Raw genomic sequence first — 112,485 nt, 5'->3', positions numbered from 1 at the left:
ACGGTGAACGAGAGGTCCTGCACCGCGACGGTCTGGCCGAATTGCTTCGTCAGGCCCTTCAGCTCGATCATGCGCCCCAGCTTGCCGCACGAAGATGGCGAGCGCGTCGCCGTGAGGTCGCGAGTCGGGTCATCCTCGAGGATGACCCGACCCCGAGACGGGGACTACCGGGCTGGGGAGGAAGCCTGAGCCCAGAAGCGCTTGGGGATGCGGCCCGCCTCGCGGGCCAGGTAGCCGGCGCGGACGGCGGCGGCCATGGCCGAGGCCATCAGTTCCGGGTCGCGTGCCCTGGTGACGGCGGTCGCCAGGAGGACGGCCGAGCAGCCCAGTTCCATGGCGAGGGCGGCGTCGCTGGCGGTGCCGATGCCCGCGTCGAGGATGACCGGCACGCCCGCGGCGGCCACGATCATCTCGATATTGTGCGGGTTGCCGATGCCGAGGCCGGTGCCGATGGGGGCGCCGAGGGGCATCACCGCGGCGCAGCCCGCGTCCTCGAGCCTGCGGGCGAGCACCGGGTCGTCGTTGGTGTAGGGCAGGACGACGAAACCGGCGTCGACCAGCTGTTCGGCGGCGTCGAGCAGCTCGAACGGGTCGGGCAGCAGGGTGCGCTCGTCGGCGACGACCTCGAGCTTGACCCAGTTCGTCTCCAGCGCCTCGCGCGCCAGCTGCGCGGTGAGCACGGCCTCGGCGGCGGTGCGGCAGCCCGCGGTATTGGGCAGCAGGGTGATGCCGAGGCGCTGGAGCAGGTCGAGCACGCCGGTGCCGCCCGCCGCGTCGACCCGGCGCATGGCGACGGTGGTGAGCTCGGTGCCGGAGGCGATCAGGGCCTCCTCGAGGACGGCCAGGTTCTCGGCGCCGCCGGTGCCCATGATCAGGCGCGAGCCGAACTCCTTGTCCGCGATCCGCAGCGGCGCGGGCTCAGCCACCCTGCACCGCCGTCAGCACCTCGATGGTCCAGCCACGGCCGACCGGCTCGTCCCAGCGCGACTTCGGGTACACCGCGCCGTCGACCGCGAGGGCAACGCCCTGACACGGCAGTTCGAGCCTGGTCAGCAATTCGCGGATGCTGAGCGGCTCGGCGAACTCGTGGTCGACACCGTTGACGGTGACGCCGATCGGGATGGTCGAGGTCATCGAACTCCTCCTGGGGACAGCCGCAGCGCCGGAAAGCGTTGCGGTGATGCGATCTCCGCGATGGCGGACGACTCGGCGTCGAGCAGTCCGGGGACGAGGGTCGCGGTGAGCGCGAGGGTGAGCATGCCGTTGCGGCCGTGGCCGGTGGCGGCGACGACCCGGTCGTCGAGCGCGCCGAGCAGCGGCAGGTTGTCGGGGGTGCCCGGCCGGGAGCCCGCGTTCGCCTCGGCCAGTTCGTATTCCGCGATGCCGGGCAGGATCGCCTCGGCGTCGGCGATCAGATCGCGGACCCCGCCGACGGTCACCGCGGTGTCGAACCCGGCCTCGTATTGGGTCGCCCCGACGACGATCCCGTCCGCGCGCGGCACCAGGTAGACCTGCCTGCCGTGCACCCTGGCCCGGATCACCCGGCTCGGCGCCGGTTGCACGCCCGGCCGGTGCCGCAGGCGCAGGATCTCACCCTTGACCGGGCGCACCGGCAGCCCGGGCCACAGCTCGGCGGAGTGCGCGCCCGCCGCGAGCACGACCCGATCGTGCGGCAGGTCGGCGAGCGCGGTGACGGCTTCGGCCCGGATCCGCACCCCGGCGCCCGCGCAGGCGGCGCGCAGGGCGGTCAGCACCCGGCGATTGTCGACGGCGGGTTCGGTGGTGGCCAGCAGCCCGGCGCGCACGGTGCGGGCCAGCGCCGGTTCGAGCGCCCGCACCCCGGCCCGGTCGAGAACGCGCAGGTCGTGACCGAATCCGGCGAGCCAGTCGGCGACGGTGCGCAGGTCGGCGGCGTCGGCGCCGTCGAGGGCGACGGTGAGCGTCTCGTCGGCGACGAACACCGACTCACCGGTGATCGCACGCAGCCGCTCGGCGAAGGCGGGCCAGGCGGCCAGCGCGGCGGCGCCGAAGGCCAGCACCCGGTCCTCCCCCGGCCAGCCCTCCGACAGCGGCGCGAGCATGCCGCCCGCCACGAACGACGCGCCGGAGCCGGGCGCCGGATCGAAGACGGTGACGGTCCAGCCCGCCTCGGCGGCCTGCCATGCGACAGCGAGTCCGACGGCGCCGCCGCCAACGACCGCCAGAGTCCGCATCACGTTCCACCTGTCTTTTTCCGCCTACCGAACGCCTCGGCGTTCGCGTCTCCACGGTAGCGCGACTACCGTCGACACTGTGCAGCCCTCCCATCCGAATCGTTCCGTCCCGCCCAGGGAGCGCCTGTCGAACGCGCTGCTGTATCTGTGCACCGACGCGCGCCGGGAGAAGGGCGATCTGGCCCGTTTCGTCGATGCCGCGCTAGCCGGTGGCGTCGACATCGTCCAGCTCCGCGACAAGGGGTCGCCCGGTGAGGCCGAGTTCGGCCCGCTGGAGGCCAAGGCCGAGCTCGGCGCGCTCGCCGAGATCAAGGCCGCGACCCGCAGGCACGGCGCGCTGCTCGCGGTGAACGACCGCGCCGATATCGCGCTGGCCGCCGGCGCCGACGTCCTGCATCTCGGACAGGGCGATCTCCCGCCCGCCTACGCCCGCCGCATCCTCGGCCCCGATGTCGTCATCGGCCGGTCGAGCCACAGTCGCGCCCAGGCGGGCCTGGCGGCGATCGACGGCCATCTCGACTACTTCTGCACCGGCCCGATCTGGACGACCCCGACCAAGCCGGGCCGCCAGGCGGCGGGCATCGACCTGGTGCGCTCCACCGCCGACGGGCACCCGACGATGCCGTGGTTCGCGATCGGCGGCATCGACACCGAACGCCTGCCCGAGGTGCTCGCCGCCGGTGCGCGCCGGATCGTCGTGGTTCGCGCGATCACCGCGGCCGCCGATCCCGAAGCCGCGGCGCGCGAGCTCAAGCAGGCGCTGGTCGCCGCGGCGGGATAACGAATTCAGGTCAGCAGCGCGGTGAGCGCCTCGGCCAGTTCGTCGGCGGGCTCCGTGCCGATGGTCACCTCGTCGCCGGGTCCGTCGGCCTGCGCGTGCAACCAGAAGAACCCGCGATCGGCGAGTTCGACGGTCCGGGGCAGGTCGGCGACCGGCTCGGCGGCGAACCGCAGACGCAGCGGCACCGCGCGCAGCTCCACCCACGCCGCGGCGAAACCCGGGTGCAGCGGGAGGTCGTCGACCTCGTCCTCGGCCACCCAGACCAGCTCGGAGCTCTCCTTGTTGGCGACGGTGGGCAGCGGGAACTCGGCGTCGGCCAGCACCGTGGTGTAGGTCCAGCCGCTCGGCGCGGTCATCGTCAGCCGTTCGGCGCGCACGCGCAGCGCGTCGGCGGTGATGCCCGCTTCCTCCCAGGCCTCCCGGACCGCGGCGTGCTCGGCGCTCTCGTGGGAATCGCGCGCGCCGCCGGGGATCGCCCAGGTACCGCCCTGATGACTCCACGGCGCCCGGTGCTGTAGCAGCACCGCCGACCCACCCCGGGGCAGCGGCGCGCGCAGCAACAGACCCGCCGCGCCGTACTTGCCCCAGTGCCGAACTCCGCCCGGACTGTTCGACCAGCCGTCTCCGTCACCGCGCATCCAATACTCTTTCCTCCGTAGCAGCCGAGCAGCAACCGCTTCGGGGGTGTCTGAGGGGCTGCGCCACCGGTAGGACCACAATAAACTCCGCACCACGAGGGGTGCGCGGACAGCACGGGGAGGTGAACGATGGTCGAACCCGGGAATCGCGATGCCTCGACCGAGGTCGCGGCCGTTCGTTCCGGCCCGTCGTCGCAGGCCACGCAGGGTGCGCAGGGCTCGGTGGCGGCCGCGGCCGAGCCGGTGACGGGCCGCCGCGCCGCGTTGCGGAAACCGGCGATCGTCGTCGACCGGCCGCCCGCGCCGGATGTGAAGGCGCTGCGTGCGCAGTTCCACCCCGCCCGGATGCGCGGCTTCGTGCAATCGTCGCCGGGCCGGCTGGTGGCTGCCGGACTGGTGCTGATGGTGCTCTGCGTCACCGCGGGCGCGGTGACTTCGACGACCGTCAGCGACCGCCAGCAAGCTCTCGGCGTCCTGCTCGACGACACCGAACCCGACGCCCACTCGGCCAATCACCTCTACACCTCGCTCTCCATCGCCGACGCCGCCGCGGGTACCGCGTTCATCGCGGGCGGGCTGGAGCCGAAGGCCGTGCGCGACCGTTACACCCAGGCCATCGGCGAGGCCGCCGCCGAACTGGTGACCCAGGCCGGGCACATCTCCGTCGAGGAGGCCGCCGACCCGTCGGGCACCGATCGCAAGCTCCGCACCGGCATCGCGACCGGGCTGCCGGTCTACACCGGCCTGATCGAGACCGCGCGCGCCAACAACCGCAACGGCTACCCGGTCGGCGCCGCTTATCTCAGCGAGGCGTCGCACCAGATGCAGACGACGCTGCTGCCGATGGCCGAGGAGCTGGAGAACCACCGCCTCGACGCGGTCACCGACGCCCAGCACCGGCACGTGCTGCCGCCGTGGCCCGCGATCGTCCTGTTGATGGCGACCCTCGGCGCCCTGCTCTGGGTCCAGGTGGAGCTGGCCAAGCGCTCGCGGCGGGTGTTCAACATGGGTCTGCTGATCGGCACCGGCGCGCTCGCGCTGACGCTGGTGTGGACGGTGGCCGCGGGCTCGGTGTCGGCGGTATCGATGATGCGCTGCCGCGACCAGGGCGCGGTGCCCGCCGCCCGGCTGGCCGAGAGCCGCATCCTGGTGCAGCAGGCCAGGTCGGCGGAGATGGTCAAGCTGGTGCGCCGCGACGCCACCGGCGACTACGACCGCACCTTCGACACCAACACCACCCGGCTCACCGAACTGCTCGCCGGCTACCCCCAGGACGCGCCGGCGCGCACCGAGGTCGCCGACGCCCGCGCCGCGCTCGCGCGCTGGCAGTCCGCGCATCAGCGGATGAACGACACCCTCGCGCGCGGCGATTTCACCGGCGCCGCCGCGGTCGCCACCGGACCGAGCGCCGCCGACGCGGCCGCCCAGGTCGACGCGATCGACCGCGCCCTGGACAAGGCCGCCGCGGCGACCAGGGACACCTTGCGCGACAAGGTCTCCCAGGCCATCGACGTGCTGGCCTTCCTCGCCCCCGGCGCGTTCGTCCTCGGCATCGTCGCGGCGGTCTGCGTCGCGCTCGGGCTCTGGCCCCGGCTGCGGGAGTACCGGTGAGCCGCGGGCGGATCGCCGCGGCGCTGCTGCTCACGGCGGCGGCGCTGCTCGGCGGCTGCGCCGACAGCACCCCGGCACCGGACGACAACAGCGTCTACTCCGAACCGCCCCTGCCCGCCAAGGCGATCCCGATCGGCACCGACACCCCGGTGCCCGCCCGCGGCGGCGAGCAGTGCGGCGACCCGACGGCCAGCCTGCGCCCCAGCACCTCGCGCGGCCCGACGATCGACGCCATCCGCGCCCGCGGCAGGCTGATCGTCGGCCTCGACGCGGGCAGCAACCTGTTCAGCTTCCGCGACCCGCTGACCGGCCGGATCGTCGGCTTCGACGCCGACATCGCCCGCGAGATCGCGCGCGACCTGCTCGGCAACCCCGATCTGATCGAATACCGCAGCCTCGCTTCGGAAGAGCGCGAACGGGCGCTGCAGGACCACACCGTCGACCTGATCGCCAAGACGATGACGATCACCTGCGAGCGTCGCCAGCGGGTGGCCTTCTCCACCGTCTACCTGCGCGCCGACCAGCGCGTGCTCGCGGTGAAGAACTCCGGCATCAACAGCCTGGCCGACCTGGCGGGCAAGCGGGTGTGCGTGGTGCGCGGCACCACCTCGCTCGACCACATCCGCCGCGATCAGCCCGCCGCCACCATCCTGACGGTGCCGACCTGGGCGGACTGCCTGGTGGTGCTGCAACAGCGCCAGGTCGACGCGGTGAGCACCGACGACGCGATCCTGGCCGGCCTGGCCGCGCAGGACCCCTACACCGAGGTCGTCGGCGAGAGCATCAGCGCCGAGCCCTACGGCATCGGCATCCCGAAGGGCGACGACGACCTGGTCCGCTTCGTCAACGCCACCCTGGAGCGCATCCGCAACGACGGCACCTGGACGCGCATCCACCGCCGCTGGCTCGCCTCCCTCGGCGAGACGCCGAGCCCGCCCGCTCCGACGTACCAGGACTGATCGACGATGACCACACCGACGAACGGTGAACCGGCGCAAGAGGATCCGGCGCGACAGGAACCGACCCAGCTGACCCACCGCCCCGAAGGCGAGCTGCCCGGTGGCTGGACGCTGCCGCCCGCTCCGGCCGACGACGAGACCATGCCGCTGCCGATCCAGGCGCCGCACGCGCCCACCGAGATCGCGGTCAGGCCCGCCGCACCGGACCAGCCACCGGCCACCCAGCGCGCGGACGCCACCCAGCGCGCCGGCGCCGCGCACGCGGTGACCGAACCGCCCGGCACCCAGGCCACCCCGCCCCGATCCGGCTCCGGCGACGCCGCCTGGCCCTCCGGCGCGCAGACCGGGCCGAGCACGTCCAGGTCCGGGCGCAGTGTGCGCACCGCCAGGTCGCGCCCCACCCGCAGGCTCGGCGCCGGCCTGGTGCCGATTCCCACCGTCACCCCGGCCGACCCGCGCGAGGCGGTGCTGGCCGATCCGGTGGTCTCGGAGGGCAGGCGGTTCTGCTGGCGCTGCGGCGACCCGGTCGGCCGCTCGACCGCGACGCACGCCGGGACCTCGGCCGGGCAGTGCGCCACCTGCGGCGCGGCCTACGATTTCCGGCCGTCGCTGCACGAGGGCGACATGGTCGCCGGGCAGTACGAGATCCAGGGCTGTATCGCCCACGGTGGGCTCGGCTGGATCTACCTGGCCATCGACCGCAATGTCAGCGACCGGTGGGTAGTGCTCAAGGGCCTGCTGCACGCCGGTGACGCCGAGGCACAGGCCGTCGCGGTGGCCGAGCGCCAGTTCCTGGCCGAGGTGGCGCATCCGAGCATCGTCAAGATCCACAACTTCGTCGAGCACACCGCGGCCGACGGATCGAGCACCGGCTACATCGTCATGGAGTACGTCGGCGGGCACTCGCTGCGCGACATCCTCGACGCCAAGCCCGCCGGCGAGCGGATGCCGCTGGCCGAGGCCATCGCCTACGTGCTGGAGATCCTGCCGGCGCTGGACCACCTGCACTCGATCGGTCTGACCTACAACGACCTCAAGCCCGACAACGTGATGATCACCGAGGACCAGGTGAAGCTGATCGACCTGGGCGCGGTCGCCACCATCGAGGCCTACGGAAACCTCTACGGCACCAAGGGCTTCCAGGCACCCGAGATCGCCAGGACCGGTCCGACCCCCGCCTCCGACGTGCACACGGTCGGCCGGACCCTGGCCGCGCTCACCCTGGCGCTGCCCACCGAGCACGGCCGCTATCTCGACGGCATCCCCGACCCCGCCGACGAACCGCTGCTGGCCCGCTACGAGTTCTTCCACCGGTTCCTGCTCACCGCCACCGACCCCGATCCGGCCCGGCGGTTTCCGTCGGCACGGGCGATGTCGGCCCAGCTGGCGGGGGTGCTGCGGGAGATCCTCGCCTACGACACCGGCGCCGAGCATCCCCAGCTGTCCACCGTGTTCAGTCCCCAGCGCACCAGCTTCGGCACCGAGGAACTGATCAGCCAGACCGACTCCTACCTCGACGGCGTCGGCCGCTCACCGCTGCTCGACTCCGGTGATGTGGTCGCCGCGCTGCCGATTCCGCTGATCGACCCGGCCGATCCGTCGGCTCCGCTGCTGGCCGCGACCGCGAACCTGGACCCGGAGCGGGTGCTGGAAGCCCTGCACGAGGCCCGCGAACGCGCCGAGGCCGACCCGGACAACGCGCCGGAGACCCTGGCGGGCGAACTGGTCTTCGCCGAGGCGCGGGCCCGGCTCGAACTCGGCGAATCGGCCGCGGTGCTGCACCTGCTCGACCGTGTCTCCGGCGACTCCGATTGGCGCGCCGACTGGTTCACCGGTCAGGCGCACCTGCTCGAACTCGACTACGAGGCCGCCTTCGCCGCCTTCGAGGCGGTGCTGCGGGTGCTGCCCGGCGAGATCGCGCCCAAGCTGGCCCTGGCCGCCACCGCGGAACTGATTCTGCAGCACTGGGATTCCGACGCGCCCGAACAGTGGCGGGCCTTCGCCGAGCGCTACTACGACACCGTGTGGCGGACCGACCGCGCCGTCGTGAGCGCCGCCTTCGGCCTGGCCAGGCAGCTGGCGGTGGCGGGCCGGGTCGGCGAGGCGGTGCACGCCCTCGACGATGTCCCCGCGGCCTCGCGGCACTTCACCACCGCCCAGACCACCGCGATCCTGTTGCTGCTCACCAGTGCTCCCGTCGACCGGCTCGACGAGCAGGTGCTGCGCCTGGCCGCCTCGCGCGCCCAGTCCATCCCGCCCGGCGAGCACCGATCCACCCTCATGCGCACCCTGGTGCAGGGCACGGCACTGGCCTGGCTGCAGGCCGGGAACACCCCGAAACGCAAGGACGCCAAGCTGTTCGGCCGCCCCTTCGACGAACGCGATCTGCGCGACGGCACCGAGACCGGCCTGCGCGCACTGGCCCGCAACGCGCCCGATCGCGTGCACCGCTACGCCCTGGTCGACCTGGCCAACTCGCTGCGCGCGAAGTCCTGGTTCTAGGCGGACCCGCCGACCAGCGCGTGCGCGGCCCTGGCGATCGCGAGTTCCTCGTTGGTCGGCACCACCAGCACGTGCACCGGCGCGAATTCCGGCGAGATGTGCCGGACGCCGGGGGTTCTGGTCTCGTTGCGGACCGGGTCGACCTCGATGCCGAGGTTCGCCAGGCCGGCGAGGGCGTCCGCGCGCACCGACGCGCTGTTCTCCCCCACGCCCGCGGTGAACACGATGGCGTCGACGCCGCCGAGTTCCACCAGGTAGGCGCCGAGGTAGCGGCGCAGGCGGTGGATGTAGACGTCGTAGGCCAGTTTCGCGGCGGCGTCGCCGTTGTCGATGAGCTGCTGCAATTCGCGGAAGTCGTTCACCCCCGACAGGCCCTTGATGCCGGAGTTGCGGTTGAGCAATTGCTCGACCGCGGGCAGATCCAGCCCGGCGACATTCATCAGGTGCGGCATGATCCCGGGGTCGAGATCACCCGGCCTGGTGCCCATCACCAGGCCCTCCAGCGGGGTCATACCCATGGTGGTGTCGATCGCGACGCCCCCGGCCACGGCCGAGGCCGACGCCCCGTTACCGAGGTGGAAGACGATCTGGTTCAGCTCCTCGACCGGCCTGCCCAGGTATTCGGCGGCCTTCGCCGACACGTACTGGTGCGAGGTGCCGTGGAAGCCGTACTTGCGGACACCGTGCGCGGCAGCCAGTTTCGCGTCGATCGCGTAGGTCTTGGCCGCCTCCGGCAGGGTGTGGAAGAAGGCGGTGTCGAACACCGCGACCTCCGGGATGCCGGGCAGCAGTTCCCTGGTCGACTCGATGCCGACCACATTGGCCGGGTTGTGCAGCGGCGCGAGGACCGACAGCTCGTCGATGGTGCGCAGCACCTCGTCGGTGATCAGCGTCGGTTCCCAGAACACCTCGCCGCCGTGCACCACCCGGTGCCCGACCGCGCCGATGCCGATCGTGGCCAGGTCGATGCCGGTCTCCTGGAACATCTCGAACGCCCGGCGCAGGCCGGCCCGGTGATCGGCGATGACGCCCTCGTGCACCAGCTTTCGGTCACCGCACTCGTGCACGATCCGGCCGCCGTGCGACTCACCGATTTTCTCGACCAGCCCGGAGGCCAGCACTTCGGCCGAATCCGCGTGCAGCAGCTGGTATTTGATCGAGGAGGAGCCGCAGTTCAGCACCAATACCAGGTCGCTCACGCGTCTTCTCCCTGCGCCTGGATGGCGGTGATCGCCACGGTGTTCACGATGTCGGCGACGAGCGCGCCGCGCGAGAGGTCGTTGACCGGCTTGCGCAGGCCCTGCAGCACCGGGCCGATCGCGACCGCGCCCGCGCTGCGCTGCACGGCCTTGTAGGTGTTGTTGCCGGTATTGAGGTCGGGGAAGACGAAAACCGTTGCCCGCCCGGCCACCTCGGAATCGGGGAGCTTGGTGCTGGCCACCGTCGGCTCGATCGCCGCGTCGTACTGGATCGGACCCTCCACCGGCAGTTCCGGCGCGCGTTCCCGCACGAGCTCGGTGGCGACCCGGACCTTGTCGACATCGGCGCCGGACCCCGAGGACCCGGTCGAGTACGACAGCATCGCCACCCGCGGGTCGATCCCGAACCGGGCCGCGGTGCCCGCCGAGGAGATCGCGATATCGGAGAGCTGTTCCGAGGTCGGATCGGGGACCACGGCGCAGTCACCGTAGGCGAGGACGCGATCGGCCAGGCACATCAGGAACACACTCGACACCGTCGCCACGCCGGGCACCGTCTTGATGATCTCGAAGGACGGCCGGATGGTGTGCGCGGTGGTGTGCGCGGCGCCGGAGACCATGCCGTCGGCGATCCCCTTGTAGACCATCATGGTGCCGAAATACGAGATATCGGCCATGGTTTCGCGGGCGCGCTCGAGCGTCATGCCCTTGTGCTTGCGCAATTCGGTGTATTCGGCGGCGAATTCGTCGAGGTAGCCGGAGGTGCGCGGGTCGAGCACATGCGCGGCGGCGATGTCGACGCCGAGTTCGGCGGCGCGGGCGCGCACCGCGGTCTCGTCGCCGAGGATGGTGAGGTCGGCGATCTTGCGCTGGAGCACCCGGCCCGCGGCGCGCAGGATGCGGTCGTCGTCGCCCTCGGGCAGCACGATCCGCTTGCGATCGGCCCTGGCCCGCTCGATCAGCCGGTATTCGAACATCTGCGGGGTGACCACGTTCGACGGCGGTACCTGGATGCGCCGCAACAGTTCCGGCGCGTCGACGCGCTCTTCCATCAGCGCCAGCGCCGTGTCCACCTTGAGCGGGCTGCCCGCCCACATCCGGCCGCGGGTGCGGTGCACCGCGCTGGCGGTGTCGTAGGTGCCGAGTTCGGTGGTGAGGATCGGCAGTTTGGGGTGCAGGCCCTCCATCAGGCGCGCGATGGCCGGATGCGGGCGGATGCCGCCGTTCATGATGACCCCGGCCAGCGACGGAAAGCCCGCCGCCTCATGGGCGTTCACCACGCTGAGTAGAACATCGGAGCGGTCGCCCGGGGCGATCACGACCACTCCGTCGGATAGTCGTTCCAGGATGTGCTCGGCGGTCATGCCGCCGACCATGATCCGCAGCGCCTCGCGCTGGAGCAGTTCCGGGTCGCCGCTGTAGATCTCGCCGTCGATGGCGCCGCACAGCTCGCCCATGGTCGGCGCCATCAGCAGCGGCACCTCGGGCAGTGTCCAGGACGGCACCTCGAAACCGGCCAGGGCGCTGCCGATCTCGTCGATCTCGTCCGGCGCGCAGCGATTGGCGACGACGGCGACCAGCTGGGCGTGCTCGGCGGCCAGCTCGGTCGAACACAATTCCACCAGCTGCTTGACCTCGGCGGGCGTGCGGTCGGCACCGCGCACCACCAGCAACACCGGCGCGCCCAGGTTCACCGCGATGCGGGCGTTGTAGCGCAGTTCGCTCGGGCTGGCGACATCGGTGTAGTCGCTGCCGACGATCACCACCGCGTCGCAGGCCTTGGCGACGTCGTGGAACCGCATCACGATCTCGCTGATCGCGGCGTCGGGGTCGCGGTGCACGTCCTCGTAGGTGACGCCGATGGCCTGCTCGTAGCCGATATCGGCGGTGCTGTGCTCGAGCAGCAGTTCGAGGATGTAGTCGGGCTCGGCGGTCGAGCGGGTGATCGGGCGGAACACCCCGACGCGCGCGGCGGTCGCGCACACCATCTGGAGCACGCCGAGCGCCACGGTGGATTTTCCGGTGTCACCCTCGGGTGAAGCGATGTACACGGTGGACGTGGCATGTTCGACCATGGTCGCGAGCTTAGTTAATCGATGGCGATTCGGGGGTTCGGTGTGGCGCGATCGGCCGCGTTATAGTCCGGCCCATGACATCGCAGTTCCCGGATCGGCAGTGGGGTTCGCGCACCAATCTCCTGTCCCGCGCCGCCAATCGTTTCGCCGCGACGAAGCCGGGTTCCTGGCTGATCCGCACGGTGACCCCGCTGGATCGGGCCCTGCTCGAGCGGACCGACGCCAAGTACACCGTGCTCGGCCCGATCGGCGCCCCGGTGATCCTGCTGACCACCACCGGCCGCAAGTCCGGCGCGCAGCGCACCCAGCCGCTGCTCTACGTGCACGACGGCGACACCCTCTACGTGGTCGGCTCCAACTTCGGCCAGGAGCACCACCCGGCCTGGACCGGGAACCTGCTGGCGAACCCGGCGGCCACCGTGGCCATCGCGGGCGAGCGCATCCCCGTCGTCGCCACCCCGGTCCCCGACGCGGAGAAGGAAGCCCTCTTCGCCCGCTTCATCGAGATCACCGGCGCCTACGCCGCCTACCGCGACCGAACCACCCGCAACCTGCGCATGTTCGCCCTACGCCGGGCATAACCCGGACCACCGCGGCGTTCTTGCCTTGACGCCGACGGCAAGGTCTACCTTGACGGCCACGGTCATCGAGGAGGTCGCATGCTGATCGGCGAACTGGCGGAACGCACCGGTTCCAGCGCTCGCGCGCTGCGCTACTACGAGCAGCACGGGCTGGTCGAACCGCGCCGCGACAGCAACGGCTACCGGATCTACGACGAGGTCGAACTGCGCGTCGTCCACAAGATCCACGCGCTGCGCACCGTCGGCTTCGAACTGGCCGACATGCACCCGTTCGTCGCCTGCCTGCGGGCTGGCGACGGCTCGGGCGACGGCTGTCCCGATTCCGTCGAGGAGCTGCGCCGCAAACTCGACGAGGTCGACGCGGCCACCCGGCGCCTCGCGACCATCCGTGGACAGCTGGCCGCCCAGCTCGCCGACGCTCTCGCCGCCGAGCCGGGCGAGCCCGCCTGCGGCCTCCGCCGATCGGTCGTCCGGTGAAGTTCGCGATCAGCTACAACACCCCGCTCTACGGCACCGACCCCGATCGGCTCGTCGCCTTCGCCCAGCACGCCGAACGGTGCGGGTTCGAAGGGCTCTACCTGCCCGACCACATCGCGCTGCATCCCGGCGCGACCGTCGGCGCGATCGAACTGGATCCGACGCTGGCGTTCGTCGACCCGCTCGACACGCTGAGTTTCGTCGCCGCGTCGACGAGCCGACTGCTCCTCGGCACGGGCGTGCTGCTGCTGCCGTACCGGCATCCGGTGGTGCTGGCCAAACGGCTGGCCACTATCGACCAGCTCTCGCGCGGCCGGATGCGCCTGCTCACCGTCGGGCTCGGCGCGCTGCCCGCCGAGGCGGCAGCCGTCGGCGTCGACTATCGCAGTCGCGGCAGGCGGGCCGACGAGGCGATCCAGGTCTTGCGGGCGCTGTGGTCCGGCGATGCCGACGGCGTCGAATTCCACGGCGAGTTCTTCGATTTCGCTGAGCTGACCAGCTATCCCAAGCCCTACGGCACCGCCCGGCTACCGATCCATGTCGGCGGTTCCAGCCGGGCCGCCGCGCGCCGGGCGGGCCTGTACGGCGACGGCTGGTTCCCCGGCGGGATGCTCGCCCCGCTGGAGCGGGCTGCGCAATGGAAGCTGGTGCGCGACACCGCGATCGCGGCCGGGCGCGATCCGGCGGCGCTCGATTACACCCGCTGGGGCTCGATCGATATGCCGCCCGAACGCGTGGAAGGCCTTGCCTCCCAGGGTGTCACGCGGATCGTCGTCGGCGCGACGGCGAGCGAACCCGCCCGGCAGTTCGACGAGATGTCGGAACTGGCCGAGCGGTTCGCGCTCGCGGTCAGCCCAGGGCGCGCAGGCGCGGGGCCAGGTCGCGCTTGAACAGGTCGAGGAAGCGCAGCTGGTCGTGACCGGGGGCGTGGAAGACCAGGTGGTTGAGGCCCGCGTCCAGGTAGGGCTTGATCTGGGCGACGGCCTCGTCGGGATCGCTGGCCACGATCCAGCGCTTGGCGACCTGCTCGATCGGCAGGGCGTCGGCGGCGGCTTCCATCTCGATCGGGTCGGTGATGTCGTGCTTCTGCTCGGCGCTCAGCGACAGCGGGGCCCAGAAGCGCGTGTTCTGCAGCGCCAGTTCGGGATCGGTGTCGTAGGAGATCTTGATCTCGATCATCTTGTCGATGCCTGCGGGGTCGCGTTCGGCCTTGGCCGCGCCCTCGGCGACGGCGGGCAGCAGCTTCTCGGTGTAGAGGTCCATGCCCTTGCCCGAGGTGCAGATGAAGCCGTCGCCGGCGCGACCGGCGTAGCGGGCCACGACCGGGCCGCCCGCGGCGATGTAGACGGGGATGCCGCCCTTGGGCACGTCGTAGATGGAGGCGCCGACAGTGTGGTAGTACTCGCCGTCGAAATCGGTGCGCTCGCCGGTCCACAGCGCGCGCATCAGCGACACCGATTCACGCAGGCGGGCGAACCGCTCCTTGAAATCGGGCCATTCGCCCTTGTAACCGGTGGCGATCTCGTTGAGCGCCTCACCGGTGCCGACACCGAGCATGACCCGGCCCGGGTACAGGCAGCCGAAGGTGGCGAAGGCCTGGGCGATCACCGCCGGGTTGTAGCGGAAGGTGGGGGTGAGCACGGAGGTGCCGAGCATGATGCGCTCGGTGCGCTCACCGGTAGCGGCCAGCCAGGCCAGCGAGAACGGCGCGTGCCCGCCGTTGTGCCGCCACGGCTGGAAGTGATCACTGACGGTCGCGCTGTCGAGACCGTGTTCCTCGGCGGCCACCGCCAGCTCGACGAGCTCACGCGGCCCGAACTGCTCTGCCGATGCCTTGTATCCGAGCTTGAGATCAACCATCTCAGCCACTCCTGTCGTTCGCTTCGTCGCGGCCCCTGCCGCATCGACACTAACCAACACCGCCGCCGACTTCTCCGGTAGCGGTGGCTCGCACCGCCGCCGGTTTTAGCGGATGATTAGCTGGTGACCGCCAAGGATGAGCAGATCTTGTCGTACCTGACCGACATGGACGGCGTGCTGGTGCACGAGGATCAACTGATCCCGGGCGCCGACGAATTCCTCGCCGAGCTGCGCGACAACGAGATCCCGTTCCTGGTCCTCACCAACAACTCGATCCGCACCCCGCGCGATCTGCAGGCCCGGCTGCGCCAGACCGGCCTGGACATCCCCGAGGAGTCCATCTGGACCTCGGCGCTGGCCACCGCCACCTTCCTCGACGACCAGCGCCCCAACGGCACCGCGTACGTGGTCGGCGAATCCGGCCTGACCACCGCGCTGCACGAGATCGGCTATGTCCTCACCGATGTCGACCCCGACTATGTGGTCCTCGGCGAGACCCGAACGTATTCGTTCGAGGCGATCACCACCGCGATCCGCCTGATCGACCGGGGCGCCCGCTTCATCGCCACCAACCCCGACGCGACCGGCCCGTCCCGCGACGGCGTGCTGCCCGCGACCGGCTCGGTCGCCGCGCTGATCACCCACGCCACCGGCAAGGACCCCTACTACGTCGGCAAGCCGAACCCGCTGATGATGCGCTCGGCCCTGCGCCGGATCGGCGCCCACTCGCAGACCACGGTGATGATCGGCGACCGCATGGACACCGATGTCATCTCCGGCCTGGAAGCCGGCCTGCGCACGATCCTGGTCACCTCCGGCATCTCCACCAAGACCTCGGTCGAGAAGTACCCCTTCCGGCCCACCCTGGTCGTCGACTCGGTCGCCGACCTTATCGGCCGCACCCACACCCCCTTCCCGGAGTAGCTGGATGTGAGCTGCCTCACAGCGGAATAGGTTCTCGCCCTCGCTGGTTATAGTTGCCATGGCAACCAAAGCGAGTCGAGGAGGGCCCGTGCAGTTCGGAATCTTCACCGTGGGCGATGTGACCACCGACCCCACGAACGGCCGCACCCCCACCGAGGCCGAGCGGATCAAGGCGATGGTCGCGATCGCGCAGAAGGCCGAGGAGGTGGGGCTCGACGTGTTCGCGATGGGCGAGCACCACAACCCGCCCTTCGTGCCGTCCTCGCCGACCACCATGCTCGGCTACATCGCGGGCCGCACCGACAAGATCATGCTGTCCACCTCCACCACGCTGATCACCACGAACGATCCGGTCAAGATCGCCGAGGACTTCGCGATGCTGCAGCACCTGGCCGACGGCCGGGTCGACCTGATGCTCGGCCGCGGCAACACCGGCCCGGTCTACCCCTGGTTCGGCAAGGACATCCGCGACGGCATCCCGCTGGCCATCGAGAACTACCACCTGCTGCACCGGCTCTGGCGCGAGGACGTCGTCGACTGGGAGGGCAAGTTCCGCACCCCGCTGCAGTCGTTCACCTCCACCCCGCGCCCGCTCGACGACGTCCCGCCGTTCGTCTGGCACGGCTCCATCCGCAGCCCGGAGATCGCCGAGCAGGCCGCCTACTACGGTGACGGCTTCTTCGCCAACCACATCTTCTGGCCCACCGACCACTTCCAGCGGCTGATCGAGCTGTACCGGCGCCGCTACGAGCACTACGGCCACGGCAGCGCCGACCAGGCCATCGTCGGCCTCGGCGGGCAGGTGTTCCTGCGCAAGAACTCCCAGGACGCGATCCGGGAATTCCGCCCGTACTTCGACAACGCGCCCGTCTACGGACACGGCCCGTCGCTGGAGGAGTTCACCGAGCAGACCCCGCTCACCGTCGGCAGCCCGGCGCAGGTCATCGAGAAGACGCTCACCTTCCGCGAGCACTTCGGCGACTACCAGCGCCAGCTGTTCCTGGTCGACCACGCGGGCCTGCCGCTGAAGACGGTGCTCGAGCAGCTCGACCTGCTCGGCGAGGAAGTGATTCCGGTGCTGCGCAAGGAATTCGCAGCCGGACGACCCGCACACGTCCCCGACGCGCCGACCCACGAATCACTGCTCGCCGCCAAGACATCCACGGAGGTGACCGCATGACGACCCGCATCGCGGTCGTGTCGGCCGGGCTCTCGCAGCCCTCGTCGACCCGGCTGCTGGCCGACCGGCTGGCGACCGCCACCGCACGCGAGCTGCGCGCCGCCGGGGCGCAGGTCGAACTCGACTTCGTCGACCTGCGCGATCACGCCCGCGACCTGGCCGACAACCTGATCACCGGCTTCCCGGCCCCGGCGCTGCGGTCGGCGATCGATCAGGTCGTCACCGCCGACGGCCTGATCGCGGTGACGCCGATCTTCAGTGCCTCCTACAGCGGTCTGTTCAAGACCTTCTTCGATGTGCTGGAACCGGATTCGCTCGCGGGCAAGCCGGTGCTGGCCGGGGCCACCGGCGGCACCGAGCGGCACTCGCTCGCTCTCGAACACGCGGTGCGTCCGCTGTTCGCCTACCTGCGCTCGATCGTCGTACCCACCGCCGTGTACGCCGCGTCGACGGACTGGGGCGCCAACGGCGCCGACCAGTCGCTCAACAACAGGATCGACCGCGCCGCGGCCGAATTCGCCACCCAGATCCTCGGCAGGCCCGCCACCGGACCCGCCGACCCGTACGACGAGCCGACCCCGTTCGCGGATCTGCTCGCCGCCAACCTTCCGCGCTAGAACCCAACCCCCACAAGGAGTTCCCATGACCACCGCTATCGCCAACGGCCTCACCGCGGGCACCTGGGCCATCGACCCCACCCACTCCACCGTCGGCTTCTCGGTCCGCCACCTGATGGTGAGCAAGGTCCGCGGCCGCTTCACCGACTTCGACGGCGCCCTCGTCATCGGCGAAGACGGCACCGCCTCGGCCACCGCCGAGATCCGCGTCGACTCCCTCACCACCGACAACGCCCAGCGCGACGGCCACCTGCGCACCGCCGACTTCTTCCACGCCGAGCAGTTCCCGGTGATGACCTTCAAGTCCACCGGATTCCGCGGCGAGGGCAGCGATTTCGTCGTCGACGGCGAGTTCACCGTCCGCGGCAACACCAAGCCGGTCTCCCTCGAGGTCGAGTTCCTCGGCGTCAACGAGGGCATGGGCAACGGCCCGGTGGCCGGCTTCGAAGCCAAGACCGTCGTCTCCCGCCGCGACTTCGGCCTCGACATCGACATGCCGCTCCCCGACGGCGGCGCCGTCATCGGCGACAAGATCACCCTCACCCTCGAGATCGAGGTCGGCCTCCAGAGCTGACCCCGGCCCCACCTCACGACGCCCCCGTCACCACAGTGGTGACGGGGGCGTCGTGCTGCCACCTACCCGGCGAGATCGGCTGTCCGCGGATCGATCTCATTCGGCTAGGGGGCGCTGTCGGTGCGATCCTCTGCCGTGATCGCGTCGACCGCGGTGGACAGTCGGGTCAGGGCGGCGACGATCGAGGCGAACTCCGCCGGGCCGAGTTCCTCGGCGAGGCGGTGGGCGAGTTTCGCGTGCTGCGGGTTGATGCGCTGCACCGCCGCTCGGCCCGATTCCGTCGCCGCGACGAGCTTGGCCCGCTTGTGCGCCGGGTTGGGGCGGTATTCGCACAGGCCCTTGTCGACTAGCAGGTCGGCGATGCGCTGGACGCTCTGGCGGGTGATGCCCATCGCGCGGGCGATGCCCGCGACCGGGAGCGGTTCGGCGAGGACGGCGCCGAGGACCTGCCACCAGGCGGCGGTCAGGCCGGCGGGGGCGGCCAATTCCTCGGCGATGGCGAGGAATTGGCCGTTGAGCTTGAACGAGGTGATCGCCGCCGTGGAGAAGAGTTCCTGGTCGCGGGCTGTCACGCGTGTGCGGCTTCGTATTCGGCGAGCACGGCGTAGGCCGCGGGGTCGCGGTGCGCGAACAGCTGGTACCACGCCTCGATGACGTGCGGCTCGGACACCTCGAGCCGGGTGAAGACCTCCCTGGCGAACTCGAACGGCGACATGCCGTCGGCCGTGATCACGTTCCGGTCGGCGACCGCCGGGGCGTCGACGTAGTGCTCGGCGCCCGAGTATCCGCTGTAGACAAGGTATTCGGCGGCATTGGAGGTGTGCGCGCGGTCGTCGAGCAGGCCCGCCTTGGCCAGGCCGAAGGTGGCGCCGCAGATGCCGGCGACCGGCACGCCCGCCGCGACGAACTCGCGCGCCTTGTCCGCGAACGGCACCAGCTCCTCGCCCTCCCAGAGATCGGCGCCGGGCAGGATCAGCATCGCGCTGTCGGCCGGATCGAGATCGGCCAGCGCGAGGTCGGGTGTGACCCGCAGGCGGCCCATCGTGGTGATCGGCTCGGTGGTCAACCCGACCGTCTTCACCTGGAAGGTGCCCGGCTCGCGATGCCAGCTGCCGTTGGCGAGCTGCGCGGTGGCGGCGCCCACCTCCCAGTCGGCGAGGGTGTTGTACACGGCCATGTGAACTGTTCGCATCGTCATGACAGTATCCTGTCATATTTGACAGCTTACTGTCAATAAGAAAATTGAAACCCACCGAAAGGCCGTCCGCCGTACGCTGACGTCACTCGGTGCGAGACAAGGAGACTCAGCGCGATGACCGACCCGGTACACGGCCTGACGGGCACCCTCACGTCACCGATCCGGGCCGCGGGCGCGCTGGGCGAGGTACTCGTGGCGATCCGCGGGGGAACCGAGACCTACCTCGCGCGGGCCGACGAGCCGCTCGCGGCCGGCGCCACCGTACTGATCGTCGCGGTGCATCCCGGCCGGCTGGTCGACGTCGTCGCCTGGATTCCGCTCACCAAGGAGGACTGAACATGCTGGGTTATCACGTTCCCGATCCCGACGAGGCGATGCTGGTCAGCGGCGCCAAGACCAAGGACAACGCCCCCTTCAAGGTGGTCATCGGCCGCGGCGCCTGGGTGGTGCCGCTGTTCCGCAAGGTCCGCTACCTCTCGCTGGCCATGTTCGAATCCGAGATCAGGGAACGCTGCGTCACCAAGCAGGCCATCCAGCTCGACGTGCGCGCGGTGATCGCCTTCAAGGTCGCCAACGACACCTCCTCGATCGTCAACGCGGCCCAGCGGTTCCTGTCCGAGCAGGAGCAGGAGATGTCGGTGCTCACCGGCCGCATCTTCTCCGGCCACCTGCGCTCCATCGTCGGCTCGATGACGGTCGAGGAGATTATCCGCGAGCGCCAGAAGCTGGCCGACGAGGTGCTGCTCGCCTCGAAGGTGGAGATGAGCAATATCGGCCTGTGGGTCGACTCGTTCCAGATCCAGTCGATCGACGACGGCAACCTCGGCTACATCAACGCCCTGGCCGCACCGCACAACGCGGCCGTGCAGCGCGACGCCCAGATCGCCCAGGCCCAGGCCGCCCAGCGTGCCGCCGAGGCCGAGCAGGAGTCGCTGCGCCGCCGGGCCGAGTACGAGCGGGAGACCTCGATCCTCAAGGCGCAGTACCAGCGCGACATCGACAAGGCCAATGCCGAAGCGGCCCAGGCGGGTCCGCTCGCCGACGCCATCGCCCGGCAGGAGGTCCTCACCGCCCAGGCCGAGCAGGCCCGCAAGAACGCCGAACTGCGGGAGCAGGAACTGCAGGCCGAAGTCGTGAAACCGGCACTGGCCGAGGCGGAACGCGTCCGTATCCTCGCCGAGGCCGAGGCCGACCGCACCCGCATCCAGGCCGAGGCCGCCGCCTCCAACAACCGGATCGCCCTGGACCAGTTGCTCATCGAGCAGCTGCCCGAGATCGTCAAGCAGGCCTCCAACGGCCTGGCAAACGCGAATCTCACCGTCCTCAACGGACCCGACGGCGTCGGCGAACTGGTCAACGGCATGGTCGGTCAGGGCCTGACCGTCTTCAACTCCCTGCAGAAGGCGCTGTCGAACGGCGATACCGACAGCGCCTGATCCCGGTATCCGGCCGGGCGCCATTAACGGCGCCCGGCCGGATGTCGATTCTCTGGCACGAACGCCGGGATCGACGCAAGGAATGACTGATGGGATTGTGGATCGGCAGCCCCGAGCTGGACGCCTCCGAGAAGGTGATCTGGCAGCAACTCGCCAATCGGACGCAGGGCGGCAGGGCCGTCGGTGGACGCCTCTACCTGACCGGAGCCCGCCTGCTCTTCGTGCCCAACCACCTGGACGCGCTCACCGGCGGCAAGCGCTGGGAGGTGTCCCTTGGCCAGGTGCGCGCCGTCGGCAGGCAGAGCCCGGACGGTGGCCTGTTCAGCGGCGGCCTGCGCACCCGCCTGCTCATCGAGACCGACACCGGCACCGAGCTTTTCGTCATCGGCCAGCTCGACGAGGTGATCGGGATCCTCGAAACGGCGGTCCCGCTGTAGTGCCGCCGGATCAGCCCCGCCAGTTCGACGGGGCCTGCTGAAACCCCGGCCGCGGCGTGTCGAAGGTCGCGATCACCTCGCGCACGACCCGCACCGCGGCCCCAGGGCCGACCTCGGGCCATCGCTCGATCGCCTCGAACTTCACCGCCGAGCCGCTGTAGACGATCAGCTCGTCGGTCCGGGCGGGGTAGAAGCCGTAACCGATGCCGTCGGTGGTCTCGTAGTACTCGTGCCGCGTCGAGTAGGCCGAATCGAACCGACCCGGTTCGGGCAGCGACACGATGCCGTCGGCGACGGCGCGATCGAGAATCTTTCCCATGACCCCGGTGAGCCCGATGGCCGTGGCGTAACCGACCTCCGCGGACCACGGGCGCCGGTGCTCCTCACGCAGTGGCAGCTCGGCGGCGGGCCCGGTGAAGGTCCGGGCCGCCCATGCCACGATCGCGTCGTCGATCGGGAAATGCCAGGCGCGCTCGTCGAAGAGCTCTTTCGCCCGCTGCCTACGACGATCGTTCTCGGCGTAGTAGGCCTGACGTTCTTCCGCATCCATCACCCGAAACTAACAGCGCGCCAGCACATCCGGCGGTCGATGACCGTTGATGGACCGGCGCGCTGCGGGTTTCAGCTCAGGGCGTGGTCGAGGTCGCCGAGGAGGTCTTCGATGTCCTCGAGGCCGACCGAGATGCGGACCACGCCGTCGGACAGGCCGATCGACGCGCGACCCTCGGGGCCCATCGCGCGGTGGGTGGTGGTGGCAGGGTGGGTGATCAGGGTCTTCGCGTCGCCGAGGTTGTTGGAGATGTCGATGATGCGCAGGCGGTTGAGGACCTCGAAGGCGCGCTTCTTGCCGTCGTCGCCTGCCAGCTCGAAGGTGACGACGGTGCCGCCGCCGGACATCTGCGCGGTGGCCAGGGCGTGCTGCGGATGCGATTCCAGGAAGGGGTATTTCACCCAGTTCACGGACTTGTTCGTCTCCAGGAACTTGGCGACCTTCAGCGCGGATTCGGTGGACTGGCGCACGCGCAGCGGCATGGTCTCCAGGCCCTTGAGCAGGGTCCAGGCGTTGAACGGGCTCAGCGCGGGGCCGGTGTGGCGCATCAGGTTCTTCACCGGGCCGTCGATGTAGTCCTGGGCGCCGAGGATGGCGCCGCCGAGCACGCGGCCCTGGCCGTCGATGTGCTTGGTGCCGGAGTAGACGACCACGTCGGCGCCGAGTTCGAAGCCGCGCTGCAGCAGCGGGGTGGCGAAGACGTTGTCCAGCACCACCTTCGCGCCCGCGGCGTGCGCGAGCTCGGTGACCTTGCGGACGTCCACCAGGGTCTGCATCGGGTTGGCCGGGGTCTCGAAGAACACGGCCTGGGTGGGCACCGAGAGCGCCTGCTCCCACTGCTCGAGGTCGTCACCGTCGACGAAGACGGTCTCCACGCCCCAGCGCGGCAGGATCTCGTTGCACACCACGAAGCAGGAGCCGAACAGGCTGCGGGCGGCGACGAGGCGGTCGCCCGCCTTCAGCAGCGCGCCCAGCGCCGTGAACACCGCGGACATGCCGGACGCGGTCGCGAACGCGGCCTCGGCGCCGTCGAGCAGCCGGATGCGCTCCTCGAACATGGCCACGGTGGGGTTGCCGTAGCGGGAGTAGACGAAGTGCTCGACCTCGCCGGTGAACGACGCCTCGGCGGCCTCGGCGCTCTCGTAGACGAAGCCCGAGGTCAGGTAGAGCGCCTCGGAGGTCTCCTCGAAGCCGGAGCGGCGCAGCCCGCCGCGGACGCCGAGGGTGGCCGGGCCGACGCCCTCGGGCAGTGGCTTGTCGAACGAACCACCGGTGATCATGCGTTTCTCCTTATGCCTGACGCCACGGCAGGCCGACCGCGCGCCAGCCGACGCTGCCGCGCTGCCCGAACGCGTCGGGGCCGCCCTCGAAACCGTCCAGCACGTTGTAGGACGGGGTGAAGCCCGCCGCGGTCGCCACCGTCGCCGCGCCGATGGAGCGCTGACCGGAGCGACACAGGAACACCACGGGCGCGTCGTCCGGCCGCCCGGCCAGCGCCTGCTCGAGCTGCGCGCCGAAGTTCGGATTGCGGGTTCCGGTGCCGTCGACCCACTCGATGAAGTGGGCCGGGCGCTCGATCGAGCTGGTGTCGGGGATGCCGATCTGTGCCCACTCGCCTTCGGTGCGCACGTCGACCAGCACCGCGTCGGGGTGCTCGGTCAGGATCTCCCACGCCTTCTCAGGGGTGATGTCGCCGGCGTAAGTCATGTCGAACCTCCTGCGTGAATCCGCTCTTGCCGTGCCGGTTCTCCGGGCACACGGCCAGGTCGTCACCCGGAGCACCCCACCGCGGAGGAGGGTTGCCGACCAGCGAGCCGGGGCTTGGCGCTGGTACTCATGACCTTGCGATCTGAGATTGCCCCGGCGGAGGTCACCGTGTCAAACAGTTCTACGGGGTGCAGACCAGCCAGTTGCCATCCACCCTGGTCAGGTTCCAGGTGCTGGTGGACGACGTGTCGCCGATCCGCACGGTGGCGTCGATCTTGGCCCGGTCGCCGTTCACCGTCGCCTTGTCGAAACCCTTCTTGTCGATCGTCACTTCCGATTTCGGGCCACCGAGCCGTTCCGACAGGCCCGACTTCTCCTCGTCGAAGCCGGGGCAGGCGACACCGGGCGGCGGACGCAGCTCACTGCGCGAGCGCGCGTCGATATAGTTGGTGACGGCGGCCGCGAGCCGGTCGGCCTCTGTGACATTTTTCTCAGCGGGCGAGAGCAGCCCGCCGAGCACGATGCCGACGAGCACGATCACCGCGATCACCGCGGCCGCGACGAACGGGACGATGGAACGCTTGTCGGTCTGATCCACCACGATGGGCTGGTCTTCCGAGCCTGTCTGCTCCTCGTTCATGCTGTAATCCTGACAGACCAGGTGCGGGCAACCACACCGCACGCCGGGTGGCCACAACGCCGCAGATAGAATCGCCAGAATGCGGTGTGCCGCCGATCTCGAAGGCGGCTGCCAGCAGCCGGATCGTCAACTTAGCCTAAGCTAAATTGACGCCGTCAACAGTTCTCGACCAAAGGGTGCGCGTAGAAAATGACCGAACAGAGTGCAGCGACCCGCCCGCTCCGCATTGCGATCGTGGGCGCAGGACCGGCCGGTATCTACGCCGCCGACGCATTGATGAAGTCCGATGCCGATGTCAGCATCGACCTCTACGAGCGCATGCCCGCGCCCTTCGGCCTGATCCGCTACGGCGTCGCGCCCGACCACCCGCGCATCAAGGGCATCATCACCGCCCTGCACAAGGTCCTCGACAAGGACCAGGTGCGCCTGCTCGGCAACATCGACTACGGCACCGACATCACCCTCGACGACCTGCGCCAGTTCTACGACGCGGTCATCTTCTCCACCGGCGCCAACGCCGACCGCGCCCTGCCCATCCCGGGCATCGACCTCGACGGCTCCTACGGTGCCGCCGACTTCGTGTCCTGGTACGACGGGCACCCCGACGTGCCGCGTTCGTGGCCGCTGGAGGCGGAGAAGGTCGCCGTACTCGGTGTCGGCAACGTCGCCCTCGATGTGGCCCGTGTGCTGGCCAAGACCGGTGACGAGCTGCTGCCGACGGAGATCCCGCCGAACGTCTACAAGGGCCTCAAGGCCAACAAGGCCGTCGAGGTCCACGTCTTCGGCCGTCGTGGTCCCGCCCAGGCCAAGTTCACCCCGCTCGAGCTGCGCGAGCTCGACCACTCGCCGACGATCGAGGTCATCGTCGACCCGGAGGACATCGACTACGACGAGGGCTCCGAGGCCGCGCGCCGTAACTCCAAGCAGGTCGACATGGTCGCCAACACCCTCGAGCAGTGGGCGATCCGCGATCAGGGCAACCGCCCGCACAAGCTGTTCCTGCACTTCTTCGAGTCCCCGGCCGAGGTCATCGGTGAGGACGGCAAGGTGGTCGGTCTCAAGACCGAGCGCACCCAGCTCGACGGCACCGGCAACGTCAAGGGCACCGGCGAGTTCAAGCAGTGGGACGTGCAGGCCATCTACCGCGCCGTCGGCTACCTGTCGCAGAACATCACCCAGCTGCCGTTCGACGACCAGGCGGGCACCGTGCCGAACGAGGCCGGTCGCGTGATCTCCGACGAGACCGCCGAGGGCGACGCCCGCTTCATGCCCGCCACCTACGTGACCGGCTGGATCAAGCGCGGCCCGGTCGGCCTCATCGGCCACACCAAGGGCGACGCCAACGAGACCATCGCCTGCCTGCTCGACGACGCCAAGGACTTCGCCCCGGCGCCGCAGCCCGAGCTGGACGCGGTCACCACGTTCCTCGAGAGCAAGGGCATCCCGTTCACCACCTGGGCGGGCTGGTACCGCCTCGACGCCCACGAGCGCGCCCTCGGCGAGCCCGAAGGCCGTGAGCGGGTCAAGGTCGTGGAGCGCGAGGACATGCTGCGCGCCTCCGAGCCGAACAAGGTCTAGCCACGGACGTCGGGCCCGAACTGTTCCATTCCGCCGAACTCGAGGCATTCTGTACAAGTGTTCGATGCCCACGTCCACATCATCGATCCGCGGTTCCCGCTGATCGAGAACGAAGGCTATCTGCCCGACCCCTACACCATCGCGGACTACCGAAAGCGGATGGAGCACTTCCATGTTCGCGGTGGTGCGGTGGTCAGCGCGTCGTTCCAGGGTTCCGACCAGTCCTATCTGAAGGCCGCGCTGGCGGCCCTCGGTGAGGACTGGGTCGGGGTCACCCGGCTGGATCTGGACGCCACCGATGACGAGATCATCGAGCTGGATCGCGCCGGCGTGCGCGCGCTGCGGTTCAATCTCAAGCGCGCCGCCGCCGACATCACCGAGATGACGTTGCAGGCGCTGCGCGCGCACGAGCTGGCCGGCTGGCACGTGGAGCTCTACATCGACGGCCAGATGCTGGCCTCGCTGCAGCCGGTGATCTCGAAGCTGCCCGCGCTGTCCATCGACCACCTCGGCATGTCCGAGGAGGGCCTGCCCTACCTGCTGGATCTGGTCGATCGCGGCGCCAGGGTGAAGGCCACCGGTTTCGGCCGGGTCGACATGGACGTGGCCGAGACGCTGCGCCGCATCCACGCCGTCAACCCCGGCGCGCTGATGTTCGGCAGCGACCTGCCCGGCACCAGGGCGGGCAGGCCGTTCGCCGACGCCGATGTCGAACTGATCTGGCAGGTGGTCGGCGCCGACCTGCACTCGGTGCTCGAGGACAACGCCAGGGAGTTCTACCGGCTGCCGATCGCGGACCGGTCCACGGCCGATCCGCTGCCGACGACGCCGATCCCGCGCACCGACAATCCGACCGTGCCGATCCCCCGCGACGAACTGCCCGGCGCGGGCGAGCACACCCGCCCGCTGCCGGTCATCGAATAACTCAGGCCAGCATCGCGCCGGTGAACCAGACACCGGCGGCGATCAGCGCGCCGAAGAGCTCGACCAGCATCGACAGGCCGACGCCCTTGAGCGCGTGCAGCGTCGCGGGCCAGGCCAGCTCGTTGGTCTTCAACCGGTACAGCTCGGCCAGGTACACGCCGAGCACGAAGCCGATGAACAGGCCGACGATCGGGATGACGAAGAAGCCGACGACCCCGAGGACCGCGCCGAACAGCAGCGCCTTGTTCGACACCCCGGCCTCGCGCATCCGCCTGCCCGGCCAGGTGTACTTGACGACGCCGGAGATGACCAGCGCGACCGAGGCGATCGCGAGCACCGTCCACGCGGTGCTGCCACCGGTCATGAAGGCCCACACCGCGATTGCCGCGAAGATCAGAATGACGCCGGGCAGAATCGGTACGATCACACCGATCAGGCCGACCAGAATGACGAGGCCTACAATGACCTCACCCCACACGCTCACTACCGGGTTCCTCCCATTGTGGCGCCGAGTCGCGCCACCGGAATTCTGACCCACGCCCTACCCGGCTCGCCATCCCGACGCTATTGTCAATGTGTCAATACCGTTCGACGATGAACAGAGGTCAGGTGTGAGTGAGTCCGCCGCCAAGCAGGGACCCCTCGCGGGTATCAAGGTCATCGAGCTGGCCGGCATCGGGCCCGGTCCCCACGCCGCGCTACTGCTGGCCGATCTCGGCGCCGATGTGGTTCGCGTGCAGCGTCCCGGCATGATGCCCGGATACATGGAGCGACCGCAGTGGCGCGGCCGGACCATCGTCGAGGCGAACCTGAAGGATCCGGCCGACGTCGCCAAGATCCTCGACCTGGTCGAGCGGGCCGATGTGCTGCTCGAGGGCTTCCGCCCCGGCGTCACCGAGCGCATGGGCCTCGGCCCCGACGACGCGCTGGCCCGCAACCCGCGCCTGGTCTACGGCCGGATGACCGGCTGGGGCCAGTACGGTCCGCTCGCCGATCGCGCAGGCCACGACATCAACTACATCTCGCTGACCGGTGTGCTCAACGCCATCGGCCGCAAGGGTGAGCGGCCGGTGCCGCCGCTGAACATGGTCGGCGACTTCGGTGGCGGCTCGATGTTCCTGGTGTTCGGCGTGCTGGCCGCGCTGGTCGAGCGGCAGAGCTCCGGGCAGGGCCAGGTCATCGACGCCGCGATGGTCGATGGCGCGCTTGCCCTTTCGCACATGATGTGGGGTATGCGCGGGGTCGGCCTGTGGTCCGACGAGCGCGGCACCAACCTGCTCGACACCGGCATGGCGTTCTACGACACCTACGAGACCTCCGACGGCAAGTACATGGCCGTCGGCGCGATCGAGCCGCAGTTCTACGCCCAGCTGCTGGCCGGGCTGGAGATCGACGCGGAGGGTCTGCCGATGCAGCTCGACCCGAACGGGCAGGAGCAGCTGCGCAAGCTGTTCGCGGACAAGTTCAAGACCAAGACCCGCGACGAGTGGGCCGCGATCTTCGACGGCACCGACGCCTGCACCACCCCGGTGCTCACCTTCACCGAGGCCACCGAGAATCCGCACATCGCGGCCCGTACCGGCCTGATCGAGATCGAGGGCGTCGTCCAGCACGCGCCCGCGCCGCGGTTCTCCCGCACCCCCGGCGGCGTGCCGACCCCGCCGCCGTCGGAGACGACACCGATCGAATCGGTCTGGGCTGACTGATTCTCCGGCCTGTCGTCGGTAGTCTCAGCGACTATCGACGACAGGCCACGGATCCGAACCGGCCACCGGCCACCGAAGGTGCTCACCGCGCTGATCGCGGTCACCACCTTCGGCGCCGCGCTGCTCGCCTTCGCGGTGGCCGAGGCCCTGCTCGACGATCGCCACGCGCAGCTCGCCGAATCCCGTTGCCGCAGCGACCTGCCGGTCCCGATCACGGTCAGCCTGCTCAACGGGCTCGCGGCCGGGCTGCTGGCGGCCACCACCATCGCGCTGGTGTGCCTGCTGATGCTGCTGTTCCGCTATCCGTCCGCGCGCGGCGGCGTCGCCGTGCCGCTCACCACCGTGGCCATCGTGATCTCGACGCTGTTCATGCTCGGCGCCGGGTACGAGACCGTGCGGCCGCACCCGGCCACCTACCACTCGTGCGGATTCGGCTGACTCAGTAGCAGGTGAGCGGCTGGAGCGGATCGGCGGCGCGCGGGGTCAGCGCGTCGTAGGCGGCGGCGATGGACTTCACGGCCAGGCGCAGCTCGGCCTCCGGGTGGGTGAAGGGCAGGCGCAGGAACCGCTCGAACGCGCCCTGGACGCCGAAACGCGGTCCGGCGGCGAGCAATACGCCGTGATTGGGCGCGGTGGCGGCCAGTGCCGTCGACACCGGGCTCGGCAGCTGCGCCCACACCGACATGCCACCGGCGCCGGGCGTGATGTGCCAGCCGGGGAGATCCTCGGCGACGGCGTCGAGCAGGGCGGTGCGCTGGGCGCGCAGCTGCTCGCGACGGCGCGCCAGGATCGGTTCGGCGTGCTCGAGCAGGTGCACGGTGGCCAGCTGGTCCATCACCGGTGTGCCGAGGTCGACGGTGGCGCGGATGCCGAGCAGCTTGGTGATCAGCGCCTGGTTGGTGCGGATCCAGCCGACCCGCAGGCCACCCCAGAACGACTTCGACGCCGAGCCGATGGTGATGATCTCCGGGCCCTTGGCGAACGCGGCGACCGGCGGCGGCATGGTGTCGCCGGACAGGTTCAGCTCGCTCATCGACTCGTCGACGACGATGGTCATCCTGGTGTCGCGGGCGATGGCCGCCAGTTCGGCGCGGCCGTCGGCGTCGAGCAGCAGGCCGGTGGGGTTGTTGAAGTCGGGGACCAGGTAGGCCAGCGTCGCCGCGGTCTGCCTGGCGGTGCTGCGCAGCCCGTCGAGATCCCAACCGGCGTGCGGTGATTCGGGCCGCAGCGGCACCGGGATCGGGCGGGCGCCGACATCGCGGATGGCCTCGATGGCGTTCGGGTAGCTGGGGTGCTCGATCAGCACGCGCGCGGCGGGCGAGGTGAGCACGTTGAGGAGCAGGCGCAGGCCGTGCTGGGCGCCGAGGGTCACCAGGATCTGGTCGGGTTCGGTGGGCAGGCCGCGGGCGGTGTAGCGACGGGCCAGCGCCTCGCGCAGGGCCAGCACGCCGACCGGGTCCATGCCGTGGGTGCCGAGGTAGGCCGGAATGCCTTGCAGCGCGGCGGAATACGCGTCGTGCAGCTCCGGCGGTGCCGACATCGCCGCGTAGGTCATGTCGATGGTCGGCAGCTCGGGCTGGGCCATCAGGGCCATGATGCCGCGGGCGGGCTTGGAACCGTCGTGCTGGATGGCCGGCGGCAGCGCCACCGTGCTGCGCGAACCCTGGCGGCTGATCAGGTAGCCGTGCTCGCGCAGCAGCGAGTAGGTGGAGGTGATCGTCGTGCGGCTGACGCCGAGGGTGGCGGCCAGATCGCGCTCGCTGGGCAGCGCGACGCCGAGCGGGGCGCGGCCGTCGTGGATCAGCAGCCGGATGGCCTCGGCCAGGGCCAGATAGGCGGGCCGGTGCGGACGGCGCTCGGGGGAATCGCCGTCGGTTTCGGGGTCACGCCACCGGCCGAGGTCGCGGGCCAGGCCGGACGCGCCGATCACTCTTGTCGCCATGAAGTCCAGTATTCCGTAAGTGGATATTTCTAGGCAAGGCCAGTCGGAGGATTCTTACGTCATGACCACTTTTCTCGCCCTCGCCGCCGCCGCCGCCTTCGGATACGCGGTCTACCACTTTTCCCCGAAACAGGGTGAGCTGCCGTTCTGGCCGTTCCAGTCCTCGCCGCACGACCGCGCCTTCGGCACCTATGATGACCAGCGACTTTTCCGCGATCTCGATGCCGTGCGGGTGCACGACGACGAGCCACTGGGCGAAGCGCCGAAGGCCACCGAAACCAATCCAGTCCAGTTGCCGGAAACTGGCCTTCTCAAGGCCGGTGAGCGCGGGCCACTCGCCGCGTGACCGGGGGCGGACCCGAATCTGTCACCGGGTCGGCGCACACTGTGCTCATGAGTTCCGGAACCCGGACCGAACCGGTTGCCGCGGCACTGTTCGACACCGCGATCGGCCTGTGCGCCATCGCCTGGCACGGCGACACCGTCGTGCGATTCCAGCTGCCCGAGGCGAGTGAGGAGGAGACGCTCGCCCGGATCACCAGGCCGCTGGCGGGCACGCCGGTCGTCGAGGACGAGCCGGGACCCGTGATCACCGCGGCGATCACGGGCATCCGCGCGCACCTGGCGGGCACGCTGGACACCCTGCGCTGGATCGACGTCGACCTGCGCGGCGTCCCCGAGTTCTACCGGGGCGTCTACGCCGTCACCCGCGACATCGACCCCGGCCACACCCTCAGCTACGGCGACATCGCGATCCGCCTCGGCGCTCCCGGCTCGGCCCAGGCCGTCGGACAGGCGCTGGGCCGCAACCCCATTCCGCTCATCATTCCGTGCCACCGCGTGCTCGCCGCCGACCACGCGCTGCACGGTTTCTCCGCACCCGGCGGCATCGGCACCAAGGCCCGGCTGCTGGAGATCGAGCGCACCCCCGGCTTCGGCGAGCCGATGCTGTTCTGACCCGGCCCGACCGATGAGTTCTCGGTCACCGGGCCGTCTCATGGACGGTGGCGCAGCACGCGCACCTCGGGAAACCCGTGCCGACCTGCGATGGACGCGATCGCGTACCGTCGAGTCCGGTGGTCACACGGCCCGAATGCGAGAGGAACCACGATGCAGACTGTGACGTCGGCCGACGGCACCACGATTGCCTACGACCGGGTCGGGGACGGTAAGGCGGGCACCGTCATCCTGATCGGCGGGGCGTTCAGCTACCGCGAGTACACGACCATGGTCGAGCTCGCGCAGACCCTGGCGACCGATTTCGGTCTGACGGTGCTCAACTACGACCGGCGCGGGCGCGGTGACAGCGCCGACTCCCCCGGCGTGTACGACGTGGCCAACGAGATCGCCGACATCGCCGCACTGGTCGAGGCCGCGGGCGGGCAGGCGGCGCTGTTCGGCTGGTCCTCGGGCGCCGCGCTGGCACTGCTCGCCGCGCGCGAGGTGGCGGGGGTGACCGCGGTCGTCGCGTTCGAGCCGCCGTTCGTCGTCGACCCGAAAGACCATGTGCCGCCGAAGAACCTGGCCGACAAGCTGCATCCGATGATCGCCGCGGACAAGCGCAACAAGACGGTGCGGTACTACATGACCAAGGCGATGGGCATGCCGTGGCTGATGGTCTCCGCGATGCGGCTGACCCCCTTCTGGAAAAGCCTTGCCGCGACCTCGAATTCGACGGCCCACGACTGGGCGGTGATGCGGCCGTACATGCTCGGCAAGTCGCTCGATCCCGCCGACTGGAGCGAGGTGAAGGTCCCGGTCCTCGTCCTCGCGGGCGACCGCACCTCCCCGATGCTCACCCGGGGCGCCAAGGCCGTGGCGAAGGTCCTGCCCGACGCGACCTTCGCCGAACTGCCCGGCGTGAGCCACAACCCGAAGATCTCGATCCTGGCCCCCGCGATCGGCGATTTCCTCACCGCCACCCCCTGAACGGACCAGCTGATCAGGGTGGCGGTGGGTGATCGCGGTAGAACTGGCAGGGCTCGCCGGTGAGGTAGCCGTCCATGCAGGCGAAGTAGGTCTGGACGCAGGCGTTGCTGGTGCAGCCCGCCGTGTACAGCATGCCCCGGATGCGCTCGTTGCGCTGTTGCGACGGCGCGAGGGTCTGCGCGGGCGGGAGCACCGAACTCACCGGCGCCGGACTCGGCGGCGGCGTGGTCTCGCTGGGCGACGAGCAGCCGGACACGACAGCGAGCGCCACCAGCGCTGACAAGGCCAGACCCGCGCGCACCGTCATCCGTCACCTCCGTCCGAAACCCGACTCGACGGTACTACCGCCGGGTCCGGCCTGCCCAGACCCGCGCCTGTCGGAGAGTGGCGACCTTGCGTTCATCGGCTGGCCCCATCATCGATCGCCGCCGACGAGGCCGAGGCCGATCGAGCAACCTTCGTTTGAGCGCAGGCGCCGGTCAGCGGGTCAGAGGGTAGCGCCGTAGGTGGCACCGGCAGCTCCGCCCAGAACGCCGCCCGCGACCGCGGCGGGGACGCCGAGGAGCGCCGCACCGCCAACGGCACCGACACCCGCACCGATGAGGGCACCGGCACCGGCGGCACCAGCGCCCGCCGCGATGATCAGCGGCGACTCGGCGGCCCAGGTCACCGGGAAGGTCACGGGCGCACCGGGGCCGGTAGCGGCGGCCGCCAGCGCGGCGACACCGGCGGTCGCGGCGGCCGACCCCGCCACGCCGACACCGAATCCGATCGCCCCGCCCACTGCCGCACCCGCCGCACCACCGACGACGCCACCGGCGACAGCGGCCGGGACGCCGAACAGCGCAGCGCCCCCGAGAGCGCCCGCCGCGGTGGCGGCGGCGATCTTGTCGGAGCGGCTGGGGTTGATGCCGATCGAGCGGCCCTGGGTGGCGATGGCGGCCTCGACGTCGGCGGCGGTGGTGTTCACGCCGTCGAGGACCTCGCCGGGAACCTCGTCGGGGACGGGGCTGGTGAAGTCGCCGACGCGCAGGGTGCGCGGCGGCGGGGCGATGGGCGCCACCGGCTCGACCGGCTCGGGGAGATGCAGTTCCTCGATGACGATCGGCGGCGGCGGGGCGGTGTACTCGGGCACCGGACGCGATTCCGGGCGTTCGGGGGCGAGGCGCTCCAGGGTGTCGGGAACGTCGAAGTTCGCCAGATCGGAACGGCCGTCGTCGGCGGGCGCCGGCGTGTTCACGCCGGGCTGTTCCGGGTTGATCCCCGGCTGCGGCACCGCGATCGCGACACCGGCGCAGGCGACGGCCAGCGCCATCGGCAGCACGCCGACGAGCGGGCGAGCGACCCGCCGCGCCGTCGAAGAGTTCACATCATCGGACCGACGGATCACGCCGAACACCCACTCACACACTCGACACAGTGCGGCACGTCCCCGCGTACCGCGCAGCGACGATAGCGGTAGCCGAGCGGATGCTGTCAAATCGATAGCGAGTCGACATCACTCGCGCGTGTCGACCCTGAACTGCGAAAATGGCCCCTCCCCGAGCGCGGGGAGGGGCCATTCGCGAAGGAAACTCAGCCCAGCACGTCGTGGCGCACGATCGTCTGATCGCGGCCGGGGCCGACGCCGATGCACGAGATGCGCGCGCCCGAAAGCTCTTCCAGCCGCAGCACATACGCCTGCGCGTTGGCGGGCAGCTCCTCGAAGGTGCGGGCGTGCGAGATGTCCTCCCACCAGCCGGGCATCTCCTCGTAGACCGGCTTGGCGTGGTGGAACTCGGTCTGAGTGGTCGGCATCTGCTCGACCCGCTCACCGTCGATCTCGTAGGCGACGCAGATCGGCACGGTGTCCAGACCCGACAGCACGTCGAGCTTGGTGAGGAAGTAGTCGGTGATGCCGTTGACGCGGGTGGCGTAGCGGCTGATCACCGCGTCGAACCAGCCGCAGCGCCGGGCACGGCCGGTGGTGACACCCACCTCGCCGCCCTGCTTGGCCAGGAACTCACCGAAGTTGTCGAACAGCTCGGTCGGGAACGGGCCGGAGCCGACGCGGGTGGTGTAGCACTTGAGGATGCCGAGCACCGTGTCGATCTTGTTCGGGCCGATGCCGGAACCGACCGCCGCGCCGCCCGAAGTCGGGTTGGACGAGGTGACGAACGGGTAGGTGCCGTGGTCGACGTCGAGCAGGGTGCCCTGCGAGCCTTCCAGCAGGATGGTGTCGCCGCGCTCGAGCGCCAGGTTCAGCTCGAGGCGGGTGTCGGCGATGCGGTGCTTGAACGACTCGGCCTGGCCGATCACCTCGTCCACCACCTGCTGCGGGTCCAGCGCGCGGCGGTTGTAGATCTTCACCAGCACCTGGTTCTTGAATTCCAGTGCGGCCTCGACCTTCTGGGTGAGGATCTTCTCGTCCAGCACGTCGGCGACGCGGACGCCGACGCGGGCGACCTTGTCCTGGTAGCAGGGGCCGATGCCACGGCCGGTGGTGCCGATCTTGCGGCTGCCGAGGAAGCGCTCGGCGACCTTATCGATGGCCACGTGGTACGGCATGATCAGGTGCGCGTCGGCCGAGAGCAGCAGGCCGGAGGTGTCCACCCCGCGCTCTTCGAGACCGGCCAGCTCTTCGAGCAGCACGCCGGGATCGACCACGACACCGTTGCCGATCACGTTCTGCACACCGGGGGTGAGGATGCCGGACGGGATCAGGTGCAGCGCGAACTTGTCGCCGTTGGGAAGCACGACCGTGTGGCCTGCGTTGTTGCCGCCCTGGTAACGAACGACCCACTGCAACCGCTCACCGAGCAGGTCGGTAGCTTTGCCCTTACCCTCGTCGCCCCATTGGGCGCCGATGAGGACGATTGCCGGCATTTCGCGTCTCCTACAGATCGACGGCAGCACACGGTGTACTGCAGCTACCTGCCGATTGAGGCGGTGGCCGGAGACACAGTCTAGTCGACGCCTGATCAGGGCCCTCCGACCTGTCCTGTCCGAGCACGCCGACCCCCGGCCGCTCCGGGTGCCACGATCGGTTACGGTTACTTGCCGGCAGGGGGTTTGGCCGTGTTCGAGGGCGACACACCGTCGACCCGACCGAGGAGGGTGTACCGCAGTTTGAGTACCCACGTTCTCCGATGTGGTGACATGCCGGTCCCGATCGCGCTGGCCTCGCAGCCGACCACGCAGACCGAGCCGGTGCCCGATACCGCCGTGATCGATGAGCTGCTGCCGGTGCTGGCCGCCGACAGCCTGCCGCGCCTGATCGTGCTCGGCTCCGACGCCGCCCTGGCCGCCGTGCTCACCCATCTGATGCGCACCGAACGCCTGCACGTCGAGGTCGGGTTCGTCCCGGTCGAGACGACCTACGCCTCGCGGGTCTATCAGACCGCGACCGGCAACGCCGCCGCGAAGATCGCGCTGGAGGGCCGGGCCATCGAGACCCCGCTGATCCGCGACGACACCGGCACCGTGCTCGTCGGCCGGGCCAGCATCACCGGTATCGACGGCGCCAAGCTCGAGGGCGAGGCCTACGTCGACGACACGCTGCTATTCACCGGCATCGTGACGACCATGCTGATCTCACCGACGATGACGATGCCCGGTGTCCGCGCGAGGGTCCGCAAGGGCTTCCGCAAGCGCACCTGGGTGTCGGGTCGCGCCGCGCAGCTCGGCACGCCGGGCGCGATCGTCACCCGCGACGGGATCACCACCGAACGCAAGGTGCCCCGCTCGACCTTCTACCGCTTCGAACAACCCTGGCTCCTGGTGCGATGACGTCTTCCTTCCCCACCGGCAGGCGGACCGGCCACAGCGCCGTCCGCCCGAGCCCGGTCTTCCTGCTCATCGTGTTGATCACCGTGCTCGGCGGCGCGCTCGCCTGGGACGCCGACATCGAGTCGGTGCGCGCGAAGGTCGGCGTGTTCGTGCTCGTGGTGTTCGGCTGGATCATCAGCCTGTGCCTGCACGAATTCGCGCACGCCTATGTCGCGTGGCGCGCGGGTGATCATGAAGTGGAAGTGCGGGGATATCTCACCCTGAATCCGCTGAAATACAGCCACCCGGTGCTCTCGATCGGATTGCCGCTGATTTTCATCGCGCTCGGCGGTATCGGATTGCCCGGCGGCGCGGTGTATGTGGACACGACCCGATTCCGCTCGGCGGTGCAGCGGCTGGTCAGCGCCGTCGGCCCGGCGTCCAATCTGCTGTGCGCGGTGGTGCTGCTCGTGGTGATCCGCGCGTTCGGGACGATGCAGGAGCACGCCGGGTTCTGGTGTGGGCTCAGTTTCCTGGCGTTCTTGCAGATCACCGCGTTTCTGCTGAACATCCTGCCGGTGCCGGGCCTGGACGGGTTCGGGATCATCGAGCCCTCGCTGAGCTACGAGACCCGGCGGTCGCTCGACCAGATCAAGCCCTACGGAATGCTCGTTCTCTTCGCTGTCATCTTCTTCACACCATTGAGCCGGGTGTTTTTCGACGCTGTTTACGCTTTGTTCGAACTTTCCGGGGTACCTGACGGGTGGGCTGCCTACGGTAGCCACATGACCCGCTTCTGGCGTTGATAGCCTGTCGCCGGTCAACCTCGACTCTGGAACGGAAACGCGTATGGGCACCACCGAATCGCCCGTAGTCCTCTCTGTCGTCATCCCGGTACTCGACGAAGCCTCGGTCATCGCCGCCTGCCTGGAGCGGCTGGTCGGTCAGGACGCCATCGACGAGATCGTCGTCGTCGACAACGGCAGCACCGACCGCACCAGGGAGATCGTCGCCGAGCTAGCCGCCCGACATCCGAAGATCGAGCTGATCGACGAGCCGAATCCCGGCGTCGCGCACGCCCGCAACACCGGCTTCGACAAGGCGCGCGGCGACTACCTCGGTCGCATCGACGCCGACACCATGGTCGCGCCCGACTGGGGCGCCACCGTGCGCGCGCACCTCGACGCGCATCCGGACACCGTCGCGGTGACCGGCATCAGCACCTACCACGACTCCCCGATCGGCTTCTTCCTCGCCGCCGCGATCGGTGGCCAGCAGCGCCTCGGCCTGATCAAGCACCAGCCCGTCGGCAATGTGCACGGCGCCAATATGGCGATCCGGCGGACCGCGTGGGAGCAGGTGCACGCGGACACCACCACCCGTCGCGACCTGCACGAAGACCTCGACCTCGCGCTCTGCCTGACCAAGGCGAAGCTGCGCATCGACCAGCTGCCGCAGCTGCGCGCGGAGATCTCGGCGCGCCGCCGCCAGACCCCGCCGAGCGTCTGGTGGAAGTACCAGCTGCGTGGCCTGGAGACCATCGCCAACCAGGGCTACAACGTGGTGGGCTTCCACCGCGCCGTGATCACCGGCGCCTGGGTGATGCACACCTCGCAGTGGCCGATCTACCGGGTGTGGGACTTCGACCGCAAGCGGTTCACGCTGCGTCCCGGCCGCCCCAGGGTCTCCCCCGTCGGCGACTGATCCCTCACTCTTCGGGCGTCACATACGGATTGGGCACGGTGGGCGGGAGCAGCGCCATCGCCGAGATGCGCTGCATCCCGCACACGACCATCAGATCCACCACGATCGACCGGATCTGCGCGAACACCACGTGCGCCGAAAGACCGGCCCCGACAACGAGTTCGGGCCTGGCCTTCTTGGCGACGCTGCGCAGCGCGCGGGTGGCCTCGGCCTGATCGGGCTGCTCGCCCGGATCGGCCAGCATCATCCTGCGGACCACATCGGTGGCGTTGCCGAGCTGGTCGACCAGGTCGATCAGGCGGGGGTCGAGCACCTCGTCGTCGCGGACGAGGGTCAGGGAACGGCGCAGCAGCACCCGGGTATTGCGGACGGCGTTGTCGAGCGGGTCGGCCGCCGAATGGATGCGGGCCAGGCGCTTGCGGGAGTTCCAGTACAGCGGCGAGATCCGGCTGACCTCGCGACCGCCCTCCAGCGCCGAGCGCAGGGCGTCGATCTGCTTCTGGGTGGCGCGCACCGCGGTCAGCGACTCGTGCACCTTGTCCGAGTCCTGCTCGAGCAGGCCGTCGGCGCAGGTGATCATCGACTTGCTCATCACCGACAGCACGTCGGCCGCGTGCTCGCGGGCCCTGCGCACCGGATGCAGCGGGATCAGCCCGACCATGAGCACGCCGACCAGCCCACCGACCAGGGCGTCGATCATCCGGCTCGGGCCCGCGCCCGGTGATTGGCTCAGCGTCGAGACCAGCACCGCCGACCCCGCGGCCTGGATGGTGATGATCGAGCCGCCGTCGAGGAACACCGAGCACGCCATCGCGGCGGCGACCACCAGGCCCACCTGCCAGACCCCGGTGCCGACCTGGGCGATGAACAGGTCACCGATGCCGATGCCGACGGCGACCCCGACCACCAGCTCCACCGAGCGCCGGATCCGGGCGCCGAAGGAGATGCCGATCGAGACGACCGCGGCGGTGGGCGCGAAGAACGGGTCGGGATGCCCGATGACGTTGTGCGCGATGAACCACGCCAGTGCCGCGCCGAGCGAGCACTGGATGATCGGGATGGTCGACAGACGCAGACGCACCGCCGACGCCTTCAGGCGATCGACGGTGCTGTCCTTGGCGGCGGCGACGACCGGAGTCGCCGCGGCGACGACGGAATGGGGATCGCTCACCTACGGCTCGGATCCGGTCGCCGGCTCAATCCAGGCCGAGTTCGGCTGCCGCGTGCGGATCGCAGTCCTCGAGCAGGTCCAGGCAGCGGGCGTATTCCTCGGTCTCGCCGATGAGCTTGGCCGCCCTGGCCAGCGCGCCGACGCTGCGCAGGAAACCCTGGTTCGGCTCGTGATTCCACGGGACCGGGCCGAAACCCTTCCAGCCGTTGCGACGCAGCAGGTCGAGGCCGCGGTGGTAGCCGGTGCGGGCGAAGGCGTAGGCGGCGACGGTGTCGTGGGTGACCTCGTCGCCCGCGCGCTCGAGCGAGGCCTCGGCCAGCTGCGCCCAGGCGATCGACGCGGCCGGATGATCGGCGGCGACCTTCACCGGGTCGGCGCCCGCCGCGATGGCGTCCTCGGCGTCGATCAATTCGGGAAGGAGGACCGGCTGCGGTCCGAGCAGGTCACCGAAGGAGGTCATGGGTTCATTGTGCACCGCGGCCCGTCACGACGTCGCCCGGCCCGCCGCGAGGCGATCGGCGAACCCCTCGGCGCGACGCGCACTAGGCTGAGGCGCGAGTGGAACGTTCGAGCCTGAGCGAGGGGTACTAGGTGTCCGACCCGACCGACGAGAACAACGCGGCAGCCGAATCTGCCGACCCCGGCGCGACCGCCCAGCGCGGCGCCGATTCGTCGAGCACCGCGCCGTCGACCGGCGCGCCCAAGTCGACCCCCGAGGCGGTCACCGAACCGGGCAGGCCGACCGTTTCCCCAGGCACCACGGAGACCGTCGTCATCCGGCGCGGTGATCTGCCCGGTGCGGCCGGACAGGGTTCGAGCCCGTCCGGACGGGCTGCCGACCCGGCCGGTGACGCGGCCGGTCCTTCGGGCGGATCGGGCAGCTCCTCGTCGGGACCCGGCAACGCGACCGGTGGCCGGCGCCCCGATGACCAGTCGACCGAGCGACATACGAACGCGCCCGGCGGACGCCAGTCGTCCGAACGACCCGCGAACGGCCCCGGCGGCCACCAGCCGTCCGCGCCCGGCGGCCAGCGGCCGGGCAATCCACCGGCCGGACAGCAGCCGCCGGGGCGCCCCGGTGGCCCGCGCCCGCAGGCAGAACCCGCCGCACCTCCGCCACGCCGAGCCCAGCCGGTCCGTTCCTCGAACCCGGCTGCCGGACAGCAGCCGTCAGGCCCCGGCAGCCGTCCCAACGGCCCGGGCAACCCGCCCGCCGGACCTCGCCCCCAGGGTGGACCCGGCGCGCCGATCGGCCGTCCCACCGACGCACCGGGTGGCCGTCCGGCCTTCGGTCCGGGCAACGCCCCCGGCGGGCCCCTCGGTCGTCCCGGCGGACAGCAGCCCTCCGGCCCCGGCAACGCACCTGGCGGACAGCGCCCTGGTGGTCCCGGCAACGCACTCGGTGGACAGCGCCCTGGCGGCCCCGGCTTCGGCCCGAGCAACGCGCCCGGCGGCCAGCGGCCCGCGGGTCCCGGCGCTCAGTACCCCTCGGACACCCGTGGACCGCAGGCATCCGGACCCGGTAATCCGCCTGGCCCGCAACGGCCTTCGGGTCCGGGCGCACCACAGGTGGGTCGGGCGCCGGGCGCACCGGCCGGTGGTCGACCCGGCAATGCGCCTGGCGGACAGCCCGTTTCGGGGCCAGGCAACGGTGGGGGCGCACCGGCCGGGGCCTCGCCGCTGGCGGGTCTCTCGCAGGGCCTGCCCGGCGGGGATCGCGCGGACCAGAGCGGTGCGGACCCGGCGGGACGCGGCAACGAGCGCCCCGCCGACCTCGCCGGACCGGACGCGCCCACCACCGCGATGTCGATCCCGGGCCGGAAACCGGCCACCACCAAGGGTGATTCGGCCGACGACCGCACCGTCAAGGTCCCGAGCGCACAGTCCCGGGCGGCCCAGGCCGACATCTCGACCGCCGAGATGAACCAGGCCGACCGCCCGTCGAAGCCGGACGCGAAGCCCGGCAAGGCAACTGCCGCAGCAGCAGGCGTCGCGGTCGGCGCGGGCCTCGCCGGAGCGGCCGCCGTTGGCGCACGCGATTCCGACACGGACCAGGCGGCAGACGCGGCCACCGGCACCTCTGAAGACTCAGCGCGGGCGGACCGCAGCGCCGCAGGCGCAGGCGCCGATGCCACCGCCGATGCGACCGATGCGACTCGAAGTGGCGAGTCGCCGGACGCCGACGCCACGGCGGGTGCCGATGCCGCAGCAGCAGGCTCACCGACCAGCACAGGCGCCGCAGGCTCGGATACCGCACGTGTAGGCACAGCGGCCGCCGGCGCAGGTGCCGCTGGCGCAGCCGCAGGCGCAGGTGCCGCAGACGCAGGTGCCGCAGACGCAGGTGCCGCAGACGCAGGTGCCGCAGACGCAGGTGCGGCAGGCACGGGCGGGCCAGGCGCGGCGGGCGCAGGTGCGGCGGGCGCAAGTGGCGCAGGCGCGGCAGGCGCAGGTGGCGCAGGCGCGGCAGGCGCAGGTGGCGCTGGTGCGGCAGGCGCAGGCGCGGCAGGCACAGGTGGCGCAGGCGCGGCAGGCGCAGGTGGCGCAGGTGCGGCAGGCGCAGGCGCGGCAGGCACAGGTGGCGCAGGCGCGGCAGGCGCAGGTGGCGCAGCTGGCGCTGGCGCGGCATCGAGCGCAGGTGCCAACGTTGCTGGCTCACCGACCGGCGCGGGCGCTGCGGCGGCTGGATCGAACTCCGCTGTCGGAGATGCCGATTCGGTAGCGACCGGCTCTGTGGGGGCGAACGACAGCGCTGCGGCGAAGGCAGGCTCCGCGGCGGCCGCAGGCGCTGCCGCCCAGGCCGATGCATCCGCAAGCGGCCGCTCGGCTGCCGGTGCTGATGTCGCGGCGGACGGTAGCCGCTCGGCCGGCGGCGCTGATGCTGCTGCGGCGGCAGACGGCACCGGGGCCGACGGATCGGCGGCAGCGGGTCCGGGGGCAGGCGGGGCGGGGGCGAACACCGCCGGTCCACGCGGTGCCGATGCCGCGCAGGCGGATGCCGATGCGCCAACGATCTCCGGAGTTGTCGCCGGCGAGGGTGTTTCGCGGTCTCGGGATGTCGACGCGACCGAGAAGTTCCAGACCGCAGCGGGTTCCGGTGACAAGGGCACGCCGCAGGGAGCGGGTACCAAGCAGGGAGGCCGACCCGGCGCGGACGCGGGTAATCGGCCGGGCGCTGCCGCTGCGGCGGCGGGAGCGGCGGGTGCTGCGGCGGCCGGGGCGGCGGGTGCTGCCTCGTTGCGCAAGGGCGGGGGTGAGCCGCCCGCGTCGGAGGATCAGACGATCGCGATGCGGGTGGTGAATCCGGCGGACGCGCCGACCACCGCCATGCCGGTGCAGCGGCCGCAGGGGACGGATCGGGTGGTGCCGCCGTCGGGTGGCAGGCCGATGACGCCGCCGCCGAGTACGCCGCGTGGGCCCGCGGGGCCGCGGCAGGCCGGGCATCAGGGGCCCGCCGGGCCGCACGGGCCGGGGGTCGAGGAGACCCAGCCGTCGCCGCCGCGCGCGCCGATCGCCCCGCCCAAGCCGGCGTCGGCGCCGTCGCCCGCCGACATCCAGCCGACGCGCCCCGCGCAGCAGCTGGCCGAGGGCAAGCGCCAGGTCGCGCCGCCGGAGGCACCGCGTCCGGTCGCGCCGCCGCAGCGGATCGAGGCTCCGCGGGAGGCCGCGGCCGACAAGCCGGCCCGCTCGAAGCGCTGGCTGCTGGCGGCGGCAGGCGCCGCGGTGCTGGTCATCGCCCTGATCGTGACCGTGGTGACGCTGATGACCGGTGGGGACAACTCGCCGGAGGGCCAGGTCCGCACCGCGATCGGCGCCTACGCCGACGCGCTGGGCTCCGGCGACCTGGACGACCTGCGGTCGAGCACGTGCGGCCAGCTGCACGACTTCTACCAGGGCATCACCGCCGACCAGTTCAAGGGCGTGCACCAGCTCTCGACCGAGCGCGGTTCCATCCCGGTCGTCGCCAGCGTGGATGCGGTGCGCATCACAGGCGACACCGCGCTGGCCGAGGCGACCGTGTACACCTCGGCCGATCCGGCGAAACGGACCGCGCGGACCTTCGACCTGCAGCGCACCGACGGTAGCTGGAAGGTCTGCGACCCCGCGGGCACCCCGTAGCAGCGGTGTCGACCCGTCGTAGCGGCAGTTCATGGCCGCTATGACGGGTCACACATAACTGGTCATCCGCTTGGGTACTCGAGTAACATTTTCCGGATCATGAGCAGGGAACAGACAGTGTCGCAGCCGGGCACCGAAGCTGTGGTCCCGGACGCGGCGCTGGTCGGCCAGCGCTTCGGTTTCCGCGATCACTACGAGGTCGGCCGCGAGAAGATCCGCGAATTCGCCAGGGCCGTGCAGAACACGCACCCCGCCCACCACCAGGAAGTCGACGCGCGCAAGCTCGGGTACGACGGCGTCATCGCGCCGCCGACCTTCGCCTCGGTGATCGGGATGAGCGCCACCAGGGCGCTGCTCGACAGCGTGCTCACCGAGTACGACCTCTCCCAGGTGCTGCAGACTGACCAGGTCTTCGAGATCTACCGGCCCATGCTGGCCGGCGATCGGATCCGCACCGAGATCGAGATCGAGTCGATCCGCCAGTTCGGCGACAACGACTTCGTCAACGTCGGCTTCAAGCTGATCAACTCCGACGACCAGATCGCCGTGCAGGGCACCACCACCATCGTGGCCCGCCGCGGTGTCGAGGTGGACCCGAACATCGTCGAGGCCGTCGAGAACATCAGCATGCACGCCCGCCCGGCGGCCATCGCCGGCGTCGACACCGACGACATCCTGATCCGCCGCACCGGACCCGCACCCGCCGCCCCGGAACGTGAGTTCGCGCCGGTCAACACCGTCCCCGAGTTCGGCTCCGTGGCCAAGGGCGACGAACTGCCCGCGGGCATCGCCAAGGTGACCCGCGGCGACCTGGCCAACTACGCCGGCGTCTCCGGCGACCCGAACCCGATCCACTTCAGCGATCGCGCCGCCGAACTGGCGGGCCTGCCGACCGTCGTGGCCCACGGCCTGCTCACCATGGGCCTGGCCGCCCAGTACCTGAGCGACTGGCTCGGCGACCCGACCGCCATCGCGAAGCTGGCCGTGCGCTTCTCCGGTTTCGTGCCGGTGCCGCCCGCCGCCGCCGGCGTCATCGAGTTCTCCGGGAAGGTGAAGTCGGTCGACCCGGAGCGGCGCGGCGCCACCATCCTGCTGAGCGGAATCTCCGAGGGCCGCAAGCTCTTCGGCCGCGCGGTCGCCGAAGTCCGCCTCACCTGAGTAGTTCTCGCCGGTGGCCCGGGCGAATCGCCTAGGCCACCGCGATGAACGTCAGGATCGTCGCGCCGATGCGGATGAGGTCGCCGTCGGCGAGTAGCGCGCCGCTGTCGATCGGCACCTCGTTCACGTAGACGCCGTTGGCCGAATGCAGATCCTTGATCAGCAGGCCGGCGCGGCTGGGCATGATGTGGGCGTGGTAGCGGCTGGCCTTCGGGTCGTCGAGGACCAGCTCGTTGTCGGTCATCCGGCCGATCCGTAAGCCGCCGTGCGGAATCGGGATGGTGCGGCCGTCGGCGAAGCGCAGATTGCCGTTGCGGATCGAGCGCGGCACCTCGGTGACCGTCTCGGTCATCGCGGCCGCGAGCTGCTCGGATCGCTTGGCCTCCACCACATTCAGCGGTTCCTGCCGCAGCACCCGCTGTTCCAGGTCGATCAGCGCGGCGCCGGGGTCGATGCCGAGTTCCTCGGCCAGCACGGCACGCACCCGGCGGCACGCCTCCAGCGCGTCGGCCTGGCGCCCGGACAGGTAGAGCGCGGTGATCAGCTGACCCCACAGCGGCTCGCGCAGCGGGTGCTCGTTGGTCATCGAGACCAGCTCGCCGATCACCGAAGACGCTCGGCCGCAGGCGATCTCGGCGTCGACGCGGGCGGAGACGGCCAGCAGCCGCTCCTCGTCCATCGCCGTGGCGAAACCGTCGGCGAACTGCAACCCGGCCAGGTCGGCCAGCGCGCGGCCGGACCACTCCCGCAGCGCGGCACCGAACAGATTGGCCGCGCCGGGGTGATCGCCCACCTCCAGGCAGCGGCTCCCCGCCTCCCGCGCGTTCTCGAAGCGGCCGAGATCGCACGCGGTGTCCGGGATCTCGAGCCGATAGCCCGCGCCCTCGGTGCGCAGCACCTGAGCCGAGTCGATGCCCGCGTTGCGCAGGGCCTTGCGGATGTTCGAGACGAACACCTGCAGGCTGGCGGCGTAGGAGTCCGGCGGATCCTCGTTCCAGACCATCTCGGCCAGCACGGCAGAAGACACCGCGCGCCGTCGATTGACGGTGAGCGCGGCTAGCAGAGCGCGCGGCTTGGGCCCGCCGACCGCCACCGGCTCACCGCCGACCAGCAGTCGAACGGGCCCGAGCACACGGACATCAAGACTCATGAGCTCGGGCCCCGTTTGATTGTCGCGAAAAGGCCGATCAGGAACCGCTGACGGAGCGTCCGGCCGACTTCAGGTCGTTGCAGGCCTCGACGACGCGCGCGGCCATCGAGGTCTCGGCCTTCTTCAGGTAGCTGCGCGGGTCGTAGACCTTCTTGTTGCCGACCTCACCGTCGATCTTCAGCACACCGTCGTAGTTGGCGAACATGTGGCCGGCGACCGGGCGGGTGAAGGCGTACTGGGTGTCGGTGTCGACGTTCATCTTCACGACGCCGTAGCGCAGCGAGTCCTCGATCTCGGACTTCAGCGAGCCCGAACCACCGTGGAAGACGAAGTCGAACGGCTGCGAGCCCTCGGGCAGCGCCAGCTTGGCGGCCGCGACGCGCTGGCCCTCGGCCAGCACCTCGGGCTTGAGCACCACGTTGCCCGGCTTGTACACGCCGTGCACGTTGCCGAAGGTGGCGGCCAGCAGGTACTTGCCGTTCTCCCCGGCGCCGAGCGCGTCGATGGTCTTCTCGAAGTCCTCGGGCGAGGTGTAGAGCTTGTCGTTGATCTCGGCCTCGACGCCGTCTTCCTCGCCACCGACGACGCCGATCTCGACCTCGAGGATGATGTTGGCGGACTTCGAGAGCTTCAGCAGCTCCTTGGCGATCTCGAGGTTCTCGTCGATCGGGATGGCCGAGCCGTCCCACATGTGCGACTGGAACAGCGGGTTCAGGCCGTTGTTCACCCGCTCCTGCGAGATGGCCAGCAGCGGACGCACGTAGGTGTCCAGCTTGTCCTTGGGGCAGTGGTCGGTGTGCAGCGCGATGGTCACGTCGTACCTGGCCGCCACCACGTGCGCGAACTCGGCCAGCGCCACCGCGCCGGTGACCATGTCCTTCACGCCGAGACCGGAGCCGAACTCGGCGCCACCGGTCGAGAACTGGATGATCCCGTCGCTGCCCGCGTCCGCGAAGCCCTTGATGGCGGCGTTGATCGTCTCCGACGAAGTGCAGTTGATAGCCGGGAATGCGAACGAGTGCGCCTTGGCCCGGCCGAGCATCTCGGCGTAGACCTCCGGAGTCGCGATAGGCACAGCAGTGACCTCCGTGTGTGGGGAGCGAAAAACCAATTCTGTCAGGCGTCAGCCTACTGTGGGCCACTCATGTCACAGATTCGCCCGGTACTGTGGGGGCCGTGACTTTGCTGGCGGTATCCGATGCGGTGACGAACAACCTTGCGTTGACCCAGTTGCTGGACCCGATGTATCTGCTCCAGGAGACCTGGCTCAAGAACGCGGTCCTACCCGCCATCCTGGCGATCGTCTTCATCGAGACCGGTCTGCTGTTCCCGTTGCTGCCCGGTGACTCGCTGCTGTTCACCGGCGGCATGCTCGCCGCGCAGCCGAACCCGCCGGTCTCCATCTGGGTGCTCGTGCCGCTGGTGATCCTCGTCGCGTTCGCCGGTGACCAGTGCGCCTACTGGATCGGCCGACGGATCGGTCCGGCGATCTTCCGCAAGGAGGACAGCCGCTTCTTCAAGAAGCAGTACATCACCGAGACGCACGAGTTCTTCGAGAAGCACGGCCCCAAGACCATCATCCTGGCCAGGTTCGTGCCGATCGTGCGCACGTTCATGCCGGTGCTGGCCGGGGTGTCCAAGATGGACTACCGCAAGTACGTGGCGTTCGACATCGTCGGCGCGGTGCTCTGGGGTGGCGGCGTCACGGTGCTCGGCTACTTCCTCGGCAACGTGCCCTTCATCCGCGACCACATCGAGGGCATCTTCCTGCTGATCGTGTTCGTCTCCATCCTGCCCGCGATCATCACCGTCGGTAAGAAGGTGCTCGACAAGCGTCGCGGTACCGCGCCCACCGAGGACGCGCCCGCCGCCGAGCTGGCCGCTTCGGCGAACGAGATCCGCTGAGCAAGTGACCGCAGTACCGTCGACCCTGGCACTGGGCAGCTTCGATCCACTGATCTCGGCAGGCCCCGCCGTGGTCTGGACGGTTGTACTCGTCTTCGTCTTCCTCGAATGCGCCTTCATCATCGGGCTGTTCCTACCCGGTGACTCGATGCTGATCACCGCGGGCATCGTGATGGCCTCGCACGCCAACGGCGAAGCCCAGGTCTGGGCGTTGTCGCTGGGCACCATGGTGGCCGCGATCGCGGGTAACCAGGTGGGCTATGTCGTGGGCCAGCGCACCGGGCATCACCTGGTCGCGCGCAAGAACGGCCGCTATATCAACACCAGGAATCTGGCCAAGGTCACCGCGCTGCTGGAGAAACACGGCTTCCTCGCCGTGCTGGTGGCGCGCTGGATTCCCTGGGTGCGCACGCTGTGCCCGATGGTGGCGGGCGCGGCCGGGATGGACCATCGCCGCTACACCGTCGCCAGTACCCTCGGCGCGATCATCTGGGCCCCGGTGCTGCTGCTGATCGGCTACTACGCGGGCGAGTTCCTCGAGCAGGTGCCGTGGCTGATGCCCGCGGTGATCGGCACGATGATCGTCGGCCTGATCATCGGCACGATCCTGGGCCTGCGCCACTACCGCCAGGAGATGGCCAAGCCGGCCGAGGACTTCGATGTCGAGCGGGCGCCCAGCGTCGTCGGCGAGGCCGAGCGCTGACGCTCACAGCCCGGCGGCGGTGACCTGGTAGGCGGCTTCCATCAGCATCCAGCCGGACAGCTGCACCGACAGGTCGCGTTCCGGCACGACCGAGGCCGTCACGGAGCCGCCCGCCGTGAACTTGCCCGCACCGGCCGTGCCGCCGGGTAAGCGGGCGGGCTTGCTCCAGTCGTGGCCGAACAGCGGTTCACCCTCGACCTCGAGCCGGTTGGCCCAGGCCGCGGTGGCGGACGCCTTCACGATGGCCGCCGCGGTCCGCCGATCGGTCTCCTGCTGCTTGCCCTCGCCGGGCAGCATCAGTGCGACGACCGCAAGGTAGCGGGCCAGGATGCCGTTGAACAGGCCGCCGTCACCACCGCCGCCACCGGAGATCACCAGGCGGGTGGTCATGCGCTCCTCGACGGCGGCCAGCAGGCGGCCGACCCGCGCGATGTGCCGCTCGTCGTCGTCGATGTGCACGGCCAGCTCGGTCTCCAGACCGAGCACGACGCCCTGGCAGTAGCTGAACACCGGCCGCTCGATCTCGCCGGACGGCAGGTGGATGCCGTCGAGGATCAGGCCGGACTCGGGATCGCGCAGGGTGGCGTCGATCCAGTCGGCCATCTCCTGCGCGCGCTCGACCCGGCCCAGCCGCAGCAGCGCGATGCCCGCCGGGCCGTTGGCGGGCGCGTTGAAGAAGTCCGAGCGGACCCGCCACGGGATGCCGCCGCCGGTGTCCGGGTCCCAGGCGCCGTAGAGCTGCTGTTCGAGCGCGGCCAGGCCGCGCCGGGCCTCGGTCAGGTCCTGGGTGCGCTCGGCGCGTTCCAGCGCGATCGCGAGCCAGGCCATGTCGTCGTAGTAGCGGTTGGTCCAGCCGGTGATGTTGCGCATGCGGATGGCGCGGGCGATCGCGCCGATCCGCCTGCGCCGGGCGGGGGTGGGCACCCGGTTGGCGGCGTCGACCGCGATGTCGAGCAGGTGCGCCTGCCACCAGTAGTGCCAGCCGGCGAAGGCCCGTTCGCGTCGGGTGGCCGGCCAGCCGACGACACCCAATTCCGTTCCGGGACAACCCCACAACATGCGCAGGTGCCGCGAGATGATCGCGGACTCGGCCATGTCGGCGCGCTCGGACCACAGCGCCGGTGTCGGCACGGATCCGGCGCGATCAGTGGGCTGTGGGCGCCGGCCGCTGCGCGAGGTCATAGCACCATGGTGCCAGTTGCTGCCCGGTTTCCGCGCCCGTTCTGTTACCGATTCGAGGCTGATTCGATCACAACCGGGCCGATACACACATGGACACGGTCAGGAACCGACCGCTACCAGGCCAGCGACAGGTCGGCGTGTTGCCTGATCCAGGCGTGCATGGCGATCCCGGCGGCGACGCCGGCGTTGATGCTGCGCGTCGAACCGAACTGGGCGATCGAGACCGTCAGCGCCGCAGCGTCTTTCGCGTCATCGCTGACGCCGGGCCCTTCCTGGCCGAACAGCAGCAGGCAGTCGCGGGGCAGTTGCGCGGTCTCCAGCGGGACGGCGCCGGGCACATTGTCGACCGCGACGACGGTCAACCCCTCGGCCGCGGCGAATTCGCGCAGCTCGGCCAGGTCGCTGTGGTGCACGAGGTGCTGGTAGCGGTCGGTGACCATGGCGCCGCGCCGGTTCCACCGCCGCTTGCCGACGATGTGCACCGCGGCCGCGGCGAAGGCGTTGGCGGTGCGGACCACCGTGCCGATATTGGCGTCGTGCCCGAAGTTCTCGATGGCCACGTGGAAGGGGAAGCGACGCGCGTCGATGTCGGCGACGATCGCCTCGCGGGTCCAGTACCGGTAGGCGTCGACGACATTGCGCCGGTCGCCCTCGGCCAGCAGCACCGGGTCGTAGCGTTCGTCGGTGGGCGCCGGGGTGCCGTACTCCTGCTCCCACGGCCCGAGCCCGTGCGGATGCTCGCCCCATTCGGTCGGACCCGCGACCTCGACCTCGGGCGATGGCACTGACTCGTTCACCCGGAGAATGCTAGGTGGACCTCGGCTAGGCCGATGATTCGGCTGCCCCCACGAGGACGAACACCACCACACTCGCCACGGTGACGAGCAGCCCCACCGCGAGCACCGCCGTGCCGACGATCCCCATGATGTAACCGGCGTACGCCTGCGAACGACCGCCGACCCGGCCCTGCGACGCGTCGATCTCCCCGAGCACGGAGCGGCCCTTCGCCCACGCGAACGGCGCGAGGATGCCGCACAGCGCGAGGCCGAGGATGCCGAGGATCAGCGCCGTGGTCGCCTGCGGATGATCCGGCGGCGGCCCGTAGCCGGGATATCCCTGCGGCGGGGGCTGAGTGCTCATGCGCGAATCGTAATCCCGGACGCCCCGAAGCGGGCGGTGACGCGACCTATCCTGGAGGCGTAGGGCTCACGGGTGGTTGTCGGTATGGAGCACACGCGCATTGTTCAGGCGCTGACCTGCGTCGTCGCGATGTATCTGGTCGCGCTGGCGGTGTGGCTCGGCTGGCTCGCCCCGCATACGCCGCCGGGCACGATGCCCTATCAGGTCCTCATCATGGTCGGGTTGTTCGGCTCCTGCGCCGGTATCGCGATGGCGATCGCGTCCATGCCGACCAGGGCCGACCGCAAACTGCGCAGGCACGGGCTGGAGGGCTGGGCGCGCATCGACGGCATGCGCCCGCTGGCGCGCACCGATCATTCCAGTGAGCTCACCGAATTCGATGTCGAGCTGACCGTGCCGGGGTCGGCCACCTATCACGGGAAGATCGTGGTCGACGTGATGCCGGTCGACAAATCCCGGATGACGATCGGCCAGACCATCCCGATCCGCGTCGACCCGCTGAACAGAAATCGCATCATGCTTGTGCTGTAGCCCCCGGCGTCGGCAGGCCGACGATCGGTTTGCCGCGACGCAAGGTGCGTTGCCAGCGCTGGAAGTCGAAGACGGCGGGTTCGGTGCTGTCGATGAAGGCGCGGATCAGTTTCACGAAACGGTCCGGGTCGTAGTGGTGTGGGAAATGTCCAGCGCCGTCGAAGATCTCGAGCATCGAGCCGGGGAACGCGCGGTGGGCGCGTTCGGCGTGGCCGGAGGGGATGACGGTGTCGCGGGTGCCGCCGATGATGAGCGTCGGCAGGTGCGCGGCCAGGTAGCCGCGGTCGAGCATGGTGATGGACTGCCCGCGCCGGTCGGCGGCGGCGCGGATGGTGCGCAGGAACGCGTTGCGCGCGCCGGTGTCGGACAGCTGGCCGTAGAGGCGAAGCACGTAGTCGACGTCCGGGCCGAGACCGAGGCCACCGAGGCCGTTGACCACCGGGATCGCCGCGCGCACGACGGTGCGCACCGGCCAGCTGGTCACCGCCATCAGTCCGGGACCGGCGCCGGGCAGCGTGGCCAGCCGGAACGCCGGATGCACCCCAGCGCCCATGCCCGCCGGGCAGACCAGCGCCAGCCGCTCCACCTTCTCCGGGAACTGGTAGGCGAACTGCATCGCGACGCCGCCGCCGAGCGAATGCCCGACCACGGTCACCCGCTCGAAGCCGAGCACGCTGAGCAGGTCACGCATGCCGTTCGCGTAGGCGGCGACGGCGTAGTCGGCCCGGGGCTTGTCCGATTCGCCGTGGCCGAGAAGGTCGGGCGCGAGCACGGTGAAGTGCTCGGCGAGCGCGTCGAACACCGGCGCCCAGGTCCCCGAGCTGTCGGAGATGCCGTGGATGAGCAACAGCGGCGGCCCCGACCCCGCCATCCGGAACGCGCGGCGATAGCCGTGCACCTCGATGAACTGCACTTCCCCGGTCATCTTCGAAGCGTGCGCGGCCGGTGTTGCCGCCCGAGGACGCCCAGGTAAGCGCTGTGTGACAGGGAGTATCAGGCACCGCGCCGAGGCGTGCCCACCTCCGGATCGGTGAGCAGGTACTGCGCGGCCGCGTAGGTCGCCAGGATGACGCCTTCGCTGATCCGGCGGGTCCGGTCGTCACGCGCGAACAGGCGACGCAGCACGATCAGGCCGTCCGACACCGTGAACAACAGCGCGCCGACGCCCAGCCTGCTGCGCGGGTCGCCGTTCGGGATGTTCAGTCCGGCGACATTGCGCGCACCGGGGGCCAGGGCCGGATCGGAGGCCAGCGTCGCGGCGGTGCCGAGCGTGGCGCCGTAGGCGGTCAGCGGCACCGCGAGCACCGGGGCCTTGGCCCGCAGCAGCCCGGCCGCACCCGCCCACGCCACCAGCCGGGGCGCGGCGATCGCGGCACGCGGCCTGGCACCGCGCCGCCACCACAGCATCGAGTAGCCGGTCTGCATGACGGCGAACGAGGACGCGCCCGCGATCAGGCGCTTGTCGTCGTCGGGGTCGATCAGCAGCACGTCACCGACGGTGGCCGCGGCCAGCGAGCCGAGCAGGATGCGGCGTTCGGCCGGATCCAGCTCGACCCCGCTGGTGACGGTGTCGGCCGCCAGCAGAGGCATGAGCAGTGGCTTGGTCAGCCATTGCAGCCGTTCGCGACCGGTGACGGCACCGAAGACGGTGACCGCCGCCGCCGCGAGATATCCGGCTCGCAGCGGTCGCACGTCAGAAGCTCGTTTCCTTCGGGGCGGGCGGCAGGGTGACGACCTGGCCCGCGTAGCTCAGTCCGGCGCCGAACCCGAGCAGCAGCGCCAGCTGACCACCCTTCGCCTTGCCGGTGACCAGCATCTCCTCCATCGCCAGCGGGATCGAGGCGGCCGAGGTGTTGCCGGTGTTCTCGATGTCGTTGGCCATCGGGATGCCGTCGGCCAGGCCGAGGTTCTTCTTCATCAGCTCGTTGATCCGCGCGTTGGCCTGGTGCGGGATGAACACCTCGATGTCCTCCTTGGCCACGCCGGAGGCGTCCAGCGCCGCCGACAGCGCGCGCGGCAGCGTCACCGCGGCCCAGCGGAAGACCTTGGGGCCCTCCATGTGCAGCGACATCCGGCCGATCGGCTCGACCGCGGGGTCGGTGCCCTGCATGGCCTGGGCCTTGTTCATGTACGCGAGGAAGTCGACGTCCTGGGCGATGGCCTCGGCGTTCTCGCCGTCGCTGCCCCAGACCGTCGGCGAGATGCCGTTCTCCTCGGCCGGGCCGACGACCACGGCGCCCGCGCCGTCACCGAAGATCATCGCGGTGCCGCGGTCGGTCGGATCGAGGCCGACGGTCATCGTCTCGGCGCCGATCACCAGCACGTATTCGACCGAACCGGCCCGGATGAGGTCGGCGGCGACGCCGAGGCCGTATCCGAAGCCGCCACAACCGGAGGTGAGGTCGAAGGCCGCGACGCCGTTGAGACCGAGGTCGGAGGCCACCGAGGGTGCGCCGTGCGGGGTGAGCTTGAGCCAGCTCGAGGTGCACAGCAGCACCGCGCCGATCTTGTCGCGCTCGATCGGGGTGTTCTTCAGTGCGCGATCACCCGCGGCGACGGCGATCGACCGGATGGTCTCGTCGCCACTGATCCAGCGGCGGTTGTGGATACCGGTGCGCTCGAAGATCCACTCGGGCGTCGAGTCGAGCTGTTCGCACACTTCAGCATTGCTGACGATGCGCTGCGGTCGGTACGCACCGATCCCGAGCATCGCAACGTTGTCACGACTCTTGTTAACTGCAATGCTCACCACAGGTGACTCACACGTCCTTCAGACTTACCGGACGACCACATCGTCATCCAGGTTTGGCGTTGTTCAGGCTAACCCAGAGCAAGGTCATCGAGACCGAGGATGGACCGATACTCCAGTCCCTCCGCGGCGATGACCTGGTCAGCACCGGTTTCCCGGTCGACGACGGTGGCGACGCCGACCACGATCGCGCCCGCGTCGCGCAGCGCGCGAACCGCGGTCAGCGGCGAGTTGCCGGTGGTGGTGGTGTCCTCGACGACCAGCACCCGTTTGCCGACGATGTCGGGGCCCTCGATCTGGCGCTGCATGCCGTGCGCCTTGGCGGCCTTGCGGACGACGAACGCGTCGATCGGACGACCCGGCGCGTGCATGACCGCCATCGCGACCGGATCGGCGCCCATGGTGAGTCCACCGACGGCGTCGAAGTCCCAGTCGGCCACCAGCTCGCGCAGCAACGAACCGATCAGCGGGGCGGCCTGGTGGTGCAGCGTCGCGCGGCGCAGGTCGACGTAGTAGTCGGCCTCCTTGCCCGAGGACAGCGTCACCTTGCCGTGCACGACCGCGAGCTCGCGCACGAGCGCGGCCAGCTGGTCGCGATCCGCCTCGGTGAGCGCCTGACGTGCCTGGTCGATCATCGTTTGCGTGTCCTTTCGGTCATGAGCCGGGCCGGTGATAACGCTACGCGCTGCTTCTCGGCCCAGCGCTCATGCCCTAGGTCCGTCCGCGCGCGTTGAAGAGTCCGCGATTGAGGCGGGTCACCAGGGTGCGCGGGACGAACCCCGCCACCGCGGTGAGCACCTTGTACTGCACACCGGGCACGCTGATCACCTTGCCGGAATCCAGATCCTGCAGGCACCCGTCGACGACCTGGTCGACGTCGAGCCACAGGCGCTTCGGCAGCGAACCCATCTCGATGCCTGCGCGCTCGTGGAACTCGGTGTGCACGAACCCGGGGCACAGCGCCTGGACGCGGACACCGGTACCCGCCAATCCACCCGCCAACCCCTCCGAGAAGGATACGACGTAGGCCTTGGAGGCCGAGTAGGTCGACCCCCGGCCGGGGATCAGCCCGGCCACACTCGCCACGTTCACGATCGACCCGCTCGCCGCGGCGATCATCGCGGGCAGCGCGGCCCGGCTCAGCTGGAGCACCGAGGTGACGTTGACGTCGAGCTGGGCCTGCAACTCGGCGGGCTCGAGCGTCCAGAACTCTCCCGAATGCGCGAAACCCGCGTTGTTCACCAGGAATTCGAGGCCCTGTGCGGCGCGCTCGGCGACCCTGGCGCGGTCCTCGTCGTCGGCGAGGTCGGCGACGAGCACCTCGGCGGAGGTGGCGTAGCGGCGGCCGAGCTCGTCGGCGAGCGCGCGCAGCCGCTCCTCGTTCCTGGCGACGAGCACCAGGTCGTAGCCGAGGCTGGCGAGACGGTGGGCGAATCCCTGCCCGATCCCGGACGTCGGTCCGGTGATCATGGCGACGGGACGGTGCACGCCGGGTAGGCGCACGGGACTATCGGTCATCGCTGGTCGATTCCACTGGTCACTTCGGTACCGGACCCTGATACGGGCGGAACCCCGGATGGAACGGCCCGCCGGGCTGTCCCGATTCGGCGTCGTCGCCCTGCGGCAGCGGCGGTTCCACCCGCGGCCGCGGTTCGGGGACGACGGCCAGCGACGGGCGCTTGGGCGGCTCGCCGAGGGGACGACGGCCGGGCGCGGGCTGATCCTCGAAATCGGGATCGTCGAGGTCGGGGTCGTAGTCGTCGGCGGTGTAGGCGGGCCTGCCCGCCGGGCGACGGCCGTACTCGTAGTCGTCGGGCGCGGCGGCGGCCTGCGGTGCGGCGCCGCGCGAGCCGTAGCCCGGCTCGTCGCGGTAGCGATCGGCGTCGTCGTCGAGGTCGTCGTCCGGGCCGGGGAACCGGGCGCGGCCGTGGTCGGAGTAGTCCTCGGCGACCGGGCGGCCTGCCGCGAATTCGCTCGGCGACCGCTCGTCGTCGAAGTCGTTGTCCTCGTCGTAGGCCGGTCGCGGGGGCGCGGTCAGCGGCTGGTCGGCGTTGCTGCGCGGACGGGTGAATTCGCTCGGTTCGGCGACCGGCGGCAGCACGTGCAGCAGGCCCGACAGGCGCAGCACCGCGTCGATCGCGGTCTCCCAGTCCTTGGCGCCGCTGCCGACGGGCAGCATGCCGAGGGTCCAGTTGCCCTCGCTCCACAGCATCTGCACGGTGTCGGTGAGCGATTCGATGAAGCCGACCATCCGCTGGTCGACCGCGTGCCTGGCGATCTCGGGATCGGTCGCGAAGACGACGCGGTCACCGATCGCGCCGAGCAGTTCCAGATCGTGGTCCTTCGGCGGCGACGCGGTCTTGAGCCGCATGTCGACGTCGATCTCGGAGCCGATCTGCCTGCGCACGGCCACCAGGGTCGCCGCGTCCTCCAGGTCGAAGAGCACGAACTTCTCGCCCTTGCGGATGCCGGAGACCACGTCGACCGCGGAGAGGTAGCCGAGCTTGGCCAGTGCGCCACGACGCCACGTCGAGGCGAGCGCGGGCTCGACCGAGACGTAGGTATAGCCCTGGGACTTCGCCCAGACCTGGCGGGCGTGCCCGGTCCGCTGTCGCTGGACCCGATCGAAATACAGCAGTACGACCGCACCCACGAGTGCGATCGCCGCTAACCCGAACCACATAGCCGTCATCGTCGCCTAGCCTATCCAGCCGTCGCCGTGATCGCCCGGCAGTGCCGGGCTTTCGACGCGCGGGTCGCTCATCGGGGGCCGCTTGGTAACGCCGTACTGATGATGATCTTGGCGTGGATCGACCCGTCTGGGTTCTTGTCGCCCTGCACCATAACCATGTCGCCGACGGGCAGCTCGCTCGCCTTCGTGCTGGTCAGCGAGATCACCTGGGTGGCATCGTCGATCAGCACCCGGACCGTCGATCCGCCGAGGGTGCTCATGGTGATCTCGGTGCCGGTGTTGGCGGTGATGCTGCCCATCGTGGCACCGAGATCGTCGCCACCGCCGAGGCCGGGCAGCCCGGGCAGGCCGCTCGCGCTGGGCGGCACGACCGGAGTGGTCTGCCGGTTGGTCGGCGGCACCAGCACCTGGCTGGTCGTGGCCCCCGACGCGGTGGTGTCGTCATCGGACTTGTTGCCGCTCAGCACCAGGCCGGCGAGCACGCCGCCGACCGCGATCAGCGCGAGCACGCCGAGGCCGAGCGCGATCCACAGACCGGTGTGCCGCTTCGGCGGTTCGCCCTGGTCACCGTCCTGTGGCCGGGGCGGATAGCCCGGTGGCGGGGCGCCGGGGTAGCTCTGGCCGTAGCCGGGGGGCGGCTGGTGCGGTGGTGGTTGCGCTGCGGGATAACCACTTTCGTAGGCGCCCCACTGCGCGTCGTGCGGAGGTAGTGCCTGCGTCGGGTTCGACGGCTGCCCCCACTCGTCGAAGCCACCGCCGCCGTACGGCTTGGTCGAATCCATGCCCGGCGAACCCAACCGTTCGGTCGGCGAATCCTCCGGGCGTTGCCCCCACGGATCGTTCGGGTTCGTCATGAGCTCCAGCGTAGGTCAGCGCGGTGCGTTGGGAGGTCCCTACGCACCGCGCTGTGGATTATTCACGAGCTGTGGACAGCCTCGCGGCCGACGACCAGCTTGTCGGCGGCGTCGTCCACACTCACCCGCACCGTGTCGCCGTCGACGACCGCGCCGGAGAGCAGTTCCTTGGCCAGGCTGTCGCCGATGGCCTGCTGGATCAGCCTGCGCAACGGTCGCGCGCCGTAGGCCGGGTCGTAGCCGCGCACCGCCAGCCACTGCTTGGCCTCGTCGGTGACATCGAGGGTCAGCCGCCGCTGCGAGAGCCGCTTCTGCAGCTGCCGCAGATTGATGTCGACGATCGACTCCAGCTGCTTCGCGTCGAGCGCGTGGAACATCACGACGTCGTCGAGCCGGTTGAGGAACTCCGGCTTGAACGCCCGCCGCACCGCCTCCATCACGTGCTCCCGATCGCCGCCCGCACCCAGGTTGGAGGTGAGGATGAGGATCGTGTTGCGGAAGTCGACCGTGCGGCCCTGGCTGTCGGTCAGCCTGCCCTCGTCGAGGACCTGCAGCAGGATGTCGAAGACGTCGGGATGGGCCTTCTCGATCTCGTCGAACAGCACCACCGAGTACGGCCGCCTGCGCACCGCCTCGGTGAGCTGGCCGCCCTGGTCGTAGCCGACATAGCCGGGCGGGGCACCGACCAGGCGAGCCACCGAGTGCTTCTCGCTGTACTCGCTCATATCGATGCGGACCATGGCGCGTTCGTCGGCGAACAGGAAGTCGGCCAGCGACTTCGCCAGCTCGGTCTTGCCGACGCCGGTCGGCCCGACGAACAGGAACGACCCGGTCGGGCGGTTGGGATCGGCGACCCCGGCCCGTGCCCGGCGCACCGCGTCGGACACCGCCTGGACCGCTTCCTCCTGCCCGACGACGCGCCCGGCGACCTCGGTCTCCATCCGCAGCAGCTTGGCGGTCTCGCCCTCGAGCATCCGGCCGACCGGCACGCCCGTCCACGACGACACCACATCGGCGATGTCGTCGGGGGTGACCTCCTCGTTCAGCATCACGTCGCCGTCCGGCGCCGCGCCGCTGACCTGCTCGGCCGTGACGAGCTCCTTCTCCAGCGCGGGAATCCGGCCGTAGCGCAGCTCGGCGGCCTTGCCGAGGTCACCGTCGCGCTCGGCCCGCTCGGACTCCCCGCGCAGCGCCTCGAGCTGCTCCTTGAGCCCGCGCACCGAGTCGATCGCGTTCTTCTCGTTCTGCCAGCGCGTGGTGAGCTGGCTGAGCTTCTCGCGGTCGTCGGCGAGTTCGGAGCGCAGCTTCTCCAGCCGCTGCTTGGAGCCCTCGTCGGTCTCCTTCTCCAGCGCGACCTCCTCGATCTCGAGGCGGCGCACGGCCCGCTCCACCTCGTCGATCTCGACCGGGCGGGAGTCGATCTCCATGCGCAGCCGCGAGGCCGACTCGTCGATCAGGTCGATCGCCTTGTCGGGCAGGAACCGGGAGGTGATGTAGCGGTCCGACAGCGTCGCGGCCGCCACCAGCGCGGAATCGGTGATCCGCACGCCGTGGTGCACCTCGTAGCGCTCCTTGATGCCGCGCAGGATGCCGATGGTGTCGGCCACCGACGGCTCACCGACCATGACCTGCTGGAACCGGCGCTCGAGCGCCGCGTCCTTCTCGATGTACTTGCGGTACTCGTCGAGCGTGGTCGCGCCGACCAGGCGCAGTTCGCCGCGCGCGAGCAGCGGCTTGATCATGTTGCCCGCGTCCATCGCGGAGTCGCCGGTGCCGCCCGCGCCGACGATGGTGTGCAGCTCGTCGATGAAGGTGATGATCTCGCCCGCGCTGTTCTTGATGTCGTCGAGCACGGCCTTGAGCCGCTCCTCGAACTCACCGCGGTACTTCGCGCCCGCGACCATCGCGCCCAGGTCGAGCGAGACGACCTTCTTGTTGCGCAACGACTCCGGGACGTCGCCCTCGATGATCCGGCGCGCCAGACCCTCCACGATGGCGGTCTTGCCGACGCCCGGCTCACCGATGAGCACCGGGTTGTTCTTGGTGCGCCGCGAGAGCACCTGCACCACGCGGCGGATCTCGGTGTCGCGCCCGATCACCGGGTCGAGCTTGCCCGCGCGGGCGGCCTCGGTGAGGTCGGTGGAGTACTTCTCCAGGGCCTGGTAGCTGGCCTCCGGGTCGGGATTGGTGACCCGCGCGCTCCCGCGCACCGTGGTGAAGGCATCGCGCAGCGCCTCGGGGCTCGCGCCGTGCCTGCGCAGCAGCTTGGCCACCTCGGAGTCGCCGTCGGCGAGGCCGACCAGCAGGTTCTCGGTCGAGACGTACTCGTCGCCGAGTTCGGTGGCCAGGCGCTGCGCGGCGGCCAGGGCGGCCAGGGCCTCGCGGCCGAGCTGCGGGGTGGTGGTCGCGCCGGTCGCGCGCGGCAGCCGGTCGACGATGTCGCCCGCTTCGCGCTCGACGGTCGCCGGGTCGACACCGATGGCCTTCAGCAGCGGCGCGGCGATGCCATCGGTCTGATCCAGCAACGCCACCAGCAAGTGCGCCGGACGGATCTCCGGGTTGCCTGCCGCCGAAGCGGCCTGAAGGGCGGCGGTCAGCGCCGCCTGTGTCTTGGTGGTGGGATTGAACGAGTCCACAGATCTCCTCCGGGGTAGGTCAGGTATCGACTGGTTCAACGCTCACAAAGTTGAGTCTGTTCCACTCAACTTCAACTTTTTCCGGCGGACACCGAATCGATGTTCACGCTACGCCGCGACACCACCGAAGACGATCAATCACCGCACGTCGCAAGGCCGTCCGCCTAGGATTGCCGTGCCCGGACCACCCGAGGAAGAGGAGCCGACCGATGCGCGCGATCGTGGTTCAGAAGTTCGGTGCCACTCCCGAACTCGCCGATATGCCGGTGCCGGAGCCCGGGCGCGGGGAGGTGCAGGTCGCGCTGGACGCCGCCGGCGTCAACCCGTTCGACCTGAAGATGGCCGACGGCATCCTCGAGGGCAAGATGCCCACCGACTTCCCGATGATCCTCGGCGTCGACGGCGCGGGCACGATCTCGGCGGTCGGCGCGGGCGTGCGCTCGTTCGCGGTCGGTGACCGGGTGGTCGGCAAGTTCCTCACCGCCCCCGCCGGGCACGGCAGCTGGGCGCAGTACGCGACCCTGCCCGAGGACGCCACGCTGGTGCCCATCCCCGACGGCGTCACCTCGGTCGCGGCCGCGGCGCTCCCCGTCGCGGGCGTCACCGCACAGGACCTCGTCGACACCGCGCAGATCCGGCCAGGCCAGACGGTGCTGATCGTCGGCGCGACCGGCGGCGTCGGGTCCTTCCTGGTCCAGCTCGCCAATATCGCGGGCGCGCACGTCATCGCCACCGCCCGCGGCGACGCCACCGACCAGGTCGCCCGCCTCGGCGCCGCGGAAACCATCGACTACACCCAGATCCGCCCCGCCGACCCGAACGTGGTCGACCCCGACCCCGCCACGAAACGCGACTCCAGCATCACCGGCGCCGTCCGCTTCACCCACCCCGACGGCATCGACGTCCTCTTCGACCTGGTCAGCAGCCCCGCCGACTTCGCCACCCACGCCACCCTCGTCCGCCACGGCGGCCGCGCCTACTCCACCACCTGGGCCGCCGACGAGAACGCCCTGCGCGAACACGACATCACCGGCGGCAACTTCGAATCCAAGGGCCGCGGACCGGAACTCAGCCGCCTGCTCGCCCGCGTCGCCTCGGGCGACGTGGTCGTCCCCATCGAAGCGACCGTCCCCTTGGAAGCCGCCCCCGCCGTCCTCGGCGCAGGCCGCGCCCGCGGAAAAACCGTCCTGGCCATCTGATCCGTGGTCAGTGGGGGCGGTAGGTGCCGGTGCGGGCCTTGGTGGCGGTGGTGGTGAGGATGGAGGCGAGGGTGGTGTGGAGGCGGGTGGGGGTGGTGGGTTTGGCGATGAAGGTGGATTCGCCGTAGAAGACGTAGCGGCCGTCGTTGGTGAGGTCGTGGAGCTGGAAGTCGTCGCGGCCTTCGGTGTGGCGGTTGTCGACGCTGGCGTGGGCGTAGACGCCGATGTGGGTGAGGGTGTCGGTGGGTTTGGCGAGGAAGGTTTCGAGTTGTTCGCGCGGGGTGGGGTTCCAGCGGTCGCGGACGTGCGGGCGGGGGGCCGCGAGTTCGGCTGCGGTGACTTTGATTTCGCGGCCGGTGCCGGGGCCGACCTTGGGGAGGGTGGACAGCACGGCGGCGGCCAGGTCGTCGGGGGCCATCAGGTGCAGGGCGATGTCGCCCGGGTCGGATTCCTCCCCGGGCGCCTGAACGGCCAAGGCGGCGTAGGTGTCCCGGGTTCCGCCGTGCGCGCGGATCGTTCGCGTGCTGCCGCACGCGCCCGCCACCTCGACGCGCGCGTGCGGCGCCAGCAACGCGGCCATGGCGGCGTCGAGGTCGCTGTCGAACTCGGCCATCATGTTCTCGGCGGCCTTGCCGCGCAGCCGGAGGATCTCCGCCCGGGATTCGACGCCGACGTAACGGTGATGCAGCGGGTACGGCAGGACGTCGCGGCCCGCCGCTTCCCACAGGGTGCGGAAGTCTAGAGCGGTGAGATGCCAGGTACGCACGGGAGATCTACTCTGTTCCATCAGGTTTCGCGATTCAGTCGGCGCCGATGACGGGCGGCACCAGCTTGGGCAGGTTGTCCAGACCGGTGAGTTCGTCACCGTGTTCCTGGGTGACCAGGTAGTCGGGAATGCCCCTGGTGGACTCGTCGTCCTTGCCACCGCCCCTGGCGCCGGGGGCGCCCATGCCCGGCATGCCGGCCCGGCCCGCGGCACCGCTGCCCGCGCCCGCCGCCCGCGCGCCCGCTGTCGTGGTGCCCGCGGCCGCGCCGCCACCGGGGACCGCGCTGCCCGGCGCGGGCGAGCCCGGCGAGCCGGAGCCGGGAGTTCCCGCACCGCCGGGTGATCCGGACGGTGACCCGGATCCGGGTGTGGTTCCGCTCGGCGTCGTGGATGCCGGCGTGGTCGCGCCGGGGTCGGTCGACTGGGGTGCGGTCGACTCGTCGTCGGTAGTCGTATCGTCGCCCGCGGTCGTGTCGTCGTCGGTGGTGTCGTCGTCGGCCGGGGTGGTCGACGCCGGAGTCGTGGCCGCGGGTTCGGTCGCCGGTTGGCCGGTGCCCGGGGTGGTCGAATTCGGGTTGTTCGAGTTCGGCCTGGTCGACCCGCCGGTGTCGTCGGGATCCCCGCCGCCGTTCTCGACGGTCTTCGGAATGGGTATGACCGGAACCTTCGTATCGGATTCGATGATCACCGGGGCGTAGACCGAGGTCAGGATGCGAACCGCCTCGACGCGCGCATTCTCCTGCGCGACATCGTCATTGCGCCAGGCGCGGCCGGTGAAGAGGCCACCGAAATTGTCCAGGCCGCTGCGATGTTCGGGCTCGAACGGAACCAGCCGCTTCGTCGGTTCGAGGCCGGTGCGCAGTTCGTCCAGCTTGCTCCTGGTGAGCGCGGCGGCGGTGGTGACCTTCTTGCCCGTGGCGTCGTAGGCCGCGACGGTCTGCGCCGCCGCGGTCGCTGCCGCGCCGGACCAGACGTCGGGTGCCATGCCCCGGGTGATCTGCTTGCGGAACTCGTCGAGCGAGGTGCTGTTGCGGGTGGAGATCTCGTTCCACGCGCTGATCAGATCGTTGACGGCGTCGAGGTCGATCTTGTCCACCTTCGCCCGCAGCTGGGCGACGGGGCCCTGGAAGTCGTCGGTCTTCGTCACCATCGCGGGACGGAATTCACCGTCGAAACCGAGTTCGGCCGCCCGCTGCCGGTTGGTCGTGCGCTGGTCGTTGTAGCGATCCTGGATGTCCGCGATATCGGAAGCGTCGAGTTCGCCGTCGTCGCCGAACGGGGACATGACGAAATTGCGGAGGCCGCCGAAGAGGTCGAGTCCGGCGATATTGGGCTGCATCTACTTCACCTGCTCGGTGGTGTAGTCGAGGGCGTTGGCGTTTTCGATGTCCTGGCCGGTGAGGTGTTTGAAGGAGAGGGAGAAGACTTCGCGCAGTTGTTTGACGGCTTCGATGTCTTTCATGATGACGGCGTCGACGGAATTGTCGTCGCCGGTCGCCTGCCGGAGGAACTGCTTCTCCAGCTGCCTGGCCATGTCGAAGTCGCCGAAGCCGCTGACGGCCTGCGCTCGAATAGCCACGGCGCGTAGCGAATCCAGATCGGTGAGCCGCTTATCGCACGCCTTGTACATGTGGTACGCGGCCGCTTCGTCGTTCAGATAGACCTCGCCCGCGCGCGCCTTTCCGAGCAGGTCCGAATACGGGGATTCAGCCATGTCCGCCCCCTCATCTCGGGAAGGTCGGAGCGAGGGTCTCCCCCACGCGCGCCAAGGACACGCACGGATCCGTCAGCCCGTCCAGACTCGCGCGGTTCAGGACCTGCAACTGCACGACGCCTTGCGAGACCGGGAACACGACGTTGCAGTCGAGCTTCTTCGACGCGCCTTCGACGCGGAACTCTTCCCCGGATCGCCCGGCGATCGTGACAGTACGGAAGTCGACATTGCCTGGCTTGGACTTGAACTGATCCACAGCCTTGCTCGTGGCGTAGACGGTGACGGCGAACGTCGGCCCGTCCCATCCACAGATCTCCCACCCCGACTGCGGAACCCCGGCAACCCCCTTCTCCTCGGAGGCCGGGTCCACCCCCGCCGCCGTCAGCGCGTCATCCGAGATCTCCGTGCACGGGTTCCACAGCGTCGGCTTCGCCGTCGTGGTCGCCCCCTTCGACGACGTCTCCCCCGAGTCGCACGCGGCCAGCCCGACCACCGCAAGGCCCGCCACGATCAATGCTGTACCTGCGCGTTTCAATCCCCGCCCCTTCTCGCCGTCCACTGCTCTGACCTGGGAGATTAGCATGGGAAAGAGTGGTTTAGCCCGGCCGCGTGGGTTGGTCGACCACGAGTGGACTTCGACTTTCGGCGCCGTTCGACGGGCGCGATCCCGGGGGCAAACCGGTGGTGAATCGACCCGGGCTCGACGCGCGGGTTCGGGATGTGCCGTTGAACTTCCACACCGACGGGGTGTTCGTGTGGCCGGGGGCGGTTCCGCATTACCTGCGCAAGTACGGGGTGCCGCCGGAGCCCGCGTTGGTCCAGCACATCGTCGGCAAGAAATTCGAGATCGGGGAGGACGCGCGGCAGGCGGCGGTGCGATTGGTCACCGGCTGACCCGGCGGCGGACCAGATCGCTGACGTCGCGGCCGGTGAGGAGCAGGAGCAGGTCGAGGGTGGTGCCGCGGATCTCGGGTCCGGAGCCGACGGTCCAGGGCGAATCCTCGGCGACGAGGGTGACGTCGGCGAGGCGGCGCTTGGCCCAGAACGGCCAGCCCATGGTCCAGACCCGTTGGGCCGCAACGGCCGCCGCGGCGGGATCGACGGCGATGGTGCGACCGAGGGGCCGGGCGATGTCCTGGGCGTGCACGATGACGTCGTAGTGGATGTTGCGGTAGTTGGTGACGACGGGCAGGCGGCGGGAGTCGGCGACGACCGACAGGTCGGCGGCGAGGTCGGGGGTGGCGTCGGCGTGGCGGACGGCGATGTCGTGATTGAGGCGGTGGAAGCTGCCGCGGGCGCGGGCCGCCTCGCGGAGCATGCAGAGGGGGCCGGGCGGTTGCGGAGCCAGTGCCACGTGGGCGGCGACGTCGCGAATACGCCAGCGGTCGCAGAGCGAGGGGCTGTCCAGCTCGGCGGGAGTGAGGGTGGTGAGCAGGTCGGCGATGGCGCGGCGCTGCTCGGCGATGATCCGCCAGTGTTGATCGACATCCACGGTCGGCCTCCAACTCGTCAGCCTTTCTGACTAATATAGTCAGTGAAGCTGACCGGATCAAGGAGTGGGATGACCGACGACGACGCCCTCAACCTCGGGGTTCTGCTCTTCGTTCCCTATCGGGAGATGGAGCGACGGGTGCTCGTCGCGCTGACCGAGAGCGGATTCGCGGATCTGACGCAGGCGCAGGCGCGACTGGTCGCGCGGATCGGGCCGGAGGGGTCGCGGCTGACCGACCTCGCCGCGCAAGCGCAGGTCACCAAGCAGACCGCGGGGGTACTGGTGGATCAGCTCGTACGGGCGGGCTACCTGGCACGTGAGCCCGACCCGAGCGACGGCCGCGCCAGGCTGCTGCGGCTGGCGGAGAAGGGGCAGCAGGCAGTCGAGGTGGCCAATCGCGCGGCAGTCGAGGTGCAGGCAGAATGGGTCGCGCACCTGGGGCCGAGGCGTGCCGCCACCCTGCGAAAGTCCCTCGTCGCACTGCGGGAGATCACCGACCCCTACCGAAAGAGCTCGATGGCCGGCCCCGATCTGCCGCCCGGTCAGGCGCTCAGACGGCCACCAGTGTGAGCACCGGGTCCAGACCGCGGAAGTCATCGACATTGCTGGTGTAGAGCGGTAGGTCGTTCACGGAGGCGATCGCGGCGATCATCAGATCCATCTTGCGCGGCTTCGGATTTCGCCCGCCGGCGATGACGAGTTTGGCCATCGTCGAGAATCGGCGCGCGGCCGCGGAGCACAGCGGCAGGGCGTCGAACGCGTGCTCCACTTCCAGCATGCGCTCGGTACGGAGGGCGAGCGTTTTCGGCTCTGTCGCCAACGCGATCCCGATCCCGAGTTCGACCAGGGTGACCGTGCTGATCCGCGAACGGATCGGGAGCTTCGCGTCATCGATTCGCGGGAGATCGATGAGTACGCGGGTATCCAGCAGTCCGACCGGGTGCCGCGGCGGAGTCTCAGTCATCGAGACGCTCGGCGCCGAAAGCCGCGTCGATCTCCGCTCGCTCTTCCGCCGCGGTGCCCGCATCGGCGAAACGCGCGAGTCGTGCCTTCAGCTCGGCCGTGCCGATGTCGCGCTGCGGGCGGATCGGGCGCAGCTCGCCGACCGGATGGCCGTTGCGGGTGATGATGAAGTCGTCACCGGCCTCGAGGGCATCCATCACCCCGGCACTGCCGTTGCGCAGCTCAGCTTGGGTAATAATCCTGGTCACGCCCCCAGGATAGCCAGTGATGCTATGTGTCGCTAGATCCTGCTCGGGCGTCGCACGCATCGAGGATGCGACCCGAGCAAGATCACCGACCCGTATCGATCAGGGCGACAGCGTGCCAACCCGCGATCGACGGCTTACGATCCGTCCGGCGAATGGGACGGTGACGAGCATCCCTGCACCCAGCGGCATGTTTCGGGGGATACTTGAGGAGGTGCCCGTCGTGAGGCGGGGCCACATCGCAGCAATTTCAGGGAAAGGGAGCTTGACGACGTGGATGCGCGTTCGCTTGCGCTGGTCCGCGCCGATTTCCGCGGGGTGTCGGAGACGCCCGGTGGTGCAGAGCGGCTGATCAGCGCTTTCTACGGTCACCTGTTCGCGCAGAACCCGGCGTTACGGGAGCTGTTCCCCCCCGCCATGGACATGATGCCCAAGCGTCTGGTGACGGCGCTGCAGTATGTCCTGGACAATCTGGAGGACTTCGAGCGCGCGCAGAAGTTCCTCGAGCAACTGGCCCGCGACCACCGCAAATACGGGGTCGAGGCGGACCACTACGACATGGCGGGCCGGGCGCTGCTCTCGGCCCTGCGGTCCTTCCACGGCAACCGGTGGACCAAGGAACTGCACGAGGGCTGGAGCGATATCACCATCCTCGTCTCGGCCTCGATGGCGATCGGCGCCAACGAGGACAAGTCGCAGCCGTTCTGGGGCGCGACGGTGGTCGGGCATCGCAAGGTGCTCGACGATCTGGCCATCGTGCGACTACAGGCCGACGGGCCGATTCCGTTCAAGGCCGGTCAGTACGTGCCGGTGCAGGTGCCGCAGCGGCCGAACATGTGGCGCTACTTCTCCCCCGCCATCCCCGCCAACCCGTACGGCGAGATCGAGTTCCACGTGCGCCGGATCAGCGGCGGCTGGGTGAGTCCCGCGATCGTCAACGACACCAAGGTCGGCGATCGATGGAAGATCGCCGGTCCGCTCGGCGGCCTGCACGTCGACCGGGAGTCCGGGCGCGACGTGCTGTTCATCGGCTCCGGCACCGGGATCGCGCCGCTGCGCGCGCAGCTGATCGAGATGAGTCAGCGCGGCATCAATCCGCGCGTGCACTTCTTCGTCGGCGGCCGCTTCCCCGGCGACCTCTACGACGTCGACAACATGTGGCAGCTCTCCCAGTCCAACCCCTGGCTGACCGTGGTGCCGGTGTGCGAGGAACGCGACGATCCGTGGTGGTATCCGCAGCGTCCCGCGTCGACGCCGACCGGCATGTACCGTCGCCTGGTCGGTAATCTGGGTGCGGTGGTGACCAGCTTCGGCGCGTGGGCCGACCGGCAGATCCAGCTCGCCGGCTCGCCCCGGATGATCGCCGACACCCGCCGCGCCCTGATCCGGGCCGGCACGCCGCCGCAGATCATCGCCGCCGACCCGGTCGGCTGAGAACCCGTCCCGCACCACCCGTTTCGCGAAAGAGACCGATGAGCGAGATTCCCGCCCCGGCCTGGACGGCGACTGTCGTCGGCCACCACCGTCTGCGCAACGACATCGCCGTGATCCGGCTGATCGGCGACTTCGTGCCGTTCGCGGCGGGCGGTTCGGTCGAGGTGGAGGTGCCCCAGCATCCCGGCGTGCGGCGCAGGCTCTCCCCCGCGCTGCCGCCCTCGCTGGACGGCAAGCTGGAATTCCACGTGCGCACGGTGCCCGGCGGCTGGTGCTCGAGTTCGATCGTCGCCGACACCAAGCCCGGCGATCAGTGGCGGATCAACGCGCCCTACGGCGTCTTCCACGTCGATCCCGAGGCCACCGAGGTGGTGATGATCGCGGGCGGGACCGGTCTGGCGCCGATGCGCGCCCAGATCCTCGAGCTGGCCCGGCGGGAGAATCCGCCGCGCACGTACCTGTTCTACGGTGGCCGCTCCCCGCGCGACCTCTACGCCTCGGACATGCTGTTCCTGCTGTCCGGCGAATTGCCCTGGCTGACGGTGATTCCCGTGGTCGAGAGCCCCGACGATCCGTCGATCCGCGACGAATGGCACGAGCACTCCCGCGTCGACATCGGCTTCGCCCCCGCCGAGATGCTGCACGGCACGCTCGCGGATGTGGCCGCCGCGCACGGCCCGTTCGGTCAGCAGGTCCTGGTCTGCGGCTCCCCCGCCATGGTCCGCACCACGGTCGACCGGCTGATCGAATCCGGCACTCCCCCGGCGAACATCACCGCCGAGGGGGCCTAGAACAGGGGGTCGTGGCGGATCGACTTGGCCTGCGTGCCCGCGGCCATCAGGCGGAACTTGGTGGTCTGGACCATGGAGGGCGAGCCGACGATCTGGACGTCGCGGTCGGCCCAGGGGCCGTAGCTGGCGACGACCTTGCCGATCTGGCCGGTCATCCGGGGTTCGAGGCCGGGGAGTTCGGCCTGGGGTTCGCCGGAATCGTAGAACCACCAGGGGTTCTCGTCGCTCTCGCTGACCGGGGTGACGGTGAGCCACTTGTTGGCGATGGCCAGCTGGCTCAGGACCTGCAGGTCGTAGAGGTCGCAGGGGTGGTGGCCGCCGACGAACAGGTGGACCTTCGGGTTCACCCGGCGCTGGGCCATCGCCATGATCTGCGCGCGCAGCGGCGCGATGCCGGTGCCGCAGCCGACCATCAGCATCTTGCGCTTGGTGTTGCGGGGCACGCCGAGCCCGCCGAGCGGCGATCCGAGCAGCCACTGGTCGCCGACGGTGGTGTGCGAGACCATGGCCGGGCTCACCCAGCCGCCGAGCACGCTGCGCACGTGGAACTCGATCTCGCCGTTGGCGTTCGCGGGGTTGGCCGGGGAGAGGTAGCGCCACATCCGGGGCCGCGCCGGCACCTGGACGCTGAGGTACTGGCCCGCCGCGTACTGCATCGGCTGATCGAGCTGCACCCGGATGACCGCGAGATTGCGCAGCACCTCCCGGCGTTCGACCACGGTCGCGCTCCAGGCGGCGGGCGTCGTCTCCTTGTCGGCGGCGCTGATCATCGCGCCGCTGATGGTGGCCAGACCCTCGTCCCAGGCGCTGGCGACCTCGTCGGTCCACATCTCGGTGCCGGCGAATTGGCGCATGGCCGACTTCAGCGAGTTGGCGACCGCGACGTAGTGCGCGGGTTGCACGCCGTACTTGCGGTGATCGCGCCCGAGCTGGGCCAGGAAGGGAAGCAGCTTGTCCGGCTCTTCCAGCCGGTCGAGTGCGTAGGAGATCGCCTTGACGAGCCGGTCACGCTGGGAGTCCATGGCGGCCGGGAAGTAGTCGCGGACGCCGGGATAGTCCGTGAACAGGATCGAGTAGAACGACCTGGCTAGCTTCTCGGGCCCACCGTCTTCCGCAGCAACCGCCTTGAACGTAGTTCGGATCAAAGCGACAGTCCGCGAATCCATATGTGTCACAACCTCGTTTCGCCATCGAACGCTAGCCGCGCCGGCGAGTGACGGGCTGGGAGGACACTCGTCAGCAGCCGATGCGAGAAGTCTAGGCGAGGTTTGCCAGCTTCGTAATCGTACTCTTAAACATCACGAGTGTAATTCTCTAAAAACCATACGGTACTCATCAGTATCACCTGAAAACATACCTCAAGATCGTTAAAGACGGGTGAACGCTACCTCACACTTTGCTGATCTTGCCCGCAAAAGCATCAATCCCGCACCGATGTGCCTGGTAGAGCGACCCTTCCGCTACGAATCCGAGGCCCCGAAATCCGACGCGCCGTGCCGCGACACGCGGGAAGGGTGGGTCGGAGCGCCGGGATTCTCCTGCGGAAACAGGCTCCGATTGGTCCGAATTCAGCGTCCTTCCAGCAAACTTCCGTGATGGTTCCGAGATATATCCCCACCTCACAGCGTTGCACCGGGTGACACCCGGAGCAAGATCACGAATAAAGAGGTTGCTGGAGAATCACCAGCCGGTCGCCGGGGATTGACCGAGCCCCCGGCCCGCGACCGCGGGAGCGGATCGCGAACCGGGGGCCCGGTCGAAACATGGAACTCAGCGTCGGTGCCGTGGCTGCCAGACCACGAGCGCGGTGCTGCGCTGGGGCGGTGACAGGTCGGGCCGGTAGCCCGCCCGCAACTGCTCCAGCTCGGCGCTCATCTCCTCGACGCGCTGTTGCAGCGCCTCCACCTGATTGGTGAGCTCGATGATGCGCTTGATGCCGGCGAGGTTGACGCCCTCGTCCTGCGACAGCCGCTGCACTTCGCGCAGCAGCTCGACGTCGCGGGCCGAGTACCGGCGTCCGCCACCCGAAGTGCGTTGGGGGGTGACCAAACCCAGCCGGTCGTACGTGCGCAGCGTCTGCGCGTGCATACCCGCCAGCTGAGCCGCCACCGAGATCATGAAGAACTCGGCACGCGAGGTCCCACCCGACGCGGACTTCGGAGCCCGATCCTGATCTGCGCCTCTCCCGACGCCCTCCGTGGTCACGCTGCGCTACCTCCTCCGGGCGCTGAGCTCGATGCGCGGGGCCATCAAGCACCCGCCCATCCCGCACGCGGATCGAAGCCACCGGCCCGCTCGGCCTCCTGATAGCGCTTGAGCGCATCGGTGGCGTCGGAGTCCAGGTTCTGCGGAACCGCGACCTTCACCGTGACCAGCAGGTCACCGGCGCCGCCCGCCGCGCCGCGCTTGGGCACACCACGACCGCGTACCCGCAGGATACGCCCGTCGGCGGTGCCCGGCGGCACCTTCACGCCGACCCGGCCGTCCAGCGTCGGCACGGAAACAGTTGTCCCCAGCACCAATTCGCTGTAGCTCACCGGGAGCACCAGGGTGAGGTCGTCGCCCTGACGGCCGAACACCTTGTCCTGGCTGACGTGCACGGTCACGTAGAGGTCGCCCGAGGGCGCCCCACGCAGGCCAGCTTCGCCCTGCCCGGCCAGCCGGATCTTCTGCCCGTCACTGACACCCGGCGGAATCCGCACCGTGATGGTGCGGGTCCGGTTCTGGATGCCGGTGCCCGAGCAGTCGGTGCAGGGGTCGTCGATGATCGACCCGGTGCCGCGGCAGTCGTCACAGGGCTCGCTGAAACCGAACGCGCCCTGATTGCGGCTGACCACACCGGAACCGTTGCAGTGCGGACACACTCGCGGGCTGGTGCCCGGCTTGGCGCCGCTGCCGTGACACGTGGTGCACGGCGACGGACTGGTCATCCGCAGCGGAACGGTGACACCCTGCGCCGCCTCGCGGAAGCCCAGCGTCGTCTCGGTCTCCACATCGGAGCCACGGCGCGGACGGCTCGCGCCCCGCGCGCCGCCCCGGTTGAACAGCCCGCCCAGCAGATCGCCGAGCCCACCGTCGCCCGCACCGGCGCCGCCGGCCTGGCCGAAGATGTCACCGATGTTGAAGTCCTGCGAGAAGCCGCCGCCGGCGCCGGGGGTGAACCCGCCGCCGCCGTAGCCGCGCCCGCCGCCGCCCGCGAACAGGCGACGCGTCTCGTCGTACTCCTTGCGCTTGGCCGGATCCGACAGCACGGCATTGGCCTCGCTGACCGCCTTGAACCGCTCCTCGGCCTTGGTGTCACCCGGGTTGGAGTCCGGGTGCAGGTCGCGGGCGAGCTTGCGGTAGGCCTTCTTGATCTCGTCCTGCGAGGCGCCGGAGGAGACACCCAGCTCCTTGTAGAAGTCCTTCTCGATCCACTCCCGTTGGCTCACCGGGCATCTCCTCCTCTCGAGTTGTTATTGAGTGTCGCCGTCGGCATCCGAATCCGATGCCCCCACGGCCTCGGCATCGGTTACCCCGACCAGCGCGTGCCGAAGCACCCGGTCGCCGAACCGATAGCCCTTGCGCATGACCAGGCCGATCACCGGATCCGCGCCCGAACCCTCGTGCTGCACGGCCTCGTGCAGCGTGGGGTCGAACGGGTCACCGACGCCACCGAATTCGACGAGACCCTGCTTGGTCAGCGCGGTCTCGAGCTTGTCGGCGACGGCCTTGAGCGGGCCGGTCTCCAGGTCGCCGTGCGCCCTGGCCCGGTCCAGATCGTCGAGCACACCGAGCAACTCGGTCACCACCGCGGCCTTGGCCGCGTCGATGTTCGCCTGACGATCCCGCTCCACCCGGCGGCGGTAGTTCGCGTATTCCGCGGTCAACCGCTGCAGGTCGGCGGTGCGCTCGGCCAGCTCGTCGCTGACCGGCGCTTCGGCCTCGCCGTCGGTGGACGGCTCCGCCGCCGCGTCGGCGGCGGAGTCGCCATCGATGACGATGTCTTCGATCAGCTCCTGCTCGGAGTTGGCCTCGGTCACTTCTTCTCCGTGTCGACCGGCTCGTCCACGACCTCGGCGTCGACGACGCCGTCGTCATCGGCGGGGCCCGCGCCGTTGCCCTCGGCGGCGGCGTCGGCGGCCTGCGACTCGTAGAGCGCCTGGCCCAGGGCCTGCGACTCGGTCGCCAGCTTCTCCACCGCGGTCTTCACGGCCGCGATGTCGGTGCCGGCCAGGGCGGTGTTCGCCTCGGCGATGGCCTCTTCCACCTTGGACTTGATGTCGGCCGGGACCTTGTCCTCGTTGTCCTTGATGAACTTCTCGGTCTGGTGCACCAGCGACTCGGCTTGGTTGCGGGTCTCGGCCTCCTCGCGGCGGGCCTTGTCCTCGGCGGCGTGCGCCTCGGCGTCCTTGACCATCCGGTCGATCTCTTCCTTGGACAGGCCGGAGCCGTCCTGGATCTTGATCTTGTTTTCCTTACCGGTGCCCTTGTCCTTGGCGGTCACGTGCACGATGCCGTTGGCGTCGATGTCGAAGGTGACCTCGATCTGCGGCACGCCACGCGGGGCCGGGGGCAGGCCGGTCAGCTCGAAGGAACCGAGCAGCTTGTTGTGCGAGGCGATCTCGCGCTCGCCCTGGAAGACCTGGATCTGCACGGACGGCTGGTTGTCGTCGGCCGTGGTGAAGGTCTCCGAGCGCTTGGTCGGGATGGTGGTGTTGCGCTCGATGAGCTTGGTCATCACGCCACCCTTGGTCTCGATGCCCAGCGACAGCGGGGTGACATCGAGCAGCAGGACGTCCTTGACCTCACCCTTGAGCACACCGGCCTGCAGGGCGGCGCCGACGGCGACGACCTCGTCCGGGTTCACGCCCTTGTTCGGCTCACGGCCACCGGTCAGTTCCTTGACCAGGTCGGAGACGGCGGGCATACGGGTGGAGCCACCGACGAGCACGACGTGGTCGATGTCGGCCACGTTGATGCCGGCGTCCTTGATCACGGACTGGAACGGCGCGCGGGTGCGGTCCAGCAGATCGGAGGTGATCTTCTGGAACTCGGCGCGGGTCAGCTGCTCGTCGAGGAACAGCGGGTTCTTGTCCGCGTCGACGGTGATGTAGGGCAGGTTGATCGAGGTCGACTGGCTCGACGACAGCTCGATCTTGGCCTTCTCGGCGGCCTCGCGCAGGCGCTGCATGGCCATCTTGTCCTTGGTCAGGTCGATGCCCGAGGACGCCTTGAACTTGTCGACCAGCCAGGACACGACGCGCTCGTCCCAGTCGTCGCCACCGAGGTGGTTGTCACCGGAGGTCGCGCGGACCTCGACGACGCCCTCGCCGATCTCCAGCAGCGAGACGTCGAAGGTGCCGCCACCGAGGTCGAAGACCAGGATGGTCTGCTCTTTGTCGCCCTTGTCCAGGCCGTACGCGAGCGCGGCCGCGGTGGGCTCGTTGACGATGCGCAGCACGTTCAGGCCGGCGATCTGGCCGGCTTCCTTGGTGGCCTGACGCTGGGCGTCTTCGAAGTAGGCCGGGACGGTGATGACCGCGTCGGTGATCTCCTCACCGAGGTACGCCTCGGCGTCGCGCTTCAGCTTCATCAGCGTGCGCGCGGAGATTTCCTGCGGGGTGTACTTCTTGTCGTCGATCTCGACGTTCCAGTCGGTGCCGATGTGGCGCTTGACCGAGCGGATGGTGCGGTCGACGTTGGTGACGGCCTGGTTCTTGGCAGGCTGACCGACGAGAACCTCACCGTTCTTCGCGAAAGCGACGATCGACGGGGTGGTGCGCGAGCCTTCCGAATTCGCGACGACGACCGGCTCGCCGCCTTCGAGAACGGAGACGACAGAGTTCGTGGTCCCGAGGTCGATTCCGACCGCACGAGCCATAGTGATTCCTCCTGTTTGACGAACTTGGGGGTAACAGTCTCAGTAACACTGAGTGTGGTGGGCTCAATCCTGCCCTCGAGATCCATCCCGAGTCAACCCAGACTTGAGTGACACACGCTCAATGTTGTCGATCTGCACAACCAGCAGCTGCGGCGATTCATTCCCGCCGCCCGAAAAAACTTCCCGACCCCGGGCCATTCTTGCGCCGACCTCGCTCAACCGCAGCACCCGACACCACATCGTGACCGGCTGGAGACCTCCGTCAGCGAGTGAGGCCGGGGTGGATGCCGGGACGCAGGCCGTTGCCCGCGGCGGTGCGCTGGAGGAGATCGAGGAAGGTGGCCCGCTCGTCGGGAGCGAGGGGGGCGAGGAGTTCGGCGTCGAGGGATTCGACGACGGCTTCGGCCTGGGCCAGGAGGGCGTGGGCGGCGGGGAGGAGGTAGACAGCGTGGGCGCGGCGGTCGGTGGGGTGCCGACGACGCTCGACCAGGCCCCGAGCCTCGAGGTCGTCGACCAGGGTGACCATCACGTTGCGGTGGATATCGAGCGCCTCGCCGAGTTCCTGCTGGGTGCGGCCGTCGTGCTGACCGAGCAGCTTCAGCATGCCGAAATGCCGGGGCTTGATGTCGAGCGGGGCGAGCAGGTCGGCGAACCGGTACGCGGTATGGAAGCCCAGCTGGCCGACGAGGAAGGCGGCGTGGGCGGACAGCGGGGCGGCGGCATCGGTCACACAGCGAGGATACCCAATCCATGCACGAGTAGTGATTGCACTCTTGTGTGATTATCACTTGAGGTGCATAGTTTGAGAGGTCTCCACCACCGACCAGAAGAGAGACCACCCGTGACTTCCCCAACCACCACAGCGGACCCGCGCCGCTGGATCGCGTTCGCGGTGGTGCTCGCCGCCGGGTTCATGGACCTGCTCGACGTGACCATCGTCAATGTGGCGGTGCCGAGCATCCAGAGCGATCTGCGGGCCGAGTACTCGCAGATCGAATGGATCATCGCCGCCTACGTCCTCGCCTTCGCCGCCGTCCTCATCACCGGCGGACGGCTCGGCGACATCTACGGACGCAAACGCGTCTTCCTGCTCGGCATGGCCGGTTTCACCCTCGCCTCGGCGGCGTGCGGACTCGCCACCGACCCGGATGTGCTGATCGCGGCCCGATTCGCGCAGGGCGCGATGGGCGGGCTGATGGTGCCGCAGATCCTCGCGATCATCCAGACCACCTTCCCGAAGGAGGAGCGGGCCAAGGCGATCGCCGTCTACAGCGGCGTCGGCGGCTCGGCCTCGGCCGTCGGGCTCGCCCTCGGCGGCATCCTGGTGCAGGCCGATCTGTTCGGCCTCGGCTGGCGGACGATCTTCCTGGTGAACATTCCCGTCGGCATCGCCGCGTTCGTCGCGGCCTGGTTCGTGATGTCGGATTCGAAGTCGCCCGCCACGCCGAAGCTGGATCCGGTCGGCATGGTGCTGGCCATGGCCGCGGTGCTGCTGCTGGTGTTCCCGCTGGCCGAGGGGCGCAGGCTCGGCTGGCCCGCGTGGACCTTCGCGATGATGGCGGCCGCCGCCGGCGTGTTCACGGCCTTCCTCCTCTATGAGCGATCGCTGACGCGGGCCGGGCGCTCGCCACTGGTCGACCTCGGACTGTTCCGGTCCCGGCCGTTCGCCGTCGGCCTCGGCTCGTGGCTGCTGTTCTGGATCGGCATGGGCGGGTTCTTCCTGGTGTGGACGCTGTTCATGCAGGCCGGGCTCGGCTGGACGCCGATGCGCGCCGGACTCACCGCCGTGTTCTTCGCGGTGGGCGCCGGGGTGGGCGCCGGCGTCTCGGTGGGCGTGCTGGCCGCGCGGTTCGGGCGCCGGGTACTGATCATCGGCGCGCTGATCAACGCGGCCGGGTTCGGGATCTACGGTGCGATGGCCGTGCGCTACGGCAGCGAGTTCGCCTCGTGGCAGATGGTGTTGCCGCTGATCGTCACCGGCGCGGGCTTCGGCATGGTGGTCGCGCCGACCATCGACCTGCTGCTCGGCCAAGTGCCGCTGCGCGAGGCCGGCTCGGCGTCCGGACTGCTCAACACCGGGCAGCAGCTGGGGACCGCGCTCGGTGTCGCACTCGTCGGGGTGCTGTTCTTCACTGTGCTCGACCATGATTCGGACCGGGGCGTGGCGGCGGTGACGCCGCAGATCCGCGCGGAGCTGGCCGCCGACGGCGTGCCGGTGTCGGTGCAGGACCAGATCGTCGCCGGGTTCGGGGCGTGCGTGGGCGACCGCTCGGCCCAGGCCGATCCGACCGTGGTGCCGGACAGCTGCCTGCCACCGACGAATCTTCCTGGCGGCGAGGAGGTCTCGCGGCTGCTCGCCGACGCCGGGGCCGAGGCCAACGCGGTGAACTTCGCCGAGACCTTCCGGTACACGCTGTATTACGGCATGGGCATCCTGCTGCTGGTGTGCCTCGGATTCTTCGCGCTACCGAAGGAGGCCAAGCTGGAACAGCGCCCACTCGACCCCGAACCGGAAATCGTCACGGTATGAAACCCAGGGTGGGCGTGCGGGACAGCGCGCCCACCCGCTCCCGATCGGAGGAAGCACATGTACACCGTGGATCTGCTGATCGTCGGCCGCAGCCGTCGCGTCGTCGACACCGCCACCGCCTACCTCACCACCGTCGACATCCACGCCCTCGGCGCGACCGAGGACGACGAAGCCCTCGCCATCCTCGACCGGGAGCGGGTCCGGATGTTCGTCATGGGCGGCGGTGTGGAATCGGAATCCCGAAAGATACTGACAGCCAAGGCCGAGGAACGCGGGACGGCGATCATCGCCGCGAAGCGCGCCGGACGAGAGGTCGAGCAGTACCTCGCCGAGGAAGTCGTCCCCCTCTTCCGGGGCCAGGCTCACCGTTGACCGATATACAAGTTTTTATATACTTGGTTCGGTGAAGCGAATCGAGTTCGTTGGCACAGCGCTCGACGACCTGCGCGAGTTCCCGCTCGATGCACGACGCGAGTGCGGCTACCAACTCGATCGCGTCCAACGCGGCCTCGAACCGACGGACTGGCGGCCTATGCGGTCCGTCGGACTCGGGGTATGCGAGATTCGGGCTCGCGAGGATTCCGGCGCCTACCGCGTCATCTACCTCGCGAGACTCGCTGACCGCATCCTTGTGTTGCACTGCTTTCAGAAGAAGACTCAGAAGACAGCGGCTTCTGATCTGGCCCTGGCGACGAAGCGGTACGCACAGGCCGGTGGTGCGAGCAGGAAGGGAGAACGCTGATGGCGAACGAGACGTTCGACAGCGTGTGGGATGCGATCGAGGACACCCCACAGGAAGCCGAGAACATGCGGCTGCGGTCACGGCTGATGAGCGCGTTGACCGAACATATCGAGGCGTCGGGCTGGACACAGGTCGTCGCGGCCGAACGGCTCGGCGTGACCCAGCCGCGAGTCTCCGACCTGACCCGGGGAAAGATCGATTTGTTCAGCCTGGACGCACTGGTGAACATGGTCGTGGCCGCCGGGATGCACATCGAACTGAGCGTGCACGCTGCCTGAGGCCAGTGCCCCGGGGATTGGGGGCAGGGCGGTGGGTGGGTTGGTGGGTTAGTTTCGGGGGATGTGGAAGCGTGGGATCTGTGGGTTGCTGGTGAGTGGTGCGGTGGTTTTCGGGGGCGCTGGGGTGGCGTCGGCGGAGACCGGGGTGGTGGCCGATGACGGGTGCACGTTCTCGTCGGTGGGTGGGTCGTGCAGTGATCCGGGGCCGGTGGGGCACGCGTTGATCGCGGTCAGGGAGTTCGCCAAGAGCCTCGGTTACGGGACCGGGAGTTCCTCGGGGACCGCGTACTTCATCTGACCGGGCGGGAGAGTTCGGCCAGGATTCCTTCGGCGCTGCGGGCCGCCGCGCGGCAGGCGGTGGCGGTGGCCTGATCGGCCAGCGGGTGCGCGGCCCTGGTGCGCCAGGTGCGCACCGCGCTGAAGGCCGTGGCGCGGACGGTTTCCAGGTCGGCGTCGGCCGGGAGGCCGAGTCGCAGGTGGGCCGCCACGCCCGCGCCGCCGAGAATGCGATGCAGGTCGGCGAGAACTGGTGCGGGCAGCGGGAGTTCGTCGGTGCGCAGGCGGCCGAGCAGACGCAGTTCGGTGAAACCGTGGACATCGGCGAGCCGGGCCCGCACCCGGGGGCGGAGCTGGTCGGCCTCGGTGCCGGAGTAGGCGACGAGGATCCGGTCCAGGGTGCTCAGCGCCGAGTGCGCCTTCAATTCCTCGGCGCGCTGGCCGAACTGGACCTCGAGCACCGAGCGCAGTTCATCGATTCCGCTGCGCGCGGCCAATTCCGCGGCCAGCGAGGCGGAATCGCGCACACCGAGGCGAATCAGCATGGTGGCCATGCGGATACCGAACAGACCGAAGCGATCCGCCAGCTGCGCGCGCAGTTCCGGTGCCACCGGCAGCGCGATATCGGCGCGGGCGAACCGGTCCGCCGACAGCAGGGCGACACCGAGATCCTCCGCGGGGACCGTGGCCAGCGCCTCGAACGCGGCGAACTCCGGCTGCCGCAGGGTGGACGCGGCGAACGCGAGCAGCCCCGCCACCGGAATCACCGCCTGGCACAACCCGGTTCGCTCCAGCTCACCCGCGAAGCGGGCCGCGACATCGCGCGCGGAATGCAGCGCGTCGATGCGGCCCGCGCCGATCTCGTCGGCGCGCGACACCACACCGATCACCCCGAGCGGTCCGGCGCCACCGGCACCGGCACCGATCTGTTCGAGGAACTGCACGTCGGTGGCGTCGAGGCGGCGCAGCAGGTAGACCACGGCGTCCGCGCCGGGCGCCGTGATCGCCGACCCGCGCGGGTCGGTCCCGGCGGCGGCGGGCGTGAGCAGGCGCGCGGTGCGCTGCGACACCTCACGCGACAGCGACGAGGTGCCGGGGGTGTCGATGATCGTGGTCTGCGCCAGCGCGGCCGACGGCCAGCCGACCTCGAGATGATCGACCTCGCGGGGGCGCCCGCCCTCCCAGTTCAGTGCGTTCAGGTCGAAGGTGAGGCCGTGCGCGCCGCTGCCGCGGCGCACGATCACATTGGCGCGGGCGCCGTCGGCGGCGTGCGCGGTGACGGTGGGGGTGGCACCGTCGCGGTACCAGGTGACCACGCGGGTGCATTCCGTGGCATCGGTCGGGGCGACAGCCTGCCCGACCAGCGCGTTCAGCAGCGTCGACTTACCCGCTTTGATCGAGCCGGCCAGGGCGACGCGCAGCGGCTCCCGCAGGCGGTACTCGCACTCGGCGAGCAGGGCGCGCGCGTACTCGTCCCGGCCGAGCATCCGCGCCGCCGCGCCGACCAGCTCGTGCGCCTCGGCCAGGATCCTGGGTGCGGCCTGCGGTGCGGCGGTGTCGAAACGGTGGGTCACCCAGATACCGTACCGTCGGCCCGTCCCAGCTCGGCTTGCATGGAATCCGCGTAGCGGCGCAGTTCCGCGACGGCGGTCAGCTGGCGTTCCAGCACGACGGTGCGCTCGGCCCGGTTGGTCGCGGCCATCGTCGCCGCGTCCTGCGCGGCCCGCAGCGAGGCATCGATCGAGCGCAGGCTGCGCTCGGCGACCCCGGCGAAGTGATCGCGCAGGGCACGGTGGATGCGGTGCAGGCGGTCCTTGGTGTCCTTGCTCGCCTGGAACGCCACGTCGTCGAGGAAGCGGCGCACCTCCGCGTTGCCCTCGATCCGGCGGCGGGCCAGGCGCGCGGTCTTGTCGTCGCGGTAGGCCTTGCCGCCCACGATCAGGCCCGCGCCGAGGGAGATCGGGTTCAGCATGGCCAGACCGGCGAAGGTGGTGGCCAGGCCGACCATCAGGACACCGCCGTAGGAACCACGCATGCCCACCAGCACCTTGCTGGCGAAACCGATGTCCGGTTCGAGATCGGCCAGGGAACCCGAGCCGGCCAGATTCCGCTCGTCGTCCATGCCGGTGTGGACATCGGGCAGGTCGACGGCGCCGACCTCGGCGAAGTGACCGGCGATGCGTTCGGCGAGCAGTTCGGCCCGGCGATGGGTGAGCAGCAGGTTGTCGCCCAGCGCGGTGTCGACGGCGCCGGTGAGCCACTCGGCGATCGCGCCCCAGTGCCTGCCGGGGTCGTGGTCGTCGATCCACTCCTGACCGGTGCGGGCGACGCCGCGCAGGCGCTCGCGCAGGTCGTGGTCGACGTCGCCGACGAGGTCGGTGATGCCGTCGGTCAGCGTCTGCTGCCAACTCGCGGTGCGGCGCTGGAGATCCTCGGCGGCCGCGCGCGCCGCCTGGAGTTCGGTGACGGCGGCCGAGCCGAGCGCGGGATCACGCAGCGCGACCAGCTCGCTGCCGAGCGCGAGCGCCAGATGTTCGGCCGCCGACGACAATTCGCGGGCGACCGCCTGACGGGTGGCGACCTGGTCGCGGGCGACCACCCGGTCGCGCAGGAAGCCGAAGAGCGCGCCGAAGCCCGACTCCGCGCCGAGCTGCGCGTCTTGCAGGCGCAGCGCGTGCGCGCGCAGCAACGCCGACACCGGGATCAGCGAGACGTCGGTTTCCGCGCGAGTCAAGTGCGCGCGATCGGCCTCGAGCACCTGGTGCCAGTGCGGATACAGGTCGGTCTTGGTGAGCAGCACCGCGACCGTGGGGCACAATTCGCGGATCTGCCGGAGGAAGGTGAGCTCGGGGGCGGTGAGTTCGGTGGAGGCGTCCGACAGCACCAGCACCGCGTCGGCGGCCGCCGCGATGCCGAGAACGCCTGCGGCGCTCGCGTTTCCGTGGCCACCGACGCCCGGGGTGTCGATGAGCACGACGCCGTCGGCCAGCAGCTGGTTCGGCAGTTCGGCCTCGATCCGCACCACCTGCCTGCCCTGGGCCAGCTGGCCGCGCGGGTCGACGACGCCGATCTCGTCGAACGGGATCTCCACCCGCGATTCGTCGACGCCCGGCGCGGTGAGGACCAGGAACGCGCGCTGCTGCTCGCCGTAGGCCAGTTGCAGCGGGAGGACGGTGGTGGTGTCGTCACCGACCCGGCACACGTCCAGCCCCAGCAGCGCGTTCACGAACCGGCTCTTGCCCTGGCCGAGCTGGCCGGTGACGACGATCCGGTGCCGTGGATCGCGCACCCGGACCGCGACCTTCTCCAGGCGCCCGACCAGGTCGTCCCGACCAGCGGCGCGGGCCGCTGCGACGGTGTCGGTCAACACCGTCGTCAGCGGCACCGCGTTCGGTGCGAGAGTCCCCATCGCAGCGCCCGTTTCGCTCAGTGGAACAGTCCGTCGGTGTGGGTGTCCACACCGGTCTCGGCGACAGTACTCGACTCGCCGAACAGCGACGCGTCGCCACCACCGAGGGCCGAACCGTGCAGGCCGGAGCCGAACGCACTGGACACATCGACCGAGGACCAGGTGTCGGCCGCGGTCGTCACCGCCCCCTGCGCGGTGCCGCCGAGCGCGCCCGACGTGTCGGTGTGCGATGTTCCGGCGAGGTCGCCGGTCACGGCGGTGCTGCCCTGGGTCGCCCCGCTCACCGTGCCGCCGAGCTGCGCGCCGGAGCTCGTCGCGCCGGACAGGCCTGCCTGCGTGCTGCCCGCGACCGAGCCGGACAGGCCGGTGCTCGCGTCGACGGCGCCACCGAGGCCGGACTGGGCACCGCCGGCCACCGAACCCGTCAGGCCGGTGCCCGCGTCCACTGCGCCGCCGAGGCCGGACTGCGCACCGCCGGCCACCGAACCCGTCAGGCCCGTGCCCGCGTCCACGAAGCCGCCGAGGCCGGCCTGGGCGCCGCCTGCGGCCGAACCCGCAAGGCCGACACCGGTTTCGGCCAGACCCGACAGGCCCGCCTGGGCACCGCCGGCCACCGATCCCGTCAGGCCCGTGCCCGCGTCCACGAAGCCGCCGAGGCCGGCCTGGGCGCCGCCTGCGGCCGAACCCGCAAGGCCGACACCGGTTTCCGCGAGGCCCGACAGGCCCGCCTGGGCGCCACCGGCCAGGCCGAGGCCGGAATCCACGGCGCCGCCGAAGCCGGCCTGGGCGCCGGTGGTCAGGTCGGTGCCGAGGGTCGCGGCGGTGTCGAAGCCGGCGCCGGTCGTGGCGGACAGGCCCGTTTCCAGACCGGAGGAGACCTCGCCGCCGCCGGTGAGCAGTCCGTCGAGCCCGAAGCCGCCGCCCGCGCTACCGGTCAGGCCGCCGATCAGGCCGGTTCCGGCCGACGCGGCACCGCCCAGCCCGGTCTCCAGGCCGGTCCCGAATTCCCCGCCGGCGCCGACGGCGCCGTCGAGACCGGTGATCGCGGTGGTGGTCGCCGCCGCGCCGAGGCTGCCCGCGGCCTGCGCACCGGCCGAGGCGGCCGCACCCAGCCCGCCCGCCGCGGTGGTCGCGCCGCTGACGCCTGCATTCAGCCCGCCGCCGAGCTGCGCGCCCGCCTCCGCGCCGAGACCGGCGGCGCCGTCCACCAGGCCGTCGACGCCGGCGGTGAAGTCACCACCGGCACCGACGGCCCCGGTCAGAGCCGTGTCCAGCCCGGTGCCGAGCGCACCACCGGCACCGGCCGCACCGGTCAGCGCACCGTCGAGTCCGGCACCGGCCGCACCCGTCAGCGCACCGCCCACACCGGCGCCCACATCCACAGCTCCACCCAGCCCGGCCGCGAGATCGGCGCCCGCGTCGACCGCCCCGGTCAACGCACCACCGACCCCGGCGTCGACCGCACCGTTCAGCCCGGTCTCGAGACCAGCACCCGCACCCAGCGCTCCCCCGAGACCGGCGCCCACCGCCCCGCCCACACCGGCGGCGACATCGGCTCCGGCGCCCACCGCACCGCCGAGACCGGCACCGACCGCACCGTTCAGCGCACCGCCCGCACCGGCGGCGAGGTCAGCACCCGCGTCGACGGCACCACCGAGACCGGCACCGAGACCGGCGCCCGCGTCGACAGCACCACCGAGACCGGCACCGACCGCGCCGCCCAGCCCGGTCTCGAGACCAGCGCCCGCACCCAGCGCTCCCTCCAGGCCCGCACCTACGGCGCCGCCCACACCGGCGGCAGCATCGGTTCCGGCACCCACGGCACCACCGAGACCGGCACCGAGCGCGCCGTTCAGAGCACCGCCCGCTCCGGCAGCAAGGTCAGCGCCTGCATCGACGGCACCGCCGAGACCTGCACCGAGCGTGCCCTCCACCGCACCGCCCGCACCGGCAGCGAGGTCAGCGCCAGCATCGACGGCACCGCCGAGACCTGCACCGAGCGTGCCGTCCAGAGCACCGCCGACGGCGCCTTCCAGCGCACCGCCCACTCCAGCAGCAAGGTCAGCACCCGCGCCAACAGCACCACCGAGACCGGTCCCGGCGCCTAGCGCACCTTCGAGGCCCGCATCGACCGAGCCGTTCAGGCCGGTCGCGAGATCAGCGCCCGCACCCAGCGCCCCATCGAGACCCGCACCCGCGCCCAGGGCACCTTCGAGACCGGCGCCTACCGCACCGTTGAGGCCGGTCGCGAGGTCGGCGCCCGCACCGAGCGCGCCATCCAGACCGGCGGCAAGATCAGCGCCCGCACCCACAGCACCGTTCACAGCGCCGTCGAGACCGGCACCCGCGTCGATCGCACCGTTCAGCGCGCCGCCCGCACCGGCAGCGAGGTCAGCACCGGCGCCGAGTGCGCCGTCGAGACCCGCGCCCGCACCCAGGGCACCCTCGAGGCCTGCACCGACCGCACCGTTCAGGCCGGTCGCGAGGTCAGCGCCCGCACCGAGTGCACCATCGAGACCCGCGCCCACACCGGCCGCACCGTTCACGGCGCCACCGAGACCGGCGGCAAGATCAGCGCCCGCACCGACAGCGCCATTCAGCGCACCGCCCAGACCCGCACCGGCGCCAGCCGCACCGTTCAAGGCACCGCCGAGACCGGTAGCGAGATCGGCGCCCGCACCGACAGCGCCATTCAGCGCACCGTCCAGACCCGTGCCGACTCCAGCCGCGCCATTCAAGGCACCGCCCAGACCGGCCGCAAGATCAGCACCCGCGCCCACAGCACCGTCCAGACCCGCACCGGCACCAGCCGCGCCATTCAGCGCACCACCCAGACCTGCGGCGAGATCGGCGCCCGCGCCTACCGCACCGTCCAGATTTGCGCCGGCGCCGATCGCGCCGTCCAGCGCGCCGTCGAGACCGGCCGCGAGATCAGCGCCCGCACCGACAGCGCCGTTCAGCGCACCGCCGAGACCCACACCGGCACCAGCAGCACCGTTCAGCGCGCCACCCAGGCCGGCCGCGAGATCGGCGCCCGCGCCTACTGCGCCGTTCAGGGCACCGTCCAGACCCGCACCGGCGCCGATCGCGCCGTTCAGCGCGCCGCCGAGACCGGCCGCGAGGTCGGCGCCCGCGTCCACCGCGCCGTCGAGACCGGCGCCGATCGCACCACTCAGGCCCGCGCCCGCGCCGATCGCACCGTTCAGGGCACCACCGAGACCGGCCGCGAGGTCGGCGCCCGCGCCTACTGCGCCGTTCAGGCCTGCGCCGATCGCGCCGTTGAGGCCGGCGCCCGCGCCGATCGCACCGTTCAGGGCGCCGCCGAGGCCGGCGGCGAGGTCGGCGCCCGCGCCTACTGCGGCGTCGAGGCCGATGCCGGTGCCGAAGGCGGCGGCGATGTCGGTGGCCAGTTCGCCGCCGACGTTCACGCCGGCGCCGATGTCGGTGTCGATGTCGACGTTCGCGCCGGTGACGGCCGACAGGGCGGCTTCGATACCCGCGCCGACCTGGGCCGCGGCGCCCGCGACGGCCGAGGCGGCCGCGCCGAGGCCGACGTCGAGGCCGATGCCGAGCTGGGCGTCGGTGGCGGTCGCCGCTGTCACGGCGGCGGCCGCGGTGGCCGTCGAGGCGAGGGCGGCGGTCGTGCCGGCCGCGGCGCCGGCCGCGACGATCGCCTGCAACTGGGAGCCGCCGCTGACCAGCGCGGATTCCGCCACCATCGGGGCGACGGCGGAAATATCCTCGGGCGTCACGTCGAGCCCGGCCACAGTCAGGGCCTGGCACGGGTTCGCGCAGTAGCTCGCGGCCGCCTGGGGGTCGCGCAGCAGGTTGAGGATGAATTCCAGAATCGCATTCGGTGTCATCGAGATCAGCTCCTCCAGATCATGGGCGATCCGTTGTCGTCGGAATGTCTTTCACGCTAGGTCCGCGAGCCGTTACAGGTAACGGGGCGAATACCTAGTTCACGAGGGGCGTCCCCCATTAGGGGCGCACCGCCGATTAGGGGAATTTCCCCGTACTTCCCCCGGCACAGGTAACAGCTGTCCCCTAGCAACCGACAGTTCGAGTGGGACGCCGACCACCCCGGCGATCTCGCTGTATTCACCTTTTCCGGTCCGCCGGAAGTCCTGCGAACGGGGTTGTCCAATGACAGAGCGGCTGGCGCTCGGCATTACCGTCGGGGCCGCGAATTCGGTCGCCGCGGCCACGACGGCCGACGGGTCCGGAACCACCGTTCGCGCCCACCACAGCGCCCTGCTGCTCGGCGCCGACGGCTCGACCGGCTTCGCCGACGCCGCCCAGCACGCGCGCGGCGTCGTGGTCGACGACTACCTGTCCCGGGTCGGCGACCCGGTAGACCTGCTGGCAGAGGACGGTTCCAGCCACGACGCGGCCGATCTGGTCGCCGCCGCGACCCACGCGCTGGTCACCGAGCTGGCCGGCCGGGCGAGCGCCGAGGCGACCATCGTGGCCTGCTACCCGGCGTGGTGGTCGGAACCGACCGTCGAGACGACGCGCGCGGCGCTCACCCGCGCCGGCCTGCCCGAGGTGACGCTGGTGCCAGAGCCGATGGCCGCGGTGCGCCGCTACGAGATGGAGAACGGCCTGCTCGACGACGGCGCGCTGGCCGTCTACGACTTGGGCGCGAGCGGCCTCACGGTCACGGTGCTACGCACCGGCGACCAGGCGGGCATGCTCGGCGCACCCCTGCACAGCACGGCGATCGCCGGTACGGAATTCGATCTGCTGACGATGCGCTATGTTCTGGCTAACGCGCTGGACGGTCAGGATATCGATCCATTCGACCCCGTTGTCGAGGCGGAATTATCGGCCTTGCGAGCCCGCTGCAGAAATGCGAAAGAAGAGCTGTCCAGAATTACCGCGACGGTGATCCCGGTGGGTCTGCTCGGGGCCGCGCACACCGCACAGGTCCGGCTGACCCGCGGTGAACTCGAAGACCTGCTGCGCCCGACCCTGTTCGATTCGATGAACCTGCTGCACGACGCGGTGCGCCGCGCCGGACTCACCATGGGCGATATCAGCCGGGTGCTGCTCACCGGCGGTGGCGGGGCGATCCCGCTGGTCGCCGAGCTGATCTCGACCGAGTTCGGGCTGCCGGTCGCCGCCTGCGCCGACCCCGCGTCCTGCACCGCGCACGGCGCCGCCGAGATCGCCCTGGACGTGGCCGCGGTCTCCGTGCCCACCGAGGCCATTCCCGCCGCCGTCGTGGCGCTGCCCGCGGTGGCGGCACCGGTCGTCGACGACATCGCGCTCCCGGCGGACGAACCCGCCCCCACCAAGATGTTCACCGCCAAACGGGCGGCGATCATCGCGGCGGCCGCGGTGACGATGGCCGCGCTGGCCACCGGCACCCTCGCGCTCGGCGGGGCCACCACCCCGTCCACGCCGAGCGGGCCCGTCGCGACGACGAGCGGGGCGCCCGTGCCCGGCGCCACCGCCGCTACCAGCACGGGTGGCGCGCCCGGTGCGGTCAACGGCACCGACTCGACCGTCGCCGACCCGACCCGTCCCGGCGCACCGAGCACCGCGACGCCGCCGGGCCAGACGCAGGCGGGCACCACGCAGCCGGGGACGCCGGGCAGCGCCCCCGCGGCCGCGGGCAGCCCGGCACCGGCAGGCACGCAGGCGGGCGACAGCCCGGCACCGGCCCCCGCGGCCGGACAGCCCGCTCCGGCCCCCCAGCAGCCCGCCGAACAGGCCCCCGCACCCGCCCCGGCTCCGGCTCCAGCGCCCGCTCCGGCCCCAGCGCCCGCGCCCGCCCCGGCACCGGCACCGGCCCCCGCGCCCGCCCCGGCACCCACCAGACCGACGATCCCGCCCATCAAGGTGAACCCCGGCGACCTGCTCGACGGCGTGGGCGGCGCGGTCGACGAAACCCTCGAGACGGGCACCCAGCTGCCGGGCCAGATCCTCGGAGGAAATGGTGGCTGATATCGCCCTCGACTCCCTGCCCAGCGCGCGCACCGTCATCCGCGAACTCGATACCGCCGACAAGCAGCCGGTGCTGCTGATGATCCGCGGCCGGGCCGGAACCGGAAAGTCCGTGCTGCTCAACGCGGTTCGCTCCCATCTGCGCGATCGCGGCATCCCGATGACCGACTCGGTGCACGACGACGCGACCGACCGGGCCGTGCTGATCGCCGACAACGTGCACCGATACAGCGCCGTCGATCTGCGAAACCTCTGCGCCGCCATCGAATCCGGCCGCCGCTCGGTGGTGCTGGCCACCCAGCCGCGCCCGCACGATCCCCGACTACGCGCCCTGTCCGACATCGTCTCGCGGCACGGCCGCACGGTGGAGCTGCGCGCGCTCGGCAGCGCCGACACCGCGTCGTTCGCCAGGGAACTCGGGGTGGCGGTGTCGCAGCCGCTCGCGCTGCGCATCCATCAGCTCACCGCGGGCATTCCCGGCGGCGTCGTCGCGGCGCTGGCCGCCGCTCGCACCGCCCCGCTGGAAACCTGCGTGACCGCCGTCGACGAGGCGATCACCGCGTGGACCCGATCGATGCTCGACGCGGCCGAACCCGAGCTGCTCGACACGCTCGTGATCGCCGCCACCGGAACGGGTTTGGACGCCACCGAACTCACCGAGGTGCTCGGCGTCGACACAGCCACCGCCCACGATCTGATCGACCGCGCGCGAGCGGGCGCGCTGGTCACCGACGCCGATCTGCTGCTCACCCCCGCCGTCGGCCCGCTGCGCATCCTGCTCGGCGACCGCCGCTATGTCGAGGTGCAGCGGCGCCTGCTCGCCGCGCGACTCGACGCGGGACTGCTGCGTGACTGCACGGCGCTGATCCTGGCCGAGTCGGGCGTGGTCGACTCGCGCCTGGCCGAATTCCTGTGCCGCACAGCGGAGAAATCGGGACAGCCCGCGCGCTACTACGCGGCCGCGGCCGCCGCGGGTACCCCGGTCGAGTCGATCGCGCTGCGCTGGGCCGAGGCCGCCGCGCGCGCCGGCGACGCCGACACCGCGCTGCGGCTGGCCCAGCCGCTACTCACCGCGGACGGCATCGCCGCCACCGATCTCGTTGCCGCCGTGCGTATCTGCGCGGCTGTACTCACCCGGCGCGGTCTGGTGAGCCGCGCGGCCGGGTTGTACACCTGGCTCGGACCCGATCGGGTCGGCGCCGACTGGGCGCCCGCCGCGATGGTGCTCACCCTGGCCGGGGAGACCGCGGGCGCGACCCGGATGGCCGCCGCGGCCCAGCTGTGGCCACCGACCGAGGCCGACGCGGGCGCGCGGCTCATCGCCGGCGCGCTGCACGAATCCCTCGACCCGCACGGAACCGGAACGGCCGCCGCGATTTCCGCGCTGATCCAGGCGGGCAACACCGACACCGACGACCGCTACCTCCCCTGCTCGGCCGTCTCGATCGCCACCCTGCTCTGCCTGGGCACCGGCGAACCCCGCCGCGCGGGCGACGCGCTGCGCCGCGCCGCGGGCCGGGGCGCGGGCACTCAGCTGCCCGTGCTCACCGCCTGGGCCGCGCTGCTCGGCGGCGACGAGCAACGCGCCGCGAACACCCTCGCCGAGGTCGACATCGCCGCGCTCGAACCGCGCGATCAGCTGCTCGCGCACGCGTTGGCCGTCGGCCTGGCCCGGCGCGGCGGCGACCACGCGGCGCTGACCCGCGCGTGGCAGGCCGCCAGCCCGCTGTTCGACGAACTGGAAGCCGACCTGCTGAGCCTGCTGCCGATCGGCGAACTGTGGCTGGCGGGCCTCCGGTTGCGCGATGTGCGCCGGATCGAACCGCTCGTCGACGCGGCCCGCGGATTGCTGCGCAAACTGGGCCGCGCGCCCGCCTGGACCAACCTGTTCCACTGGTACGGCGTCCAGGCCGCGCTCGCCGACGAATCGCCCAGCGACCTGCTCCCGCACGCCCACGCGCTCAAGACCGCCGCGGCGGCGGGCGACCAGCAGGCCGCCGCGCTGGCCGACGCGGGCCGCACCTGGGTGCTCGTGCTGCGCGGTCAGGTGGTGGCCGCCGAGGTGCAGGCCGCGGTGTCGGCGCTGGCCGAGTTCGGTCTCACCTGGGACGCCGCCCGCCTGGCCAGCGAGGCCGCGCTCGCCGTCGGCGACTCCGCCACCGCGACCACGCTGCTCAAACTGGCCCGCTCGGTGCGCGTGCGGGCGCAGCCGGTGGAACAGCCACTGCCCGCCGCCCAGCCGCTGCCGCAGGGCGCGGAGCAGCCCGCCCCGCGCCCGCCCGACACGGCCGCGCTCAGCGATCGCGAGCGGGAGGTTGCCGAGTTGGTGCTGCTCGGTCTGACCTATCGGGAGATCGGCGCGCGGCTGTACATTTCCGCCAAGACCGTGGAGCATCACGTCGCGCGAATCCGACGCCGGATAGGCGCGCGCTCACGATCCGAATTATTGTCAATGCTCCGCGCCATGGGACACGGTTCACTGCTTGTGTAACACGACGCGGCCTGTCGTCGTCGCCCGAAGCGAGGTAAACCGGATGGCCACTGGGGTCGGCCTGCGCATCGCCGATGACGAGTGCATCGCGGCGGTGGTCACCGAGGACGGCACGGTGCGGCTCGTCGAACGCGACGCACTGCTGCACATGTCCGACGAGGGCGACGCCGCGCTCGGCGGACCGGCTCCCTCCGGGCACGCGCACTCGATCGCCGGTTTCGTGCGCGCGATCGGCGACCCGGCGGGCATCGATGTCGACGGCGGCGAGGCCTACCGCGCCGAGGACCTGCTGGCGACCGCGATGTTCTGCCTGATCGACCTCACCACCGAGCACCTCAGCGGCCCGGCTGAGTTCTACGCGACGCATCCGGCGCAGTGGACGCCCGAGGTGGTGCGCGGCGTGCGCGAGGCGCTGGACTATCTGGGCCTGAAGTCGGTGGCGCTGCTGGGCGAGGACGAACTGCCCCCGCCCGCCGACGGCATCGATCCCGGCCGCTCGTTCGCGACGTCGGCCGCCGAGGCCGCGCTGGTCGCGGTGCTGGCGACGCCCGCGGGCGCGACACCGCCCGATCCGATCGTCACCGAGAACTCCCTCGTCGTCACCGACGTGATCCCCGCGCTCGCCCGGCCCGCGGCGACCGCGCAGGCCTATTCGGCGGCGATGCCGGTGACGGCGCAGCCGACGAAGGCGCTGGCCACCCCGACCTCGGCGCTGCCGGTCGTCGCGGTGGAACCGCCGGAACCCCAGCGCAGCCGGACGCCGCTGCTGATCGCCGCGGCCGCGCTGATCGGACTGCTGCTCGGCGGCGTCGCGGTCTCGGTGATGCTGCGCGGTAGCGACACCACCCCGCCGCCACCGATCTCCGACGCCCGCCCCGATTCGCTGACGGTGACCCCGACGCCCACGCCCGCGCTGCCCCCGCCGCCGCCGGTCGTCGAACCGACCACGCGCGCGCCGGCCGTCACCACGACGCCCGAGCCCGAGCCGGAGCCGTCGACCAGCACCGAAGCGCCGCCGACGACCACGCCGGAACCGACGACCACCGACCCGTCGACCCCGCCCGGCCGCAGCACGACCCGCCCGCTGCTGCCGTTCCAGACGTACCCGCCGGGGTATCTCCCCTCGCCCATGCGGATTCCCGGATACAACTGATCCGGTGCGGGGGTACGGTAACCGCGCCCTCCGCGCGCCCGTGCCCTAGAGTGATGCGCTGATCGACATCACAGCCGCCGGCGGTGGTCTCGATCACTCGTGCCGACGAAGGGATTTCATGCGCAAGTTGGTGGCGCGTCGCGCCGCAGTCAAGGCAGCCTCCGCCGGTTTCGCCGCGACTGTTCTCCTGGCACCTCTGTTCGGCTCCGGCGTCGCGACCGCGGAACCTTCGGCGCCCCTTCAGCTTTCGGCCGACGCCTTACCGGCCGAGCTGGTGACGGCACTCTCGCGCGACCTCGGGATGACCCCGACCGAATACCTCGACCGCGCCGCCCGCGCGCAGCAGCTGCGCGACTACGCCAGCGACTTCCGTGCCGAGAACCCCGACACCTTCGCCGGCGCCTGGATGACGCCGGAGGGCAAGGCCGTCATTGCCGTCACCAACGCCGAGGCGGGCAAGATCGCCGCGGCCGACGGCTACCAGACCCACCTCGCCCCGATCTCGGCAGGCGGCCTGGAGGGCGCGCTGGTGCAGCTGGCGCAGTGGATCGCGAGCCTGCCGCGCGAGATCTCGGCGCCGATCAGCTCGATCGCCATCGACGCGCTCAACAGCCAGCTGGTGCTCAACATCGCCAACACCGGCCCCGGCCACCTGCTCAACCTGCCGACCCTGATCGCCACCATCAAAGTCGTGCTCTCCCCCGGCGGCGGCGGTCCGGTCGAGTACAAGCCGATGGGCGGCGACACCTACATCACCGCGACCAAGGACCTGCACGACACGACGCTGCGCGGCGTCGACGTCTGCTCGTTCGGCTTCAACAGCACCGATGCCGCGGGCAACGCGCTCAACATCTCGGCGGGCCACTGCAACCCGAACGTCGACAACGGCGGCTCCGCGCCGGTCTACGTGCCGAACGTGCGCGACATCCCGAACAGCCCCGAGGTCGGCTCGTTCGCCAAAGCCGTGCTCGGCGGACCCGCCGCGCTGGACTACTCGGTGATCAAGCTGAACGAGCGCGCGGTCAACGCGGGCATGGACCAGCCGCGGGTGCGCGGCGCGAACGGGACGTCGCTGTACATCACCGGCACCGCCGAACCGGTCACCGGCGCCCCGGTCTGCAAGACCGGCCAGTCCTCCACCTTCACCTGCGGTTTCGTCTCCGCCGACCATGTGGAGACCCAGCTGTTCACAGCCGAGGGCGTCAGCAAGACGATCCGCGGCTTCGCCAGCAGCGCCTGCACGCTCGGTGGTGACAGCGGCGGCGCGATCGTTACCGGCACCCTGGCGCTCGGCATCACCAGCGGCTCCAACGCCGCCGAGGCGCCCAACTGCACCGAGGCCAACACCCAGCTGGCCCCGTACGGCGGCACCGCCTCGCTCGGCGTGCCGATCCGGCCGATCCTGGCCGATATCGAGGCCACCTCCGGTGGGGGTCTCGGTAGTGGAATCGCCGTGCGTACCAAGCCGAACGCAGGCTGACCTCACAACGAATCGCCGGACCGGACCGGGTGAGCGAAATCTCTTGCCCGGTCCGAGTAGGCATAACCCGCTCCAGCCCATATAGTTCGATCATGCTCCTGCCACGTATGGGTCGCACCCCGTCCGCGCGAAGCTCGAGAAGAGCTCGGAAGTCCGTGATCGCCGCTTCGGCGGCGATTCTGCTGTTCGGCCCCACCATGGCAGTCGCCGACGCGCAGCCCGCGCCCGCTGCCGACCTGCCCGCGCAGCTGATCGAGGCGGTCACCCGGGATCTGAAGATCTCCCCCGACGAGTACCTGCGCCGCGCCGATGTCGCGCAGCAGGTCGCCGCGTTCTCGACCACCGCGCAGCGCCAGTTCCCGCAGGCCTTCGCCGGCGCGTGGCTCAACGACGCCGGTAACGCCGTCGTCGCGCTCGCGCAGGGCCCCGGCGCCGACCAGGCCCGCGAGGCCGCCCAGTCGGCCGGTTTCGAGGTCCGCAACGTCGCCAAGAGCGAGTCCGCGCTGCGTGGCGAGAAGACCGCGTTCGAGAACTGGCTGGCCGCCGCGCCGCCGGAGGTCGCCAACCTGGTCCGTGGCGTCGTCATCGACACCGTGAACAACGCGATCGCGGTGCGCGTCGAGCAGGCCGGGCTGCCGCTGCCGAGCTTCATCGACCCGTCCCGCGTCGTCGTCACCGCGCCGCCGGTGGCGGGCGAGCGTGTCGACCTGTCGGCCACCCCGGTCGCCGGCGACGGCAACGGCGCCCTGGCCGGCGGCGACGGCTTCGCCTCGGTGATCGGCCGTAGCTCGCTGCGCTGCTCGCTGGGCTTCAACGGCACCGACCGCGCGGGCAACGTCATCAACATCTCGGCGGGCCACTGCAACCCCGACATCGGCTCGGCGGGCACCGGCAACGCCGCGGCCGTCTACGAGCTCAACGGTGATCGCGCGGGCGCCCAGCTGGGCACCTTCCAGAAGTCGGTGCTCGGCGAGCAGGACTACTCGATCATCCGGATCAACGACAACGCTCGGGCGCGCTTCGAGAACAACCTGGTCCGCGTGCCGGGCAACGCCCCGATCGCGGTCGACGGCGTGGCCACCCCGGTCGTCGGCGCCCCGGTCTGCAAGTCGGGCTCGCGCACCGGCTTCAGCTGCGGCATCATCAACGGCGTCGACCAGACCGTCCAGGTCGGCGACCGTCAGCTCACCCAGAGCTTCTCGGCCAACATCTGCGCCCTGCCCGGCGATTCGGGTGGCGCGATCGTGACCGGTCGCCTCGCCCTCGGCATCTCCAGCGCATCGTCGGTCGCCGACTACCCGATCTGCGAGATCCCGAACATCATCGGCGCGATCACCGGTGACGTCCCGCAGCTGTTCGCGCAGCCGCTGAGCGTCGTCCTCTCGGACAACCCGGGCCTGGCGGTCCGCACCAACTGATCGCGGGTCACACCGCAGGCACAGAGCAGCCAGAAAGGCCGGTAGCAGTGCGCTACCGGCCTTTTCGGTGTCCAGGGCATGCTTGGGGTCATGTGTCTGGTTCTGCTCGCCTGGCGAGCGCACCCCGAGTACCGGCTGATCGTGGCCGCCAACCGGGACGAGTTCTACACCCGCGCGACCGAGTCGCTGCGCTACTGGCCGGAGGAGCCCGGGCTGCTGGCCGGACGTGATCTGGGCGCGATCGCGGTGGGCACCTGGCTGGGCCTGCGCACCGACGCGGCCCGCTTCGCCGCGGTCACCAATGTCCGTGATCCCCAGGACACCCCCGCGCGCCCGCGTTCCCGCGGGGCGCTGTTGATGGACTACCTGCGCGGCGCTGACCGCCCGCCCGAGTATCTGGCCGACGTGGCCGGGGCCGCTCCCGACGCCTACGTGGGCTACAACCTGCTGGTCAGCGATCTGCGCAGCCTGTGGTGGCAGTCGAACCGCAGCGGCGTGGGCCCCACCGAGCTGGCGCCGGGGCTGCACGGGCTGTCCAACGCGGCGCACGTGGCGACCGTGCCCGGATCCGTCCACAGCGATCCCCAGGCCCGCCCGGCGGTGCTCGGCGCCGGCGCCCCGCCGCTGTGGCCGAAGGTCGACAGCGGCCTGACCGGCCTGCGCGACATCGTCGCCACCGCACCGGATTCCGTCGACGACTACTTCACCCTGCTGGCCGACCGCACCGAGGCGCCCGACGACCGCCTGCCGCACACCGGCATCCCCCTGGAATTCGAGCGGTCCGTCTCCGCGCGCTTCGTCGCCCACGATCTGCACGGCACCCGCGCGAGCACCGTGCTGCTGATTCGCGAGGACGGTCGCTACACCATGGCCGAGCGCACGTTCGGCCGCCACGGGGTCGCTGACGGCGCGAAATCGGTGTCCGGGGAGCTGGTCCTGGACTGAGAAACGCGGAAGGCCCCGCTCCGGATCGGAGCGGGGCCTTCGCGGTACGGCGGTGGATCAGTTGGCCGGAGCGGCTTCCGGCGCGGGGGCGGCGACAGCCTTCGGCTTCTCGGCCCACACGGTGGTGCCCTCGGGCGCCTGCATCACGCTGAGCAGCTCGACGCCCGCGGCCAGCATGGTCGGGCCGCCGATGGCGATCATGCCCAGGATGCCACCGACAGCGGCACCCAGCGGCAGGCCGGCGAGGCAGCCGACACCGAACAGCGGCAGACCGAAGACGCAGCCGACGAGGGCGCCGATGGCGGTGCCGACGAAGGTGCCGATGGCGGTACCGATGCTGAACTTGCTGGCGAAGTCGTTGATCGCCTTCTGGTTCTCCTGCGCGGAGGCGATCGGCGAGGCCTTGAGGACCGGCTTCACGCCGACCGGCTCGGTGCCCACCTGCAGGCCCTCGGGCTTCTCCGGGGTCAGCTCGAGGACGGTGCTGTCCTTCGTGACGGCGGACTTGGTCGGGATCTCGGTGCCGTTGACGGTGAAGTCGATCGGCAGCGACACGACCGTGGCACCGGTGGTGTCCTTGATCTCGGCGACCTTGGTCTTCGGCGCTTCGGGGGTCTCGCCGTCCTGCTCGACGATCGCGAAGGTGCCGTTCTGCAGGGTGGCGACGATGGTCTTGTCGACCAGCTTCACCGAGTACTTGATGTCCTGAGCCGCGGGAACGGGCTCAGCGTGCGCGGTCCCCAGCGACACGGTCATGGCGCCGATAACCAGTGCGGCAGCCGCAGTGGTCCTACGGAAGTTCATTAAGGTTCCAATCCATCAGGTGTGGTGCGGCGTGCGATCCGCGACACGCGAGACTCGTCAAGCAGGGACACACCGTGAGGTGTCCCTTACTTCTCCCCGAGCAGTGTGAAGACCGGCACAGCAGACAGAACAGCTGGAGCCTAATGGACCGAATCCGCTGAGGCCAGAAGGAATCTCGACAGCCGGAGTAAGCCTGTCCTTAGCTCCGTCGCAGATCACGCACGGTTTACGGTGTTCACCAGCAGCCCTAGGAACCTTTCGGCAAACATTTATGTGACATTGCTCACAGGCAAAACCTAGGTCAAGCCGCAGTAAACAAGGTCAGAGCGCAAATGCCGATCCTACGGTGGACACCGGTAGTTACTGGCCGGTAACTTAGCGCCGGTTACGATACGAGCCAACCGGGTGAGTCCGTCTCGCCCAAGACCCTCGTGTTGCCTCTAAAGAAAGGTCGCGACATGAATGCCCTGACAATCACGTTGGGCACGATTGGAGCACTGCTCAGCCTGTTGTGTTGGGCGTCGTTCCTCAGCGGCGCGTGGAAGATCGGCAAGGCCGTGACGATCGGCCAGTCCGCGCCGGATCGGTGGCGACCGTTCTTCCCGCGATTCAAGACCATGATCGTGGAGTTCATCGCGCACACGCGGATGAACAAGTTCCGCACCGTCGGCTGGGCGCACTGGCTGGTCATGATCGGCTTCCTCGCCGGTGCGCAGTTCTGGTTCATGGCCTACGGGCAGACCTTCGATCCCACCTGGTCGTGGCCGTTCATCGGCGAGACCTGGTGGTTCCATCTCGGTGACGAGATCCTCGGCGTCGGCACCGTCGTCGGCATCGCGACGCTGATGATCATCCGCCAGCTGAACCACCCGCGCCTGCCCGCGCGCCTGTCGCGCTTCAGCGGCTCGAAGTTCGGTCCGGCGTACTTCGTCGAGTGGGTCGTGCTCACCGAAGGCATCGGCATGGTGCTGGTGAAGGCCGGTGTGCTGTCGCTGACCGGGCACTCCACCTGGACCGACCCGATCACCGGGCAGATCGCCAAGATCATCCCGGCCAACGTCACGCTGATCTCGATCTTCGCGTTCGTCAAGCTGATGTCCGGCATGGTCTGGCTGTTCGTGGTCGGCCGCAACATCACCTGGGGCGTGGCCTGGCACCGGTTCTCGGCCTTCCCGAACATCTACTTCAAGCGTGAGGCCGACGGCAGCGTCGCCCTCGGCGCGGCCAAGCCGATGATGTCCAACGGCAAGGTCCTGGACATGGAGAACGTCGACCCCGATGTCGACAACCTCGGTGTCGGCCGCATGGAGGACTTCTCCTGGAAGGGCTGGCTGGACTTCAGCACCTGCACCGAGTGCGGTCGCTGCCAGTCGCAGTGCCCCGCCTGGAACACCGGCAAGCCGCTCTCGCCCAAGCTGCTGATCATGTCGCTGCGCGACCACGGCTACGCCGCCGCGCCGTACCTGCTGGCCGGTGGCCGCAAGGATCCCGGTGGCGACGAGATCGGCCTGGTCGACGCCGACGGCAAGCCCGACGAGGCGAAGCTGGCCAAGATCCCCGAGGCCGCGCGCCTCGAGGCCGAGCGCCCGCTGATCGGTGGCGAAGACGTCAACGGCGTCATCGACCCCGAGGTCCTGTGGAGCTGCACCAGCTGTGGCGCCTGCGTCGAGCAGTGCCCGGTGGACATCGAGCACGTCGACCACATCATCGACATGCGCCGCTACCAGGTGCTGATCGAGTCGGAGTTCCCGTCCGAGCTCGCCGGTCTGTTCAAGAACCTGGAGAACAAGGGCAACCCGTGGGGCCAGAACTCCAAGGACCGCCTCAACTGGATCAAGGAAGTCGACTTCGACATTCCGGTCTTCGGCAAGGACGCCGACAGCTTCGACGGCTACGAGTACCTGTTCTGGGTCGGCTGCGCCGGCGCCTACGAGGACCGCGCCAAGAAGACCACCAAGGCGGTCGCCGAGCTGCTCGCCACCGCGGGCACCAAGTTCATGGTGCTCGGCGCCGAGGAGACCTGCACCGGTGACTCGGCCCGCCGCGCGGGCAACGAGTTCCTCTTCCAGCAGCTGGCCATGCAGAACATCGAGGTCATCAACTCGGTGTTCGAGGGTGTCGAGCAGTCGAAGAAGAAGATCGTCGTCACCTGTGCGCACTGCTTCAACGCGCTCAACAACGAGTACCCGCAGGTCGGCGGCACCTACGAGGTCGTGCACCACACTCAGCTGCTGAACCGCCTGGTGCGGCAGAAGAAGCTGGTGCCGGTGGCCTCGGTGTCGCAGAACATCACCTACCACGACCCCTGCTACCTGGGTCGGCACAACAAGATCTACAACGCGCCGCGTGAGCTCATGGCGGCCTCGGGTTCGACTCTGGTCGAGATGCCGCGCCACGGCGAGCGGTCCATGTGCTGTGGTGCCGGTGGCGCCCGGATGTGGATGGAAGAGCAGCTCGGCAAGCGCATCAACGTCGACCGCGTGGACGAGGCACTGTCCACCAACCCGACCAAGATCGCGACCGGCTGCCCGTTCTGCCGCGTCATGCTCACCGACGGTGTCACCGCGCGTCAGGAGCAGGGTCAGGGCGAGGGCGTCGAGGTCGTCGACGTCGCGCAGCTGATGCTCGACTCGATCACCCGGGTCGACGCCGCCGAGCTGTCGGCGAACCTGCTCGTCGTCCAGGAGCCGAAGGCCGAACCGGAGCCCGAGCCCGAGCCGGAACCCGCGCCGGTCGCCGAGGTGGCCGAGGAGGCCGCCCCGAAGGCCGCGCCGACCGGTGGTGGCCTCGGCATGAAGGGCGCCGCCAAGGCGCCCGGTGGCGGACTCGGCATGAAGGGTGCCGCCAAGGCGCCGGGTGCGCAGGCGCCCGCCGCCGAAGCCGCGCCTGCCGCGGCCGCACCCGCCAAGGGTCTGGGCATGAAGGGTGCCGCGAAGGCGCCCGGTGGCGGCCTCGGCATGAAGGGCGGTGCGAAGGCGCCGGGTGCGAAGGCAGCCGACGCGGCGCCCGCCGCCGAGACCGCGGCCCCCGCGGCCCCGGTCAAGGGTCTTGGCATGAAGGGTGCCGCCAAGGCGCCCGGTGGCGGACTCGGCATGAAGGGTGGCGCGAAGGCCCCCGGCGCGAAGGCTCCGGCCGCTCCCGCCGAAGCCGCGGCGCCCGCCGAAGCCGCACCCGCACCGGCCGCCCCGCCGGTCAAGGGTCTCGGCATGAAGGGCGGTGCCAAGGCTCCGGGTGCGAAGGCTCCCGGCGCGAAGGCCCCCGCCGCCGCGGCTCCGGCCGCCGCTCCGGCAGCAGCAGCGGCCCCGGCCGCCGAAGCTCCCGCCGCGGAACCGGTCTCGGCCCCCACCGAGACCAAGCCGACGGTCGCCGCCAAGGGCCTGGCCATGAAGTCCGGCTTCAAGCGCCCCGGCCCGAAGGCCCCCGGCGCCGCAGCCCCGGCCACCCCGGCCCCGGCTGAGCCGACGGCCCAGGCGGAGCCGACGGCCCCCGCCGAGCCCGAAGCCACGGCGGAACCGGCCACCCCGGCCGAGCCCACCAACGGCAACGGCACCCCGCCGGTGGCCCCGCCGACCGCCAAGCCCGGCGGCCTCGGCTTCAAGTCCGGCGCGAAGGCCCCCGGCCGCAAGAACTGACAACTGAACACAGCGAGAGGCGCGGATTCCCCGGAATCCGCGCCTCACTCGCGTTCACGCCTTCTGCGACGGACCGGTCCGCAGACTCAGGAAGTGTTCAGCACTGGCTGGGCTCGTCGGTCTTCACCACCGACAGCACCGCTTCTGCCTCCCCGATCGGCATCCCTGGTGCCGGTTCTTGGGCGACGACAACCCAATTGCGGTCCATCACCTGTGCCCGGCCACGGCCGCTGGCATCTTTGGACTGGGAGAAGAACACACCCGCGGCCTGGATCGTGTCCTGCGCCGCCTGCAGGTTCATACACACCACCGCGGGCATCAGCGCCGCGGGCGCTGGAGCGGCAGCGGGCGCCGTGGTCACCGGCGGACCGGCTGCCACCGGTGCGGAAGACGTCGCCGATGGCACGACCACCGAGGAGCCGGCCGCGGCGACTGTGGTGGGCGGCGGCACCGCGACCGACGAGGTCTGCGCACCCGATGCGCTCTCGACCGCACAGCCCGTCGCCCCGATCAGCACTACCGTGGCTACACCGATCAACCGTCCAGCCACCGTCACATGTTTCATTTCCGATCTCCCCTGCTCACAGACGTCAGGACGGCCTCGTGACCGCCCCACCGCGCTCCCCCCGACAGGAGTGCTGCGCGAGCGTATACCCACCACGGCAACCGAAAAGCCGGTACTGGCAAGTAGTTGGCAACTGAATTCGCGTCAGCAGTCGGCGAACCAGGCCTTGACGTATCCCGCCGACTGATAGGCGTAGTCCCAGGCCCAGCGGGCCGGGGAGAGGTGGGGTTTCGGGTCGACGAAGAGGAGTTCGCCCGGCCAGCAGCTGCCGAGGAGGTAGCGGGCGCGGGAGATGTGCGGGGTGAAGGTGACGACGATGACGCGGGTCCAGCCGGCGCCGAGGCGGGCCAGTTCGCGGCCTTCGCCGAGGGTGGTGCGGGGGCTGGGGTCGAAGCAGATGACCTCGAAGCTGTAGCCGCCGTGGCAGATCCGGTTCACCATCGGGCTGTGTTCATAGGGGTTGGAGACGAGGACGCGGGGTGCGTAGCCCTCGGCCGCCAGTCGCAAGCCGAGCTGTTCGCGACCGTCGTGCGCGCCGCCGAGGACCAGGATCGCGTCGGCGGGCAGCGGCACGTCGACGCGCGGGCGCACATACACCGGCCACAGCGCGGCCACCGCGACGATCACCGCGAGCAGCAGCGCACCGAGGACGACAACGGACCGGCGCACCGGCCCGATGCTAGCGACGCGCGACCACCCCACCCCACCGACACGTCCACTCCCGCGGACACCCTGCACACCCACGATCCGAACCTTGCACCCCAACAGCACCCATCGCCGCAGGTAGCGGCCTCGCGAAAGCCGCCGACCAGCCGATGTCTCCCCCTGTACACCAGATGTTGCGCCCGCTCTTGCCTCGCTGACGCGGCGTAGCCACGCGCGCGGCTTACCAACTGAACTATGCGATGCACAGTCTTCGGAACGGGGTACCTGGGGGCCACGCATGCCGCGTGTATGGCCGAGCTGGGGCACGATGTGGTCGGGGTGGATGTGGATCCCGGCAAGGTGGCCAAACTGGCCGACGGTGTGGTGCCGTTCTACGAACCCGGTCTGGACGAGGTGCTCCAGCGCAACCTCGCCGCCGGCCGCCTGCGGTTCACCACCGACTACGAGGACGCCGCGGCCCACGCCGACGTGCACTTCCTCGGTGTCGGCACACCGCAGAAGAAGGGCGAGTACGGCGCCGACCTGAAATACGTCCACGCCGTGGTCGACACGCTGGCGCCGATGCTGGAGCGCCCGGCGATGATCGTCGGCAAGTCCACCGTGCCGGTCGGCACCGCCGCGGCCCTGGGGGAACGGGCTCGCGCGGCCGCGAACGTCGACGTCGAGGTGGCCTGGAACCCGGAGTTCCTGCGCGAGGGCTTCGCCGTGCAGGACACCCTGCGCCCGGATCGCCTTGTCCTCGGCATCGACCACGCCCGGGAACGATCGACCTGGGTCGAGGAGCAGATCCGCGAGATCTACGCCGATCTGATCGCCGCCGAGATCCCCTTCCTGCTCACCGATCTGGCCACCGCCGAACTGGTGAAGGTCTCGGCGAACGCCTTCCTGGCGACCAAGATCTCGTTCATCAACGCGGTCTCGGAGGTCTGCGAGGCGACCGGCGCCGATGTGACGATGCTGGCCGACGCGCTCGGCTACGACGCCCGGATCGGCCGCCGATTCCTCAACGCCGGACTCGGTTTCGGCGGCGGCTGCCTGCCCAAGGACATCCGCGCGTTCATGGCCCGCTCCGGTGAGCTGGGCGCCGATCACGCGGTGGCGTTCCTGCGCGAGGTCGACAACATCAACATGCGCCGCCGCACCAAGGTGGTCGACATGGCCGCGCGGGCCTGCGGCGGCTCGCTGCTGGGCGCGAACGTGGCGGTCCTGGGCGCGGCGTTCAAGCCGGAGTCCGACGACGTGCGCGATTCGCCCGCGCTGAACGTCGCCGGGATGATCCAGCTGCACGGCGCGGTCGTCACCGTGTACGACCCGAAGGCGGTGGAGAATTCGCGGCGGGTCTTCCCGACGCTGAACTACGCCACCTCGGTCGCCGAGGCCTGCGATCGCGCCGACGTGGTCCTGGTCCTGACCGAATGGAACGAGTTCACGGCATTGACCCCCGCCGATCTGGATCCGGTGGTGCGGACCCGGTCGATCATCGACGGCCGCAATTGCCTGGACCGTACTGCCTGGCGGGACGCCGGGTGGGTGTACGCCGGACTCGGTACCCCGTAGAGTGGCGATCCAAGCGGGGGCTGCCGGGCATGGTTCCGAGTGTGCAGGCTCCGCATGTCGTGCAGTAGGGAACGAGATGGGCAGCTGATGAGCGCGGTATTGGGAGTATCGGTGGGCGCCGGCACGGTGCGCCTCGCGCGCCCGCAACACGGTGGTCCCCACGGATTCGTCCCGCCGTATTCGTTCGAGCTGCACACCATCTCGATGCCCGAGCACCAGGCCGAGGAATCGGCCGCCGACACGATCGCCGCGACGCTGGCCGCCGCGCCCGAGGTCGCGGCCACCACGGTCACCTTCCGCAGTGAACCGCAGGCCAGGGCGATCCGGGCCGCGATGGCCCGGCGTCAGCTCACCAACTATCAGCTGGTTCCCGAAGCGGTTGCCGCCGTGCACTTCGCGCACGCGACCACCGATATGCGCGAGGTGTCCACGCTGGCGGTCTACGACCTGGGCAGTTCGGGTCTGACGGTGAGCGTGGTCAACGCCCGCACCAGCGACGTCTACCAGTGCGAGCGGATCAGCGACATCAGCGGCGACTACCTGGATTCGCTGATCCGGGAGCAGCAGATCGCCTCGGGCCGGATCGCGCACCCGGCCGACCCGGTGGGCCTGGCCGAGCTGGACGCGCTGTGCCGGGCCGCCAAGGAGCAGCTGTCGAGCACCAACGCCGTCGCGCTGCCCAGCGAGCAGGGCCTGGTACTGCTCACCCAGGAGAACTTCGAAGCGCTGATGATGCTGGCGATCGAGTCGTCGGCGCGGATGACCCGCGATGTGATCATCCGCGCGCAGCATCCCGTGCAGGCGATCATGGTGATCGGCGGCGGCGCGCGGATTCCGCTCATCGCCCGGGTGCTGGAGCGCACGATCGGGGTGCCGGTGATCGTGCCCGCCGAGCCGGAGACCGCGCTGGCCCGTGGCGCAGCGCTGCTCGCGCGGCCCGCGCAGGTCCAGCAGGCCCCCGCGAGCCCGGCTCCCGCCCCGATGACCGAGATCGACGACGCGACACCGGCCTGGCTGACCGCGCCCGCACGCCGTCGTCGGCCGCTGAGTTCGCTGACCAGCCGCAACGGCAACAATCGCCGCGAACTGAACGCCGCCGTGCTGACGGTGAGCTCGCTCGTGGTGGTCGCCGCGATCGGCCTCGGGCTCGGTTACGGCCCCGAGGTGCTAGAGCGCGGCAATTCCAGCGACGGCTCCCAGGCGGTGCCCGAGTCGACCGCGCCCCGGCCGACGCTGGCCGGCCCGTCCTCGGCGGCCGCCCCGACCACCGACGCGGTGCACGCGACGGTGGCCGCGCCGCCGGTGACCAGGCAGGACTCGCAGCCGACCACCTCGACCCCGCCGCCGCAGGGCCCCAACACCATCACCGTGGTGCCGGGGCTGCCGCCGATCGTGGTCCCGACGATCCCGCCGGTGGTGTTGCCCGGCTTCCCGCCGGCGGGCCAGTAGCGCTCAGTTCCTGGCGTGCCGGGCCCGCTGCGGCGGCGCGGCGACCTGCTTGGCGCCGAACGGCCGGGCCAGCAGCACCGCGATCAGGGTCGTCAACGGCACCGACAGGGCCAGCGCGATGCCACCGACCGCCGACCGCGCGATCTCGATGGCGACGGCGTCGCCGGTGAGCACGTCGTTGATGGACCGTCCGGCGACGCTGAACAGCAGCAGCAGCGGCAGCGCGCCACCGGCGTAGGCGAGCACCAGGGTGTAAACGGTGCTGGCGATGTGGTCGCGCCCGACCCGCATGGCCGCGGTGAAGATCTCCCCGCGGGACGCGCCTTCGTCGAGCGCGGCGAGCTCGAACGCCGCCGAGGCCTGGGTGATGGTGACGTCGTTGAGCACACCGAGCGAACCGATGATGAACCCGGCCAGCAGCAATCCGGTGATGCTGACGTGCTGGATGTAGGTGGCCACGTTGGTGTTCTGCTCTTCGGACAACCCGGTGAGATTGGTGATCTCGAGCGCCACCCAGGACAGCAGCGCCGCGACGAGCATCGAGGCGAGCGTGCCGAGCAGCGCGGAACTGGTGCGCAGGTTCACCCCGTGGGCGAGATAGAGCACCACGTAGAGGATCAGCGCGCCCGACACCAGCGCCACCGGGATCGCGGGCTTGCCGTCGAGCAGCGCGGGCAGCAGGAACATGACGACGACCGCGAACGCGAACACGAGCCCGAGCAGCGCCCGGAACCCGCGCCACCGCGCGACCACGCAGATGACGATCACGAACGCGAGCACGATCACCAGCAGCGGCAGTCCGCGCGAGTAGTCGTCGAAGTCGTAGATGGTCGTGCCGCTGGGGTCGGCCGCGCGCACGATCCGGATGTCGTCGCCCGCCCGCAGGTCGGGCTGTCCCGGTCCCGGCGCGATTTCGAACAGCGTCTTCTTGCCCTCGTCCGGTCCGGAGCGGATGTCGACCACGCTGCGCTGACAGGTGTAGGAGGCGGCCCGCGGCTCGATCGGCTGCCCGGTGAACACCCGCCCGTTCGACGGACTCCCGCACGGCCCGATGTCCTGCAGCACCACGGTCCCGGCCTCGGTCTGCACCGCCCCACCCGACACGGTCTGCATCGGCAACGGAATCTCGACATGCTGCGCGCTAGGCCACAGCATCGCGGTCGCCACCAGCACCACCACCCCGATCACCGCGAGCAGCCCCACAACGACCTTCGCCGCAGTGGCCCCGATAGCGATGGGCCCCGAATGATCGTGGTGATGGTGGTGATGATGATCGCTCACCGGGCAAAGCTTAAAGGATGTCGTTTTCAAGAACGACCCAGAGCAACCCCGCGACCACGCAAGAACATGGGTAACTCACCGGGAACGGGCTACCGAAACCCACCCACCAACCGCCGGCCGCCAACGCAAAACTCCCCGCGACTCAGGTCTGGCCTGAATCCCGGGGAGGCGGAACGTTGTGGGGGCGGCGGAGAGCAGGGGGATGTCTCCGCCGCCCGCAGGCAGGCGCCCAGGGGGGTAGGCGCGCTTACCTGAGGCTCTCGATTGTCCAGGGGGGGTAGACAACCGGGCCGGGCGCCGAAGCGCCGAGGACTACTGTACACAAAACTTGGACTTTTGCACTAGTAGCTCTTCAAAATCTCCGTGATTCCGAACTCGGAGTCTGTTTTGGTCTATCTATACAGATGACCAGATTGCCCAGACCCCTGAAACTCACTGGTCACGGCCCCGTGAGGTGAGGACTCACTGACGGTAACTGGCGAGGAAGTTACCGAACCGCTCGATCGCCACCGCCAGATCCCGTGCCCAGGGCAGGGTCACGATCCGGAGGTGGTCGGTGTCGGGCCAGTTGAACCCGGTGCCCTGCACCATCAGGATCTTCTCTTGCAACAACAGATCGAGCACAAGCTTCCCGTCGTCGTGGATCTCGTGCACATTCGGATCCAGTCGCGGGAAGGCGTACAGCGCGCCCCGCGGCTTCACGCAGGACACCCCGGGGATCATGTTGAGCCGCTCCCACGCCACGTCGCGCTGCTCGAGCAACCGCCCGCCGGGCAGGATCAGGTCCTCGATGCTCTGGTGCCCGCCGAGCGCCACCTGGATCGCGTGCTGGGCGGGCACGTTCGGGCACAGCCGCGAGGAGGCGAGCAGATCGATGCCCTCGAGGAAACCGGCCGCGTGCTCCTTGGGCCCGGTGATGGCCAGCCAGCCGGAGCGGTACCCCGCCACCCGGTACGCCTTGGACAGGCCGTTGAACGTCAGGCACAGCAGATCGGGCGCCAGCGAGGCCAGCGAGATGTGCTTGGCGTCGTCGTAGAGGATCTTGTCGTAGATCTCGTCGGCCAGCAGCAGCAGGCGATGCTTGCGCGCCAGGTCGACGATCTGCTGCAACACCTCCGCCGAGTACACCGCACCCGTCGGGTTGTTCGGGTTGATCACCAGCAGGGCCTTGGTCTTGTCGGTGATCTTCGATTCGATATCGGCGATATCGGGCTGCCAGCCGTTGGCCTCGTCGCACAGGTAGTGCACCGGGGTGCCGCCGGCCAGGCTGGTCATGGCCGTCCACAGCGGGTAGTCGGGCGCCGGGATCAGCACCTCGTCACCGTTGTCGAGCAGCGCCTGCATGGTGACGGTGATCAGCTCGGAAACGCCGTTGCCCAGGTAGACGTCGTCGACGTCGAGCTCGGGGAAACCGGGCACCAGCTCGTACCTGGTGACGATCGCGCGCCGCGCCGACAGGATGCCCTTGGACTCGGAGTACCCCTGCGCGTACGGCAGCGCCGCGATCATGTCGCGCATGATCACGTCGGGCGCCTCGAACCCGAACGGGGCGGGATTGCCGATGTTCAGCTTGAGGATGCGGTGCCCCTCGGCCTCCAAACGCGCCGCGTGTGCGTGTACCGGCCCACGGATCTCGTAGACCACGTCCTGCAGCTTCTTCGACTGCTCGAGAACGCGCGGCGGCACATGCGGCGATTGAGGACTCACCCGACCAATGGTGCCATCCGCCGCAAACCGGTTTCCGGCGCACCGCCCCTCATCTGCCTGGTGGCAGGCCCGCGGCGGCGGTGGCGCCACAGAATTCCTCGATCCGCTCGTCGAGCTGGCGGGCTTCGAGCGCGTCGCGATAGGCGGGCGCGGCGATCCGGCGCCGCACCCCGGTCAATCGCTCGCCGAGCTGGGCGATGCGGCGGTCCTCGGGCAAGCCCAGGACCGGGCGCAGGGCGTCGGCGGCGCCGTCGATGCTGCCGTTGATGAGGTGGGCCGCGGCGTTGTCGACCCGGGCCAGGGATTCGGCGCCGTAGGAGCGCTGCAGGGCGGGCCCGCTGGAGTACAGGGTGATGGCCCGTTCGGTGGCGGCCAGCGCCTGCTCGGCGCGGCCGAGCTGGATGCAGGTGGCGCCCGCGTAGTAGGCGGCCTTCGGCGCGCCGAAGCCGAACACGCCGCCGATCTCGTCGTGCAATTCGTCGCGCCGGTCGCTGACGACCGTCTCGGCGGCACGCAGGCACCGGTCGGTCTCGGCGTCGCTGCCCAGCCGCGCCCACACCCTGGCCTCGATATTGAGCAGCCGGACCCGGGCCAGGCCCTGCCCGGCGAATTCCTGACCGCTGCGCGCCAATTGGACCGCGTTGCGCGGCCGGTCCGACCAGTTCTCGATCAGCGCGTGCATGCCGCGGGTCCACGCGCGTAAGCCGTTGTGCCCGCTGAGTTCGGCGTAGGCCCAAGCGGCCCTGATCTGTTCGCCCGCGGCGTCGAGGTACCCCAGGTCGGTGCTGGCGTTGGCCATCAGCCCCGACAGGGTGCCCGCGAGCAGGTAGAGGTGACTGGTGTCGCCGGGCTTCTGCTGCCCGTCGAGTAGTCGGTACACCCGGCGCCGCACCCGCAGCATCTCGACCATCATCGGCGCGGGCGCGGCGTGCACGTACTCGTTGGCGATGCGCCGGACGTCGGCGTCGAGCTGTGCCAGCGTCGTCGCGCCCACATTGGTGCTCTCCGCCGCGGCCGCGTGTTCGCTCGCCTCGTGCGCAGCCGCCATGATCAACTCCCTCTCCGACATCACCTCGGACACAGCGCCTTTGATCGCACCGGCGTCGACGAAAGCGAGCAGGTCGGCGTCGGCGCCGGTGGGCGCCAAAAGAGTAGAGAAACGTGCGCGGACGACGTCGTCGGACCGAGCCAGCGACGTGTCGAGCGCGGCTTGATTCACCGGCCGCGGACGCACCCGCGCGCCACCGGCCTCCCATTTCGAGACCAGGCGTTCGTGCACGCCGAGATGAGCCGCGAACTCCCGGATGCTCATTCGTTTGGCATCGCGAAGAGCTCTGGCCTCCCTGCCTGTCCACTCCCCGACCACGGCGTCACCTCATCCGACGGACTACTGCCTCCAGAGTACGAGTGCGACAGTGAGACACACCACATCTTCGCGGAATCGGTTGCCTGAGGCAGTGAAAGGGCGGTGCGGGGCAGTGGTCGCGCGCACGCGTAGCAGCGATCCTGGAAAGGTGGAAGCCAGAACTGTCGATGACTGGGTGTCTTGCTACCAGCGCGAATTCGGGCTACCCGTTCGCGAGCGCGGTGGCTTCGTGATGCTGCCGATCACCGATCGGCTCTGCGTGGTGCATCTGCCGACCACGCGGGCCGAGTCGGTGCTCGCGACCTTACGGGAGCAACGCCGGGCCGGTCCGGTGCTGGCCAGGCAGATCCGCTGGAGCCTGCTCACCGAACCCGACGCCCGGCCACCGGCCGAGGTGATCACCGAGCTGGCGGGTCTCGATATCGATATCCCCGGCGTCGGCAGCGCGGTCATGCTGCCGACCAGCCTGGGCCGCTGGAGCCGCGAGGGCTGTCACTGGGTGCGGCCACCGAGCCGCGAGGACGTGCTGCCGCCGCTGTCGCTGGTGCTGCACCTGGCGCTGGCGGTGACCCCTCAGCGGGTCTCGACGGCGCTGAGCGAGGCGGGCGGCAAGGGGAAGTTGAGGTACGACCGCGACGGCGTCGGCCCGCGCTGCCCCTGATACTTCGAGCCCGCCGCGGCGCTGCCGTACGGGTGCTCGGCCGGGCTGCTCAACCGGATCAGGCACAGCTGCCCGATCTTCATCCCCGGCCACAGCGTGATGGGCAGGTTCGCCACGTTCGACAGCTCCAGGGTGATGTGCCCGCTGAACCCCGGGTCGATGAACCCCGCCGTCGAGTGGGTGAGCAGCCCGAGCCTGCCCAGGCTCGACTTGCCCTCCAGCCGCCCGGCCAGGTCGTCGGGCAGCGAGCACACCTCGAGCGTGGACCCGAGCACGAACTCGCCGGGGTGCAGCACGAACGGCTCACCCGGCTTGGGCTCGACCAGGCTGGTCAGCTCGTCCTGCTGCATGGCCGGGTCGATGTGGGTGTAGCGACTGTTGTCGAACACCCGGAACAACCCGTCCAGGCGCACGTCGATGCTCGACGGCTGCACCATCGAATCCAGCATCGGTTCGACACCGAGACGCCCAGCGGCGATCTCGGCCCGGATGTCACGATCGGAGAGCAGCACGCGCCCAGTGTAAGCAGCCTGATGCCGCAGGTAGACCGCCCCCACCCCCGGAGCGCGCGGGCACCCGTGTCGGTGGCCTCGGCGAATCGATGTCACCGGCGAGGCCACCGACGGCGGAATGCCGGGCGCTACTGCGTCGGCTGGACGATGCCGCCGGGCCCGGTCGGCGGTGACTTCACGGTCGGGTTGACGATGCCGCCCGGTCCCGTCGGCGGCGGCGCCGCCGTGGTCGGGTTCACGATCCCACCGGGGCCGGTCGGCGGCGGCGCCTCGGTGGTCGGGTTCACGATCCCGCCCGGCCCGGTCGGCGGCGCCTCGGTGTTCGGGTCGACGATGTCGCCCGGCCCGGCCGGTGGGACCGGCGCGTTGGTCTCGGCCGGCGGCGCGGTCGATTCCTGGTGACCGCCGTGCTCGGCCGACGTGGTCGTCGTCGCGCTGGTGGTCGTCTTACTGGTGGTAGTCCCGGTCTCGGACCCGGAATCGTCCGAGCACCCCGCCCCGAGCACGGCCAGCGCCGCGATCGCCGGAACCAACAGAACCCGCTTCATCCAGTCAGCCTTTCGCCATCCCGGCCCCACCCGACCCGACGCCACCGAGCCGAAACATCGAGCCGGAGAACCTGTTACGCCGCACACCGCGGCCCAACCGACCCCGCACGCAACGCTGACCAACTGTGCGGACCCGTCGACGCACTGTAGAACGCCACCCCGCCGAAACGACCCGATTTCACCCCGCCCACCCGTCAACACCGGTCGACGCCCACTCGCCGAATCAAAGAGTTGACCGGCACACGAGCCGGTCTGATAGAGTCGCGAACGCGTTCGATGAACGCACGCCGATGTAGTTCAATGGTAGAACTTCTGCTTCCCAAGCAGACAGCGCGGGTTCGATTCCCGTCATCGGCTCAACACGAAAGCCCCCAGGTCAACTGGGGGCTTTCGTCGTTTCTGCGGTTCTGGTCGGAACGCTCCCGATGGGCCGCCATGCCACACACGTGCCACTCAGGCACTGGAGCGGCCTTCCCGGTACTCCTTCGCCATCCGCGACAGATCGTCAGCGATGCGGCGTTCGGCGTCGTCGGTTGCCCGCTGGTATATCAGTGCTGCCCGCATGTCGTCGTGACCCATCCGCGCCATGAGATCCTTGGTCGACATTCCAGATTTCGACGCCCAGATGTTTCCCGCGTGCCGCAGGTCGTGGAAGTGGATTCCCGCGAGTCCAACCGAGGTCGCGACCTTCTTCCACTTCACGATTTGGGTGAAGTTCGACCGGCGCAGCGGATTCCCCCTCAGCCCGGTAAACACGTAAGCATCCGGCCGGTTGTCGACGTACATCAGCAGGTGCGCCAGAACGTCCCGGCGGATGTCTTCCGGGACGGTCAGCGTGCGGACACCAGCCCGCGACTTCGGCTGAGCCACCACCAGCCCCTGCCCCGCTATCTCCACCAGCGCCTTGCCAATTCGCACACTGGCCGCTCCATCGGCGAAGTCCGCACGCGTCAGCGCGGCAGCCTCGCCCCAGCGCAACGACAGGAACGCGGTAAGCAGGACAAGCACGCGGTATCTCTCCGGGACCGCGCCGGCAAGCGCGAACACCTGAGCAATGGACAACACCGGCCGATCCGGACTGTCTTCGTCTCCCGCGCCCTTGACCCGGCAGGGGTTGCGCGGGAGGATCCGATCCTCATCAACGGCGGTGTTCAGCGCAGCCCGCAGGAGCCTGTACGCCTTCGCGGTCGTGATCTCCGACGTGCCCGCCGCGAGGCGGTCCGAACGCCATTGCCGAACCATCGGAGTTGTGAGCTTGCCGAGCTCCGTACCACCGAGCGAAGTCGACCGGATGTGAGCGCGCAGTAGCCACCGGTACAAGTCGAGAGTCTTCGGCCGGAGGCGGGGGCGCTGGTCAATCCACCTTTCGATGTACTGATCAACGGCAATCTTGCTCCGCTCAGGGTCGATCCAGTCGCCGCTGAGAATCTGCACCTCGGTCGTCGACAACCACTGCTCGGCGGCCCTCTTTGTCGCAAAAGTTCTTGGTGCAGGCCGCATTTGGCCATCCGGGCCGCGGTAGCGCGCCTGCCATCGACCGGATGGCAGCTTTCGAAGGCTGCCGAATCCACGCTTTGCCACTACGCCACATCCTGATAGTTCGGCGCCACGTCAACCCGTCCGGCCTGCGCGAATTTCTCCAGGTCGGACGCCTTGAATCGGACGTGGCTGCCGACCTTGTAGAACACGACCCGACGTTCTGCGACCAACCGACGGATGAACCTCTCGCCAGTGCCGAGGTATTCGGCGGCACCTGCAACGGTCAGGTACTGCGAATCGACAGACATCTCCACTCCTCCCCTACGCTGCTACAGATTGCTGAACGAACGAATTGCCCTGTGGCCCTGACATTTCCTCGATGGCGAGGCGTGCCGCCGTGTACTCCGCGCGCCATTTCGAGCGAGCCGCAGCCAGCGCGATCACGAGGTGTTCGCGTGCTGGGGCGTCCTTGTCGCCGGGCGGGACCGGATACACGCGTAGGTGCGAGGTGGCGGGTTTGACGATGCCGACCGCGGCGAGCTGTTGCCGAACGAATTCCTGGCGTTCGGCCTTGTGGTCGGGCAGGGTCTTGCCGGTCCACTTCTTCGACACCAGGACCCGGCGCCCTGGCAAGCCGAGGGTGTCGCGGCGATGCGCTTTGCCGCCGCACCGGCCCGGGACGGTCTTGTCGGTGGCGCCCTGGGGAACGATGCCGTAGCGCAGCCAGACTCCGCACCGCGGCGAGCACGGCGTCACGCACAACTCCGCGTGCAGCCGGTCGTAGTGCTCGGCGACGCGGCGTGACCCGGGTTCGAGCAGGTCACCCACGCTCTTGGTGATGTATTTGGTCAGGTAGCCGACGCTGCGCTCGAACTTGTCGGTGCCGGCGAGGATCTGGATCGGCTTGGCCTGCTTGCCGAACCGGACCACGTGCGCGGGTTCGAGGTCGTCGACCTCATCCATCACCGCCAGTGCGTCTTCCCACGAGGTCAGCGGCGCCCCGGTATCGGGGTCGCAGAACGTGTCGGCGGTGTAGTCCCAGATCGGCATGTGCCCGTCGCGGTAGACCTCGCGGTCGAAGTGCGGCCACCAGATCTGCCGGTAGGTCGCGGCAGTCACCGCGGCCAGCAGCCTGTTCGACACCGATCCCCGGATCGCGATGTGCAGGTGCGGGGCACCGCGCTTCTGCGGTTCGACGGTGGCGAAGTACTGCACATCCCAGCCCACCGCGCGGCGCAGGTTCTGCACCCACCGATCGAACAGGGCGGCGAAGTGCACGATGTCGCGCGCGGAGCGGGCGTAGTCGTAGCTCTCGGGGTTGACCGGCGACCCGTCGGAGACCATCTTCTTGGCCTTGGGGTCGAACACCTCGTTGATGCGGCCGTAGGAGTCGCAGGTCAGGGTGAGGAACGTGGAGGGCTGGTAGCCGTTGTAGACGGCG

General features: G+C 70.1%; 112 protein-coding genes, 1 tRNA gene and 1 riboswitch (2 of these 114 cut by a window edge). Of the genes, 51 read left to right on the top strand and 62 right to left on the bottom strand.

Annotated elements, in window-relative coordinates:
- The 4 genes from ACFVW6_RS02290 to thiO form a co-directional block, all read right to left on the bottom strand.
- On the bottom strand, positions 1–71 hold the beginning of the coding sequence (locus tag ACFVW6_RS02290) for an ABC transporter ATP-binding protein (protein ID WP_355274513.1). 862 nt of this gene lie to the left of the window's left edge; the window shows 71 of its 933 coding nt (coding positions 1–71); its start codon is at positions 69–71; the stop codon falls past the left edge of the window.
- Positions 72–164: 93 nt separating this feature from the next.
- Positions 165–926 carry a thiazole synthase gene (locus ACFVW6_RS02285; RefSeq protein WP_355274516.1) on the bottom strand — a complete coding sequence of 254 codons (762 nt, stop codon included), beginning with the start codon at positions 924–926 and terminating at the stop codon, positions 165–167.
- Positions 919–1,134 (bottom strand): sulfur carrier protein ThiS, encoded by a 216-nt coding sequence (thiS, locus tag ACFVW6_RS02280; RefSeq protein ID WP_378824121.1) that lies wholly within the window; start codon positions 1,132–1,134, stop codon positions 919–921. Before thiS ends, ACFVW6_RS02285 begins: the two co-directional genes overlap by 8 nt.
- Entirely contained in the window at positions 1,131–2,213 is a 1,083-nt protein-coding gene (gene thiO, locus ACFVW6_RS02275) for a glycine oxidase ThiO (protein WP_378824122.1), read from the bottom strand. Before thiO ends, thiS begins: the two co-directional genes overlap by 4 nt.
- Before the next feature lie 79 nt (positions 2,214–2,292).
- Here thiO and thiE point away from each other — a divergent pair, with 79 nt between their 5' ends.
- The gene (thiE, locus tag ACFVW6_RS02270) at positions 2,293–2,994 is read left to right on the top strand and encodes a thiamine phosphate synthase (RefSeq protein WP_357342285.1); all 702 of its coding nucleotides are present in this window, start codon (positions 2,293–2,295) and stop codon (positions 2,992–2,994) included.
- 5 nt (positions 2,995–2,999) lie between these two features.
- Here thiE and ACFVW6_RS02265 read toward each other — a convergent pair whose 3' ends face one another.
- A complete protein-coding gene (locus tag ACFVW6_RS02265; RefSeq protein WP_378824123.1) occupies positions 3,000–3,632 on the bottom strand; it encodes an NUDIX domain-containing protein in 633 nt (210 codons plus the stop codon).
- A 129-nt stretch (positions 3,633–3,761) separates the two neighbouring features.
- On the opposite strand from ACFVW6_RS02265, the gene ACFVW6_RS02260 reads away from it, so the two are divergent.
- The 3 genes from ACFVW6_RS02260 (at position 3,762) to ACFVW6_RS02250 (ending at position 8,704) form a co-directional block, all read left to right on the top strand.
- Complete coding sequence (locus tag ACFVW6_RS02260; protein WP_378824124.1) at positions 3,762–5,243, top strand: hypothetical protein; 1,482 nt, start codon at positions 3,762–3,764, stop codon at positions 5,241–5,243.
- Complete coding sequence (locus tag ACFVW6_RS02255; protein WP_355274530.1) at positions 5,240–6,202, top strand: glutamate ABC transporter substrate-binding protein; 963 nt, start codon at positions 5,240–5,242, stop codon at positions 6,200–6,202. The genes ACFVW6_RS02260 and ACFVW6_RS02255 overlap by 4 nt, the downstream gene beginning before the upstream one ends.
- Before the next feature lie 141 nt (positions 6,203–6,343).
- Positions 6,344–8,704 (top strand): serine/threonine-protein kinase PknG, encoded by a 2,361-nt coding sequence (locus tag ACFVW6_RS02250; protein WP_378825615.1) that lies wholly within the window; start codon positions 6,344–6,346, stop codon positions 8,702–8,704.
- Here the strand turns inward: ACFVW6_RS02250 and ACFVW6_RS02245 are convergent.
- On the bottom strand, positions 8,701–9,903 hold the full coding sequence (locus tag ACFVW6_RS02245) for an acetate kinase (RefSeq protein WP_378824126.1): 1,203 nt from the start codon (positions 9,901–9,903) through the stop codon (positions 8,701–8,703). The two genes, ACFVW6_RS02250 and ACFVW6_RS02245, sit on opposite strands and share 4 nt — an antisense overlap.
- Positions 9,900–11,978: a phosphate acetyltransferase gene (gene pta, locus ACFVW6_RS02240; RefSeq protein WP_378824127.1), complete on the bottom strand. Its 2,079-nt coding sequence runs from the start codon at positions 11,976–11,978 to the stop codon at positions 9,900–9,902. Before pta ends, ACFVW6_RS02245 begins: the two co-directional genes overlap by 4 nt.
- 74 nt (positions 11,979–12,052) lie before the next feature.
- On the opposite strand from pta, the gene ACFVW6_RS02235 reads away from it, so the two are divergent.
- From ACFVW6_RS02235 to ACFVW6_RS02225, 3 genes are all read left to right on the top strand, one after another.
- Positions 12,053–12,559: a nitroreductase/quinone reductase family protein gene (locus ACFVW6_RS02235; protein ID WP_357342276.1), complete on the top strand. Its 507-nt coding sequence runs from the start codon at positions 12,053–12,055 to the stop codon at positions 12,557–12,559.
- 78 nt (positions 12,560–12,637) lie between these two features.
- The gene (locus ACFVW6_RS02230; RefSeq protein WP_378824128.1) at positions 12,638–13,036 is read left to right on the top strand and encodes a MerR family transcriptional regulator; all 399 of its coding nucleotides are present in this window, start codon (positions 12,638–12,640) and stop codon (positions 13,034–13,036) included.
- The gene (locus ACFVW6_RS02225) at positions 13,033–13,926 is read left to right on the top strand and encodes a TIGR03619 family F420-dependent LLM class oxidoreductase (RefSeq protein WP_378824129.1); all 894 of its coding nucleotides are present in this window, start codon (positions 13,033–13,035) and stop codon (positions 13,924–13,926) included. Before ACFVW6_RS02230 ends, ACFVW6_RS02225 begins: the two co-directional genes overlap by 4 nt.
- Here the strand turns inward: ACFVW6_RS02225 and fgd are convergent.
- The gene (gene fgd / locus ACFVW6_RS02220) at positions 13,886–14,896 is read right to left on the bottom strand and encodes a glucose-6-phosphate dehydrogenase (coenzyme-F420) (protein WP_378824130.1); all 1,011 of its coding nucleotides are present in this window, start codon (positions 14,894–14,896) and stop codon (positions 13,886–13,888) included. The two genes, ACFVW6_RS02225 and fgd, sit on opposite strands and share 41 nt — an antisense overlap.
- 165 nt (positions 14,897–15,061) lie before the next feature.
- On the opposite strand from fgd, the gene ACFVW6_RS02215 reads away from it, so the two are divergent.
- The 4 genes from ACFVW6_RS02215 to ACFVW6_RS02200 all read left to right on the top strand — a co-directional run bounded on the left by ACFVW6_RS02215 (position 15,062) and on the right by ACFVW6_RS02200 (position 18,191).
- Positions 15,062–15,820 carry an HAD-IIA family hydrolase gene (locus ACFVW6_RS02215; RefSeq protein ID WP_378825617.1) on the top strand — a complete coding sequence of 253 codons (759 nt, stop codon included), beginning with the start codon at positions 15,062–15,064 and terminating at the stop codon, positions 15,818–15,820.
- An 88-nt stretch (positions 15,821–15,908) separates the two neighbouring features.
- Positions 15,909–17,000 (top strand): LLM class flavin-dependent oxidoreductase, encoded by a 1,092-nt coding sequence (locus ACFVW6_RS02210; RefSeq protein ID WP_378824131.1) that lies wholly within the window; start codon positions 15,909–15,911, stop codon positions 16,998–17,000.
- The gene (locus ACFVW6_RS02205; protein ID WP_378824132.1) at positions 16,997–17,617 is read left to right on the top strand and encodes an FMN reductase; all 621 of its coding nucleotides are present in this window, start codon (positions 16,997–16,999) and stop codon (positions 17,615–17,617) included. The genes ACFVW6_RS02210 and ACFVW6_RS02205 overlap by 4 nt, the downstream gene beginning before the upstream one ends.
- A 25-nt stretch (positions 17,618–17,642) precedes the next feature.
- On the top strand, positions 17,643–18,191 hold the full coding sequence (locus ACFVW6_RS02200) for a YceI family protein (protein ID WP_355274564.1): 549 nt from the start codon (positions 17,643–17,645) through the stop codon (positions 18,189–18,191).
- 104 nt (positions 18,192–18,295) lie between these two features.
- Here the strand turns inward: ACFVW6_RS02200 and ACFVW6_RS02195 are convergent, their stop codons facing one another.
- Together ACFVW6_RS02195 and ACFVW6_RS02190 are read right to left on the bottom strand one after the other, a co-directional pair.
- Positions 18,296–18,763 (bottom strand): MarR family winged helix-turn-helix transcriptional regulator, encoded by a 468-nt coding sequence (locus ACFVW6_RS02195; protein ID WP_378824134.1) that lies wholly within the window; start codon positions 18,761–18,763, stop codon positions 18,296–18,298.
- Positions 18,760–19,383: a DJ-1/PfpI family protein gene (locus ACFVW6_RS02190; RefSeq protein WP_378824135.1), complete on the bottom strand. Its 624-nt coding sequence runs from the start codon at positions 19,381–19,383 to the stop codon at positions 18,760–18,762. Before ACFVW6_RS02190 ends, ACFVW6_RS02195 begins: the two co-directional genes overlap by 4 nt.
- 120 nt (positions 19,384–19,503) lie before the next feature.
- Here ACFVW6_RS02190 and ACFVW6_RS02185 point away from each other — a divergent pair, with 120 nt between their 5' ends.
- From ACFVW6_RS02185 to ACFVW6_RS02175, 3 genes are all read left to right on the top strand, one after another.
- Positions 19,504–19,725, top strand: a complete 222-nt coding sequence (locus tag ACFVW6_RS02185) for a hypothetical protein (protein ID WP_355274578.1) — start codon at positions 19,504–19,506, stop codon at positions 19,723–19,725.
- 2 nt (positions 19,726–19,727) lie between these two features.
- The gene (locus ACFVW6_RS02180) at positions 19,728–20,825 is read left to right on the top strand and encodes an SPFH domain-containing protein (RefSeq protein ID WP_355274581.1); all 1,098 of its coding nucleotides are present in this window, start codon (positions 19,728–19,730) and stop codon (positions 20,823–20,825) included.
- An 89-nt stretch (positions 20,826–20,914) separates the two neighbouring features.
- On the top strand, positions 20,915–21,262 hold the full coding sequence (locus ACFVW6_RS02175) for a hypothetical protein (RefSeq protein ID WP_378824136.1): 348 nt from the start codon (positions 20,915–20,917) through the stop codon (positions 21,260–21,262).
- Positions 21,263–21,272: 10 nt separating this feature from the next.
- On the opposite strand, the gene ACFVW6_RS02170 is transcribed toward ACFVW6_RS02175, so the two are convergent.
- From ACFVW6_RS02170 to ACFVW6_RS02155, 4 genes are all read right to left on the bottom strand, one after another.
- Positions 21,273–21,812 carry a hypothetical protein gene (locus tag ACFVW6_RS02170; RefSeq protein ID WP_378824137.1) on the bottom strand — a complete coding sequence of 180 codons (540 nt, stop codon included), beginning with the start codon at positions 21,810–21,812 and terminating at the stop codon, positions 21,273–21,275.
- 71 nt (positions 21,813–21,883) lie between these two features.
- Positions 21,884–23,092, bottom strand: a complete 1,209-nt coding sequence (locus ACFVW6_RS02165; RefSeq protein WP_355274590.1) for an O-succinylhomoserine sulfhydrylase — start codon at positions 23,090–23,092, stop codon at positions 21,884–21,886.
- 10 nt (positions 23,093–23,102) lie between these two features.
- Complete coding sequence (locus ACFVW6_RS02160; protein ID WP_355274593.1) at positions 23,103–23,519, bottom strand: rhodanese-like domain-containing protein; 417 nt, start codon at positions 23,517–23,519, stop codon at positions 23,103–23,105.
- A 17-nt stretch (positions 23,520–23,536) separates the two neighbouring features.
- A riboswitch (SAM riboswitch) is annotated at positions 23,537–23,654 on the bottom strand.
- A gap of 46 nt (positions 23,655–23,700) precedes the next feature.
- Positions 23,701–24,159, bottom strand: a complete 459-nt coding sequence (locus ACFVW6_RS02155; RefSeq protein WP_355274596.1) for a hypothetical protein — start codon at positions 24,157–24,159, stop codon at positions 23,701–23,703.
- 189 nt (positions 24,160–24,348) lie between these two features.
- On the opposite strand from ACFVW6_RS02155, the gene ACFVW6_RS02150 reads away from it, so the two are divergent.
- Both ACFVW6_RS02150 and ACFVW6_RS02145 read left to right on the top strand, forming a co-directional pair.
- Entirely contained in the window at positions 24,349–25,737 is a 1,389-nt protein-coding gene (locus tag ACFVW6_RS02150) for an FAD-dependent oxidoreductase (protein WP_357342248.1), read from the top strand.
- A 57-nt stretch (positions 25,738–25,794) separates the two neighbouring features.
- Positions 25,795–26,661, top strand: coding sequence for an amidohydrolase family protein (locus tag ACFVW6_RS02145; protein ID WP_357342246.1), 867 nt, complete (start codon positions 25,795–25,797; stop codon positions 26,659–26,661).
- 1 nt (position 26,662) lies between these two features.
- On the opposite strand, the gene ACFVW6_RS02140 is transcribed toward ACFVW6_RS02145, so the two are convergent.
- Positions 26,663–27,145, bottom strand: coding sequence for a DUF456 domain-containing protein (locus ACFVW6_RS02140; RefSeq protein ID WP_355274691.1), 483 nt, complete (start codon positions 27,143–27,145; stop codon positions 26,663–26,665).
- Between the two features lie 127 nt (positions 27,146–27,272).
- On the opposite strand from ACFVW6_RS02140, the gene ACFVW6_RS02135 reads away from it, so the two are divergent.
- Both ACFVW6_RS02135 and ACFVW6_RS02130 read left to right on the top strand, forming a co-directional pair.
- A complete protein-coding gene (locus ACFVW6_RS02135; RefSeq protein WP_378824138.1) occupies positions 27,273–28,367 on the top strand; it encodes a CaiB/BaiF CoA transferase family protein in 1,095 nt (364 codons plus the stop codon).
- Positions 28,368–28,445: 78 nt separating this feature from the next.
- Complete coding sequence (locus ACFVW6_RS02130) at positions 28,446–28,805, top strand: hypothetical protein (RefSeq protein WP_355274696.1); 360 nt, start codon at positions 28,446–28,448, stop codon at positions 28,803–28,805.
- 1 nt (position 28,806) lies between these two features.
- Here ACFVW6_RS02130 and ACFVW6_RS02125 read toward each other — a convergent pair whose 3' ends face one another.
- Positions 28,807–30,309, bottom strand: a complete 1,503-nt coding sequence (locus tag ACFVW6_RS02125) for a PLP-dependent aminotransferase family protein (RefSeq protein ID WP_355274699.1) — start codon at positions 30,307–30,309, stop codon at positions 28,807–28,809.
- A gap of 61 nt (positions 30,310–30,370) precedes the next feature.
- Here ACFVW6_RS02125 and ACFVW6_RS02120 point away from each other — a divergent pair, with 61 nt between their 5' ends.
- The 3 genes from ACFVW6_RS02120 to ACFVW6_RS02110 all read left to right on the top strand — a co-directional run bounded on the left by ACFVW6_RS02120 (position 30,371) and on the right by ACFVW6_RS02110 (position 32,238).
- The gene (locus tag ACFVW6_RS02120; protein WP_378824139.1) at positions 30,371–30,655 is read left to right on the top strand and encodes a hypothetical protein; all 285 of its coding nucleotides are present in this window, start codon (positions 30,371–30,373) and stop codon (positions 30,653–30,655) included.
- 47 nt (positions 30,656–30,702) lie between these two features.
- Positions 30,703–31,266, top strand: coding sequence for a methylated-DNA--[protein]-cysteine S-methyltransferase (locus ACFVW6_RS02115; protein ID WP_378824140.1), 564 nt, complete (start codon positions 30,703–30,705; stop codon positions 31,264–31,266).
- Between the two features lie 153 nt (positions 31,267–31,419).
- Complete coding sequence (locus ACFVW6_RS02110) at positions 31,420–32,238, top strand: alpha/beta fold hydrolase (RefSeq protein ID WP_378824141.1); 819 nt, start codon at positions 31,420–31,422, stop codon at positions 32,236–32,238.
- Between the two features lie 13 nt (positions 32,239–32,251).
- Here ACFVW6_RS02110 and ACFVW6_RS02105 read toward each other — a convergent pair whose 3' ends face one another.
- From ACFVW6_RS02105 to ACFVW6_RS02095, 3 genes are all read right to left on the bottom strand, one after another.
- A complete protein-coding gene (locus ACFVW6_RS02105; protein WP_378824142.1) occupies positions 32,252–32,545 on the bottom strand; it encodes a hypothetical protein in 294 nt (97 codons plus the stop codon).
- 180 nt (positions 32,546–32,725) lie between these two features.
- The gene (locus ACFVW6_RS02100) at positions 32,726–33,607 is read right to left on the bottom strand and encodes a hypothetical protein (protein WP_357342237.1); all 882 of its coding nucleotides are present in this window, start codon (positions 33,605–33,607) and stop codon (positions 32,726–32,728) included.
- Positions 33,608–33,813: 206 nt separating this feature from the next.
- Positions 33,814–35,103, bottom strand: coding sequence for an adenylosuccinate synthase (locus ACFVW6_RS02095; protein ID WP_378824143.1), 1,290 nt, complete (start codon positions 35,101–35,103; stop codon positions 33,814–33,816).
- A 273-nt stretch (positions 35,104–35,376) separates the two neighbouring features.
- On the opposite strand from ACFVW6_RS02095, the gene ACFVW6_RS02090 reads away from it, so the two are divergent.
- Genes ACFVW6_RS02090 through ACFVW6_RS02080 form a run of 3 tightly spaced genes read left to right on the top strand, consistent with a single transcriptional unit; the run spans position 35,377 to position 37,689 of the window.
- On the top strand, positions 35,377–36,006 hold the full coding sequence (locus ACFVW6_RS02090) for a hypothetical protein (protein ID WP_355274714.1): 630 nt from the start codon (positions 35,377–35,379) through the stop codon (positions 36,004–36,006).
- Complete coding sequence (locus tag ACFVW6_RS02085; protein WP_355274716.1) at positions 36,003–36,791, top strand: site-2 protease family protein; 789 nt, start codon at positions 36,003–36,005, stop codon at positions 36,789–36,791. The genes ACFVW6_RS02090 and ACFVW6_RS02085 overlap by 4 nt, the downstream gene beginning before the upstream one ends.
- Before the next feature lie 43 nt (positions 36,792–36,834).
- The gene (locus ACFVW6_RS02080; protein WP_378824144.1) at positions 36,835–37,689 is read left to right on the top strand and encodes a glycosyltransferase family 2 protein; all 855 of its coding nucleotides are present in this window, start codon (positions 36,835–36,837) and stop codon (positions 37,687–37,689) included.
- 4 nt (positions 37,690–37,693) lie between these two features.
- Here ACFVW6_RS02080 and ACFVW6_RS02075 read toward each other — a convergent pair whose 3' ends face one another.
- From ACFVW6_RS02075 to ACFVW6_RS02065, 3 genes are all read right to left on the bottom strand, one after another.
- On the bottom strand, positions 37,694–38,860 hold the full coding sequence (locus tag ACFVW6_RS02075) for an FUSC family protein (protein ID WP_357342234.1): 1,167 nt from the start codon (positions 38,858–38,860) through the stop codon (positions 37,694–37,696).
- A gap of 25 nt (positions 38,861–38,885) precedes the next feature.
- Positions 38,886–39,320, bottom strand: a complete 435-nt coding sequence (locus tag ACFVW6_RS02070) for a DUF3151 domain-containing protein (protein ID WP_355274722.1) — start codon at positions 39,318–39,320, stop codon at positions 38,886–38,888.
- Positions 39,321–39,447: 127 nt separating this feature from the next.
- On the bottom strand, positions 39,448–39,618 hold the full coding sequence (locus ACFVW6_RS02065; RefSeq protein ID WP_378824145.1) for a hypothetical protein: 171 nt from the start codon (positions 39,616–39,618) through the stop codon (positions 39,448–39,450).
- Between the two features lie 1,526 nt (positions 39,619–41,144).
- On the opposite strand from ACFVW6_RS02065, the gene ACFVW6_RS02060 reads away from it, so the two are divergent.
- The 3 genes from ACFVW6_RS02060 to ACFVW6_RS02050 all read left to right on the top strand — a co-directional run bounded on the left by ACFVW6_RS02060 (position 41,145) and on the right by ACFVW6_RS02050 (position 44,134).
- Positions 41,145–41,579 (top strand): hypothetical protein, encoded by a 435-nt coding sequence (locus ACFVW6_RS02060; protein ID WP_378824146.1) that lies wholly within the window; start codon positions 41,145–41,147, stop codon positions 41,577–41,579.
- Positions 41,580–42,094: 515 nt separating this feature from the next.
- Positions 42,095–42,976, top strand: coding sequence for a hypothetical protein (locus ACFVW6_RS02055; protein WP_378824147.1), 882 nt, complete (start codon positions 42,095–42,097; stop codon positions 42,974–42,976).
- Between the two features lie 99 nt (positions 42,977–43,075).
- Positions 43,076–44,134: a fused (3R)-hydroxyacyl-ACP dehydratase subunits HadA/HadB gene (locus ACFVW6_RS02050; protein WP_378824148.1), complete on the top strand. Its 1,059-nt coding sequence runs from the start codon at positions 43,076–43,078 to the stop codon at positions 44,132–44,134.
- Positions 44,135–44,165: 31 nt separating this feature from the next.
- Here the strand turns inward: ACFVW6_RS02050 and ACFVW6_RS02045 are convergent, their stop codons facing one another.
- On the bottom strand, positions 44,166–45,284 hold the full coding sequence (locus ACFVW6_RS02045) for a BTAD domain-containing putative transcriptional regulator (RefSeq protein ID WP_355274732.1): 1,119 nt from the start codon (positions 45,282–45,284) through the stop codon (positions 44,166–44,168).
- 37 nt (positions 45,285–45,321) lie between these two features.
- Complete coding sequence (gene fbaA, locus ACFVW6_RS02040) at positions 45,322–46,359, bottom strand: class II fructose-bisphosphate aldolase (RefSeq protein WP_355274735.1); 1,038 nt, start codon at positions 46,357–46,359, stop codon at positions 45,322–45,324.
- Positions 46,360–46,526: 167 nt separating this feature from the next.
- Between fbaA and ACFVW6_RS02035 the strand changes: the two genes are divergently transcribed.
- Both ACFVW6_RS02035 and ACFVW6_RS02030 read left to right on the top strand, forming a co-directional pair.
- Positions 46,527–47,189, top strand: coding sequence for a VTT domain-containing protein (locus tag ACFVW6_RS02035; protein ID WP_355275405.1), 663 nt, complete (start codon positions 46,527–46,529; stop codon positions 47,187–47,189).
- A 4-nt stretch (positions 47,190–47,193) separates the two neighbouring features.
- The gene (locus ACFVW6_RS02030; protein ID WP_355274738.1) at positions 47,194–47,892 is read left to right on the top strand and encodes a DedA family protein; all 699 of its coding nucleotides are present in this window, start codon (positions 47,194–47,196) and stop codon (positions 47,890–47,892) included.
- Positions 47,893–47,895: 3 nt separating this feature from the next.
- On the opposite strand, the gene ACFVW6_RS02025 is transcribed toward ACFVW6_RS02030, so the two are convergent.
- From ACFVW6_RS02025 to ACFVW6_RS02015, 3 genes are all read right to left on the bottom strand, one after another.
- Positions 47,896–48,987, bottom strand: coding sequence for a glycoside hydrolase family 76 protein (locus tag ACFVW6_RS02025; RefSeq protein ID WP_378825620.1), 1,092 nt, complete (start codon positions 48,985–48,987; stop codon positions 47,896–47,898).
- 200 nt (positions 48,988–49,187) lie between these two features.
- Positions 49,188–49,871, bottom strand: coding sequence for a TrmH family RNA methyltransferase (locus ACFVW6_RS02020; protein WP_378824149.1), 684 nt, complete (start codon positions 49,869–49,871; stop codon positions 49,188–49,190).
- A gap of 25 nt (positions 49,872–49,896) precedes the next feature.
- Positions 49,897–50,214 (bottom strand): DUF4190 domain-containing protein, encoded by a 318-nt coding sequence (locus tag ACFVW6_RS02015; RefSeq protein ID WP_378824151.1) that lies wholly within the window; start codon positions 50,212–50,214, stop codon positions 49,897–49,899.
- Between the two features lie 84 nt (positions 50,215–50,298).
- On the opposite strand from ACFVW6_RS02015, the gene ACFVW6_RS02010 reads away from it, so the two are divergent.
- Positions 50,299–50,745 carry a hypothetical protein gene (locus ACFVW6_RS02010; protein WP_355274744.1) on the top strand — a complete coding sequence of 149 codons (447 nt, stop codon included), beginning with the start codon at positions 50,299–50,301 and terminating at the stop codon, positions 50,743–50,745.
- Here ACFVW6_RS02010 and ACFVW6_RS02005 read toward each other — a convergent pair.
- The 8 genes from ACFVW6_RS02005 to clpB form a co-directional block, all read right to left on the bottom strand.
- Positions 50,729–51,670 (bottom strand): alpha/beta fold hydrolase, encoded by a 942-nt coding sequence (locus ACFVW6_RS02005; RefSeq protein ID WP_378824152.1) that lies wholly within the window; start codon positions 51,668–51,670, stop codon positions 50,729–50,731. The two genes, ACFVW6_RS02010 and ACFVW6_RS02005, sit on opposite strands and share 17 nt — an antisense overlap.
- Before the next feature lie 68 nt (positions 51,671–51,738).
- Positions 51,739–52,437, bottom strand: a complete 699-nt coding sequence (locus ACFVW6_RS02000; RefSeq protein ID WP_355274750.1) for a lysoplasmalogenase — start codon at positions 52,435–52,437, stop codon at positions 51,739–51,741.
- A 1-nt stretch (position 52,438) separates the two neighbouring features.
- Positions 52,439–53,497 carry a beta-ketoacyl-ACP synthase 3 gene (locus tag ACFVW6_RS01995; protein ID WP_355274753.1) on the bottom strand — a complete coding sequence of 353 codons (1,059 nt, stop codon included), beginning with the start codon at positions 53,495–53,497 and terminating at the stop codon, positions 52,439–52,441.
- Between the two features lie 68 nt (positions 53,498–53,565).
- The gene (gene pyrE / locus ACFVW6_RS01990) at positions 53,566–54,129 is read right to left on the bottom strand and encodes an orotate phosphoribosyltransferase (RefSeq protein ID WP_019049751.1); all 564 of its coding nucleotides are present in this window, start codon (positions 54,127–54,129) and stop codon (positions 53,566–53,568) included.
- Between the two features lie 76 nt (positions 54,130–54,205).
- Positions 54,206–55,012, bottom strand: a complete 807-nt coding sequence (locus ACFVW6_RS01985) for an SDR family NAD(P)-dependent oxidoreductase (RefSeq protein WP_355274757.1) — start codon at positions 55,010–55,012, stop codon at positions 54,206–54,208.
- A 19-nt stretch (positions 55,013–55,031) separates the two neighbouring features.
- Entirely contained in the window at positions 55,032–56,147 is a 1,116-nt protein-coding gene (locus tag ACFVW6_RS01980) for a hypothetical protein (RefSeq protein WP_378824153.1), read from the bottom strand.
- A gap of 107 nt (positions 56,148–56,254) precedes the next feature.
- Entirely contained in the window at positions 56,255–57,040 is a 786-nt protein-coding gene (locus ACFVW6_RS01975) for a DUF5666 domain-containing protein (protein ID WP_357342219.1), read from the bottom strand.
- A gap of 62 nt (positions 57,041–57,102) precedes the next feature.
- Positions 57,103–59,676, bottom strand: coding sequence for an ATP-dependent chaperone ClpB (gene clpB / locus ACFVW6_RS01970; protein WP_378824154.1), 2,574 nt, complete (start codon positions 59,674–59,676; stop codon positions 57,103–57,105).
- 209 nt (positions 59,677–59,885) lie between these two features.
- Between clpB and ACFVW6_RS01965 the strand changes: the two genes are divergently transcribed.
- On the top strand, positions 59,886–60,875 hold the full coding sequence (locus tag ACFVW6_RS01965) for an NADP-dependent oxidoreductase (protein WP_378824155.1): 990 nt from the start codon (positions 59,886–59,888) through the stop codon (positions 60,873–60,875).
- Positions 60,876–60,882: 7 nt separating this feature from the next.
- Here ACFVW6_RS01965 and ACFVW6_RS01960 read toward each other — a convergent pair whose 3' ends face one another.
- The 4 genes from ACFVW6_RS01960 to ACFVW6_RS01945 are packed head-to-tail and all read right to left on the bottom strand — an operon-like array spanning position 60,883 to position 63,914.
- Positions 60,883–61,641 (bottom strand): ESX secretion-associated protein EspG, encoded by a 759-nt coding sequence (locus tag ACFVW6_RS01960; RefSeq protein WP_365008863.1) that lies wholly within the window; start codon positions 61,639–61,641, stop codon positions 60,883–60,885.
- A gap of 34 nt (positions 61,642–61,675) precedes the next feature.
- A complete protein-coding gene (locus ACFVW6_RS01955; protein WP_378824156.1) occupies positions 61,676–62,980 on the bottom strand; it encodes a hypothetical protein in 1,305 nt (434 codons plus the stop codon).
- Positions 62,981–63,355, bottom strand: a complete 375-nt coding sequence (locus ACFVW6_RS01950) for a hypothetical protein (protein WP_365008868.1) — start codon at positions 63,353–63,355, stop codon at positions 62,981–62,983.
- Between the two features lie 10 nt (positions 63,356–63,365).
- A complete protein-coding gene (locus ACFVW6_RS01945; protein ID WP_378824157.1) occupies positions 63,366–63,914 on the bottom strand; it encodes a DUF3558 domain-containing protein in 549 nt (182 codons plus the stop codon).
- 122 nt (positions 63,915–64,036) lie between these two features.
- On the opposite strand from ACFVW6_RS01945, the gene ACFVW6_RS01940 reads away from it, so the two are divergent.
- A complete protein-coding gene (locus ACFVW6_RS01940) occupies positions 64,037–64,249 on the top strand; it encodes a hypothetical protein (RefSeq protein WP_378824158.1) in 213 nt (70 codons plus the stop codon).
- Here ACFVW6_RS01940 and ACFVW6_RS01935 read toward each other — a convergent pair.
- Positions 64,239–64,847, bottom strand: coding sequence for a maleylpyruvate isomerase family mycothiol-dependent enzyme (locus tag ACFVW6_RS01935; protein ID WP_378824159.1), 609 nt, complete (start codon positions 64,845–64,847; stop codon positions 64,239–64,241). The genes ACFVW6_RS01940 and ACFVW6_RS01935 overlap by 11 nt on opposite strands.
- Before the next feature lie 69 nt (positions 64,848–64,916).
- Here ACFVW6_RS01935 and ACFVW6_RS01930 point away from each other — a divergent pair, with 69 nt between their 5' ends.
- Entirely contained in the window at positions 64,917–65,417 is a 501-nt protein-coding gene (locus ACFVW6_RS01930; RefSeq protein ID WP_378824161.1) for a MarR family winged helix-turn-helix transcriptional regulator, read from the top strand.
- Here the strand turns inward: ACFVW6_RS01930 and ACFVW6_RS01925 are convergent.
- Both ACFVW6_RS01925 and ACFVW6_RS01920 read right to left on the bottom strand, forming a co-directional pair.
- Positions 65,398–65,811, bottom strand: a complete 414-nt coding sequence (locus ACFVW6_RS01925; protein WP_378824162.1) for a type II toxin-antitoxin system VapC family toxin — start codon at positions 65,809–65,811, stop codon at positions 65,398–65,400. The genes ACFVW6_RS01930 and ACFVW6_RS01925 overlap by 20 nt on opposite strands.
- Complete coding sequence (locus ACFVW6_RS01920) at positions 65,804–66,058, bottom strand: type II toxin-antitoxin system Phd/YefM family antitoxin (protein ID WP_378824163.1); 255 nt, start codon at positions 66,056–66,058, stop codon at positions 65,804–65,806. The genes ACFVW6_RS01925 and ACFVW6_RS01920 overlap by 8 nt, the downstream gene beginning before the upstream one ends.
- Positions 66,059–66,328: 270 nt before the next feature.
- Here ACFVW6_RS01920 and ACFVW6_RS01915 point away from each other — a divergent pair, with 270 nt between their 5' ends.
- Both ACFVW6_RS01915 and ACFVW6_RS01910 read left to right on the top strand, forming a co-directional pair.
- A complete protein-coding gene (locus ACFVW6_RS01915; RefSeq protein WP_355274796.1) occupies positions 66,329–67,489 on the top strand; it encodes an FAD-binding oxidoreductase in 1,161 nt (386 codons plus the stop codon).
- 38 nt (positions 67,490–67,527) lie between these two features.
- The gene (locus ACFVW6_RS01910) at positions 67,528–68,280 is read left to right on the top strand and encodes an FAD-binding oxidoreductase (protein WP_378824164.1); all 753 of its coding nucleotides are present in this window, start codon (positions 67,528–67,530) and stop codon (positions 68,278–68,280) included.
- On the opposite strand, the gene ACFVW6_RS01905 is transcribed toward ACFVW6_RS01910, so the two are convergent.
- The 6 genes from ACFVW6_RS01905 to ACFVW6_RS01880 form a co-directional block, all read right to left on the bottom strand.
- Positions 68,277–69,446 (bottom strand): FAD-binding oxidoreductase, encoded by a 1,170-nt coding sequence (locus ACFVW6_RS01905; protein WP_355274800.1) that lies wholly within the window; start codon positions 69,444–69,446, stop codon positions 68,277–68,279. The two genes, ACFVW6_RS01910 and ACFVW6_RS01905, sit on opposite strands and share 4 nt — an antisense overlap.
- Before the next feature lie 604 nt (positions 69,447–70,050).
- A complete protein-coding gene (locus ACFVW6_RS01900) occupies positions 70,051–70,398 on the bottom strand; it encodes a heat shock protein transcriptional repressor HspR (RefSeq protein ID WP_378825622.1) in 348 nt (115 codons plus the stop codon).
- Positions 70,399–70,529: 131 nt separating this feature from the next.
- A complete protein-coding gene (dnaJ, locus tag ACFVW6_RS01895) occupies positions 70,530–71,711 on the bottom strand; it encodes a molecular chaperone DnaJ (protein ID WP_355274804.1) in 1,182 nt (393 codons plus the stop codon).
- Between the two features lie 24 nt (positions 71,712–71,735).
- Complete coding sequence (grpE, locus tag ACFVW6_RS01890; RefSeq protein ID WP_378824165.1) at positions 71,736–72,302, bottom strand: nucleotide exchange factor GrpE; 567 nt, start codon at positions 72,300–72,302, stop codon at positions 71,736–71,738.
- On the bottom strand, positions 72,299–74,143 hold the full coding sequence (gene dnaK, locus ACFVW6_RS01885) for a molecular chaperone DnaK (RefSeq protein ID WP_355274807.1): 1,845 nt from the start codon (positions 74,141–74,143) through the stop codon (positions 72,299–72,301). Before dnaK ends, grpE begins: the two co-directional genes overlap by 4 nt.
- Before the next feature lie 262 nt (positions 74,144–74,405).
- Positions 74,406–74,873, bottom strand: coding sequence for a MarR family winged helix-turn-helix transcriptional regulator (locus ACFVW6_RS01880; RefSeq protein ID WP_378824166.1), 468 nt, complete (start codon positions 74,871–74,873; stop codon positions 74,406–74,408).
- Between the two features lie 111 nt (positions 74,874–74,984).
- Between ACFVW6_RS01880 and ACFVW6_RS01875 the strand changes: the two genes are divergently transcribed.
- The 5 genes from ACFVW6_RS01875 to ACFVW6_RS01855 all read left to right on the top strand — a co-directional run bounded on the left by ACFVW6_RS01875 (position 74,985) and on the right by ACFVW6_RS01855 (position 77,991).
- A complete protein-coding gene (locus tag ACFVW6_RS01875; RefSeq protein WP_378824167.1) occupies positions 74,985–76,673 on the top strand; it encodes an MFS transporter in 1,689 nt (562 codons plus the stop codon).
- Between the two features lie 57 nt (positions 76,674–76,730).
- On the top strand, positions 76,731–77,045 hold the full coding sequence (locus tag ACFVW6_RS01870) for a hypothetical protein (protein WP_378824168.1): 315 nt from the start codon (positions 76,731–76,733) through the stop codon (positions 77,043–77,045).
- Between the two features lie 31 nt (positions 77,046–77,076).
- Positions 77,077–77,415 carry a type II toxin-antitoxin system RelE/ParE family toxin gene (locus ACFVW6_RS01865; RefSeq protein ID WP_378824169.1) on the top strand — a complete coding sequence of 113 codons (339 nt, stop codon included), beginning with the start codon at positions 77,077–77,079 and terminating at the stop codon, positions 77,413–77,415.
- Positions 77,415–77,693 carry a helix-turn-helix domain-containing protein gene (locus tag ACFVW6_RS01860; RefSeq protein WP_378824170.1) on the top strand — a complete coding sequence of 93 codons (279 nt, stop codon included), beginning with the start codon at positions 77,415–77,417 and terminating at the stop codon, positions 77,691–77,693. Before ACFVW6_RS01865 ends, ACFVW6_RS01860 begins: the two co-directional genes overlap by 1 nt.
- A 61-nt stretch (positions 77,694–77,754) precedes the next feature.
- Positions 77,755–77,991: a hypothetical protein gene (locus ACFVW6_RS01855; RefSeq protein ID WP_357342198.1), complete on the top strand. Its 237-nt coding sequence runs from the start codon at positions 77,755–77,757 to the stop codon at positions 77,989–77,991.
- Here the strand turns inward: ACFVW6_RS01855 and ACFVW6_RS01850 are convergent.
- From ACFVW6_RS01850 to ACFVW6_RS01840, 3 genes are all read right to left on the bottom strand, one after another.
- A complete protein-coding gene (locus ACFVW6_RS01850; RefSeq protein WP_355275412.1) occupies positions 77,984–79,456 on the bottom strand; it encodes a dynamin family protein in 1,473 nt (490 codons plus the stop codon). The genes ACFVW6_RS01855 and ACFVW6_RS01850 overlap by 8 nt on opposite strands.
- An 83-nt stretch (positions 79,457–79,539) precedes the next feature.
- Positions 79,540–81,378: a dynamin family protein gene (locus ACFVW6_RS01845; protein ID WP_378824171.1), complete on the bottom strand. Its 1,839-nt coding sequence runs from the start codon at positions 81,376–81,378 to the stop codon at positions 79,540–79,542.
- Between the two features lie 17 nt (positions 81,379–81,395).
- Positions 81,396–85,241 (bottom strand): IniB N-terminal domain-containing protein, encoded by a 3,846-nt coding sequence (locus ACFVW6_RS01840; protein ID WP_378824172.1) that lies wholly within the window; start codon positions 85,239–85,241, stop codon positions 81,396–81,398.
- Positions 85,242–85,524: 283 nt separating this feature from the next.
- Here ACFVW6_RS01840 and ACFVW6_RS01835 point away from each other — a divergent pair, with 283 nt between their 5' ends.
- The 6 genes from ACFVW6_RS01835 (at position 85,525) to ACFVW6_RS01810 (ending at position 94,817) form a co-directional block, all read left to right on the top strand.
- Complete coding sequence (locus tag ACFVW6_RS01835; RefSeq protein WP_378824173.1) at positions 85,525–87,330, top strand: Hsp70 family protein; 1,806 nt, start codon at positions 85,525–85,527, stop codon at positions 87,328–87,330.
- Positions 87,323–89,821 carry a LuxR C-terminal-related transcriptional regulator gene (locus ACFVW6_RS01830; protein ID WP_357342192.1) on the top strand — a complete coding sequence of 833 codons (2,499 nt, stop codon included), beginning with the start codon at positions 87,323–87,325 and terminating at the stop codon, positions 89,819–89,821. Before ACFVW6_RS01835 ends, ACFVW6_RS01830 begins: the two co-directional genes overlap by 8 nt.
- A gap of 43 nt (positions 89,822–89,864) precedes the next feature.
- On the top strand, positions 89,865–90,974 hold the full coding sequence (locus ACFVW6_RS01825) for a hypothetical protein (protein ID WP_378824175.1): 1,110 nt from the start codon (positions 89,865–89,867) through the stop codon (positions 90,972–90,974).
- Between the two features lie 118 nt (positions 90,975–91,092).
- Positions 91,093–92,454, top strand: coding sequence for a S1 family peptidase (locus ACFVW6_RS01820; RefSeq protein ID WP_378824176.1), 1,362 nt, complete (start codon positions 91,093–91,095; stop codon positions 92,452–92,454).
- A gap of 155 nt (positions 92,455–92,609) precedes the next feature.
- Positions 92,610–93,872, top strand: a complete 1,263-nt coding sequence (locus ACFVW6_RS01815) for a S1 family peptidase (protein ID WP_355274836.1) — start codon at positions 92,610–92,612, stop codon at positions 93,870–93,872.
- A gap of 90 nt (positions 93,873–93,962) precedes the next feature.
- Positions 93,963–94,817: an NRDE family protein gene (locus ACFVW6_RS01810; protein WP_378824177.1), complete on the top strand. Its 855-nt coding sequence runs from the start codon at positions 93,963–93,965 to the stop codon at positions 94,815–94,817.
- 57 nt (positions 94,818–94,874) lie between these two features.
- Here ACFVW6_RS01810 and ACFVW6_RS01805 read toward each other — a convergent pair whose 3' ends face one another.
- Complete coding sequence (locus ACFVW6_RS01805; RefSeq protein ID WP_365008913.1) at positions 94,875–95,573, bottom strand: hypothetical protein; 699 nt, start codon at positions 95,571–95,573, stop codon at positions 94,875–94,877.
- A 506-nt stretch (positions 95,574–96,079) separates the two neighbouring features.
- Between ACFVW6_RS01805 and ACFVW6_RS01800 the strand changes: the two genes are divergently transcribed.
- Positions 96,080–99,253 carry a (Fe-S)-binding protein gene (locus ACFVW6_RS01800; RefSeq protein ID WP_378824178.1) on the top strand — a complete coding sequence of 1,058 codons (3,174 nt, stop codon included), beginning with the start codon at positions 96,080–96,082 and terminating at the stop codon, positions 99,251–99,253.
- 97 nt (positions 99,254–99,350) lie between these two features.
- Here the strand turns inward: ACFVW6_RS01800 and ACFVW6_RS01795 are convergent, their stop codons facing one another.
- Both ACFVW6_RS01795 and ACFVW6_RS01790 read right to left on the bottom strand, forming a co-directional pair.
- On the bottom strand, positions 99,351–99,770 hold the full coding sequence (locus ACFVW6_RS01795) for a hypothetical protein (RefSeq protein WP_378824179.1): 420 nt from the start codon (positions 99,768–99,770) through the stop codon (positions 99,351–99,353).
- A 192-nt stretch (positions 99,771–99,962) separates the two neighbouring features.
- On the bottom strand, positions 99,963–100,487 hold the full coding sequence (locus tag ACFVW6_RS01790) for a YdcF family protein (protein ID WP_378824180.1): 525 nt from the start codon (positions 100,485–100,487) through the stop codon (positions 99,963–99,965).
- Between the two features lie 231 nt (positions 100,488–100,718).
- Here ACFVW6_RS01790 and ACFVW6_RS01785 point away from each other — a divergent pair, with 231 nt between their 5' ends.
- Together ACFVW6_RS01785 and ACFVW6_RS01780 are read left to right on the top strand one after the other, a co-directional pair.
- Complete coding sequence (locus ACFVW6_RS01785; protein ID WP_357342175.1) at positions 100,719–102,041, top strand: UDP-glucose/GDP-mannose dehydrogenase family protein; 1,323 nt, start codon at positions 100,719–100,721, stop codon at positions 102,039–102,041.
- A gap of 87 nt (positions 102,042–102,128) precedes the next feature.
- Complete coding sequence (locus ACFVW6_RS01780) at positions 102,129–103,490, top strand: Hsp70 family protein (protein ID WP_378824181.1); 1,362 nt, start codon at positions 102,129–102,131, stop codon at positions 103,488–103,490.
- 3 nt (positions 103,491–103,493) lie between these two features.
- Here the strand turns inward: ACFVW6_RS01780 and ACFVW6_RS01775 are convergent, their stop codons facing one another.
- The 3 genes from ACFVW6_RS01775 to ACFVW6_RS01765 form a co-directional block, all read right to left on the bottom strand.
- Positions 103,494–104,771, bottom strand: coding sequence for a YibE/F family protein (locus tag ACFVW6_RS01775; RefSeq protein ID WP_378824182.1), 1,278 nt, complete (start codon positions 104,769–104,771; stop codon positions 103,494–103,496).
- A 462-nt stretch (positions 104,772–105,233) separates the two neighbouring features.
- Positions 105,234–106,487 carry a pyridoxal phosphate-dependent aminotransferase gene (locus ACFVW6_RS01770; RefSeq protein ID WP_218716750.1) on the bottom strand — a complete coding sequence of 418 codons (1,254 nt, stop codon included), beginning with the start codon at positions 106,485–106,487 and terminating at the stop codon, positions 105,234–105,236.
- A gap of 40 nt (positions 106,488–106,527) precedes the next feature.
- Positions 106,528–107,790 (bottom strand): XRE family transcriptional regulator, encoded by a 1,263-nt coding sequence (locus ACFVW6_RS01765; protein WP_355274864.1) that lies wholly within the window; start codon positions 107,788–107,790, stop codon positions 106,528–106,530.
- Between the two features lie 202 nt (positions 107,791–107,992).
- On the opposite strand from ACFVW6_RS01765, the gene ACFVW6_RS01760 reads away from it, so the two are divergent.
- Positions 107,993–108,505, top strand: coding sequence for a hypothetical protein (locus ACFVW6_RS01760; RefSeq protein ID WP_378824183.1), 513 nt, complete (start codon positions 107,993–107,995; stop codon positions 108,503–108,505).
- Here ACFVW6_RS01760 and dcd read toward each other — a convergent pair.
- Both dcd and ACFVW6_RS01750 read right to left on the bottom strand, forming a co-directional pair.
- The gene (gene dcd, locus ACFVW6_RS01755; RefSeq protein WP_355274869.1) at positions 108,418–109,017 is read right to left on the bottom strand and encodes a dCTP deaminase; all 600 of its coding nucleotides are present in this window, start codon (positions 109,015–109,017) and stop codon (positions 108,418–108,420) included. The genes ACFVW6_RS01760 and dcd overlap by 88 nt on opposite strands.
- A 128-nt stretch (positions 109,018–109,145) precedes the next feature.
- Positions 109,146–109,565 carry a hypothetical protein gene (locus tag ACFVW6_RS01750; RefSeq protein WP_378824184.1) on the bottom strand — a complete coding sequence of 140 codons (420 nt, stop codon included), beginning with the start codon at positions 109,563–109,565 and terminating at the stop codon, positions 109,146–109,148.
- A gap of 286 nt (positions 109,566–109,851) precedes the next feature.
- Here ACFVW6_RS01750 and ACFVW6_RS01745 point away from each other — a divergent pair.
- Positions 109,852–109,922, top strand: a tRNA-Gly gene (locus tag ACFVW6_RS01745).
- 96 nt (positions 109,923–110,018) lie between these two features.
- Here the strand turns inward: ACFVW6_RS01745 and ACFVW6_RS01740 are convergent.
- The 3 genes from ACFVW6_RS01740 to ACFVW6_RS01730 form a co-directional block, all read right to left on the bottom strand.
- Positions 110,019–111,014 (bottom strand): tyrosine-type recombinase/integrase, encoded by a 996-nt coding sequence (locus tag ACFVW6_RS01740; protein WP_378824185.1) that lies wholly within the window; start codon positions 111,012–111,014, stop codon positions 110,019–110,021.
- Between the two features lie 131 nt (positions 111,015–111,145).
- The gene (locus ACFVW6_RS01735; protein ID WP_378824186.1) at positions 111,146–111,352 is read right to left on the bottom strand and encodes an excisionase; all 207 of its coding nucleotides are present in this window, start codon (positions 111,350–111,352) and stop codon (positions 111,146–111,148) included.
- 13 nt (positions 111,353–111,365) lie between these two features.
- Positions 111,366–112,485, bottom strand: the 3' portion of a protein-coding gene (locus ACFVW6_RS01730; protein WP_378824187.1) for a replication initiator. The gene runs 572 nt beyond the window's last position; 1,120 of the gene's 1,692 nt are visible here — the last part of the coding sequence; its start codon lies off the right edge, out of view; it ends in the stop codon at positions 111,366–111,368.

Origin of the sequence: Nocardia sp. NPDC058244 (assembly GCF_042882065.1) — a bacterium.
Lineage (GTDB): Bacteria > Actinomycetota > Actinomycetes > Mycobacteriales > Mycobacteriaceae > Nocardia.
The sequence above is the reverse complement of the archived record's forward strand: the minus strand, read 5'-3'. Positions and strand labels throughout refer to the sequence as shown.

Bases quoted from the DNA above. Each gene is read 5' to 3' on its own strand.
- ACFVW6_RS01930 (WP_378824161.1), top strand. From the start codon at position 64,917: ATGACCGACGACGACGCCCTCAACCTCGGGGTTCTGCTCTTCGTTCCC.
- ACFVW6_RS01925 (WP_378824162.1), bottom strand. From the start codon at position 65,811: ATGACTGAGACTCCGCCGCGGCACCCGGTCGGACTGCTGGATACCCGC.
- ACFVW6_RS02235 (WP_357342276.1), top strand. From the start codon at position 12,053: ATGACATCGCAGTTCCCGGATCGGCAGTGGGGTTCGCGCACCAATCTC.
- ACFVW6_RS02165 (WP_355274590.1), bottom strand. From the start codon at position 23,092: ATGATCACCGGTGGTTCGTTCGACAAGCCACTGCCCGAGGGCGTCGGC.
- ACFVW6_RS01950 (WP_365008868.1), bottom strand. From the start codon at position 63,355: ATGGCTGAATCCCCGTATTCGGACCTGCTCGGAAAGGCGCGCGCGGGC.
- ACFVW6_RS01910 (WP_378824164.1), top strand. From the start codon at position 67,528: ATGAGCGAGATTCCCGCCCCGGCCTGGACGGCGACTGTCGTCGGCCAC.
- ACFVW6_RS01805 (WP_365008913.1), bottom strand. From the start codon at position 95,573: ATGACCGTGTCGCTGGGGACCGCGCACGCTGAGCCCGTTCCCGCGGCT.
- pyrE (WP_019049751.1), bottom strand. From the start codon at position 54,129: ATGATCGACCAGGCACGTCAGGCGCTCACCGAGGCGGATCGCGACCAG.
- ACFVW6_RS02265 (WP_378824123.1), bottom strand. From the start codon at position 3,632: ATGCGCGGTGACGGAGACGGCTGGTCGAACAGTCCGGGCGGAGTTCGG.
- ACFVW6_RS01955 (WP_378824156.1), bottom strand. From the start codon at position 62,980: ATGCAGCCCAATATCGCCGGACTCGACCTCTTCGGCGGCCTCCGCAAT.
- ACFVW6_RS01840 (WP_378824172.1), bottom strand. From the start codon at position 85,241: ATGACACCGAATGCGATTCTGGAATTCATCCTCAACCTGCTGCGCGAC.
- ACFVW6_RS02170 (WP_378824137.1), bottom strand. From the start codon at position 21,812: ATGGATGCGGAAGAACGTCAGGCCTACTACGCCGAGAACGATCGTCGT.
- ACFVW6_RS02080 (WP_378824144.1), top strand. From the start codon at position 36,835: ATGGGCACCACCGAATCGCCCGTAGTCCTCTCTGTCGTCATCCCGGTA.
- ACFVW6_RS02005 (WP_378824152.1), bottom strand. From the start codon at position 51,670: ATGACCGGGGAAGTGCAGTTCATCGAGGTGCACGGCTATCGCCGCGCG.
- ACFVW6_RS02010 (WP_355274744.1), top strand. From the start codon at position 50,299: ATGGAGCACACGCGCATTGTTCAGGCGCTGACCTGCGTCGTCGCGATG.
- ACFVW6_RS02155 (WP_355274596.1), bottom strand. From the start codon at position 24,159: ATGAACGAGGAGCAGACAGGCTCGGAAGACCAGCCCATCGTGGTGGAT.
- ACFVW6_RS01985 (WP_355274757.1), bottom strand. From the start codon at position 55,012: ATGACCGATAGTCCCGTGCGCCTACCCGGCGTGCACCGTCCCGTCGCC.
- dnaK (WP_355274807.1), bottom strand. From the start codon at position 74,143: ATGGCTCGTGCGGTCGGAATCGACCTCGGGACCACGAACTCTGTCGTC.
- thiS (WP_378824121.1), bottom strand. From the start codon at position 1,134: ATGACCTCGACCATCCCGATCGGCGTCACCGTCAACGGTGTCGACCAC.
- ACFVW6_RS01785 (WP_357342175.1), top strand. From the start codon at position 100,719: ATGCGATGCACAGTCTTCGGAACGGGGTACCTGGGGGCCACGCATGCC.
- ACFVW6_RS02215 (WP_378825617.1), top strand. From the start codon at position 15,062: ATGGACGGCGTGCTGGTGCACGAGGATCAACTGATCCCGGGCGCCGAC.
- ACFVW6_RS02105 (WP_378824142.1), bottom strand. From the start codon at position 32,545: ATGACGGTGCGCGCGGGTCTGGCCTTGTCAGCGCTGGTGGCGCTCGCT.
- ACFVW6_RS02035 (WP_355275405.1), top strand. From the start codon at position 46,527: ATGTATCTGCTCCAGGAGACCTGGCTCAAGAACGCGGTCCTACCCGCC.
- thiO (WP_378824122.1), bottom strand. From the start codon at position 2,213: ATGCGGACTCTGGCGGTCGTTGGCGGCGGCGCCGTCGGACTCGCTGTC.
- ACFVW6_RS01870 (WP_378824168.1), top strand. From the start codon at position 76,731: ATGTACACCGTGGATCTGCTGATCGTCGGCCGCAGCCGTCGCGTCGTC.
- ACFVW6_RS01905 (WP_355274800.1), bottom strand. From the start codon at position 69,446: ATGGATTCGCGGACTGTCGCTTTGATCCGAACTACGTTCAAGGCGGTT.
- ACFVW6_RS01860 (WP_378824170.1), top strand. From the start codon at position 77,415: ATGGCGAACGAGACGTTCGACAGCGTGTGGGATGCGATCGAGGACACC.
- ACFVW6_RS01750 (WP_378824184.1), bottom strand. From the start codon at position 109,565: ATGAAGCGGGTTCTGTTGGTTCCGGCGATCGCGGCGCTGGCCGTGCTC.
- ACFVW6_RS02175 (WP_378824136.1), top strand. From the start codon at position 20,915: ATGGGATTGTGGATCGGCAGCCCCGAGCTGGACGCCTCCGAGAAGGTG.
- ACFVW6_RS02090 (WP_355274714.1), top strand. From the start codon at position 35,377: ATGCCGGTCCCGATCGCGCTGGCCTCGCAGCCGACCACGCAGACCGAG.
- ACFVW6_RS01965 (WP_378824155.1), top strand. From the start codon at position 59,886: ATGCGCGCGATCGTGGTTCAGAAGTTCGGTGCCACTCCCGAACTCGCC.
- ACFVW6_RS02015 (WP_378824151.1), bottom strand. From the start codon at position 50,214: ATGAGCACTCAGCCCCCGCCGCAGGGATATCCCGGCTACGGGCCGCCG.
- ACFVW6_RS01765 (WP_355274864.1), bottom strand. From the start codon at position 107,790: ATGAGCATCCGGGAGTTCGCGGCTCATCTCGGCGTGCACGAACGCCTG.
- ACFVW6_RS01780 (WP_378824181.1), top strand. From the start codon at position 102,129: ATGAGCGCGGTATTGGGAGTATCGGTGGGCGCCGGCACGGTGCGCCTC.
- pta (WP_378824127.1), bottom strand. From the start codon at position 11,978: ATGGTCGAACATGCCACGTCCACCGTGTACATCGCTTCACCCGAGGGT.
- ACFVW6_RS02045 (WP_355274732.1), bottom strand. From the start codon at position 45,284: ATGAGTCTTGATGTCCGTGTGCTCGGGCCCGTTCGACTGCTGGTCGGC.
- ACFVW6_RS02205 (WP_378824132.1), top strand. From the start codon at position 16,997: ATGACGACCCGCATCGCGGTCGTGTCGGCCGGGCTCTCGCAGCCCTCG.
- ACFVW6_RS02110 (WP_378824141.1), top strand. From the start codon at position 31,420: ATGCAGACTGTGACGTCGGCCGACGGCACCACGATTGCCTACGACCGG.
- ACFVW6_RS01850 (WP_355275412.1), bottom strand. From the start codon at position 79,456: ATGCTCGGCCGGGACGAGTACGCGCGCGCCCTGCTCGCCGAGTGCGAG.
- ACFVW6_RS01810 (WP_378824177.1), top strand. From the start codon at position 93,963: ATGTGTCTGGTTCTGCTCGCCTGGCGAGCGCACCCCGAGTACCGGCTG.
- ACFVW6_RS01735 (WP_378824186.1), bottom strand. From the start codon at position 111,352: ATGTCTGTCGATTCGCAGTACCTGACCGTTGCAGGTGCCGCCGAATAC.
- ACFVW6_RS02250 (WP_378825615.1), top strand. From the start codon at position 6,344: ATGCCGCTGCCGATCCAGGCGCCGCACGCGCCCACCGAGATCGCGGTC.
- ACFVW6_RS02085 (WP_355274716.1), top strand. From the start codon at position 36,003: ATGACGTCTTCCTTCCCCACCGGCAGGCGGACCGGCCACAGCGCCGTC.
- ACFVW6_RS02025 (WP_378825620.1), bottom strand. From the start codon at position 48,987: ATGGCCGAGTCCGCGATCATCTCGCGGCACCTGCGCATGTTGTGGGGT.
- ACFVW6_RS01845 (WP_378824171.1), bottom strand. From the start codon at position 81,378: ATGGGGACTCTCGCACCGAACGCGGTGCCGCTGACGACGGTGTTGACC.
- ACFVW6_RS01825 (WP_378824175.1), top strand. From the start codon at position 89,865: ATGGCCACTGGGGTCGGCCTGCGCATCGCCGATGACGAGTGCATCGCG.
- ACFVW6_RS02260 (WP_378824124.1), top strand. From the start codon at position 3,762: ATGGTCGAACCCGGGAATCGCGATGCCTCGACCGAGGTCGCGGCCGTT.
- ACFVW6_RS02125 (WP_355274699.1), bottom strand. From the start codon at position 30,309: ATGGCGACAAGAGTGATCGGCGCGTCCGGCCTGGCCCGCGACCTCGGC.
- ACFVW6_RS02150 (WP_357342248.1), top strand. From the start codon at position 24,349: ATGACCGAACAGAGTGCAGCGACCCGCCCGCTCCGCATTGCGATCGTG.
- ACFVW6_RS02190 (WP_378824135.1), bottom strand. From the start codon at position 19,383: ATGCGAACAGTTCACATGGCCGTGTACAACACCCTCGCCGACTGGGAG.
- ACFVW6_RS02050 (WP_378824148.1), top strand. From the start codon at position 43,076: ATGAGCAGGGAACAGACAGTGTCGCAGCCGGGCACCGAAGCTGTGGTC.
- ACFVW6_RS02185 (WP_355274578.1), top strand. From the start codon at position 19,504: ATGACCGACCCGGTACACGGCCTGACGGGCACCCTCACGTCACCGATC.
- ACFVW6_RS01835 (WP_378824173.1), top strand. From the start codon at position 85,525: ATGACAGAGCGGCTGGCGCTCGGCATTACCGTCGGGGCCGCGAATTCG.
- ACFVW6_RS02115 (WP_378824140.1), top strand. From the start codon at position 30,703: ATGAGTTCCGGAACCCGGACCGAACCGGTTGCCGCGGCACTGTTCGAC.
- ACFVW6_RS01855 (WP_357342198.1), top strand. From the start codon at position 77,755: ATGTGGAAGCGTGGGATCTGTGGGTTGCTGGTGAGTGGTGCGGTGGTT.
- ACFVW6_RS02180 (WP_355274581.1), top strand. From the start codon at position 19,728: ATGCTGGGTTATCACGTTCCCGATCCCGACGAGGCGATGCTGGTCAGC.
- ACFVW6_RS02200 (WP_355274564.1), top strand. From the start codon at position 17,643: ATGACCACCGCTATCGCCAACGGCCTCACCGCGGGCACCTGGGCCATC.
- ACFVW6_RS01820 (WP_378824176.1), top strand. From the start codon at position 91,093: ATGCGCAAGTTGGTGGCGCGTCGCGCCGCAGTCAAGGCAGCCTCCGCC.
- ACFVW6_RS01900 (WP_378825622.1), bottom strand. From the start codon at position 70,398: ATGATCTCGGTGGCGGCTCAGCTGGCGGGTATGCACGCGCAGACGCTG.
- ACFVW6_RS02095 (WP_378824143.1), bottom strand. From the start codon at position 35,103: ATGCCGGCAATCGTCCTCATCGGCGCCCAATGGGGCGACGAGGGTAAG.
- fgd (WP_378824130.1), bottom strand. From the start codon at position 14,896: ATGGTTGATCTCAAGCTCGGATACAAGGCATCGGCAGAGCAGTTCGGG.
- ACFVW6_RS02230 (WP_378824128.1), top strand. From the start codon at position 12,638: ATGCTGATCGGCGAACTGGCGGAACGCACCGGTTCCAGCGCTCGCGCG.
- ACFVW6_RS02160 (WP_355274593.1), bottom strand. From the start codon at position 23,519: ATGACTTACGCCGGCGACATCACCCCTGAGAAGGCGTGGGAGATCCTG.
- ACFVW6_RS01800 (WP_378824178.1), top strand. From the start codon at position 96,080: ATGAATGCCCTGACAATCACGTTGGGCACGATTGGAGCACTGCTCAGC.
- ACFVW6_RS01975 (WP_357342219.1), bottom strand. From the start codon at position 57,040: ATGACGAACCCGAACGATCCGTGGGGGCAACGCCCGGAGGATTCGCCG.
- ACFVW6_RS02070 (WP_355274722.1), bottom strand. From the start codon at position 39,320: ATGACCTCCTTCGGTGACCTGCTCGGACCGCAGCCGGTCCTCCTTCCC.
- ACFVW6_RS02120 (WP_378824139.1), top strand. From the start codon at position 30,371: ATGACCACTTTTCTCGCCCTCGCCGCCGCCGCCGCCTTCGGATACGCG.